Genomic DNA, 112,039 nt, shown 5'->3' on the forward strand with positions numbered 1-112,039 from the left:
CAGCAGGGTCGCCAGCGCCGCCTGGTCCTTGTCCTTCACGGAAAACGCCGGCGCATGGAAGCCGACGGCCACCCATGGCAGGGTCGGCGTAGGCCAGGCCACGTGCTTGTAGACGGGGCCATGCGGTGCCGGTTCGACGGGCACGGCTGCCTGCCGCTTGCCGCGCTGCCAGCCGCTCCAGTATTTTTCCACCAGTGCGATGGCGTGCTGCGGCTCGACGTCGCCGGCGATGATGATGGTGGTGCGTTCCGGGCGGTACCAGCGGTCGAAGAAGATCTTCGAGTAGGCATACTGGTTCGGCATGTCCTCGATGTCCTGGATGAAGCCCATCGTCGTGTGCTTGTAGGTATGCGTCGTGTAGGCGCTGTCGCGCATCACTTCGAACAGTTTCGAGACGGGATTGGCGCTGTTCTTGTTGTATTCGCCCAGCACGGCCCGCGATTCCGTCTTGAACGCGTCTTCCGCATAGTCGAGGTGCTGGAAGCGATCCGCTTCCACCTTCAGCACGGTTTCCAGGTCGTCCTTGGCGAACGTCGTGTGGTAATTGGTCAGATCGTCGCTGGTGTAGGCGTTCTGGCGCGCGCCCGCCTTGGTGATGATGTCCTGGTATTTTTCGGGCGGATAGGCCTTGGTGCCGCGGAACATCATGTGTTCGAAGAAATGCGCGAAACCGGACTTGCCCGGCTCGACTTCATTGCGCGACCCCGTCTGCACGGGAATCTGCAGCGAGACGATGTTCGGGAAGCCGGTCGGCACGATGATGATCTTCAAGCCGTTGGCCAGGGTCTTTTCCGTGGCCTTGAACGGCAGCAGATCGGCCTTGCCGGCGGCGGCGCTTTTCGCAATGACGGGCTTGGCTGGCGCGGCGCCGGCCGTTTGCTGGGCCAGGCTGGACGAGGCCATGGCCGACAGGGCCAGGGCGAAAGCGGGGATGAAAACGGGCATGATTCTTGACACGAGGGCTCCTTCTTTTCTTGGAATGTGGAAAGTGCAACGCCGCAGCATAGAATATTCATGCCGCCGTGCATAGGGGGCAAGGCGTTTTGGCATGCAGCATGCAGGGGCGGCCCTGTCAGGGCAATGGCGCGAGCGGGCAAGGCATGCCGCTGGCGCGGACACTCACGTCAGCGTCGTCTCCGGCAAGCTGATGCGGTTGCGGCCCAGGTGCTTGGCGCGGTACAGGGCGCAATCGGCCGTGTGGATCAGCTGGCCCAGTTCCGTGCCGGCGCCGGGCAGGGCGGTGGCGGCGCCGATGCTGACGGTGACGCAGGCGCCGCCTTGCTTGCTGCGCGGCAGTTGCAAACGCTCGACGCGCTGGCGTATGCGCTCGGCCACGATGGCCGCGCCCTTCAGCGACTGGTTCGGCAGGATCACGGCGAACTCTTCGCCGCCATAGCGGGCCACCAGGTCGTTCGTGCGCATTTCGCTGGCGACGGCGCCAGCCACCTTGCGCAGGCACAGGTCGCCCCCCTGGTGGCCGTGGCTGTCGTTGTATTGCTTGAAATTGTCGACATCGACCATCAGCAGCGACAGCGCCTGCTGCTGGCGCTGGGCGCGCTGCCATTCGGCATGCAGGGTATCGTCGAAGCAGCGCCGGTTCGCCAGGCCCGTCAAGCCGTCGCGCGTGGCCAGGCGTTCCAGCTCCACGTGCGCGCGTTTTTCATCGGTCATGTCGCGCAGGGTTTCGACGACGGCGATCAGTTCGCCGGGATTGCCGTAGATGGGGCTGGCATCGACGGCCAGGTAGCGCCGGCGGCCCGTGCGCGGCATGTCGCACCAGTTTTCCGCGCACAAATTGTCGCCCGTGTTGCCGCGGTATTGCTGCTGCGCATACACGGCGTGCAAGTCGCCGCCGCGCCCGGCCAGCAGCAGGTCGGCCAGGGTGGGGCGCTGATCCGTGTAAAAGCAGCTTCCCGCCTCGCGCGTGCCCAGCACTTCGGCGGCCGGCACGCCCGTCAGCTGTTCGCAGGCGCGGTTCCAGATCATCACCTGGCCATGCACGTCGAGCACAAAGGTCGGCACGACCAGCAATTCCATCATTTTGACGGCGAAACCATGGGCGACACCATAGGGCGACTCGCTGGCCTGTGCGTGGCTGTCCGGCATGAAAGCATCCTTATCGGGCGTGGAATGGGGCTGGCTCGACCGCCATGATGCAGCGTGGCGGGTAAATGATGTTGATATTGAGCAATATTCTCAGGGATAGCCGGCACGTTCGTCCGGCGTGGCCGGCAGCGGCAGCGACAGGTGCAAGGTGGTGCCGCTATCGACGCCGCCGCGGCTGTCGATGCGCAGGGCGCCGCCGGCGCTGGCCAGGCGTTCATGCATGCCGGACAGGCCGCAGCCGAGGCGGGCGGCGGCGGGCATGCCGACGCCGTTGTCGCTGATGCGGAACTCCAGCGTGGCGGCCCGGCGGCGCAGCTGTACGCTGACGCGCGTGGCGTGCGCGTGGCGGGCGATATTGGCCAGCGCCTCCTGCAGCACGTGGTACAGCAGGATGGCGTGCGCGCCTGCCGCGCCCTCGGCCAGCGCGGGTTCGCACATGCACGCGCAGACGACGCCCGTATTGCGCGAAAAATCGGCCAGCAAGCCGTCGAAGGCTGACTGCAGACCCAGCTCGAGGGCGGGCGGGCGCAGGTCGTGGATCACGCAGCGCAGGGCGGCGATACTGAGGTCGACATTCTGCACGATCATGGCCAGTTTCTGCGCCAGCAGCGGCGTGGCGTCGCACGTGCTCGTCTGCAACATGCACAGGTCGATTTTCAGGGTCAGCAGATGCTGGCCCAGGTCGTCATGGATATCGCGCCCGATGCGCTGGCGCTCCTGTTCGCGCGCCTTTTGCTGCTCGCCGGCCAGCAGCGTGCGCTCGGCGTCCGCGCGCAGCTGCTCCTGCGCGTGCAGGCGCGCGGCCAGGCAGTGCTGGCGCCACAGCAGCAGCAAGGCCAGCGCGCCCAGCAGGACGGCGCAGACCGTCATCAGGTTCAAGGGCGTATTCACCTGCGCCAGCGATTCGTCGGCGTGGCCCGCATGCAGGGATGCGGCCGTGCCCGCAGCAAAGCAGGCAACAATGCCGAGGCGAACCGGCAGGCGTATGGCGCGTTGCATCATCTCCTCGCTCCCCGAATGTTTTCCAACAGGCAATGCTATTGCCTGAAAATATATTATCTTGTGTATATTTATATTGTCTAAACGCAAAAGCTCGGCAGATAGGCGCGCTGCTGTCGTTTTCCTGGCGGCCATGGCGGGCCATCCAGGCGCCGGGCGCGGCATTTGCACGGGAAGTGTCTGGGCGGCATATAATAGAGGGTTGTCAATCGGCTTTTGCGGTCCCGGCCCTGCGGTTAGCGCCGTGCGCGTCCGCATCCATGCGCCCGCCATGCGCGATGGCGCCAGCCAGCTCTTAGGAAATACAGTGACTTATAGCATCAAAGAGATTTTTTATACCCTGCAGGGGGAAGGCGCGCATGCGGGTCGTCCAGCCGTGTTTTGCCGCTTTTCCGGCTGCAATCTGTGGACGGGCCGCGAAAGCGACCGCGCCACGGCCGTGTGCCAGTTCTGCGACACGGATTTCGTCGGCACGGATGGCGAACGGGGCGGCAAGTTCAAGACGCCGGCCGAGCTGGCCGCGCTGATCGACAGCCTGTGGCCGACCAGCTATACCGCCAGCAAATACGTGGTGTTTACGGGGGGCGAACCGCTGCTGCAGCTCGATGCCGCGCTGATCGACGCCATGCACGCGGTGGGCTTTACCATCGCCATCGAAACCAACGGCACCTTGCCCGTGCCGCCCGGCGTGGACTGGATCTGCGTCAGCCCGAAGATGGGCTCGACCCTGGTGGTGCACAAAGGCAATGAAATCAAGGTGGTCATTCCCCAGTTCCAGCAAGACCTGGCCGCCTACGAACAACTGGACTTCGAGAACTTCTTCGTGCAGGCGATGGACGGCCCCCTGGCCGCGCACAACATGAAGCTGGCCATCGAGACATGCAAAAGCAACCCGAAGTGGAAGCTGAGCCTGCAAACCCATAAACTCCTGCAAATACCTTAAACAAATAATATGCTGACTATCACACGCAAGCTCGAATTCGACGCGGGCCACCGCATTCCCGACCACAAAAGCCAGTGCCGCAACCTGCACGGCCACCGCTATACGGTGGAAATCACCCTGGTCGGCAAGGTAATCGAAGCGGAAGGCAATTCCGACAATGGCATGATCATGGACTTTTCCGACGTCAAGACACTGGCCAAGCAGCACCTGGTCGATGTCTGGGACCACGCCTTCCTGGTGTACGAGAAAGACACGGCCGTGCGCGACTTCCTGGCCAGCCTGCCTGACCACAAGACGGTCGTCATCGACCGCATCCCCACCGTGGAAAACCTGGCGCGCATCGCCTTCGACATCCTGAAAGCCGCGTTTACCGACCACTTCGGCACGGGCTTGCACCTGCATAAGCTGGTGCTGCATGAAACGCCAAACTGCTGGGCAGAAGTGACCGATGACTGAAACCCCTGACTGCGCCGTGCCTGCCGTGAACGCGGCCGACGCCGGGTTCATGCGGCTGGCCCTGGAGCAGGCGCAGCATGCGTGGGACCTGGGCGAGGTGCCCGTGGGCGCCGTCGTCGTCAAGGACGGGGAAGTCATCGCCGTCGGCTACAACCAGCCCATCGGCCGCCACGATCCGACGGCGCACGCCGAGATCATGGCCTTGCGTGCGGCCGCCGACAAGCTGGGCAACTACCGCTTGCCCGGCTGCGAACTGTATGTGACCCTGGAGCCGTGCGTGATGTGCTCGGGCGCCATGCTGCATGCGCGCCTGGCGCGCGTCGTGTTTGGCGCGGGCGATCCGAAGACGGGTGCCTGCGGCTCCGTGCTGAATCTGTTCGAGCAGACGGCGCTGAACCACCAGACGGCCATCGAAGGCGGCGTGCTGGCCGACGAGTGCGGCGCCTTCCTCAAGCGTTTCTTCGTCGAGCGCCGGCGTGCCCAGGCGGAAGCGCGCAAGCTGGCCAATCCCGGCGCCCAGGTCTAGCCAGGAGCGGGCAGGGGGTTCCGGCCCGCATTCCTGCCAGCATGCGCATGCCAGCCATTCCGGCTGGCATTTTTTATAACTGTTGCGAAATAACATCTGTATAGACCATTTATCATTCTCAAATGAGAATGATTCGTGTTACAGTATTGTTTTCGCCAGCAAACTTCCCTTGCGTATCGTTATTGATCCGGGTTCAAGAGCCAGCCTTCACTCTTCCACCGGATCATCATGACTACAGTGCCTCTGCAGCGCACCGCTGCACCCGTCGTTCCTGCCATTCGTCTTCCTGCCCGCCGGCATAACCTGGTGCTGCGCGCCGCCTTGCTGGGCCTGTTCGCGGCGCCCATGCTGCCTGTGTATGCGCAAACGGCCGCCATCAATGCGGGCACGGCCGCGCAGGAACCGGCCAAGCTGCCCGTCTTCCCGGAAATCGTCGTCAATGCCAAGCAGGACTACGAGCGCCGCGCGGGCACCAAGACGGTGATACGCAGCGATGACCTGGAGCGCCGCAACGTGACGGACATGGCCGGTGTCGTGCGCTATCAGCCGCTGATCAGTACGCCAATGGCGGCCTCGGGCGGCGGCGGCATCTGGGATGGCGCGGGCAATACCGGCTACAACATCCGCGGCCTGGAAGGCAACCGGGTCAGCCTGGAACTCGATGGCATTTCCCTGCCCGATGCCGCACCGAAGCCGGACAGCAATACCCTCAACGCGTTTGGCATGGGCCGCGACTATTTCGATCCAGAAACTTTCCGCGAAGTGCGCATCGATTCGGGCACGACGTCCGTCAGCGGCGCCAATCCCGGCCTGGGCGGCGGCGTGGCCTTCATCACCAAGTCGCCCGAAGATTACCTGGGCGAAGGGGTGGACCATTACGTGGCGTATAAGTACGGCCGCGCCACGGTGGACCGCAGCAATGCGCACACTTTGACCGGTGCCGCCAAGATCGGCGCCAATCTGCAAGGCCTGGCCGTGTACGTGCACCGCGACGGCGAGCAGCTTGACAGCCGCGGCAGCGCCCCCGTCAACCCCGATGACTGGCATTCGAACGCCTTGCTGTCCAAGCTGGTGTGGGCCTTGCCGGGCGAACAAAAGCTGGACTTGACGGTCGACATGTTCGAACGCAAGAACAAGCGCGATCTCAACAATAAAGTCAGCGCCATGTATCCGGACGGCGTGCAGCAGGATTCCACCACCAAGCGTACCCGCGTCAGCCTGGGCCACGATCTGGTATTGAAGGATTTCGCCCTGTTCGACCGCCTGACCTCGAAAGTCTATCTGCAGAACGCGAAGATCGAGGACAAGAGCAAGGGGCGCTATACCTACCAAGGCAACTTCCAGCGCGCCATCGATACCAGCTTCAAGAATGACAGCATCGGCCTGACCTCGGAAGCGTTCAAGCAGCTCAATGCGGACAACGCGTTGCTGTACGGCGTGCAGCTGGAACAGGCCAAATCGCGCCGCCCCTGGATGGAAGACCGCACCGTCATCGCCACGGGCGCGCACCAGATCACGCGCAAGAACCGCATGGCCGACATGGACGCCACCAAGCTGGCCCTGTACGTGCGTGACGACCTCAGTTTCGACCTGGGTGGCAAGAAAGCCGTGCTGACGCCGGGCCTGCGTGCCGACTACCGCAAGCTGGAGCCGAAAAACCTGCAAAACTACCTGATCGGCGTACCGGGCGCAGCCAAGGAAGTGCGCAAGGAGAGCGATACTTACTTCACGCCGAGCCTGAGCCTGTCCGTGGAAGTGCTGCCGCAAATGAATGCCTACGCCACGTTCACGCGCGGCACGCGCCTGCCGACGGCGGTTGAACGCACGGGCACCTATGATTCCATCAGTTATACGGGCACGGGTAATGGCTATGCCGTGCTGGGCAATCCGAATCTGGGCAAGGAAACCAGCAAGGCGTATGAACTGGGGCTGAAAGGCGACGTGACCAGGGGCTTGAGCATGCACGCTTCCGTCTACCAGACGGAATACAAGAACATGATCGAGTACGTGGCGCAAGACCTGGATCCGGTGAATTACCCGACCCTCACCTGGGGCTTGTACCGTCCGGAAAACATCGGCAACGCGCGCACCTGGGGCGCCGAGCTGAGCCTGCGCGCGGAGCTGGGCGCCTGGTCGCCAGCCATGCAGGGCTACCGCGTCGACCTGGCCACGGGCGTGGCCAAGGGCCGCTCCTTCAATACCCTGACGGGCGAGAGCGGCGGCCTGGCCTCGGTGGCGCCGGCCAAGACGGCGCTGACCTTCGGCTATGACCATGCCAACAAATTGTTCGGCCTGGAACTGACGGCGCTGCACGCCGGCGAGAAACAGGCGCCGAACGACTTGCTGATGGGCACGACCGCGCCACGCTACAAGGTGCCGTCGTACACCATCTTCGACCTGTCGACCTACTGGAACGTGCACAAGAACGCCAAGATCATCGTCGGCGTGTACAACTTGACGGATCGCAAGTACTGGGATTACGCCGCTGCGCGCAGCCTGTCCGCCGGCACTACGGCGGCCAGCCGCACCGAGATCGAGCGCTACGCCAAGCCTGGCCGCAACGTCGCCGCCAGCCTCAGCATCAACTATTGATTTTTTACCGGGGAGGGGCGGCTGCCCCTCTTTTTTTCCATGTTTGATTGAATGGTCTCTCTATGAAGTTATCCAAACTCGTTCTATCCCTGCTAGGCAGCCTGCTGATTGCAAACGCATATGCGGCCCCAGCCACTTTGGCGGAACGCTGGTCCACCTTGCGCACGGAGCAGCCCAAGCTGCAGATCCGCGACGCGGCGCGCGCACTCGGTGTATCGGAAGCGCAATTGCTGGCAACCAACATCGGCAATGGCGTCACGCGCCTGCAGGCCGACGGCAACCAGCCGCGCGAAATCATGCGCGCCGCGCTGGACCTGGGCGTGGTGCAGGCGATCACGCGCAATGAAAACGGCGTGATCGAAACGACGGGCACGGCCAGCAAGTTCAAGCAGGCAGGCGACAAGTCGGAACAGGCCGACGCCAAGCAGGATCCGGAACAGGAAGCGCGCCAGCGCAATATCGCGGGCGGCTACCTGGGCGGCCAGATCGACCTGCGTTTCCACTTTGAAAACTGGAAATACGCATTCGCCGTGGTCCAGCCCGGCCGTGACGGCAAGCCGACGCGCAGCCTGCAATTCTTCGACGCCAACGGCACGGCCGTGCACAAGATTTATCTGCGTAACGAACCGGGTGTGGCCGTCTACGACAAGCTGGTGGCAACGTTCCGCCTGCCCGAGCAAAGTGCCGAGCTGAACGTGCTGGCCGTGGCGCCGAAAGCGGCGGAAAAGCCGGACGCCGAGATCGACGTCAAGGAATTCCAGCTGGCGTGGAAAGACATGACGGACGTGCACCAGTTTGCGCAAATCATGCGCGAATTCCACCTGACGCGCGAACAGGCGCTGCGCCTGGCGCCGGCCGGCGTGGTCGAACGCGTGACGCCGGAAGCGCTGCGCACCCTGCTGGAAAACGCGGCCAGGAACAAGGTCGCCATCATGGTGTTTCTGGGCAATGAGGGCTTGACGCAGATCTACAGCGGCAAGATCGAAAAAACCATGGCCGCCGGCGGCTTTTTCAACGTGCTGGACCCGGACTTCAACCTGCACATCCGCGACACGGCCTTGCGCAGCGGCTGGGTCGTCAAGCGCGGCGGCGTCACTTCCGTCGAATTCTTCGACAAGGAAGGCACGCAAGTGGTGTCCTTCTTCGGCGTGCGCGAGCGCGGCAAACCGCAGCCGCAAGCGTGGGTGGACCTGGCCGATTCCCTGCCGAAAGCCAAGTAAGTTGCAGCACCGTTGCCGCCCGGCGTACCGGCGCGGCAACACTTCAGCTGGGTGCCGCGTGCCGGTCTCATGTCTGAAGCACAATAGTGGTATGCTGATTGCAAGGCCGCAGCGATCGTGCCTGCGTGCTGGTTCCTGGAAGAGAGGCAATCATGGCAACCATCATGGCGAACGGCCTCAACATAGCTTATGAATGCCACGGCGATCCGGCCGACCCGTGCGTCTTGCTGGTGATGGGCCTGGGCATGCAACTGATCGCCTGGCCATCGGACTTCGTCGAAGGCATCGTCGAGCAAGGCTTTCGCGTCTTGCGTTTCGACAACCGCGACAGCGGCCTGTCGAGCAAGATGGCGCTGGCCGGCAAGCCGTATCTACCGCTGGCCTACGTGAAAAACCTCGTCGGCTGGCCCCTGAAAAGTTCCTACACCCTCAACGACATGGCGGACGATGCGCTGGGCCTGATGTCGGCCCTGCGTATTGCCCAGGCGCACGTGATCGGCGTGTCGATGGGCGGCATGATCGCGCAGGTGATGGCGGCGCGCGCGCCGCAACAGGTGCTCAGTCTGACTTCCATCATGTCGAGCAGCGGCCGGCGCGGCTTGCCCGGTCCCACGCGGGCGGCCCGCAACGCCTTGCTGCAACGTCCGAAACGCAATGCCAGCCGCGCCGAGCTGATGGCGCACATGGCCGCCACCGTGCGCGTCATCGGCAGTCCCGCCTATCCCGTCTCGGAAAAACTGCTGTACCAGCGCATCGAGGCGGCGCTGGAGCGGGGCAGCTGCCCGGAAGGCGTGGCGCGGCAAATGGTGGCGATTGCCGCCTCGGGCGAGCGCACGGCCTTGCTGCCGAGCATCCGCTGTCCGTCCCTGGTGATCCATGGCGCGGCCGACCCGCTGATCCCCGTCGCCTGCGGCATCGACACGGCGGCCCTGATTCCCGACGCCCGGCTGGAAGTGATCGAAGGCATGGGACACGACATGCCGCCGCAGCTGATCGAGCGTCTGCTTGCCTTGATCGATATGCATCTGCAAGGTAAGATGGCGCCCCAGATGCGCTCCCAGCCAGCCTAGGCGCGCCCACCACTTTTGAAGGCCCGGGCATATTTTGAACACACCTGAGATTGGCATTGCCATCGTCGCGCCGGGCGGGTATGCGCCCGACGAGGCGGCCCTGGCGCGCGGCATCGCCCGCCTGCAGGCGCAAGGCGCCACCGTCCACAATTACTATGATGCCGAACACAAGTTCCAGCGCTTCGGCGGCACGGATGCGGGCCGGCTGGCGCAGCTGAACGCGGCCGCCGCCGACCCGGCCGTGCAAGTGGTGCTCGCCCTGCGCGGCAGCTACGGCATCAGCCGCATCCTGCCCGAGATCGATTTCCAGGCCATGGCCGACAGCGGCAAGCTGTTTGTCGGCTACAGCGACTTCACGGCCTTCCACATGGGCTTGCTGGCCAAGACGGGCCGCGCCAGCTTTGCCGGCCCCATGGTCTGCGACGATTTCATCCGCGATGAGCCCGAGCAATTTACGCTGAATCAACTGTGGTCATGCCTGGCCGGCCCCACGCACACGGTCACCGGCGTGGCGCAAGGCAATCCGCAGGTCGAACTGCAAGGCCAGCTATGGGGCGGCAACCTGGCCATGCTGGTCCACTTGCTGGGCACGTCGTATTTCCCCGAGATCGATGGCGGCATCCTGTTCCTGGAAGACGTCAACGAACACCCGTACCGGGTCGAGCGCATGCTGCTGCAACTGCTGCACGCGGGCGTGATTGGCCGCCAGCAAGCCGTGGTGCTCGGCGATTTTTCCGCGTATAAACTCAGTCCCATGGATAACGGCTACGATTTCGACGCCATGCTGGCGTATGTGCGCCAGCGCTTGCCCGTGCCCGTGCTGACGGGACTCGAGTTCGGCCATATCCGCCGCCGGGTCACCTTGCCGTTCGGCGGCCAGGCGCGGCTGCGCTCGGACGAAGCCGGCTTTAGCCTGCAGGTGGGCGACTACCCAACCTTGCAACGCCCCTGAACGCCATGCACGCCCGGCCCGGCCGCTTGCCGCAGTTGGACGTGCTGCGCGGCATCGCCGTGTTCGGCATCCTGCTGGTGAATATCTGGGGCTTTGCCTGGGGCACCATCTCCTTGCGCTACGGTACCTTGCCGGCCCAGCCGCCCGTGCTCGACCAGCTGGTGATCTTCCTCGTGGCGGCGCTGGCGCAATTCAAGTTCTATCCCATCTTCGCCTTTCTGTTCGGCGCCGGCTTTGCCCTGCAGACGCGCTCGTTGAAGCAGCGGCTGGGCAGCTGGGAAGAGGCGCAGGCCGCCTACAGGCGTCGGCTGCGCTGGCTGCTTGCGTTGGGCCTGCTGCATGGTTTTTGCGTGTGGAGCGGCGACGTGCTGACCTCGTATGCCGTTGCCGGCATGCTGATCCTGCCGCTGGCGTCCGCCAGGCTGAGCCGCGTTCGCAACCGCGCCTGGCTGGTGGCGGGCGGTTTCCTGCTGTTCATGTGTTTATTGATTCCCGTGGGCCAGCAGGGCGGCGCCCCGGACACGGCGCACGATCTGCAAAGTTTTGCCGCCCGGTACGCCATCTATACGCAAGGCGGCGCGTGGGCCGTGGCAAAGCTGCGCGCCAACGACTACCTGACGTCCTTGCTGTACGCCATCGTCATGCTGCCGCACATCGTCGTGCTGTTCCTGCTGGGTATCCTTGGTGTGCGTTTGGGCTGGCTGACGCAGCCGCAGCGCCACGGGCGCCTGTGGCGCTGGGTCTGCGGCGTGGGGCTGGGCGTGGGACTGCCGTTCAATTTGCTGGCGGCGTTTGCCATCACGTGGCAAGTGGTCGATCCGTATCAACAGGTGTTCGACGCGGCCTTGTTCGAGGCGGGCCTGTTCGCGGGCGGCCCCGTGCTTGCCGCAGGCTATGTGGCGGCCTTGATGCTGGCCGGCCCCTTCATGCTGCGCTGGCTCGCTTCCTGGCTGGCGCCCGTGGGGCGCATGGCGCTGAGTAACTATCTGCTGCAGTCCATGCTGGGGACCTGGCTGCTGCAGGGGCCGGGCCTGGGCTGGGGCGCCCGTCTGCGTCCCGCCGAGATGCTGGGACTGGCGATACTGATCATGGCGGGGCAGGTGCTGCTCAGCCGCTACTGGCTGCGCCACTTCAGGCAAGGCCCCGCCGAGGCGCTGTGGCGCCGGCTGGCCCGCTTGCCGGGCTGATCCTGCCTACTCCGTGCTCCAGTCGAACGAGCTTTGGCTGGGCGGCGCGGGCGGCGGTTTTGGCTTGGCGGACGGCACCAGCGGATTGTCGACGGCATGCCATGCGAACAGGTCCACGTCGAGCATGCAGGTGCGCGCCAGGTGCAGCGCGGCTTCGGGTGCCAAGTGCGGGTCGAGCCAGCGCCGCGCGTCTTCCAGGCTGACGGCGACGGGGCGGCGGTCGTGGATATCGACCATGCCGCCCATGCTGTCGGCCGTCACCAGCACGAAGCCCGCTTCCTCGCGGCTGTGCTTCCAGGGACCGAACTGGGCCAGCACCAGCAGGAACAGGCGCGCGCGGTCGCGGCGGTGGATATGCCACGGCTGCTTGCCGCCTTTTTCGCCGGTCCACTCATACCAGCCATCCACGCAGACGATGCCGCGTCCCGCGCGCAGCAGCGGCTTCCAGTAGGCGCCGGCCAGTTTTTCCAGCCGGGCGTTGATGGCGATGGGAATTTTCTTCTTGCCGGGCGCCGGCGTGGCCTGCGCCGCCCAGGCAGGGCGGTAGCCCCAGAAGACGTCGTCGACGCGGCGCACGCCATCCTGGATATGCAGCACGGGCCGGTAGCTACCCGGAGAAACGTTCAGGTGCGGCTCGGCCTCGCTGTCGAAGACCGCGTCGGTCCAGCCGAAAGACGACGCCAGCACGCGCGCCGTGTCATTTTGATCGAATCGTCCACACATGGCGAAATCATACCTGAATGCCTAGCCGCGCGACGGCTGGCGCACGCATCGTGCGGGTGTGGGCCAACGTACAGACCGTGCGCGGCGACCGGCGCACACTGGCTGCAGTCAGATCCCTGACGCTCATGCATCGGAGGAAATATGTCTTTTGAGAATCCCACCATCCACAAAGGTTTCACCATCAGCGCCACGGCCAGCCAGCGCCGCGATGGCCGCTGGGTCGGTTCCTTCATCAGCCAGAACCACGCGTGCGGCGCCTATGCAGACACCTGCGATTATGACGATTGCAGCAACGAGAAGGACGCGCAGCAAGTGGCCCTGTCGGTCGGCTGGCGCCTGGCCGACGGCACGCCGGCTTCCCGCTAAGGTATGCAGTGGCGCAAGCTTGCAGGCGCCGCGCGTTCAGCCTTTGCGCCGCAATGCCAGCAGCACGCCCGCCAGCGGGAACAGCAGGACGGTGCCCAGGCGCACGGCCGCCAGCGAGGCGATTTCCACGCCCAGCACATGCGGCAAGGCCAGCAGCAATAGCGGCGCCGGCACGGCAATGGCGAAGAAGAACAGATACCACGAGTGGCCGTTCTTCTTTGCCAGCAAGGCGATCAGCGCGCAGCCGATCAGGAAGACCAGCGGCAGATTTACATTTTCCATTATTTGGCATCTCATCGAGTGGGGTAGGCGCCGCGTCTGCGCGGCGCGCGTGATTATACGCGTCCCCATGCCGTAGGGCGCCTGGCAACTTCGCCCGGCAACTTGCTAGTTGCCGACCAGGTCAGGCGGCTGCGGCGCCTGCTTGCCGCTGGCGGGCGCGTCCGCCGGCAGCAGCGCCTTGATGGCGCCGTTGTAGATGAGTTCCTGCGCATACGCGGACGCCTCGATCAGGGCCGCATGCACGGATTTGAAGCTGCTGGCCGTCTCGATGAGCACCGGCTTGGCGTACACCTGCTGCGTATCGCCGCGCTTGCTGACCAGTATCATGCCCCGGTAGCGCCCATCCTTCTCCAGCGCCCCCGTCACATGAAATTCATAGCCCCTGATCTGGTGTTTTTGTTGTTGCTCCATATTTCCCGCCTCCAGCACCGATTGTCACGGCATTGGACCATCCATTCGATAGGAACAGCAGAGTGTTTGATGTGTATCAATGCTTGAAATTTTTACCACGATACAAGGAACGTCACGCCGCCAGGCAGAATCGCAGCGAGCGGCAGGAACGTGTGGCCGGGTAGTGCAACCGTACCCTGCTACGGTGGGCCTCGCCAGCCGCAAGGCGCCCCGCGCAGTGGCTTGCGGCAAGCGTCATCAGCCAGCGCGGATGGCGCGGATCTGCTGGGCTGTTTCTTCAATCTCGCGATACGCTTCCTGGATATAGCCATCGATAGGATGGCCGTCCATCCATTCGAAATAGGCGCGTTCGTCATGCTTGATGGAAAAGGGGACATGGTGGTCGCGGATCGATTCGGCCGTTTCGCGCACCAGCGAGGCAAACAGCAGCTCCAGAGTTTCCATGATGGTCACCTAGCGAGACATAGAGCATTCAATGTAGCACACCGCCAGCCAGGGCGCGCACCGCCGCCGTGCGCGCCCGCGCCCGACATGCCGCCTGCGGCTATCATGATGCGAGGCGGCTGGCCGGCCTTCAGGCCGGGTGGCCGATATGCTCGTACAGGATCACGCAGCCGATGACGATCAGCACGAGGCCACCCACCAGTTCGGCGCGGCGGCCCGCCACCGTGCCCAGCACCCGGCCCAGCATCACGCCCAGGGTCACCATGACGAAGGTGGAAAAGCCGATGGCGGCGGCGGTGACGACGATATTGGCGCCAAGCAAGGCCAGGCCGGCACCCACCACCATGGCGTCGATGCTGGTGGCCAGGCCCGTGATGGCCAGCACCCAGAACGAGTGCGACTGCGCCGGCGCTTCCTCCTCGTCGGCGTCGGACAGGGCATTGCGTATCATCAGCAAGCCGATGATGCCCAGCAGGCTGAAGGCGATCCAGTGGTCCCACGCGGCCACATATGGCGCAGCCACGCTGCCCAGGGCCCAGCCGATGACGGGCGTGATGGCTTCGATGACGCCAAAGATGAGGCCAGTGCGCAGCGCTTCGCGCCATTGCGGCTTGTGCAGGGCGGCGCCCTTGCCGACGGCGGCAGCGAAGGCGTCGGTGGACATGGCAAGCGAGAGGGCGGCGGTGGCGGCGAAATTCATCGTTGGCTTTCAGTGGGGCTGGCTGGGATGGTTGTTCACGATAAGGCCTGCAAAACTGTAGCGGGCGCAGGAGAGTTGCGGCCGAGAGGCGCCACTGTACGGAGGTACGGTGCGCATCGCAGGCCGTCAATCACGACGCGCAGCAGGTTTGATCGGCGTTTTCAGCAAACCCGGCGATTCTACCCCACGTACAGCACGATGGCAGAGGCCAGCAGGCAATAGGCGCCAAAGAAATGCCAGCGTCCCTGTTCCAGCCAGCGCGACAGCCAGCGCAGGGCCAGCAAGCCGGCCAGGAATGAGAGCAGCATGCCCAGCAGGCTGGGCGCGAGCAGTTGCGGCAGGCTGGCGCCATGCGCCAGGTGGCCGAGGCTGCCGCTGGCGACGGCCTGGTAGAAGCGCCAGCCTTCCTTGACCAGCACGGCGGGCGTCAGCACGACGGCCAGCGCGAAGCTGAATTCCTCGGCGCGGCGCTGCGGCACGCCCATGGCGATGCCGGCCGAAATGGTGGCGCCCGAGCGGGAAAAGCCGCGGAAGGGCAGGCACAGCCCCTGCACGGCGCCGATCACCATGGCCTTGCCGATAGACAAGGTGCCGCTTTCCCGCGCCTGCTGGCGCGAGGAGACGATGATCAGCAGGCCGGCGGCGGCCAGCGCGGCCGCCATCAGTGTGGCGTTGCCGAACAGGTGTTCGATTTCAAAGCCGGGCGCCTCCTTCCGCATGACGTGGGTGATGCCTTTCAGCAAGCCGAAACCGACGATGCCCGTCAAGGCCGTGGCGACCGCCAGCAGCAAGGCATTGCGGCGGAAGGCCGCGGCCGAGCTGAAATAGGTGGCGCGCCAGGATTTCCAGAAATACACGATGACGGCAAACATGGTGCCGGTATGCAGCATCACCAGCAGCATGGTCAGCTCGGGTGACGTGGGGTCCAGGCCCATCCATTTTTCCGCCATGATGACGTGGGCGGAGCTGGACACGGGCAGCAACTCGGCGAAGCCCTGGACGATGGAAAGGATGAGGAGTTGCAGAAAAGTCATGGGTGATGTGCTCGGGATCGTAGGCAGGCAGGAAAATTGTTGCATCGGAAACAGGGCGTATCCGGCCGCGCCATTTTACAGGCCGCCTCCTCGCTGGCCGCCTGGCGCACCATTACAGTTTGTCCATGTTGGCGCAGGCCAGCAGTACGCCTAGCGCCATTAAAATCGTGCCGATCAGCCGGTCGGCCATCCGCTGGTGGCTGAGCATGCGGGAACGGAACGTCGCTCTTGAAAAAAAGATGGCGACCAGGGCAAACCACAGCAGATGGATGACGGACATGCATAGTCCGTAGCCGAACTGGACTGTTAATGGCGTGCCAGGCTGCACCACCTGGGTGTAGGTGCTGATGACAAACAGCGTCGTCTTCGGGTTCAGGGCATTGGTGAGGAATCCATGGAGGAAAATTTGCTGTCGGGACACGGACGCGCCATCGTGCAGGTCGATGACGAGCCCGGCGCGGTTGGCGCAAGTTTTCCAGCCGATCACGATCAGGTACAGGGCACCGGCAAACTTGATCGCGGTAAACAAGGCCGGTGACTTTGCAATGATGAGCCCGATACCAAACATCGTATAGAACACGTGGACTTGCACGCCCACGGCGATGCCGAGCGCGGCCAGCAGGCCGGCACGGCGGCCATGCAGATAGCTGTTGCGCGTGACCATCGCGAAATCGGGGCCGGGGACGATGGAGGCCAGCAGGGTAATCAGTGCAACAGCAAGCAATTCAATCATGGATTCTTCCTTGGACGGTGGCGGCGCCGCCTGGCGATCAGTGAGTATTCATCGCCTGGATGGCAAGCGCCATTGCGCATGCGGGCTAGCGGAAGAGCAATTATCCCTATAATGACGCACGGTGAAAAACGATGATATCTTGCGATTATGTGTGAGAAAAAATGACAGATCATGACTAGACAGGTAGCCCTCGGCGCTTTGCGCTTCTTCGCGGCGGCGGCCAGGCTGGGCAGCTTCGTCCAGGCGGCCGACGCATTGCATGTCACGCACGGCGCGGTGAGCCGGCAAATCCGCCTGCTGGAAACGTCGCTGGGCACGCCCCTGTTCGAACGCCGCAACCGTGGCGTGTTCCTGACGCCGGCGGGCGCGCAGCTGCAGGAGGCCGTCCAGCAAGCGTTCGAGCGGCTCGATGCCGCCCTCGAGGCCGTGCGCCAGCCGGCGCGCCAGGCGCCACTGGTGGTGTCATGCGAGCCGACGATCGCCATGAAATGGCTGATCCCGCGCCTCGGCGACTTTTACCAGCGGCATCCCGAGGTGCCGCTGCACCTGTTTGCGTCGGGCGGGCCGGTGGCGTTCCAGCGCGACGCGGTGGATGTCGCGCTGCGCCGCAACGATTTTCTGTGGGATGCGGGCCTGCATGCGGAAAAGGTGTGCGACGAATGGATCGCGCCCGTGTGCGCGCCGGCCCTGTTGCGGGACGGCCGGCTGGACTTGTCAGCGCAGCGCTTGCTGCATACGGCGTCGCGCCCGGCCGCCTGGACGCACTGGCGCGCCGCCGCCAGGGACGACGGCGGCCAGGGCCAGGGCGACAGCCAGAGCTACGAACACTTCTACCTGAGCCTGCAAGCGGCCTGTGCCGGCCTGGGCGTGGCCATCGGCTCCGTCTTCATGGCGCGCGAAGACCTCGACCACGGGCGCCTGGTGGCGCCGTTTGGCTTCCGGCGCGACGGCACCGGCTATTTCCTGCTGTCCCCGCAGCCGTTCGACGGAGACGCGCGCCGTACCACCTTGCTGCACTGGCTGCGCGAGCAGATGGTGCCGGCGCTGCCGGCACCGTAGTCGCCCCGTTTACCGGGACGGTGTGGCCGGCTTGAACACGTCGCGGAAGGCCTTCAGGGCGGCGGGATGGTAGATCGTGCCATGGGTTTCGGCCGGCATCTTTTCCTGGTGCCATTGCAAACCAGCAGGCGCCTGCTTCTCCAGCACGTCCGACAGGCGCTGCACTTCCACGGCGATGCCCGCTTCGCTGCTGGACGCCAGGTACAGGCTGCGCTTGCCTGGCGCGCCCTTGGCCAGCAGGGCGGCCGCCTGGCGCGGCAGGGCGCCGCCGTTCCACCACAGGCTGGGGTCGAACGCCAGGTAGTGGTCGAACAGCTGCGGCTCGAGCAGATAGGTTTCCACCACGAACAGGCCGGCCAGCGATTCGCCGACGATGGCCGTCTCGCCCGTCGTGCGGTAGCGGCGCTTGACTTCCGGCATCAGTTCATCGCGGATGAAGCTGCGGTAGGCGGATGAACCGCCCACGACGGCAGCGATCTTGCGGTCGTCGGCGCTGTCGGTCGGCCCCGTCAAGTCGCGCCGGCGCTGCGTGTTCTGCATGCCGACCAGCATGAAGGGGCGCATCGTGCCGTTGGCTACCGACACTTGCAGCAGGCCGGCCACGTGCAGGAAGTCCTCGGCCACGCCGCCGTCCGGCATGTACAGCACGGGCAGCGGGGCGTCGGGCGGGGTGTCCCAGGCGCGCGCCACGTACACATTGATGTGGCGCTTTTCCTTCAGGGCGCGGGAATCGATGCTGAAACTTTCGCCGATGACCAGCGGCGTCGCCGCGCTGGCCACCGCGGTGGCGGGCGCGGCTGCGCTGGCAAGGTGAAAAGCGCTGCTGGTGGACAGCAGCAAGGCGGCGGTGAGGTGCAGTGCAAGGGTAGAACGGCGCATGTTTTCCTGTGATAAGTAAATTGGGACGATGGCATGTACTCGTATAGACATGCCATTGAGCAATTCTATCTTATCTTTGATGCAGGATTACTTGATCGCCAATAGTTCCCGCTCCCGCACGATGCCCGTGTTGTCCACCGTGTAGGCGATCAGCAGGGCGCCATCGTCCGCGCACGCATGGCAGCTCTTCAGGGACGTGGAAAACAGCAGGCGCTGGCCGCCATCGCTGGTGGCCGTGCTGCCGACGAAGTCGGCCGGCGCAAACGGCATGGCGTCCGGGTGGGCGGCGGCAAAGGCGCGCCAGGCTGGCGTGGCGCGGTCCTCGTCGCGCACGGAGTTTTCGTCGACGTCGATGGCGGCGCCATCGCTGCCGATCAGCAGGCTGCCTTCATTCGTGTTGGCGCGAAACGGATAGGTGACGGTGGCCAGGGCCGCCTTGCCCAGCGGACGCCAGGCGGAGATGAAGCCGGCCTTGTCCGCCTTCACCAGCATCCTGGCGGCGGCGATGGCTTGCGGCCGGGCGCCGCTGCGCTGCATGGTGCGCAGCAGGCAGACGTCGGGCGCGGTGGACGATTGCTCGCTGCGGCAGGCCGACAGCGAGCGTTCCTGCCACACGGCGCGCGCGTCGATGGCGTCCGTGGGCGGGGCGGCATGCGCCGCGTGCATGGTGACCAGGCTGGACAGGGCTAGTGCGGCAACGCCGGCAAGGTGGCGGGAAAGTCGTAGGGGCATGGCGTTATCCTTTCAGTGCTTTTCAACAGGCACTGATTATAGGAGGAGGGCCGCGCCCGCCTGCGCACCGTAGCGGCGGCCTAGCGCTTCCTTGCCGCCGCCTGGCGCAGCGCCTTCGCTTCCTGTTTGTTCGGGATGTGCGGACGCTTCGCCAGTTCCGTCTTGACGGCGGCGATGGCGGCGCCGAACAGCTGTTCGGCCTGCTCCATGCTGGCGCCCGCATAGTGCTGCTGATTGGATTGGGCGGCACGCAGCCGGCGCAGCAGCGCCAGCAACTGCCTGCCGTGCAGGGCGGGCAGATCCTGGGCCAGCACTTGCCGGCCCAGTGCGCCTTCCACGTAGTCGGGATCGAGCAGGCGCAGCAAGGCCAGGCCTGCGGGTTGCGGTACCGGCTTGTCCATCAGCACATTCTAAACGCGGCGCGGATTACAGGTAATCCCAGATTTCATCGAAGGTTTCGCGCGCGAAATCGTTGCGCCAGGCTTCCGAACTCTTTTCGCGGCTGATGGGGAACACGGCGCGCCAGGTCTGCTTCGGCGCGCTCGCGTAGGTCGCGGCGATCTTTTTCAAGCCTGCAATGCATTGCTCCGCCTTGCAGCCGCTCTTCGCCAGTTGCTGCGAGGCAGGCGCCCATGCGACGGGCACCTTGACGAGCTGGCATTCGAAGCTGACGACGGTCGTCTGCATGCCGTTTTCTTCCGTCGCCGGATCGGCCTTGGTGGCCTGGCATGCGGCGCCATTCTTGGCGGCGATGACGTTAGCGGCCAGCAACTCGGCTGCCGGCGTCAAGGCTGCCTGCATGGCGGCCGGGAACAGGTCGGCGATCAGCTTGCCCGTTTCCGCTGGAAATTGCGCATCCGTTTCCTTCAGCGCGCTGTACGACGCATATTCGGCGGACTGGTGGCCGGCCAGGCGGGTGGGGCGCAGGTAGGCGTTGAGCTTGGCGACGCTCGCTTCGTCATGGTTGACGATGGTCTTGATGTACAGATTGGCCACGTCGACCGGCGCCAGTTCCACGGCGACGGGCGTCACGGCGATGGCGGGTTGGGCCAGCGCGACGGCGGCGGCAAGGGCGGCCGCCAGCAGGGTGGCGCGCGGTGCTTGTTGTTTCAGGTGCATATATGTTCTCCACGATTCAATGTCAGGCGCCAAAAATGCCTTACGGCAACTCTGGCGCCGCGCATTATATATGGTGAAAGTCATAACGTTGCGCACGTCACGCGTCACCCTTGCTGGCCGCGGCCAGGAGGGCGATCAGCAGCTCCTTGCGCCGTCCGTCCGCCTTGCGCGCCAGGGCGGCCATTTTTTCCAGCTTGCCCCAGATCGGATACAGCATGTGTTCCACCAGATAGCCTTCCAGCCCCTGCAGTTGCTGGTGCAGGCAGGCCAGTTTTTCCACATCGTCGAACTCGGCCTGGATCTTGAGTTTCACGTTGTCCGTGCAATGCCGCAAACACGCCACCAGCGTCGGGATGGATTGCGTCGTGACGCCGTATCGCTCCACGAAGGCCGCCGTAAACTGATCCTGCACCGACTGGTGCTCGTCATCGACCTGCGCCATGTAGTCCTGGATCAGGGGAAAATAACGGGCGTCGAGCAGGCCCAGGCCGAACGTGGCATAGCTGCCGGGCATGCAATTCTTTTCGCCTTCCGTATCGGCATAGAATTCATATTCCGCGATGGCCGCGCGCGCATACGCTTCCAGCTGCGGCTGCAGGGCGGGCCAGGCGAGGGCGTTGGCAAAGAAGCGGTGCGTATCGGATTTCGCCAGTCCCTTGATCGGCAGGTAGGCCTTGGCCCTGGATTTGAGCTTGATCTGGTAGCTTTTCGGGAAACCGTTTGCCAGCAGATGCGTGATGAATGCCAGCGCCTGCCCATACGCGGCTTCCTCTTCCTGGGCAATGCTGATGGTCAGCGTGGCAAACACGTCGTTGGCGCGGCATTCCAGCAGCGCATTCTTGACATGGATTTCCCCCTCGCTGAACGTGCCGCTGCCTTCGTGCAGCATGCGCACGGCCCGTTCGCTGCCCAGTTCGCGCGCGATTTCCAGGAATTTGAGGCCCCTGGCCTTGGCGTAGCTCGGTTCATGGCGCAGTATCATGACGGCGCCATAGAGCAGGAGGTCGAGCGGCTGCATGGCTTGCGCATCGAGCGCCACGGCCGCTTTCAAGGCGTATTCGGTGGCGCGGTAGGCGGACTGGGCGCGGTCGTAGTATTGCGGCAGGAAGTCGTTTTCCACCCATTGCGTGATGGCGCGCAGGATATGGTGGCGGTGTTCGGCCAGCGCATCCGGCGTGGCCTTGTTCAAGGCCAGGATGCGTTCGAATTGCGCGATGGTCCAGGCCACGTCGAGTTGCGGGAACAGTTGCCGGTCGAGCAGGTGGCGCGCGAGGAAGAACGATTCCAGCGCTTGCGTCGGCTGCGTGCCCTGGGTCAGCTGTTGATCGACATACGCGTGGATGCGCTCAAGCAGCAGCTGGCGTTTGTCTTCATTCACATATTCCAGCAAGCTCAAGTGCAACTTGCCCTGTGCCGTCTGGAATTTGCCGCGAAACGTGAAGCGGTAGTCGATCATCGCCGTGTTTACCAGCGGCGCCAGGCGCGCTTGCACCAGCGTTGTCAGCTGCGGCGCGATCAGCTCGCGCACTTGCGCATCATCAAGACGGGCCGGCGTTCTCGGGCGCGCGTCATCGTCGTTGTCGTAGCCCAGGTCGATATCGTCGGCCGTCGTGCGCCCCGGTTTATAGTCGAGCAGGAAATCGTTGAAGATGCCCACTTGCATGGTGGTCCGGTCGAGAGACGAGTTCAGATCGGTGCGCTGCAGGCGCTCGTCGAACCAGGCATGGATCGCCTGCGTCATTTCCTCTGTTGCCTGCTCTTGCAATGTGCTCATCTATTTCGCCTTCTCATGCATTGCACGCGACAAGGCCAACGCATGGCGTCACGAGCAATATTTAATATAAATCACTATTTTAGGTGTTCCGGCCTGGCCTGGGCAAGGGCGCACGGACGTCAGGAGGGCGGCGTGAGAAAGCGCTCGTCGATCTCGCTCGATTGCGGCCCCACCGTGACCGTCGAGTGCCAGCCCGACGGTTTCTCATTGCCGTCAAATAAGGCGATGCGCGTGTGGATGAACAGCACCGAATAGACGCCGGACTTCATGTCGCGGTTCAAGTCCCAGTGCACCAGTTCTATGGCTTCGCCGATGCGCGGCAAATGCGCGCCCGGCGGCACCAGGATGTTCTGATTGACAAACTCCCGGCTCGGCCCCGGTTCCTTGTGGCGCGGATCGATGTAGCGGAAGGAAACGCTGGTGGGGATGGTTTGCATGGACGGGCCTGCTCAATTGTATGTCCGATGACAATAGCACATGGGCGGCTGGCCTGATGCGTACCGTACGCGGCCGGGCCGCCTGTTGCCGCGACAGGCTTGCGCATGCGCTATGTACGGTAACAGACGGTTTTTAACCGGGAATCACGTTAGGCTTGCTTGTTGTCACTCCTAATAGATCGCAGGAAACGTCATGATGCATTTATTTCTAGAGGAAAAGCAGGTGGGTACGGCCGCGCTCAAGCCGCGGAACACGGGCATGTCGGGCGCGACCGGTGCCGTGCTCGAACGCAGCCTCGTGGGCTTGCGTACCCTGAGCAACCGTGCGCTGGCGGAAGTGCGCGCGGAGGCGGGCTTGACCTTGCAGCGCTCCATTTTTTCTGTCAGTAACTTCATCGCTGAACTCAGCTATCGGGCCGGCGTGCAAGCGGAGCTGTCGCGCTGCATCTTCGTCGCGGAAGCGGTCGATCCCGTGCTGCGGCTCGATGCGGACAAGGATTTGCTGCTGTCTGCCGTGGGCAGGCTGCTGCAGAATGCCTTCAAGTTTGGCGCGCCGAATGGCACGGTGGTGCTGCGCGCGTATGCGAGCGGCGAGCGGATCAAGGTCGAGGTGGAGGACAACGGCGCCGGCCTGTCGCCGGCTGCGGCAGAGCAGTTGTTTCTGCCATTCACGCAAGACGGCGCCAACAAGACGGGCCTGGGCCTGTCGATCGCCAAGCGCAGCGTGGAAGCGAATGCGGGCGTCTTGAGCGCGGAAAGCGTGCTCGGCCACGGCTCTGTCTTCATCATCGACTTGCCGCGCCATGCAGACGCTGCGGATACATCTTGCCCATGAGCACCTGCCTGCTTCCCGACATCGTGGCCACTGCGTCACCACCAGGCACGTCGCGGACGGCATGCGGGACGGAGGCTGGCCATGCCCTATGAAATCGTCAAGGACAGCATTGCGCTCGACCAGGCTGGCGCCGCCGTCACCTTCCATCTGAGCGTCTTCGGGGTGGAAAAGAGCTGCAGCATCAGCGCGACCGCATTGCACAGCCTGGACGAGGGCCTGGGCGGCGACTTGCTGGCCATCTTCGACACCCACCGGCTGCGCATCGCCCAGCGTGCGTTCGCTCACCTGAGCAGGGATTTGCTGGTCAGCGGCGTGACCTTGCGCGCACTTGATTTCTAGTCACTATTTCCTGTGTTGACGCCGCTGTCCTGGCCAGATATGGCATTTCCGCACAGATCATCAAGTAAATGCAGGTATGGCTGGACGGAAATGTTACATCTCGGTATTCTGCGCATCTGATACTTATTTCTATACGGAAAAAAGTAAGAATGTGGCCGGGACCAGCGCTCACGCTGGCAGCCTGGCCAGGCACGATCAGGCATGCAAAGATGAAGTCGTCCACCTGCCGAGTGTCGCCGTCTGGTTGCGGCGCGCAGGGGACAGGGAAACTGTGCTGTCATCTTAAAAAGTAAGAGAGGTTGTTTATGAATCCAGAAAAGGCTGTTGTGTACGGTACAGAAGATTTGTTAATGAGTTTGTGTAACTCGGTAGTGCGGGTGCTCAACGTTGCAACACAAAGCAAGGTCAATTATTCCGGCATGGTGCAGCGCATCACCAAGACCGGCCTGAAACCGGACATCGGCTGTTTCGTGATGTTCGATGGCGGCTTCACGGGCCTGGTCGTGCTGAATTTCGCGGCCGACACGGCGATGGAAATCTACGAGCGCTACATGCTGCACATGGGGATGCCGAAGTCGGAGCTGGCCAGCTTCTACACGTCGGACGAAGTGTCGAACATCATGGGCGAGCTGATGAACCAGATCGTGGGCGACTTCACGGGCAAGGTGCGGCGCGAGCTGCAAACCAACATCACCCAGAACCAGCCGAAGATGCTGGTGCTGAACAAGCAGGTGATGCTCAGCGTCGATACGCCGCTGGACCGCCCGGAAATGCGTCGCGTGACGTTCTATACAGAAAAGAACAACATTTTCTATCTGGAACTGGCAATCGACCGCACCGAGTTCATCAAGCTGCACGATTTCGATTCCAAGGAATACGACGCCGACGCCTTGATGGCTACCGAGCATGCCAACCAGGCCAGTCAGGCCGCCGCGCCGGCGCCCGCGCCAGCCGCGCCGGACGAGGATGACAACGCCGACCTGCTCAAATCGCTGGGCATGTAAGCTGGCTGTTCATCCGGCGGCGGTGGGGGCAGTGCCGCCACCGCCGCCAGCGGTTTCAATCGTGGTTTCAATCGAGTAAGGTTTTGCTCATGAACACGCGGCTCGTCCCCTCGGGACTGCAGCTGATTTCGCCAAAGGTGCGCCAGCCACGGCGTTCGTAAAATTCGGGCGCCTGGAAACTGATGGTGTACAGCACCGCCGAGGCGCAGCCGCGCCGGCGTCCTTCCGCCTCGAACTGCGCCAGTACCTGGCTGCCCAGGCCGAGTCCGCGCAAGGCGCCGGGCAAATAAAACAGATCGAGGAAAAGCAGGCCCAGCGAGGTGCGGCCCATGGCGCCGCCCAGCACTTGACGCGTCTCGCGGTCGCGTACGACCACGCTCAGCGCCTGTCTGTCGTTGTAGCCGGTGATCGCATCGTTGTAGGCGTTCAAGCCATCGAGAATGACTTGCTCGACCTCGGCGTCGATCGCGGCGCTGACGGAAATGGTATAGGACGGCACGGTGTGCGGATTTTCTGGCATGCTCGACAAGGTTGTGATTGATGACTGTATGAATATACAGTATCTTGCGTCCCGCGACCAGTGCGGTCTACCCGGCGCGCGCCGTGCTGGCGCTATGGCGACAGCGTCACCGTGTCCATCTTGCCCGTGCCGACCATGCCGCTCTGCTGGCTGTCATCGAGCGACCAGTACTCGAGCGCATACACATAGCTGCCATCGATGATGGTCAGCGTTTCCTTCTGGCGCCCGCTGGGCGCCTTGTAATACAGGCGTCGCGCCGGCTTGCCATCCACCGTCTGATGGAACGCCTGCGGCGAAATGCGGACGCGCTTGCCCGCCTTGCCCGCCATCGACATCGCCGTGATCGTCAGGTAGGCCCGTTCCGGGCAGCGCGCCAGCAGGTGTCCGCCGCTCAGTACAGTTGCTTGCGCGCCCTCCAGCGGGAAGCCGAACGGTTGCACGCCGACGATATCGTGGCAGCCGACCTGCCGCGCCACAGCGGTCAATATGGCCGGGTCGAGCGCGCTGCCCAAGTGTTTTTCATCGGCCTGTGCCCGGCCGATCGCCCAGCGGCGCTCCAACTCGGCCAGCGAAATGTCGCCGGACACGGGCAGCGGGGCAGGGGCGTGCGGATCGGCCGCCCTGGATGTTTCGTCCCGCATGCGCGCTTCGACAGAGTGGGCGCGCTCGGGGGATGTGGCGCGCGAGGCTTGTTCCGCTTCAGGCGAGGCGCTTGCCAGGGCGGTGCTGGCGAAGAACAGGCCGGCGGCCAACGTGATAACTTGTTTGCTAAGCATGGGGATATTGTGGGCGGCGGGCGGGCCTGACGCGCTAGGGGCAAAGGACAGGCATTCTTGCACCGAATCAAGGTTTTGCCCATGGGCGCACGACAGAACAAGGTGAAACGAGAGTACCCCAGGCTGCCGCATAGCGTGTCAATCGATCATGATCGTCCCATACATTGCTCGGGTGTGCCCGAAGCACTGGCCGGCGCCGGGGCAAAGATCGTGGCGCGCAGATGCGCTTCCACCTCCGGCCAGGGTAGTTGGCGGTCCACCGCCGCGATCAGCCATGCGCCGACGGTCACTGGATCGTTGCCATACAGGTGCCGGCCGGTCTGCAGATAATCGAGAAACCAGGGCGGGTACTGGTCGAGCGCCGCGTGGGCATCCTTGTCCTGCAGCGCGTAGTTTGCCACGTCGTGCAATAGCGCCTGCCCCTTGCCGTTCAGCTCGCGACTCACGCGGCAGGCGTGCGCCGGCGAAAACGAGTCCTGGAGAATATGCAGCATGCTGCCCAGTGCAATATCCGGCGTTCGCCTGTTGCGCTCCTCCGTCGGCTGCCCCTGGCGGGCAAACAGGGTGCGGATCTTGACATTCTCGGGACGTACACAATGATTGAGGGCAATGGAAGGCAGGCTTAACTCCGCTTGCTTTTCGGCAGTGAGAGCTTGATCAGGCCGCAGTTCGCCAGTCGCGACCTGGTAGGCAAAAGCCATCCACGTCAATGCGCTCTGCACCGTCTGCTCCACGCGCTGACTGCGCGCGGCATCGTCCGTCGTTGCATCCGTTGTCATGAAATGCAAATGTTGCAGCTTGCCCAGATGGGAAGCCCTGGCAAGGTGGATGTCGGCGTCCACACCGCAGTTGCGTTGCGCGCCAGCGTATGTCGCGCGCTGCGGTTGAAAGGCTGACCAGACTTTATATCCGCCTGTAGAAAAATCCGCGCCCTGGCCCAGCGTCAGCATCAGCGGGTCGTCATTCCACCAGGTGCCGAAAATGATGGCGAATGAACGATGCTGGCGAGCATTGATCGTCCATGTAGGTTCAACCATGTATTGCCACTTCCACTCGGGCGCCGCCTGCACAGCCATGGGGCTGGCGCGATATTCGCGTATCGCCGCCGCTGTCATGTGTTCATGCACGGCAGTTCTCTGCTGCTGGCTCATGACCAGCGCGCACAAGCGGCCAACATGGCGCACCGTCTGCTGATGTGGCGCGGCGTCGCTGTAGGTCAGCACGCGGTAGCATGGGCTGATTTGATAGGCGTGCGCCGTATCGGGAAAGGCCCATGCAAGAATGGGTACCAGCAGGAAAGTGGCGGCAGTTTTCATTTGGCTCCCTTGGGTATGATTTTGACAATCCCGCCGCTGGCGCCGATGCGGTTTTGTGCGCGAATCAGCAGTTGGTACTCCTGGCTCGCGGTCAGCGAGGTGACAGTAATGAAAGGATGGGCGCGATCCCTGAAATCCGCTGGGGACAATATTGGTCCACTTGGGTGGATGCTGACCAGATAGTCCGTGATGTTGGCTCCGCCATCATTATCTGGAGGCGTAATTTTGATGGTCCCGCTACCGTTTGCCCCAGCTTCAAATGCCGCATCCTTTGGGGCATCAGGCGCGTTGGCCGGCATGGCTGCGGAAATTTCTGCAGGCGATGGAAACTCGCAGGCAACGATTAACTTCGCCACCGCATTGGCGGCTTCCGTGGGATTCGTTTTGGCGTTACCGTATTGCGTCATGGCAAGCGCAATCTTCGTCGACATCACGCTGGAAGCGGCGGCATATTGTGCTGAATCTATTCCCCGTTGAGTCGCCGCATATTGGTAGCCGTTGGCTGCACCGGATACGCCACCCCAGGCAGCGATGGCCGATTTCGCTGCCGCCTTTGCCGCTAGCGCAGGCACAACGATCGAGCCGGCAATAATTCCAACAGTCACTATCCCCACTTCCGCCGTGCTTGTTCGGGCAATCCTGCTTTCATTCTCTTTCATTTTCTTCCGGCAGACATTCAGCGCCGCATCAAAATCGCTCGATGTTGCCTTGAGTTTTTCCTGGAGTTCTGTATTCGACCCCGGCACCAGTTGCATGATTGCTTCGGTAGATAGGCCAAACTTGGTGCCGGGAAGGGAAGAGCAACCGCTGAGAATGACCAGTGCTGCAACAGCTATTGGACAGGTGACTTGCATGTGAGCTCCTTATGGGTGGATTTGCTCAGTTCGGTAACTGCAAGTTGCATTGTGATATATATATTTTGCAAATTTCTCGCCAATATACACGCTGTTGTTTTTGAGTAATAACGTCAGCGGAGCGCCGCGCATGTCGTTGGCGCCTGTGCGGTGACTGCCATGCGCGTCTTTGGCGTGAGCGCCAGTGCGATTTTTTCTGCCCAGCAGGTTACGTGCCGCGTAACCTGCTGTTACTTGCTGGCCAATGCGGGTCGGCATACCGTGCCTCCATCGGTCCACCAGTTTTGTTGTAATAAATATGCAGGCAGGCCCTTGTGGCGACTCCCTATCCATCGCTTCGATGGATAGGGCAGTGTCTGTCGCTCCCGTGCAAGTTGGTGTCATGGCATATGGATTCCTTGAGTACGGAACCGATACACCTTCAACCAATCAATGAGGAAATGATCATGCAAACGATCGGCAGCTTGAATCTTGCGAACAATGGCGGCTTTGTCTGCGCTGGCAAAGTGAGTTTTATCGACCCCAATGGCGGCACGGGAACGTCTGATCGCTGGGATATGATCGCGCTTGGCCAGAACGAGACGATGAAGCCAGGCGACAGGGGCGTGGCAAGCGGTTCGCTGGTGCAGATGTATATCGACATCGTGGCGGGAAACGACCGTACGGGAGGAACTTACTTCCTGTACGACCCGGCTTCGCCACGCTGCGCCAACTACAGCATTACGGGCACGACGCTTAACAGCACGGTGCATTTTGGCGGCATCACGCCAGTCTGATCAGGGGGGGAGTGGTCAGGCTGGACGGTATCGTGTCCCTGGTCTGGCTGCGCCGCGTGCAGGCGGAAGCCGAGCATAAAATGGCTTCCTGCCTGGCATGGCACGGGAAAGCGCGCTGGTTCCCGGATTGCCTTGCTGGCGGTATCGGCTGAGTCCTGCCTTGACAGCAGCCAGCGTTTTATCGGCGGAATGTGCGGATCGAGGATCTTTTCCGCTGATGTAAATCCGATGTGAATTTATAGGCGCCCACCACGGCAGCGGCAGCGGCAATGCCCAGTCCGTAAAATCCCATTCCCCAACCCACTTGAATGTCCGTACTCGCGTATTTATTCAGGAAAAAGGGCGCCGCATAGATCAGGGCAAGGCTGGCAACCCCAAAAACGCCCGCTCCTATCTTGGCCGCCTCTGCAACCTCCCCCTGCGTGGCGCCATACACGATGTCGCCTCGGCAGCCTTGGCATACATGCGCGCCAACATTGAATTCGAAATGGCATTGATAGCAACTACTTGTTTTTTGAGCCAATTAAATTCTCCAGATAAATGTTTATTTATGGAAATTATCATAGATTGTCTGAAGTTTAATTGTCAAGGGCAGGGCATCGTGCCGCCGCAGCTGTCTTACCGCCCCGTAACTGCCGGCGCCAGCTCGATCGAACTCAGTTTCCAGCCCCAGATGCAGTGTCGCTGCAAGACCAGCGCGCCATTTTGCGTCTTGCCATCCTTCGCGCGCACGACGAACTGGTTGATGCCGGCATAACCGGCCCGGTAGCCGGCCTTGTTGCGTGCGCCATCGGCTGCTGCGCCGGTCTCTGCGCCTGCCTCCTCCTGCGGGCTGACCGCGCTGTTGTTGACGAGCGCGACGACGCCTGCGGGCGAGACCATGGCGTCGACCATCTTGCCCAGCATGGCACCGGCAATCGATTGGCCGAGCGCGGCGAGCGGGTTGTCGCTGCCGGCCACTGCCTGGATGCTGTTGGCCATGTTTGCTTCCAGCTGGGTCTTGACGCTGCCGCGCAGGGCGGGGAAGTCCACGTGCGCGGCCAGCGCGTCGGCATTGCGTTCGGCCAGCGCGGTCTTGATCTGGTGCAAGGCGTAATACGGCGAGGCATAGATGGTGGCGGCGATGGCAACGGCGGCCACGGCGGCGGCGATGGTGATTTTTTTCAAGGGATGCCTATGTGATGAAAAGGAAAAGGCGCTGTCACGCCGCCTCGCATGGCGGCCTGAAGCGGGCGAGCGCAGCGTATCTGTTAAATGAAAATGCGGCAATAGTAATTTCTTGCCATTATCTTGACCGCATCCGCTGGCCTGGCCGCGCCAGGCGCCGTTTCCCGGCCCCTATGGAGGGGACGGTGGCCGGTGCTGTATAATGGGAGAAAAGTACTTAACTAGCTGTTTTAACTGAATAAAGACCTAATATCACATGCTTTCAACCGCAAATATTACGATGCAGTTTGGCGCCAAGCCATTGTTTGAGAATATCTCCGTCAAGTTCGGCGACGGCAACCGCTATGGTTTGATCGGCGCCAACGGCTGCGGCAAATCGACGTTCATGAAGATCCTCGGCGGCGACCTGGACCCATCGGGCGGCAATGTCATGCTCGATACCAACGAGCGCCTGGGCAAGCTGCGCCAGGACCAATTTGCCTTTGAAGACATGCGCGTGCTCGACGTCGTCATGATGGGCCACACGGAAATGTGGGCCGCCATCCAGCAACGCGACGCCATCTACGCGAACCCGGAAGCGACCGACGACGACTACATGCAGGCGGCCGAACTGGAAGGCAAAGTCTCCGAATACGACGGCTACACGGCCGAATCGCGCGCCGGCGAGCTGCTGTTGGGCGCCGGCGTCGCCATCGACCTGCACCAGGGCCCGATGAGCAATGTCTCGCCGGGCTGGAAGCTGCGCGTGCTGCTGGCGCAGGCGCTGTTCTCGAATCCGGACATCCTGCTGCTCGACGAACCGACGAATAACCTGGACATCAACACGATTCGCTGGCTGGAAGACGTGCTCAACGAGCGCAACTCCACCATGATCATCATTTCCCATGATCGCCACTTCCTGAACCAGGTGTGCACCCACGTGGCCGACATGGATTACGGCACGCTGAAGATTTATCCAGGCAACTACGACGAATACATGTTCGCCTCGACCCAGGCGCGCAACCAGCAACTGGCCAACAACGCGAAAGCGAAAGACAAGGTGGCCGAGCTGCAGGAATTCGTGCGCCGCTTTGCCGCGAACAAGTCCAAGGCCCGCCAGGCGACGTCGCGCGCCAAGCAGATTGAAAAGATCAAGGTCGATGACATCAAGCCGTCGTCGCGCGCCTATCCCTTCGTGCGTTTCGACGGCGAGAAGAAATTGCACCGCCTGGCCGTGGAAGTCGAGAATATCTCGAAAGGCTTCGACCGCCAGCTGTTCAAGAATTTCAGCATCATGGTTGAAGCTGGCGAGCGCATCGCCATCATCGGCGCCAACGGCGCCGGCAAGACCACCATGTTGCGCTGCATCGCGGGCGACATCGCTGGCCTGCAGCCGGACCAGGGCCGCGTGAAGTGGGCGGAAAACGCCAACGTCGGCTACATGCCGCAAGATCCGACGGAAGATTTCGCCAAGGATACGAACCTGACCGACTGGATCGGCCAGTGGACGAAAGAGGGCGACGACGACCAGGCCGTGCGTTCCATCCTGGGCCGTTTGCTGTTCGGCGGCGACGATGTGAAAAAGGCTGTCAAGGTACTGTCCGGTGGCGAGAAAGGTCGCATGATGTACGGCAAGCTGATGCTGGGCCGCCACAACGTGCTGATGCTCGATGAGCCGACCAACCACATGGACATGGAATCGATCGAATCGCTGAACATCGCGCTGGAAAAATACGCGGGCACCCTGATCTTCGTCTCGCATGACCGCGAATTCGTTTCCTCGCTGGCCAACCGCATCATCGAGATCAAGGAAGATGAAGTGGTCGATTACCGCGGCAATTACGAGGATTACCTGAAGAGCCAGGGTATCGATTAATTTTGTAGGGGAACGTTCCGTCGGATAACGCGCTGTGCGCTGATCCGACCTACGTCAGAGTGAGTTGACTGGGTTGGCCGCGTAGGTCGGATTGGCGGGGCCGCCGAGGCGTAGCGTAATCCGACATTACAATGCCAGCCTGCAACGTCAACCGCCAGCACCACACCGACGCGCCGCGGTCCTTTCGTTCCGGCGCACTTGCTTTCATGCGATAGTGCCGGTCTATTCCGTTTTTGTTTGACACAGCCATGCAAACTTTAGCAATCAAATCCGTCGAGTATGAACATCCACAAGACGGAGCCAGCTGCACTGCCCACGCCTGGGCACGCACGCCAGCGACGCCTTCCCCGGCCGAAAAAGCCGAACTGATCACGCGCATCAAGCGCCTGCTGATCGAGCGCGAAGCCGTGCTCGTTGCCCACTACTACGTTGATGCTGACCTGCAAGACCTGGCGGAAGCGACGGGCGGCTGCGTCTCCGATTCCCTGGAAATGGCCCGCTTCGGGCGCGACCATCCGGCCAAGACCCTGGTCGTCGCCGGCGTGCGTTTCATGGGTGAAACGGCCAAGATTCTCAGTCCCGAGAAAACCGTGCTGATGCCCGACCTCGACGCGACCTGTTCGCTCGACCTCGGTTGCCCGGCCGATGAATTCACGGCCTTCTGCGACGCCCATCCCGACCGCACCGTCGTGGTCTACGCCAACACCAGCGCGGCAGTGAAAGCGCGCGCGGACTGGATGGTGACGTCGTCCATCGGCCTCGACATCGTTGCCCATTTGCATGCGCAGGGCAAGAAAATCCTGTGGGCACCCGATAAACACCTGGGATCGTACATCCAGAAGCAGACGGGTGCCGACATGCTGCTGTGGCAAGGCAGTTGCCTCGTGCACGACGAATTCAAGGGCATCGAACTCGATTTGCTCAAGGAAGAGTATCCGCAGGCCAAGGTGCTCGTGCATCCGGAATCGCCGGCCAACGTGGTGGCGCTGGCCGACATGGTGGGCTCGACGTCGCAAATGATTGCGGCAGCGCAAACCATGGACACGGATACCTTCATCGTCGCCACCGACAATGGCATCCTGCACAAGATGCGCGCGGCGGCGCCGGGCAAGCGTTTCATCGAAGCGCCCACGGCCGGCAACAGCGCCACCTGCAAGAGCTGCGCGCACTGCCCGTGGATGGCCATGAATGGCTTGCTGAACCTGGCGCAAACGCTGGAAAACATGCACAACGAGATCCACGTCGATCCCGCCGTCGGCCAGCTGGCCGTGCGCTCGATCAACCGCATGCTCGACTTCGCCGCCGCCAAGAAGGCTGGCCTGCAGCCGGGCGCCGATCTGGCAAAAGAAACTAAATTGTTCCAAGGAATCGGTCCAGCATGAGTACCCTTGTTAATTCTTTCGCTCCCTTCGATCCGGCCCTGGCGCGCGCGTTCGAGGGCAACTTGCTGGCCGCCCTGCTGGAAGACGTGGGCCAGTGCGACCTGACGGGCGAGCTGGTGCCGCCCGACCACATCGTCACGGCCCGCGTCATCGTGCGCGAAGCGGCCGTGCTGTGCGGCGCGCCATGGTTCGAAGGCATCATGAAAAGCCTGGACCGCAGCATCGACATTGCATGGCATTACGCGGAAGGCGACATGATGACGGCCGACAGCGTCGTCTGCACGATACAGGCGCCGGCGCGCGCCTTGCTCACGGCCGAGCGCAGCGCCCTCAATTTCCTGCAGCTGCTGTCGGCCGTGGCCACGGCCACGCGCCAGTACGTGGCCGTGGTGGCCGGCACCAAGGCATCCATTTTAGATACGCGCAAGACCTTGCCCGGGCTGCGCCTGGCGCAAAAGTATGCGGTGCGCGTGGGGGGCGGCAAGAACCAGCGCCTGGCCCTGTACGACGGCATCCTGATCAAGGAAAACCATATCGCGGCGGCAGGCGGCGTCAGCCAGGCCCTGGAAAACGCGCGCAACCTCGACGCGGGCGTGCCCGTGCAAATCGAGGTGGAAACCCTGGCGCAACTGCAGGAAGCGCTGGACGCGGGTGCCGTCTCCGTGCTGCTGGATAACTTCAGCAACGACATGATGCGCGACGCCGTGCAGCTCACGGCGGGCCGTGCCTTGCTGGAAGCGTCGGGCGGCATCAATTTCGATACCGTGCGCGCGATTGCCGAGACGGGCGTCGACCGCATTTCGATCGGCAGCCTGACCAAGGACGTGCGGGCCACCGATTACTCCTTGCGCATCGTCGGCTGATGACGGCAGCAGGGCGGCGCCTGGCGCGCACGCGCATGCTGGCCATGGCCCTGCTGTGGCCGGCGCTGGCCTTGCCCTTGCAGGCGCCAGCGCGCGAATTGCTGGCCGTGGGCGCGCAGTTCGAACGCGTGTTCGAATACCAGGATAGCGGCGAATATGGCGGCCTGGGCGCGGAACTGCTGCGCCTGATGGCGGCGCGCACGGGCAATACCGTGCGCTTTCGCATGGTGCCGTGGGCGCGCGCGCAAGCCATGCTGGTGCAGGGCCAGGCCGATATCTTGATCGGCCCCTACAAGGCGCCGGACCGCATCGCCAGCATGGCGTTTTCCGACAAGCCGTTCTACCAGGACCAGATCGTCTTCTATACACGCCAGGATGCCAGTTTCGGCTGGGATGGCGACTATGCGACGCTGAAGAACCGCAGGGTGGTGCTGCTCAATGGCTGGGCCTATGGCTCGGACTGGGAGCGCGCGCGGCCCGGCTTGCAGGTCAGCGTGGCCAACAACGTGGAAAATGGCTTGAAAATGCTCGTGCATAATCACGTCGACGTGTTTGTCAGCAACCGCCGCAACACCGATCCCGTCATCGCCCGGCTTGGCTACGGACGCCAGGTGAAACCCTTGCCGAAAGTCATAGAAGTACAGAATGGCTACTTTGCCTTTCCCCGTTCGCCCACATTCGACAAGCTGCGCCTGCAATTCGACCAGGAACTGAATATGCTGATCGAGACGGGCGAACTGAAAAAACTGGGCAAGCGTTTCGACGTCAGCGTGCCCTGACGGGCGTGCCGCCAGTGCGGCTCAGCCTGCCTATTTCTCCTGCGCTTGACGCGCCTCAACCATGCCGCATGGCCTGGCTATACCCTGACAACAGGCAGCGAATACTGTCCACCTCGTTGAAGGGAGACGCCATGCATACGCACCACATCAGCAAGCTTGTCTGCGCCGGGTTCACCGCCGTGCTGGCCGGGGTCCTGTTTGCCTGCGGCGGCGGCCACCATCACCACAAGCCGCCGAGCCTGGAAGGCTATGGCGCGACCAGTCTCGTGTCCGATACGGCGCAGCTGCCCGCCGCGCACACGGATGCCAACCTGGTCAATGCCTGGGGTCTGGCCTTCAATCCCCGCGGTTTCGCCTGGGTGGCGGCCAACGGCACGGCGAAATCCACCTTGTATGACGGCAATGGCGTGCCGCAATCGCTGGTGGTCAGTACGCCTGCGGGGCCCACCGGCATCGTTTTCAACGGCACGCAGGATTTCAAGCTGAGCCGGAACGGCGTGACGGCGCCCAGTCCCTTCATTTTCGCCGCCGAGAACGGCAGCATTTCGGCCTGGTCGCCCTCGGTCAGCCCGACCACGGCCCTCGTCGTGGTCGATGGCGGCGCCGGCGGCAGCGTCTACAAGGGCCTGGCGATGTCCCGCCATGCCGGCGCCAACTACCTGTATGCGGCCGATTTCCACAAGCAGCGCATCGATGTGTTCGATGCCAGCTTCGCCAGAGTCAGCTGGTCCGGCGCGTTCAGCGATCCCGGCATGCCGGCCGGCTACGCGCCATTCGGCATCCAGGCCATCGGCGAGCGCATCTATGTCGCGTATGCGAAGAGCAGCGCCAGCGGCGACGAGGAGGAGACTGGGGCCGGCTTGGGCATCGTCAGCGTGTATGACAGCGGCGGTACGCTGATCAGGCAACTGGTGCGCGGCGGGGCCCTGAATGCGCCATGGGGCATGGCGCTGGCGCCGGCCAATTTCGGCAGCGCCAGTCATGCCTTATTGGTGGGCAATTTTGGCGATGGCAGGATCAATGCCTATGATGCGGAGACTGGCGCGGTCATCGGCAAGCTGGCGCAGGCGGATGGCAAGGCGCTGGAGATCGACGGCTTGTGGGGCATCGCCTTCGGCAATGGCGTCAACGGCCAGCCGGCGAACACGCTGTTCTACGCGGCCGGGCCGGACGATGAGACGCATGGCCGGTATGGGCGCATCGACGTGAAATAGGCGCTCATGCCATTGCCGCCCATGCCACCGGCGGCGGCATGGGCGTTCGCGCCGTTACAGCTGGCGCGCCTCGAACGTGTTGCACTGGGCGATCTGGCCGCTTTCGATACCCTTGCTAAACCAGCGCACGCGCTGCTCGGAGGTGCCGTGGGTAAAGGAGTCGGGCACGACATGGCCTTGCGCCTGGCGCTGCAGGGCGTCGTCGCCGATGGCCGTGGCCGCTTTCAGGGCCGCTTCCACGTCGCCTTGCTCGAGGATCTTGCGGTCCGCATTCGCGTGATACGCCCACACGCCGGCGAAGCAGTCGGCTTGCAGCTCCAGGCGCACGGACATGGCGTTGGCCTGGCGCTCGGACGCCGTGCGGCGCGCATTGTCGACCTTTTCGGACAGGCCCATCAGGTTTTGCACGTGGTGGCCCACTTCATGCGCGATCACGTACGCTTCCGCGAATTCGCCGGACACCTTGAAGCGCTGCTGCATCAGGTTGAAGAAGTCCAGGTCCAGGTAGACTTTCTGGTCGCCGGGGCAATAGAAGGGGCCGCTGGCGCTCTGGCCCGTGCCGCATGCGGTCGGCGTGCTGCCCGAGAACAAGACCAGCTTGGGTTTTACATAGTTGCCGCCTTCGGCCTTGAACAGGTTGCTCCACGTGTCTTCCGTATCTGCCAGCACGGTTTTTACGAAGCGCGCCATCTCGTCCGATTCGGGCGGCTGGCGCGCGGGCGCCTGGCTTTGCTGGGTGCTGACCTGGCCACCGCCGCCGCTGAGCAGATTCAGCAAGGTCAAAGGGTTGACGCCCAGCACATACGAGCCGACGAGGGCGATGACGATGGTGCCGATGCCGATCGAGCGGCCGCCAAAACCAAAGCCGCCACCGCCGCCGCCCCCACCACCGTCTTCGCCACGGCGGTCTTCCACATTGTCGCTTTCGCGATTGCCTTCCCATTTCATGATGTCTACTCCTGCTGCGATTGTGCGATTGATTGGTGACGCCTCAAAATGTTTCTTGCGACGAATCTTATAATTATCGCAGCAAACCGCGCCGCGACAGGAGCGACAGTGTTACGCTTTGCAACTTTCCACCCACACGACAACAGGTAGATGCATGGTGCTTGCCAACGATACACTCATTTCGCCCGCGGCGGTGGTCCAGGCCCAACTGGACGCCTATAACGCCCACGACGTGCCTGCCTTGCTGGCCATCTACTCCGATGACGCCCAGCAATTCCAGCACCCGGATACCTTGCTGGCCACGGGCGCCGCGCAGATCGCTTCCCGCTTTACGGCCCGTTTTGCCGCCAGCCGGCCGCAGGCGCAGTTGCTCAACCGCATCGCCTGCGGCAAGCTGGTGATCGACCATGAGATCGTCCATGGCGACACGGACGATGGTGTTTCCGCGCAGGAACTGGTCGCCACGTATGAAGTGGCGCAGGGGCGCATCGCGCGCGCCTGGTTCAGCTTTGGCGCCTTGACGCGGCTGCGCGTGGCCCTGCCTAGCGACGTGCCCGCCATGAATGCGCTGATCGCCCGTTCCGGCGTGGAATTGAGTACGGGCTTTTATACGCTGGAGCAGGCCGAGGCCGTCACGCGCCACGTGTTCGGCGTCGATACGCAGCTGGTGGCCGACCAGACGTATTTCGTCATCGAGCGCGATGGCGCCATGCTGGCTTGCGGCGGCTGGAGCCGGCGCGCCACCCTGTACGGCGCCGACCGCGCCAAGAGCGGGCCGGACCCGCTGCTCGACCCGACCAGCCAGCCGGGCCGCATCCGCGCATTCTTTGTCGACCCCGCGGCCGCGCGCCAGGGCCTGGGCAGCATGCTGATGCGCCATTGCGAACGGCAGGCGCGGGCGGCAGGGTTTACGGCGCTGGAACTGGCCGCCACCTTGCCCGGCGTGCCGCTGTACCTGGCCAGCGGCTTTGCCACCACGCAAGAGTTTCACCTGGACTTGCCTGGTGGCATACAACTGCCGCTGGCGCGCATGCACAAGCGGCTGTGAGGCCATGCCTTACCAGGGCAGCGGCGCCTGTTCGCCGTTGCCATTTTCCGCGTAGTACAGCGAAGGCAGGAAGCGCGACAGATAGGTAAATTCGCTGTAGCAATGGCGCAGCAAGTTCAGGCCCAGCACGTCGGGTACGTCGCGCACGGGGTCGAGGCTGTTGCGCCCCAGCAGGAAGCGGCTGCGCAGCACGCAGCCGGTGGACGTGTCGCGCGCCAGGTGCAGCATTTCGCCATCGAGCGGATCGCCTTGCGGGTCGAGTTCGACCTGGTCGCCAAAACCGATGCGCGCGCAGACGGCCGCCGACAGGGCGCCGCTCTCTTGCGCGTGGCGCAGCTGCGCCGCATCGAATACACACTTCGGATCATGGAACTTCAGCTTGGCTTTCACGGGCGGAATGTCGCCCAGCGCTTCCACCGCCTCGATCGAGGCGCCATGGTAACTCTCGCCCTTTTTCCAGACGCTGTTCCAGCCGTGATGGGCCACGTGGTCGTGCGGATGCCACCATTTGATGTGCTGCGTCGTTTCAAAGAACGTGAACCACCAGTCCAGCATGCGCCCGCTGCAGCCATGCAATTGCGTGCGCGCCGCCACCAGCAGGCAGCCGTCGTCCAGGCGCGTGACGCCCGTTTCCAGGTGCAGGGGGAATGGGTCGAGCAAGTCGCCCGTGCCGGCGATACGCCACGGTGTGGCAGGATGGTTTGTGTCAGCCATGTTGTTCTCCTTTGTTGAGGTGAGCCAATTATATATTAAAGAAACGTAAAACGTTTCCTAAATGTTTTTCAGTGTAAAATCGGCCATCGATCAAGCAGGAGCAGGCATGCAGGAAGCAGACAGCAAGACCATGCGCGGACGCGGGCGTCCGGCCCGTCCGCCCGAAGAGGGGCGCGAAGCGGCCGTGCAGGCGGCCACCTGGCTGCTGCTGCATGAAGGTTATGCGGCCACGACCATGGAAGCCGTGGCGCGCCACGCGGGCATGGCAAAGAAATCGCTGTATCAGTACGCGGCCAACCGCGAGGAACTCGTGGCCCTCGTCGTGCGCGGCTGGACGGACGCCTTCCTGCCCGCCATGGCGCACGATGCGGCCACGCCCGCAGAGGTCCTGCCCTTGCTGAAGGACATATTGCAGACGATGGCGGCGCGCGTGCTGACGGCCGAGGCCGTCGGCCTGTTCCGCCTGCTGTGCACGGAGTTTCCCGCGCGTGCAGACTTGCTGGCCGCCTACCAGCGCAACGGCATCGAGCGGGGTACGGCCCTGCTGGCCGAGTGGCTGCAGCGCCAGGCGGCGCACGGCAGCGTGGCGCTCGGCAATGCGGGGGAAGTGGCTGGTTTGCTGCTGTCCATGGTGATTGCCGAGCCGCTGCGGCAGATGGCGCTGGGTTTGCTGGCGCCCGCGCCCGCCTGGGATGCGGCGCCGCGCATCGACGCCGCGCTGCGGCTGCTGGGCGGGCAGGGTTTCAGCCTGGCTGGTGCTTCAGCGCTTCGCGGTAGCTGAGCGCAGATAGTTGCTGGCGGTGTGCGCTGGCAAAGGCCAGCACGGCCTCGGGCGCGTGGCGCGCGTAGTCGCGCAAGGCCCAGCCGATGGCCTTGCGGATGAAAAACTCGTCTTCATGGGCCAGCGCCAGCGCGGCGTCATACAGCCAGGCGGCATCCGTGTCGGCGCGCCAGCCCAGCTGGTGCAGCATGGCGATGCGGCGCAGCCAGAAGTCGTCATGGCGCAAGGCCGCGTCCATGTGTGCATGGCCGTCGCCGCCGCGCTTGTGTTCCGCCTGCAGCACGTCGCCCACGATGCCCGCCATGCCGTCGACGCTGTCCCACCACGCGCGCTGGCGCGCCAGGGCCAGCAGGGCGGGGAGGTGTGCCGGCGTCAGCTGGCGCCGGTGCAGGGCCAGCATGTCGAGCGCCAAATGCTGGTATTCGCGTTCGGGCTCCTGCCACAGCCGCTGCGCTTGTTCCAGCAGGACATCGGCCCCAGCACCCTTCAAGCCCGCCAGCAGCGCCTTCGCGGCCAGCCGCCGCTGCGGCGCAGCGACGCCAAGAAACACGAACTGGTCGCGCATATAGGCCTGCATGGGCAGGGCGCGGGCCGGGTCGGCGGCCGCTTGCAGGGCGGCTTTCAATTCTGCATGTAAACGCATGGCGCTCTCCGGGCGTAAAAAAAGCGCTCCAGGGAGCGCTTTATATCCGGGCAGGATGCCCGATTTACTGAATCTTTGCTTTCTTCATCAGTTCGTCGCGGTAAGCGGCGAGCTTCTTCTGTTGCAGCGATTCAGCCACCTGGCCTTTGACTTCTTCCAGCGACGGCAGCTTGGCCGGGCGGGTTTCTTCCAGCTTGATCACGTGGAAGCCGAATTGCGATTGCACTGGCGTTTGCGTGACCTGGCCTGGTTTCAGGGCGACCATGGCGTCGGAGAATGGCTTCACGTACGAAGCTGGGCTAGCCCAGTCCAGGTCGCCGCCATTGGCTGCGGAACCGTCTTTCGATACTTTCGCCAGTTCTTCGAACTTGGCGCCGCCTTTCAGCTTGGCGATGATGTCTTTCGCTTCCGCTTCGGTGGCCACCAGGATGTGGCGTGCATGGTATTCCTTGTCGCCGGCCTGGGCCTTGAACTTGTCGTACTCGGCCTTGATTTCAGCGTCCTTGACCGGGTTTTTCTTCACGTAGTCGGCCAGCAGGGCATTGATGATGATGCTTTGACGGGCATTGTCGATCTGCGACTTGACTTCCGGACGGGTGCCGTAGCCTTGCTTGTCGGCTTCCTGGATCAGCACTTCGCGGCCGATCAGGTCTTTCTTGATGGCTTCGCGCAGTTGCGGCGAATCCGCTTGCTTGCCCTGGGCGACGACTTGCTTGACGACCTGGTCGACGCGCGACGATGGAATGGCCTTGCCATTCACGGTGGCAACGTTTTGGGCGAAAGCAGGGATCGCCGCAACGGCTACCAAGGCTAAGATCAGGCGGGCTGGCTTCAAAATCATGTTCATTCCTAATAGATATACAAAAGATCGCGTCTGGCGGACAGAACGCATTCAGGCGCAGAATACACGACCGGCGCCGAAAAGGGCGCCGGGGAGGTCAGTTCTTATTGAACTTTCGCTTTTTTGATCATTTCTTCTTGATACGCTTGCAGTTTCTTTTGCTGCAGCGCTTCAGCGATCTGTGGCTTGACTTCTTCCAGGGTTGGCAGTTTTGCCGCGCGGGTGTCGTCCAGCTTGATCACGTGGAAACCGTTAGGCGTTTGCACCGGGGTATCGGTGACCTGGCCTTTTTGCAGTTTCACGAAGGCGTCCGAGAACACTTTCGGGAACGACGATGGGGCTGCCCAGTCGAGGTCGCCGCCATTGTCGGCCGAGCCGGCATCTTTCGATTGCTTGGCCAGGTCTTCAAACTTGGCGCCGCCTTTCAGCTTGGCGATGACGTCTTTCGCTTCGGCTTCGGTGGCCACCAGGATGTGGCGCACATGGTATTCCTTGTCGCCGGACTGGGCCACGAAGCGGTCGTATTCGGCCTTGATTTCAGCGTCGGTGACGGGGTTCTTTTTCAGGTAGTCGCCGACCAGGGCGTTGATGATGATGGCCTGGCGCGCGTTCTCGATTTGCTGCTTGACGGCTGCATCTTTACCGAAACCTTTGTTTTCCGCTTCTTGCATCAGCACTTCACGGCCGATCAAGTCCTTCTTGATCATTTCGCGCAATTGCGGCGAATCCGGTTGCTGGCCTTGGGCGACGACTTGCTTGACGACTGCATCAACGCGCGACGATGGGATAGGCTTGCCATTGACGACGGCAACATTTTGCGCAAAAACAGGTACCGCGACAACGGCGAGTAGTGCGATCAGCAAGCGGGCTGGCTTAAAAGTCATTATTAAATCCTGTTAGGGAAAGTTTCGTAAAAAACGCATGGAAGAAATTCCGCATGGCGTAGGCTGCGGCATATCCGCAAAAATGCGGATACGCCAAAAACGCCATCCTTATGCTACCTCGGACGGCGCCAATGCAACAATCGCCAATGCATGTATCTCATTATGCATCATATCGTGCACGGAATCATACACCAGTCGATGGCGCATGACGAGCCTGAGGCCTTCAAATTGACTAGAAATAATGCGCAAATTGTAATGGCCTCCGCCCGAAGCGGCGCCCGCATGGCCGCGGTGGCGTGCCGAGTCGTCTTCCAGCACGCATTCCAGAGGGGAAAGCGCCGTTTCCAGGCGGCTACGAATGCGCTGCATGCGGGTTTCCGGCGCGGTGTTTTCGGTGGTGGTATGCATCATGCGTCTTCCTTGATATGTTTGGCCAGGAACAGGGTTTGCGCCACGATGAAGGCAAAGAAGATGCCCGTCGCGCCAAACGCCTTGAAACTGACCCAGGCCGCCATGTCGCCCTTGTACAGCACGAAGGCAACGAACAGGTTCAGCGCGCCGATGGCGCCAAAGAAGATGATCCATGCGGCCAGCAACTGGTTCCATACGGCGTCGGGCAGCTGCACTTGCGCTTCCATGGTCTTGCGGATCAGGTTTTTCTTGAAGCCCACGTGGGCGATCAGCAGGGCCAGGCCGGACAGCCAGTAGATCAGGGTCGGCTTCCATTTCAGGAAGAAATCGTCATGCAGATAAATGCTGGCGCCGCCAAACACGACAAAGATGAACAGCGACAGCCACAGCATGCCGTCCACTTTGCGTCCGCGCAACAGTAGGTAGCTGACCTGGCAGGCGGTGGCGACGATGCCGACGAGGGTGGCGAGTATCCACGGCGCCTGGTCGGCCTTGATCAGGCCGCCGGACACGAAGCCGGATAAATAGTGCTGCACGAAGTCGTGCGTGGCCGCTTCATACATGCCGCCCAGCTTGAAGGCGGCGAAGAAGGCGATCAGGGGGAAGAGGTCGAATAGAAATTTCATGGCGAGACTTTACTATGGTCTTGTTAAAAGCATCTTAGGAATGGCTTAGGAGCAAGCATGGCGCTCCCAGGCGATCCCCGTGTCTCAAGGCTGCGGATCGAAGCGCAGGGAAGCCGAATTGATGCAATAGCGCAATCCGGTCGGTGGCGGGCCGTCCGGGAAGACGTGGCCCAGGTGGGCGTCGCAGACGGCACAGACGATTTCCGTGCGCACCATGCCATGGCTGCGGTCGACGATTTCCGTCACGTTGGCCGGATCGAGGGCCTGGAAATAGCTGGGCCAGCCGCAGCCGGAGTCGAACTTCGTGTCCGAGGCAAACAGCGGCGTGTTGCAGCAGACGCAGGTGTAGATGCCGTGTTCATGGTGGTCCCAGAACTTGCCCGTGAAGGCCCGTTCCGTGGCCGCGTGGCGCGTGACTTCATATTGCATGGAATCGAGCATGGCGCGCCATTCGGCGTCCGTTTTTTTGACTTTATTGGTGGTCATGGTAATACCTCAGGATGAGCAACTGACTTCAAGGTGGCTGGCCCAGTCGGGCGGCAGCGCCGCATAGTGCTGGTGTTCGGGCTGTTCGTCAAATGGCTTTTGCAATATTTCCAGCAATTTTGCCACTTCCGTGTAATCGTGCTGCTGGGCTTTTTCGATGGCAACCTGCGCCAGGTAGTTGCGCAGCACGTATTTCGGGTTGACCGCATTCATGGCCACTTGCCGTTCCGCATCGACGCTGTGTTCCTGCAGCAGGCGCGCGCGGTAGCTGCCTGCCCACGCATCGAAGGCGGGCCGGTCGATGAACATGTCGCGCAGCGGCGCATCCGTTTCCGGGCTTGCCACTTGCAGTGTAGACAGGGTGCGGAAAAAGTTCGTGAAATCCACGTGATTGGCTTGCATCAGCGCAAACATGCCGTCGAAAAGCGCCGTGTCCTCGTCCTGCGCCGTGCGCAAACCGAGCTTGGCGCGCAGCAAGGCGTTCATCTTCGCGGCAAACGCGCCCTGATAGCCGTCCAGCGCCGCCTGCGCCAGTTCCACTTCGCCGATCAGCGGCAGCAGGGCCTGGCCCAGCGCATAGCAATTCCAGTGGCCCACCTGCGGCTGGTTGGCGTAGGAATAGCGGCCTTGCTGGTCCGTGTGATTGCAGATGTGCTCGGCATCGAACGCTTCCATGAAGCCGAACGGGCCGTAATCGAGGGTCAGGCCCAGGATGGACATATTGTCCGTGTTCATTACGCCATGCATGAAGCCGACGGCTTGCCATTGCGCCATCAGCTCGGCCGTGCGCACGCTCACCTCGGCCAGCAAGGCTTGATATGGATTTGATGCAGCGCGCAAATGCGGATAAAAACCGTCGATCACGTAGTCGGCGAGGATTTTCAGCTCGTCCGGTTTCTTGCGGTAAAACCAGTGCTCGAACGAGCCGAAGCGCACGAAGCTGGGCGCCATGCGCGTGACGACGGCGGCCGTTTCCACCGTTTCGCGCATGATGCCTTGCTGCGAGCCCATGATGGACAGCGCGCGCGAGGTGGGGATGCCCAGCGCCGCCATGGCTTCCGAACAGAGGAATTCACGGATGGACGAGCGCAGCACGGCGCGGCCGTCGCCCATGCGCGAATACGGCGTGGCGCCGGCGCCTTTCAGCTGCAGCTCCATCGGGCCATCGGCCGTGGCGATATCGCCCAGCAAGATGGCGCGGCCATCGCCGAGCTGGCCGGCCCAGACGCCGAACTGGTGGCCCGAATACACGGCCGACAACGGCTGCGAGCGCTCGGCAACGGCGTTGCCGCTGAATAATGCTACGTAGTCGGACTCGGCCAGGCGTGCCGCATCGAGCCCCACCAGGGCCGCCGCCGGCGCGCTGGCGGCCACAAAGTAGGGTGCGGGCAGGGGCGTGGGCATCAAGCGCGTGTAGAACGCGGGCGGCAAGGCCGCGAAGGAGTTGTCCAGGGGTAAGGTATGAGCGGTGATGGCGATTCCATTCAATAGTGTCAAGCGCGCCAGCGGTGTGCGCCGGCCGGAAAGGCGATTTTACCGCACGCCGCCGCGGCGTGCGGCGCCGTGCCATTTCCCCGCGCCGCCGTGCCGGTTTGCCCGTGCGCGCGGCGGGAAAAACGGCGAAAAAACGGAATGGAAAATTCCATGCTGCATTGCAATATCGAAATGCGTTGACGATTTCCGCACGACCGTACGAAACTAGGCCATCTTAGTTAAAACTCAAGAATAGAAGCGAGCCATCCCGGGCCCTGCCGCTATTCGCTTACCAGGAGACACGATGTCGGCATTCCCCTTGAGTCCAGTGATGGGCCAGATGATGAATCAGCCTCTGCTGATTTCCAGCATTATCGAGTTTGCAGCGCGTCATTATGGGAGCGGCGAAATCGTCTCGCGGCGGGTGGAGGGCGATGTGCACCGCTATACCTACCGCGATTGCCACCAGCGCACGCGGCGCCTGGCCAATGCCCTGCATGGCCTCGGCGTCGGCATGGGCGACCGCGTCGCCACCCTGGCCTGGAATGGCTACCGCCACCTGGAAGCCTACTATGCCGTGTCCGGCTCGGGCGCAGTGCTGCACACGATCAACCCGCGCCTGTTTCCCGAGCAGATCGCCTACATCTCGAACCATGCGGAAGACCAGGTGCTGCTGTTCGACCTGACCTTCCTGCCCGTGGTGGAAAAGATCGCCGCCGATTGCACCTTCGTCCGGCACTTCGTGCTGATGTGCGACCGCGACCGCATGCCCGCCAGCAGCATCCCCGACCTGCTGTGCTATGAAGACTTGATCGACACGCATTCGGACGAATATACCTGGCCCCTGTTCGATGAGAATTCGGCCGCCGCCCTGTGCTATACGTCGGGCACGACGGGCAACCCGAAGGGCGCGCTGTACTCGCACCGCTCGACGGTGCTGCATGCGTATGCCTCGGCCATGCCCAGCGCCCTGAACGTGCGCGCCACCGACACGGTCCTGCCCGTCGTGCCCATGTTCCACGTGAATGCCTGGGGCTTGCCGTATTCCGTGCTGCTGTCGGGCGCGCGCATGGTGTTTCCCGGCGCGGCGCTGGACGGCAAGTCGCTGTACGAGCTGTTCGAAACGGAAAAGGTAACGTTCTCGGCCGGCGTGCCCACGGTCTGGCTGGGACTGTTGAACTACGCCTTGCAGAACGACTTGAAGTTTTCCACCTTCCGCCGCACGGTGATCGGCGGCGCCGCCTGTCCGCCGGCCATGATGGATACCCTGATCGACAAGTTCGACGTGGAAGTCATCCATGGCTGGGGCATGACGGAAATGTCGCCGCTGGGCACCACGGGCGGCTTACAGACGCGCCACCTGGCCATGAGCAAGGAAGCACAGCGCGACATCCTGCACAAGCAGGGCCATGCCATCTATGGCGTGGACATGAAGATCGTCGACGACGACGGCAAGGAATTGCCGTGGGATGGCGTCGCGTATGGCCATTTGCTGGTGAAAGGGCCGTGGATCATCTCGTCCTACTACAAGAACGAGGGCGGCGAGGTGCTGCAGGATGGCTGGTTCCCCACGGGCGACGTGGCCACCATCGATGCGGACGGCTACATGCAGATCACGGACCGCAGCAAGGACGTGATCAAGTCCGGCGGCGAGTGGATAGGCACCATCGACCTGGAAAACCTGGCCATGGCGCACCCGGCCGTGCTGCAGGCGGCCTGCATCGGCGTATTCCACCCGAAATGGGATGAGCGCCCCGTGCTGGTGGTGGTGGTGCGCCCGGGCATGGCTGTCACGCGCGAGGCCTTGCTGCAGTTCTTCGAGGGCAAGATCGCCAAGTGGTGGACGCCCGACGACGTGCTGTTCATCGACGCCTTGCCCATGGGCGCCACGGGCAAGATCCAGAAGAACAAGCTGCGCGAGCAGTTCAAGGGCCACAAGCTGCCCGGCCTGTAGGCAGGCGGCGCAGCGCGGGCCTTACGCGGCCTGCGGCAGCGCCGAGCCCAGCTTTTCCAGCAAGTGTTCGCACTGGAATACGGACAGGGTCTGGCGCTGGGCCTCCGTGCCGATATCGATCATGTCATCCATGTCGCTGCGCAAGTCGTCGTGCGTGCCCGTGCGGATGATTTGCGGCGCCGCAAAGCGCTGGCTGTCGGAAATGGTCATGATGTTGTCGACGTGGTCGACGAGAAAGCCGTAGCGCTCCTCGCCCCGTTCCACGATGAGGATCTTGCCAGCGCTTGCGTCCGGCAAGGCCGGCATCGCGTACAGCTGGCGCAAGTCGATGATGCTGATCATTTGCTGGCGCAGGTTGAGCATGCCGCGCATGCAGGCCGGCATGCCGGGCGGCGTCGTGATGGCGGCGCTGAAGTCGATGATTTCGCGCACCTGTCCGATTTCCACGGCAAACTGCGTTTCCACCGTGAAGGTGATGTAGACGCGGCGCTGCGCCTTCAGCGTGGCGGCGCTGGCCGTTTCCGCGTCGGCCGGATACAGGCGCGCGTGGCCGTCGCGCATCTCGACGATCTCCGTTTGCGACAGGATTTCCTTATGGTCGAGGAAAATGATGTCGCCCAGCCCCTCTTTCGTGATGCAGCCGGCAAACATGGCCGCGCGCGCCTTGCTCAGCAGGGGAATCGGCAGCACTTCATCGCCGAAGAAATGCACGATGCTGTCGACGGAATCGACGAGGAAGCCCACCGTCGTGTCGTCCAGGCGCACGACGATGATGCGCTGGTCCGGCGTGGCCGCCTTGCCGGATGCGGCCGCATGCAGCAGGGCGCCGAAGTCGACGACGGCCACCTGGCTGCCGCGAAAGTGCATGCGTCCCAGGCACAGCGCACTATTCAGTATCGAGCTGTGCAGTTCCGGCACGCGGATGATTTCCTGGATCGCGCACATTTCGAAGGCAAACGTGGCACCCGCCGCATGGAAGCTGACGCACTGCCGGCGCTCGCTTTGCGCGTGGTAGCGGGCCGTGCTGAGCTTGGCGCCGCTCGCTTGCAGGGCCAGCACGTGCGGCACGTTTTCGATGCGCAGCATGGCTTGCGGGTCGAGGATTTGCAGCAGGCGGGCGCCGCCGTCGAGCAATATCGTGCCGGCGATGACGGCATGGGCGTCGCCGGCCGCATATTGCAGGGCGCTGCGCTGGCTGGCGGGCACGCGCAGGATTTCGCCCGTATCCTGGAAGACGATGCCGATCAGCACCTGCTGGAAGTCGAGGATGGCGATCTTGTCGCTGGGCGCGGCGCGCGGTGCGTCGGCATGGAACAAGCGGCCCAGGTTGACGACGGGAATGACGCTGCCGCGCAGGGTGAACATGCCTTCCAGGTAGGGCGGCGACAGGGGCAGGGTCGTGACCCTGGCCGGATAGTTGACCACTTCGCGGATGCAGCTGGCGGGCAGGGCGAATTCATCGTCGCCGAGAAAGAAGGAGCCGAACAGTTCCGTGGCCGCCTCGCCGCCGGCCTCGGTGTGCAAGCCCGTCGCTTCATGCATGTCCATATGCGCTTTCCTTGCGTTGAGTCAAAGGGGCGTGCGCCACCACGTCGATGACGGCATAGCTGTGCCGGGCACAATCGATCAGCAGTTGGCGGCCGTGGCGTCCGCCCAGCGCGCAGAAACTGACGTGCAGGCCGCACTGGTCCAGGTATTTCTGCGCCGCTTCCGCGTTTTGCCGGCCCACCTGCAGACGCCCGTTGCGCGGGCCAAACATGCTGGCGCCGCCGGCCAGCACCACTTCGATGTCGGGATAATCGGCCTGGCGCGCCCCCATCAGGCGCAGCAGCGAGGGCACGGCCTGGCTCACATAGCGCGCGCCCAGGGCTGCTTCCCGGCCCGGCGCTTCCGGCAGCAGGCAGTGGGCGAGACCGCAGCAATGGCCTTTCTTCCAGAGGAAGCCGATGCCGATGCAGGAGCCGAGCAAGGCTTGCAGCTGCTCGCCGTGCGTGCCCACGCTGAGTTGCCCCATGCCAACCTGCTGCAGGGGCACGCCGTGTTCAGGGAGAAGGACGCTGCTGCTCATGCCGTGCCCGCCTTATAAATCATGGGAAACTCGAATTGGTAGCCGGTGCCGAGGCGGGCGATGGTTTCCGACTCACCCAGGATCAGCCGGCCATCGTCCTTGAGGCTGGCGCGCGCCTGGCGCAGCACGGTTTCCTGGTGCTCGGCGTCGAAGTAAATCAGCACATTGCGCAGGAACACGAGGTCGAACTGCTGGGCCGGGCGCAGCCCTTCCAGCAGGTTGTGCTGGGCAAAGCTGACGTGCTGGCGCAGCTCCTCGTTGATGCTGACGCCATACGGCGAGGGCGTGAAATACTTGCGCAGCAAATCCGGATGCGACAGGCGGATGCGCTCGACGGAGCGGCCGCTGTACTGGCCGGCCCGGGCCGCGGCGAGGATTTGCTGCGAAATGTCGCTGGCCAGGATCTGGTAGCGAAAGGCTGGCACTTGCAGCTTGAATTGCTCGCACAGCATGGCGATCGAATACAGTTCCTCGCCGCTGGCGGCGGCCGCCGACCACACTTTCAGGCAGGCGCCAGGATGGGCGCGGGCCCAGGCGGGCAGGTAGCGGTCGCGCACATAGTCCCACACCTGCGGCGTGCGGAAGAACAGGGTGTCGTTGGTGGTCACCAGGTCGATGAAATGGCTCACCTCGTCGCGGTCGCTGGCCACGCGTTCCAGGTAAGCCTGGTAGCTGTGCAGCGACAGCGCCTGCAGCCGGGGCTGCAGGCGCCGCTCCAGCAAGACGCTCTTGCGCGGCGTCATGGCGATGCCCGTATGCTCGCGCACCAGCGCGATCAGGCTCGTCAGGACCTCGGGCGTCAGGCTGGCCGCGTGGCTCATGGCCTACACCACGAAGCCGGAGACAGTCTGGTTCAGACTGCCCGCGCGCTCGTTCAGGCCATCGGTGGAGCGGGCGATGCTGTCGCAGTTGGCAGCCGACTTTTCCGTTTCCTCGGCGATATACTGGATCGCCGTCGACACTTCGCGCGCCGTCAGCAGCTGCTCGTTGGCCGCCTTCGAGATATCCGAGATGGCCAGCGTGGTTTTCGCCACGCCCGAGACGATCTTGTCGAAGGCGTCGCTGGCCTGGCGCGAAATCTCGCTGCCCGTCGAGACGCGCTTGACGGATTCGTTGATCAGCTTGGAAATTTCCTTGGTTGCCTGCGAGGAGCGCTCGGCCAGCTTGCGCACCTCGTCGGCGACGACGGAAAAGCCCAGGCCGTGTTCGCCCGCGCGTGCCGCCTCGATGGCCGCGTTGAAGGCCAGCATATTGGTCTGGTTGGCGATTTCGCTGATGACCTTGACGATTTCGCCGATGTCTTCCGACGAGCGGTTGATCAAGTCCATCGCCTCGATCGACTTGGCGACGGCGCGCGCGCCCGCTTCCGCCTCCTGCTGCGTGGCTTTCGCCAGGTAGTCGGCGTTCGAGGTGTTTTCGGCGATGGAATTGATGGAAAAGGTCAGGCCGTCGATGGACGCGTTCATTTCCTCGACCGTCGCGCCCAGCGCCTGCGTGCCGACGGCCACGCCCGTGGCCCGCTCGGCGATCGCGTGCGAGGCGTCGGCAAAGCCGTTCGCCGCCGACACCACGTTGCCGATCACGCCGCGCAGGTCGACGATCATCTTGCTGATGCCGCCGGCCAGCAGGTCGATCGGTTCCTCGCCTTCGGGCACGATATTGCAGGTCAGGTCGCCTTGCGCCGCGCGCGCCACGGATTCGAGCAGGGCATTGACCTTGCGGCTGTCGTTGGCGGACCTGGCCTGGATGCTGTTTTCCAGGTTCACCTGCTCCGTGATGTCGATGGCGAATTTCACCACCTTATATGGCTTGCCGTTGAGGTCGAGGATGGGGTTGTAAGTGGCCTGTATCCACACCACCTTGCCGTGGTTGCCCAGGCGCTTGTAGCGGCCGCTGTCGAATTCGCCGCGGTTGAGCTTTTGCCAGAACTTCTTGTAGTCGGCGCTGCTCGCATACTCGGGCTCGCAGAACTGGCGGTGGTGCTCGCCCTTGATGTCGCTCAAATCGTAGCCCATGACGGCGAGGAAATTTTCGTTCGCGTCGAGCACATTGCCCTGCATGTCGAACTCGATCACGGCCTGGGCCTTGCCGATGGCGCTGACCTTGCCCTCGTACTCGGCGTTGCGTTTCTTCAGGGCCGTGATGTCGCTGGCGAACTTGACCACCTTGAACGGCCGGCCTTCCGCGTCGAAGATGGGATTGTAGGTGGCGTTGAGCCAGATTTCGCGGCCATCCTTCGTCACGCGCTTGTATTCGCCGGCGTCGAACAGGCCTTGTCCCAGTTTCTGCCAGAACTGCGCATATTCGTCGCTCTTGGCGTATTCGGCTTCGCAAAAGATGCGGTGGTGCTTGCCCTCGATTTCCTCGGGCGTATAGCCGACGGCCTTGAGGAAGTTTTCGTTGGCGCGGATGATGGTGCCGTCGAGGCGGAATTCGATCACGGCCTGCGCCTTGCTGATGGCGTTGATCTTGCCTTCGTAATCGGCAGTGCGGCGCTTGCTGGCCGTGATGTCGGTGGCAAACTTGATGACTTTGTACGGCTTGCCGTCGGCGTCGAGGATGGGGTTATAGGAAGCGTTGATCCACACTTCGCGTCCATCCTTGGTCAGGCGCTTGTATTCGCCCTGGTCGAATTCGCCGCGGGCCAGCCGGGCCCAGAAGTTGCGGTATTCGGGCGTTTTCACATACTCGGGGTCGCAGAACAGCGCATGGTGCTTGCCTTGCACCTCCGCCAGGGTATAGCCGAGCACGTTCAAGAAATTGTCGTTCGCATGCAGGATGGTGCCGTCGAGTTCGAATTCGATCACGGCCTGTACACGGTTGAGTGCAGTATTTATCGCTTGTAAGTCCAGATCCTGCGAATGGCTGACATGGCTGGCTGCGTCCATAGTATTTCCTTCTGTGTGAGGCGAAGTGAATGGGGGCGATAATACTGATCTGGTAATGACTACATAAATGGCTTACATCCATGAAAAAATGATGGCGACCGTGCGCGCGGTGATAATCGGTGAGAATGTCCGCAATACGCACGGCTATTTCGGCAATGACTGTGCCTAATATTAAATCAATTGCAGAGTATTGATTTGAATCAACTATTTTATTATTCCCCAGCGTCAGGCGAAAAACAAGGGGGCTGAATAAATAATGCGAAAAGTGTCGTTATTGTCCAGTGTTGGTATATATCGGGGCATTTTTCATATAATAAAACGATGTTTTTCTTATTGCTGTTTTATTATTTAAATGAATATCCAAACGATAGCTGCTGGCGCCGGGCGCGGTCCGTGCCGCCCTGCGCAGGTGGGCGATGTTGTACCATGGCGCCCAGGGCGACCGCCTGGCACGCCACGACAAAAATAATACGAGCGTTCTTTTATGCGGTATAGTGAAGCTTCATCCCTTGCAACCACCTCATACGTTGAGCAAAACCAATAAGGAAGAGACATGAGTGCTGAATATCAGGTGAACGGCGCCGTTGCCGTCATTACCCTTAGCAATCCGCCAGTCAATGGCCTGGGCCTGGCAACGCGCACGGCCGCCGTCGCCGGCATCCGCCAGGCGCTGGCCGACGACAGCGTGAAAGCCATCGTCATCACGGGCGCCGGCAAGGCCTTCTCGGGCGGCGCCGATATCAAGGAATTCAATTCGCCCAAGGCGCTCACGGAACCGACCCTGCATACCCTGATCAATGTGGTCGAGCAGTCGGGCAAGCCCGTCGTGGCGGCCATCCACAGCGTCTGCATGGGCGGCGGCCTGGAGCTGGCGCTCGGCTGCAACTACCGCGTGGCCGCGCCGGGCGCGCAGATGGCCTTGCCGGAAGTCAAGCTGGGCATCTTGCCGGGCGCGGGCGGCACACAGCGCCTGCCGCGCGTGCTGGGCCTGGAAATGGCGCTCAACATGATCGTTTCCGGTACGCCCGTGGCGTCCGACAAGCTGGCCGGCACGGCCCTGTTCGACGAAGTCATCGCGCCGGGCGCGGACTTGCTGAGCGCCGCCGTGGCTTTCGCGACGAAGGTGGCCGACGTGCGCCCGCTGCCGAAAGTGCGCGAGCGCAAGGTCGATTACCCGAACCACGAAGCCTTTCTGCAGTTTTCGCGCAATACGGTGAAAGCCATGTCCGGCCCGTTCCCCGCGCCGCTGAAATGCGTGGATGCCGTGGCGGCCGCCGTGACGATGAAATTCGACGACGGCTTGAAGTATGAGCGCGAACTGTTCATGCAACTGGTGCAGTCGCCCGAGTCGAAAGCCCTGCGCCACGCCTTCTTTGCCGAGCGCGTGGCCAGCAAGGTGCCCGACGTGCCGGCCGATACGCCCGTGCGCACGATCGCCAGCGCGGCCATCGTCGGCGCCGGCACCATGGGCGGCGGCATCGCCATGAACTTCGCCAACGCGGGCATACCCGTGACGCTGCTGGAAACGCAGCAGGAAGCGCTGGACAAGGGCCTGGCCACCATCCGCAGGAATTACGAGAACACGGTGAAGAAGGGCAAGCTGACGCAAGAGAAGGCCGAGCAGCGCATCGCATTGGTCAGCGGCACGCTGGCCTATGCGGATATCGCGCAGGCCGACATCGTCATCGAAGCCGTCTTCGAAGAGCTGGGCGTGAAGGAAACCGTGTTCCGCCAGCTCGACGCCGTCATGAAGCCGCGCGCCATCCTCGCCTCGAACACCTCGACCCTGGACCTGGACAAGATCGCCGCGTTTACCGCGCGGCCGCAAGACGTGGTCGGCACGCATTTCTTCAGCCCCGCGAACGTCATGAAGCTGCTGGAAATCGTGCGTGGCAAGGCAACGGGCAAGGACGTGCTGGCGACGGCGCTGGCGCTGTCGAAAAAGCTGAAAAAGACGGGCGTCGTCTCGGGCGTGTGCGACGGCTTCATCGGCAACCGCATGATCGAGCAGTACAGCCGCCAGGCCGGATTCCTGCTGGAAGAAGGCTGTTTGCCGGAGCAGGTGGACAAGGCGGTCGAGAAATTCGGCTTCGCCATGGGTCCGTTCCGCATGGGCGACCTGGCCGGCAACGACATCGGCTGGGCCATCCGCAAGCGCCGCTATGTGGAAAAGCCGGAAGTGACGTATTCGAAGACGGCCGACCTGCTGTGCGAATTGAAACGCTATGGCCAGAAGACGGGCGCCGGCTGGTATGACTACAAGGCGGGCGACCGCAAGGCCTATCCATCGGAGCAGGTCAATGCCATGATCGTGCAGCATAGCGCCGACATCGGCGTGGCGCGGCGCAAGATCGGCGACCAGGAAATCGTCGAGCGGCTCGTGTATGCGCTCGTCAACGAGGGCGCGCGCATCCTGGAGGAGGGCATCGCCCTGCGTGCTTCGGACATCGACATGGTCTACCTGACGGGCTACGGCTTCCCCCTGTTCCGCGGCGGCCCCATGTTCTATGCGGACAGCGTCGGCTTGCCGAACGTGCTCGATACGATCAATGGCTACGCGAAAGGCCGCCACGGCGAGGCGTGGACGCCGGCGCCGCTGCTGGTGAAGCTGGCGGGCGAGGGCAAGGGATTCAATAGCTGATGATGGGGTAGGTCGGATTAGCGAGGCTGCGCCTCGCGTAATCCGACAACATTGTTGGCCGTAGCGGTGTCGGATTACGCGGCATGCCGCCAATCCGACCTGCGTTGTTATTTCTTCTTCGCCACCATCTTCACCGCTTCGTTGACGATGACGGGGTTGTCCTTCTGGATGTAGTAGCCGGCGCCCGTGATACGCTCGATGGCCGGCGCGCCGGACAGGCGCTGCCAGTCCTTCTCCTGCGCCCGCACCAGGGCTTCAAACGAGCCCATTTCCTCGATGCCGAACTTGTCGCGCACCAGCAGCATGGCCGGGATGCGCAGCGGGCTGGCCATGTCCACATGCTGCAGGCACTGCGCCTGGGCATCGAATTCGGCCGACTCGGCACTGTTGAACATCAGCTTGCGCCGCGTCTTCACGAGCATGGCGTAGGTGGACGCGTCCGTCTGCATGCGGCTCCATTGCTGCGGGTGGGTAGGGTCGAGCAAGACCAGCCCGGCCACGTCCTGCGGATACAGCTTGGCATACACATACTGGTACAGGCCTCCCAAGCCCTGGCCGACCAGCACATACGGCGGCTTCAGGCCCGCTTGCGCCAGCAGGGCGCGCTGCTGGGCCGCGATGGTGCACGGGTCGCGCGGCGTGGTGGTTTTCCGGCTGTCGCCGTAGCCGGGACGGTCATACACGAGCACGCGGTGCTGCTTTGCCACTTCGGGCACCACGGTGGTCCACACATCCTTGCCGTCGCCCATGGCCGACTGGAAGACCACCGGCAGCGTGCCTTGTCCTGTCAGCGTGTAGGCGATGGTGGCGTCGGGCAGGGCGGCGGTGGCCGGCACGCCGGGCATCACGGGGGAAGATGGCAGCAGGGAGCAACCGGACAGCAACAGCCCGACACTGCCGAGGAGAATGGCGCGCGCGCGGCGGTCGACGAATAGATGATGCATGAATTTCCTTCTTGGTGCAGGGACCGGGGACCGGTATGGCGTGCCAGCCATTATAGGCAAATCGTCCCGAAGTGGAAATGCCGAACAGAGGCGGTTTTCCGTCCTGTCAGCCGGCGTCGGCGCGATGGCAGACGGCTTCGATGCGGTTGCCGTCCGGATCGAACAGAAAGGCCGCGTAATAGCTGGCGTGATAATGGCGCAAGCCCGGCGCGCCCAGGTCGAAGCCGCCGTGCGCCAGGCCCGCCTGCCAGAAGGCGTCCACGGCGGCGCGCGATGGCGCCTTGAAGCAGCAGTGGCGGCGCGGCGCATCGTCCGGCGCGGGACCGAGGCGCACGGAAAAATAGCTGCGCCCGGGGTGGTCGGCATCGCTGCGCTCGCCATAGCCTATCCACGCGTTCGCATGGTCGCTGCCCACCTTGGGCACGCCCAGCGCGGCGAAGACGGCGTCGTAGAAGCGTTCCGCGCGCGCCAGGTCGGCGACGGTGAGGGAAACGTGATCGAGCATGGGCACTCCACTGTAATCGGGGACGGCCATAGCATAGCCCGTATCGGACGCCATGTGGGCCTGGCGAGGGCAGAATGACCAAGTGATCCTGTGCGAAGACTACCTTTGGTCAAGGCAGGCCCAGATCAGGCGGAGAGCGGCGCGCGGTGGCGGCTCAGGACGAGCAGGAGCAGGCCGTGCCTGCTGGCGCGCCGCCGGAAGCACAGGTCTGGCATGCCGGCGCCGGACGGGCGATCCTGGCGACGATGCCGCGGCTGAGCGCCTGCACGCGCGGCGCGAACAGCATCACGGCGCAAAAGGCGACGGGCCAGGCGGCAAGGAAGGCATGGCGCCAGCGCGGCAGGAAGTCCGCCTGCAGGCCGATATTGAGCCAGGTGACCCAGGCGCTCATCAGCAAGGTCATCACCAGCGACATTAGCAGGGCAAACACAAAACGCAGGCGCAGGGCGTCGGACATGGCGTCATCTTCCAAATGATTGAGAAATGACAGCGTAAACACTTGCGGCAATCTATACTAGAGCGAAATTTTTAATTTCAAATTCCATAAATGAAATCATATTCGACGCATCATGCTGGATGACCTGGCCCTGTTTGTCGCCATCGTGGAGGCGGGCAGCCTGCATGCGGCCGCCGTGCAGGAAGACTTGCCGCCCGCCACCGTCACGCGCCGCCTGCAAAAACTGGAAAGCCAGCTCGGTTACCGCTTGCTGAACCGCAGCGCGCGCCGCCTGCAGCCGACGGCGGAGGGCTGGCAATACTATGAACAGTGCCGCCCGCTCGTGCATGCCTTGCGGCAAGCCACGCGGCAGCTCGACGCCAGCCTGTCGGCCGTCTCGGGCAGCATCCGCGTGCTGGCGCCCGTCAACTTTGCCAGCGGCCTGCTGACGCCGGCCTGGGTCAGCTTCATGCGGCAGTATCCCGATATCCGCCTGGAGCTGGAACTGTCGAACCGCCTGCAAGACCTGGTGGTGAGCGGCGCCGACCTGGCCATCCGCGTGGGCGCGCTTGACGATTCCTCGCTGATGCAGCGCCGCCTGGGCAGCGCTGCGCTGGTGATGGTCGCCGCGCCCGCTTACCTGGCGCGCGCCGGCGTGCCGCAAGACTTGCAGGAACTCGAGCGGCATGAGCTGATCGTGGCCGAACCGCTGCGCAGCTGGCGCTTGCGGCGGCCCGGCGACGGCGCCGAAATGGTGATCCAGCCGCAGGCGCGCCTGCGCGTCAATGAAATGCGCCTGGCCGTGGAAATGGCGGACGCCGGCATCGGCATCTTGCTGTGTCCGCTACTGCAATGCCGCGACGAAGTGGCCCGTGGCAGCCTGGTGCGCGTCCTGCCCGACTGGATGCCGCAGCCGCGCCACGTGTACGCCGTGTGGACGCAGCGGCGCTACCTGCCGGCCCGCGTGCGCGTGCTGCTCGAGCACCTGGCCACGTTTGCGGCCGGCAATCCCCTGTTGAACGGGGAGCCGGGCGCTTAAATCGCCTGCTGCCGCGCCAGCCACCGCGTGAACTGGCGCAGCGCCGTCACGAAGCCGTCAGCCGGCGCGGCGCCCGGCCTGGCCTGGGCCAGGAAGCCGGCCAGCTGCGCCCGCATGGCGGGGTGGCGGCGCAGGAACAGCTGCGCGTGCTCGTCCAGGCTGGCGGGCCAGCAGGCGTCGCCGTCGCGGCGCAGGATATTCGTGGAACGGATCAGCTTGCGTGACGCTTCCCGCTGCAGGCGCGCGATGGCGGCCGGCTCGGTCGCACTGTCGAGGCGTCGCGCGTAGTCGTCCAGCACGTGGGCAAAGTCGCCATTCACGGCCATGGCGATGGCGCGCGAGGGCGCGAACGGCGCAAAGTGACAGGCCAGGTCGTCGCCCCACAGGCAGCGGCACTGGTGCTTGAGCCAGTAGCCCCAGCTGTACAAGTGCTCCGGCGCCAGTACCTGGGCCCGGTGGCCGATATCGAAATCGACCTTGAGCACTTCCGGATGGCGCGCCTGCAACGCCTGGCGCAGCGTTTCCAGCGCCGCGGCATGCGCCGGTGTCGGCGCCTGGCGCAGCACCAGCGTCAGGTCGAGGTCGGATACGCCAGGCGTGGCGTCGCCGCGCGCGATGCTGCCGTAAAGGTAGATGCCATCGAGCAAGTCCCCGGCGTGCGCGGCCAGGGTGGCACAGGCGTCCTGCAACAGGGCGTCGAAGGCTGGCTGCAGCGCAGCGTCGGGGGCGGGCGGCAGGAAGGTGGCGGTGGCGGGCATGTCCGGAGCATTGAGCGTGAAAGCAACAGCTACCATAGCATGCGGCCGGGCTGGCGCGCCAGGCTGGGCCGGGAAGCATGGGCGCCCCCGTTAATTATTACCATTCAGTAATACCGAGCGCTTGTACTTCGCGCCGGGATCGCGTTAAGATAAAGCCGCTCGCTTATCAAGCTTGTAATCTGGTGTTTTTTGTCGCGCAATCCCTTCCATACACATGAGAGATGCAATGAAATATCTGATCGTTCCCTTCCTGTTGGCCATTACCGGCTGCGAGGTACTGTATGACGCGAACCGGGACAAGATCGGCGAGTACTGCAACAGCCTGAATAATTTCGACGACCGCAATGCCTGCCGCAAGCGCAACCAGACCAGCTATCAGGAGTACGTGCAGCAGCGCGACAAGCTGAAAAAGGGCGCCACGGAAAAGTAAGCTTCCCGCCGCCGCATAAAAAAAACGCCGCTGAGATATCAGCGGCGTTTTGCTTTGCGGGCCCCGGCAGCGCGGCCGGGGCTTGCATTGCATCAGTCGTCGGCGTAGATATTGTTGTCTTTGGTTTCGCCGACAAACAGGGTGCCGATCACGACAGTCGCCAGGGCGACGACGATCGGATACCACAGGCCATAGTAGATGTCGCCCTTGAAGGCCACCAGCGCGAAGGCCGTGGTCGGCAACAGGCCGCCGAACCAGCCGTTACCGATATGGTAAGGCAGGGACATCGAGGTGTAGCGTATGCGGGTCGGGAACATTTCCACCAGCATGGCGGCGATCGGGCCGTACACCATGGTCACGTACAGCACCAGGATGAACAGCAGCAGCACGACCATCGGCTTGTTGATCTGTTCCGGATCGGCTTTCGCAGGGTAACCGGCTTCCTTGATGCCGGCGCCCAGTTCCTTCTTCAGCGCCGCTTCATGGGCCTTGCTCTCGGCGTCGAAGTTCAGGCCATCGGCCGTCATGACGGCGTTAAACGAGGAGAACTCCTTCGTGCCGATGCGGACCTTGGCGATGCTGCCTGCCGGTGCATCTTCCTTCGTGTAGTTGACGGAGCTGTTCGACAGGAAGCCGGTGGCGATGTCGCACGACGATGGGAATTTCTTGGTGCCCGTCATGTTGAACTGGAAGTGGCAGGAGGCGGGATCGGCCACCACGACCACTGGCGAGTTCTTCAGTGCAGCTTCCAGCTGCGGGTTGGCGAAGTGGGTCAGGCCGTTGAAGATCGGGAAGTAGGTGGCGGCGGCGATCAGGCAGCCGCCGAGGATGATGTACTTGCGGCCGATGCGGTCGGACAGGCTGCCGAAGAACAGGAAGAACGGCGTGGCCAGCAGCAGGGCGATGGCGACGAGCACGTTGGCCGTTGCCAGGTCCACTTTCAGGGTCTGGATCATGAAGAACAGCGCGTAGAACTGGCCCGTGTACCAGACGACGGCCTGGCCGGCGGTCAGGCCGATCAGGGCCAGGATAACGATCTTCAGGTTTTTCCACTTGCCGAACGCTTCCGTCAGCGGCGCTTTCGAGGTCTTGCCTTCGGCTTTCATCTTGGCGAACGCCGGCGATTCATTCATGGCCATGCGGATCCAGACGGAAATACCCAGCAGCACCACGGAGAGCAGGAACGGCACGCGCCAGCCCCACGCTTCGAATGCCTGCTCGCCGGTCGCCAGGCGGGTGCCCAGGATGACCATCAGCGACAGGAAGAAGCCCAGGGTCGCCGTCGTCTGGATCCACGCCGTGAACGCACCGCGCTTGCCTTCAGGGGCGTGTTCCGCCACATACGTGGCGGCGCCGCCGTATTCGCCGCCCAGGGCCAGGCCTTGCAGGATGCGCAGGATGACGAGGATGATAGGCGCGGCGATGCCGATGGACGCATGGCCCGGCAGCAAGCCGACGATGAAGGTGGAGCCACCCATGATGATGATGGTGACGAGGAAGGTGTACTTGCGGCCGATCATGTCGCCGAGGCGGCCGAAGACCAGCGCGCCGAAGGGACGCACGATGAAGCCGGCGGCAAAGGCCAGCAGCGCGAAAATGAAGGTGGTGGTGGGGTCGCCGATGAAGAATTGCTTGGCGATGATGGAGGCCAGCGAACCGTACAGGTAAAAATCGTACCATTCAAAGACGGTGCCTAGCGAGGACGCAAAGATGACCTTGCGTTCCTCCGGCGTAATCGGAGTTCCCTTGGTGGAAATTTTCCGTACGTCGGCCGAGCCGGATGGTGTTGCCATGGTTTGTCTCCCTATATTTATAGTGAACCGTTGCCGAGGTCTTAGATTGACCATTCTTGCAACAGCTGGAGCCGAGTGTGTTCTCTTAACCTTACGTCATGCTTGCTTGAAACTTACACGGAGCTTACAGTGCGCGGCTTTTACGCGGGCGCAAAACAGCGTGCAACTTTGCGAACGACCGTACTTAAATGTGCTATTCTGCCTGCATGCACTGCACCATAGACATCACCACAAAACATTCCCACAAGGAGACACAGCATGAATGAAGCCGTCATCGTTTCGACCGCCCGCACGGGCCTGGCCAAGTCTTGGAAGGGCGCGTTCAACATGACGCATGGCGCCACCCTGGGCGGCCATGTGCTGGCCGCCGCCGTCGAGCGCGCGCGCATCGAGGCGGAAGAAGTGGAAGACGTACTGGTTGGCTGCGCGTTTCCGGAAGGCGCGACGGGCGGCAATATCGCGCGCCAGGTGGCCTTGCGCGGCGGCTGCCCCGTGACGACGGCCGGCATGACCGTCAACCGTTTCTGCTCGTCCGGCCTGCAGGCGATCGCCCTGGCGGCGCAGCGCATCATCGCCGGCGAAGGCGATATCTATGCGGCCGGCGGCGTGGAGTCGATTTCCTGCGTACAAAACGAGATGAATACGCATATGTACCGCGACGTCTGGCTGCAGCAGCACAAGCCGGAAGTGTACTGGCCCATGCTGCAGACGGCCGAAACCGTGGCCAAGCGCTACCAGATTTCGCGCGAACGCCAGGATGTGTATGGCGCGCAAAGCCAGCAGCGCGCCGCCGCGGCCCAGGCCGCGGGCCTGTTCGACGCGGAAATCGTGCCGATGACCACCATCATGGGCGTGGCCGACAAGGCCAGCGGCATGCTGGTGTCGCGCGAAGTGACGATTGCCGCCGACGAAGGCATCCGCGCCGACACCACATATGACGGCGTGGCGAAGATCCGGCCCGCCATGCCGGGCGGCGTCATCAGCGCCGGCAATGCCAGCCAGTTTTCCGACGGCGCGTCGATGGCCATCGTGATGAACGCCAAAGTGGCCGAAGCGAAAGGCTTGCAGCCGCTGGGCGTCTTCCGCGGCTTTGCCGTGGCCGGCTGCGAACCCGATGAAATGGGCATCGGCCCCGTGTTTGCCATCCCGAAACTGTTGAAAAAAGCGGGCCTGACGGTGGCCGACATCGGCCTGTGGGAACTCAACGAGGCATTCGCCGTGCAAGTGCTGTACTGCGCCGACACGCTGGGCATCCCCATGGAGCGCCTGAACGTGAACGGCGGCGCCATTGCCGTCGGCCACCCGTACGGCGTGTCGGGCGCGCGCCTGACGGGCCACGCCTTGATCGAAGGCAAGCGCCGTGGCGTCAAATACGTGGTGGTGACCATGTGCATCGGCGGCGGACAGGGCGCGGCCGGCCTGTTCGAAGTGCTGTGATGAGGGCGAGTCCAGCCATGTAATCGCGTCTGCGGGCGGCCTTTGGGGCCGCCCGTTTGCATTCCGCCCCGTGTTCCTGCAGAGCGCGCCGATAGCGGTTACAGTAATGCTTCATTTATAAACAACCAGCCTGCCACCATGATCAAGCACATTGTTTTCTGGAAACTCAAAGACCATGCCGAAGGCGCGGACCGCGCCACAAACGCATTGAAACTCAAGGCTTTGCTCGATTCCTGCGCCGACCTGGTGCCCGGCATCGTGACATTCGAGGCGGCAGTGGCCCAGCCTGGCCTGGAAGCCACGTATGACATCGTGCTGTACAGCGAGTTCGCCAGCCGCGAAGCGCTCGATGCCTACCAGAACCACCCCGAGCACGTGAAGATCAAGCCGTTTTTCGGCGCCGTGCGCGAAGCGCGGCAATGCATGGATTACGAAGTGTAGGGACGCAGAACTAAACCTGCTGCGCGTCGGCACAGGCGGCCCGCGATGTTTACCGTACTTCAGTACGGTTGCGCTTCCCGGTTGCCTCCGCCTTGCGCTCGCGACGGTTTGGTACGGTGTCGTGAATATCAATGTTAGCCATCAACTTTACAGACAGGAGCATCATGAGCACATATCAACGCATCGTCCTCGCTTCGCGCCCCGCGTCCACGGATGAAGTCCAGCCGGCGCATTTTCGCCTGGAAACCAAAGACAATCCCGCCATCGCGGAGGGCCAGTTGCTGGTGCGCAACCATTATCTGTCGCTCGATCCCTATATGCGCGGGCGCATGAGCGCGAATAAAAGCTATGCGGCGCCGCAGGCGCTCGATGAAACCATGATAGGCGGCACGGTCGGCGTGGTGCTCGAGTCGAAGCATCCGAAGTTTGCCGTCGGCGACACGGTGGTGGGCACCCTGGGCTGGACGGAAGTGGCCGTGTCGGACGGCACGATGCTGCGCAAGGTCGATACCACGCATATTCCCGCCTCCGGCTACCTGGGTGCCGTAGGCATGCCCGGCATGACGGCCTGGTATGGCTTGAACCAGATCATGGCGCCGAAAGCGGGCGAAACCGTGGTCGTGTCGGCCGCCAGCGGCGCCGTCGGCAGCGTCGTCGGCCAGCTGGCGAAATTGCAAGGTTGCCGGGTGGTCGGCATCGCCGGCGGCGCCGAGAAATGCGCGTACGTCGTCGATACGCTGGGTTTTGACGCCTGCATCGATTACAAGGCGGGCAATTTGGCGGCCGACCTGGCGGCGGCCACGCCGGACGGCATCGACGCCATCTTCGAAAACGTGGGCGGCGCCGTATTCGATGCGGCCCTGGCGCGCACCAATGCGTTTGGCCGCGTGGCCGTGTGCGGCTGGATCGCCGGCTACAATGGCGAGCCGACGCCGCTCGACAATGCGCGCCTGATCCTCACCAACCGCCTCACCGTGCGCGGCTTCATCGTTTCGGAACAGCCGGAATTCTGGCCGCAAGGCCTGGCGGAACTGGGTTCGCTGGTGGCGACCGGCAAGCTGACATTCCGCGAATCCGTGGCCGACGGCCTGGCCAGCGCGCCCGAAGCCTTCATCGGTCTGTTAAAAGGCCGTAACTTCGGCAAGCAGCTGGTGAAGCTGACTTGACGCGGCCGGGCTGAGTGCCCTGCTAAAGAAGGGCAGGCCGTGCGACAATAACGGCCTGTCTTTTACTACTGCCTACCATGACCAAGCACACCATCCGCCTCGGCGACTGGGCCACCCTGGGCCAGGACGCCACCGCCATCCGTTTCGAAGTCTTTGTCGATGAACAGAAAGTGCCGGCCGAGATCGAACTCGACGATATGGACGCCGTCTGCCTGCATGCCGTCGCCTATGACGCGGCCGGCGTTGCCGTCGGCACGGGCCGTTTACTGCCGGATGGCCACATCGGCCGCATGGCCGTGCGCCAGCCGGGCCGCGGCACGGGCGTGGGCGGCGCCATCCTGCAGCTGTTGATGGAAAAAGCCCGTGAGCGCGGCGATCGCGCCGTCGTGCTGAACGCGCAAACCGTGGCCGCGCCATTCTATGCGCGCCACGGTTTCGTGCAGCAGGGGGAACAATTTGAAGAGGCGGGGATAGCGCACGTGGAGATGCGGCTGGAGTTTTGAGCCTTGCGCGCGATGTTGTCGGATGACGGCCTGCGGCCTCGGCGGCCCCGCCTAATCCGACCTGCGCCGACCTGCTGCGGCTATGGCAGGCCGGGTCAGCGCGCAGCGCATAACCCGACACCACCAGCACAATCAGTTCTGCGCGTGCGACTGGCGCCATTTATCGAGGATGACGGCCAAGACAATCACGACACCCTTGGCCACATACTGCCAGAACGACGACAGTCCGAGGATCGTCAAGCCATTGTTCATCACGCCGATGATCAAGGCGCCGATGACGGTGCCCCAGACGGAGCCCACGCCGCCCATCAGGCTGGTGCCGCCCAGCACGACGGCGGCGATGGCGTCGAGCTCATAGCCCGTGCCCCAGTTGCCGTTGGCCGCGTACAGGCGGCTGGCCGACATGGCGCCGCCCAGGCCGGCGAACAGGCCGCTGATGGTGTAGACAAACATCAGCACGAGGCCGACCTTGATGCCCGTCAGGCGGGCCGCCTGGATATTGCCGCCGACGGCGTAGATATGCAGGCCCAGCGTCGTCTTGCGCAGGATGAACCACGTCAGCACGACGACGGCGGCGGCCAGCCAGATCAGCCAGGGCACGGCCAGGAAGCTGCCATTGCCCATCCATTCGAAGCTGGGGATTTCCGTGTTCAGCACGCTGGTGCCGTCGGCCAGCAGGTAGGCGGCGCCGCGCAGGGCCGTCATGGTGCCCAGGGTGACGACGAAGGGGTTCAGGCCGACGAGGGCCACCAGCACGCCGTTCAGCGCGCCCAGCAGCAGGCCGACGATGAGGAAGGTGGGAATCGAGAAGCCGGCGAACTGGGCCGATAGCGACATCAGCATGCCCGCCACGGCCGAGACGGCCAGCACGGAGCCGACGGACAGGTCGATGCCGCTGGTCAGGATGACGAAGGTCATGCCCGAGGCCAGCACGATATTGATCGACACCTGGCGGAAGATATTCATGGTGTTGTTGCTGGTCATGAAGGTCGACGTGCCGTCGGCCGAGAAATACACGGTCAAGCCATACATGGCCAGGTACAGCACCACCAGCACGGGCAGCATGCCCAGGCGGCGCATCAGGTTCGAGGCATTGAAGGGTTCTCCGGCGCGCGCGGCGCCGCTGGTGGTACTCGTAGTCATGGTCTATCTCCTGAATGATTATGCTAATACGTATTCCTGGAACGCCTGACAAAACCGTAGCCGGCGGAAGCGGCTTGTGGTCGAGACGCGCAGCAGGTTTTGACAGGTGTTCTTATGCCGCTTCCAGCTGGGTGGCGTAGGCAAGGATGTTTTCCTGCGTGATGTCGTCGCCCGTCACTTCGCCCGTCAGCCGTCCTTCGCACATCACCATCACGCGGTCGCAGATACCGACCAGCTCGGCCAGTTCGCTGGAAATGCATAGCACGGCCGTGCCCGCATCGGCCAGCTGGTGGATGATCTTGTAGATTTCGCTCTTCGCGCCCACGTCCACGCCGCGCGTCGGTTCGTCGAGGATGAGGACCTTGGGCGCGATGGCCAGCCAGCGCGCCAGCAAGACTTTCTGCTGATTGCCGCCCGACAATCCGCCGACGATGCCTTCCGGGCCCGACACCTTGACGTTCAGGTTGGCAATCGCCTCGCGCGTGAGCTGCGTCAGGGCGCCGCGGTTGACGACGCCCGCCGTGGAATGCTTGGAAAGGATATTCATCGACATGTTTTCCATGGCCGACAATTGCATGAACAGCCCTAGGCTCTTGCGGTCCTCGGGCAGGTAGCCGATGCCGTGGCGGATGGCCGCCAGCGGCCGCTGGATATGCACTTCCTGGCCATCGAGCCAGACTTGTCCCGATTGCTTCTTGTCGGCGCCAAAGATCAGGCGCGCCAGTTCCGTGCGGCCCGCGCCGACGAGGCCGGCCAGCCCCGTCACTTCGCCCGCATGCAGGGCGAACGAAGCGGGCTTGACCTTGCCGCCGCCCACGTTTTCCACGCGCAGCCGTTCGGCGCCGCGCGACGTGCGGCGCTGGTGCGAGTAAAAGTCGTCGGCGGGACGGCCCACCATCATTTGCACGACTTTCTTTTGATCCAGCTCATCCTTGCCCAGCTCGCCCACATAGGCGCCGTCGCGCAGCACCGTGATGCGGCGCGCCAGGCGCTCCACCTCGGCCATGCGATGGCTGATGTACAGCACGGCCAGGCCCTTGTCGCGCTGCTCTTCGATGATGCGGAACAATTGTTCGGTCTCGCGGTCGGACAGGGCGGCCGTCGGCTCGTCCATGATCAGGATGCGGCTTTCGTGCACGAGGGCGCGGGCGATTTCCACCTGCTGCTGCTCGGCGATCGACAGGCTGGACACCATGGTGTCGGCATCGAAACGGGAACCGAGGTCGGCCAGGATGGCGTTCGTGCGCGCGCGCATCTCGCCGCCCTTGACGGTCCAGAACGGTCCTTGCGGTTCGCTGCCCATGAAGACGTTTTGCGCCACCGTCATGTTCTTGGCCACGCTCAATTCCTGGTAGATCAGGTTGATGCCCAGCGCGCGTGCCTCACCCGGGTTGCGGATACGAATCGGCTTGCCGTCGAGGATGATTTCACCGGCATCGGGGGTATAGACGCCCGACAGGATTTTCATCAGGGTGCTCTTGCCGGCGCCATTCTCGCCCATCACGGCATGGATTTCGCCGCTGCGCACCGTCAGGTGCACGCCGCGCAGCGCGCGCGTGGCGCCAAAACGCTTCTCGATGCCGCGCATTTCAAAAATAATATCGTCGCTCATGGGAATATCCTTGCTGTGAAACTGTCGCCCGCCCCCGGGCCGGAGCCGGGGCGGGCGACATGTGGTTCAGGTCAGGCAGATCAGTTCTTTACCCAGCCCGTATAGGTGGCGACGTTTTCCTTGGTGATGGCCGGGGTCGGCAACAGCACCATGGTCTGCTTCGGCGTGCGGCCGTTCATGATGTCGTAGCCCATCTGCACGGCATCGGTGGCCATGCGGTACGGGTTTTGCGCCGAGGTGGCGGCAAACAGGCCGGCCTTGTTTTTCAGGGCGTTCTGGCCATCGGGCGCGCCATCGACGGCCGTGATCAGTTTCACGTCCGTGCGCTTCGATTGCTTGATCGCCAGTTCGGCGCCGATGCCGGTCGGGTCGTTGATGGCGAACACGCCGTCGATCTTCGGATGGGCCGTCAGCAGGTTCGACATCACCGTCATGCCGCCGTCGCGGCTGCCGCCCGCATTCTGGTTGTCGGACAGGATCTTGATATCCTTGAACGCGGCCAGGGTCTTCTTGCAGCCGTTGACGCGGTCGATGACGGACGTGACGGGCGGGCCGTTGAGGATCACCACATTGCCCTTGCCGCCGATCTGCTTGGCCAGGTAGGCGCACGAAACGTCGCCGGCCATGGTGTTGTCGGACATCACGGTGGCCGAGGCGCCCACGGCACCCACGTCGACGGCGATGACGACCACGCCCGCATTGCGCGCCTTCTTGATGGCCGGCGCGATGCCCTTGGAATCGACGGCGTTCAGGATGATGATGTCGGTCTTGTTGGCGATGAAGTTCTCGATCTGGTCCACCTGGGTGTTGAGGTCGTACTTGCTCGACACGGTGGTGACTTTCACGCCGGGGCCGCCCAGCTTTTTCGCGCTTTCTTCCGCGCCGCGGCCGATGGCGACGAAGAAGGGGTTGGCCAGGTCGCCCACGCTGACACCGATCGATTTCAGCGGTTTGTCGGCGGCGAAGGCGCCGCAGGCGGCGGACAGCAGCAGGGTGGCGGTAAGGACTTTTTTCATGGGTATCTCCAAAGGGTTTTTATTGTGAGAGCAGGGGTGCTACGGGTAAAACTTATTGCTTCTTTAATTTTTCGATCATGGCGTCCAGCTTGCCCGCATCGACGGCAAAGCCGCGAATGCCTTCGGCCAGCTTTTCGGTGGCCATCGCATCGTCGTTCAAGGCGTAGCGGAAAGCCGCCTCGTCATACGTGATGGCCGCCTGCGCCGCGCCGAGGTCGCCGCCCAGGGCGCGCGCGAATGGCGCATCCGCCGCTTCCAGCTTGGCCAGCAAGTCGGGGCTGATGGTCAGCAAGTCGCAGCCGGACAGCGCCGTGATCTGGCCCACGTTGCGGAAGCTGGCGCCCATGACCTGGGTGGCGATGCCATGTTGCTTGTAGTAATTGAAGATGCGCGTGACCGATTGCACGCCTGGATCGTTGGACAGGCTGCGCGCCGCTTCGTCCCAGGCCGCGCCCAGCGATTTCTTGTGCCAGTCGTAGATGCGGCCCACAAACGGCGAAATCAGGCGCACTTTCGCGTCGGCGCAGGCGACGGCCTGGCAAAACGCGAACAGCAGGGTCAGGTTGCAAAAGATGCCGTCCTGTTCCAGTTCGCGCGCCGCCTGGATGCCTTCCCAGGTGGCGGCGATCTTGATCAGCACACGTTCGCGCTTGATGCCGGCCTGCTCGTACAGGGCGATCAGGCGGCGCGCCCGGGCCACGGTGGCGGCGCGGTCAAAGCTCAGGCGGGCATCGACTTCCGTCGACACGCGGCCCGGCACCACCTTCAGGATTTCCAGGCCGAAGCGCACCAGCACCTGGTCGACGATGTCGTCGAGCGAGGCGGCTTGATGCTCGGCGACCGTGCTTTCCAGCAAGGGCGCGTAATCGGGCTGCAGCACGGCCTTCAGGATCAGCGACGGATTGGTGGTGGCGTCTTGCGGCGCGAAGCGGGCCAGTTGCATGAAGTCGCCCGTGTCGGCGACGACGGTGCTGTATTGCTTCAGTTGTTGCAGTTGAGTCATTGCTACTTATCCTTCGCTAAGTTGGTGCAAGGCCTGCACGGCAGGAAACAGGCTACGGTATCGACCGTAGCGGACGCTCAAGGCTGCGCTGTGCGCGGCATCGGGCAAGAAAGTATTTTTGACGGGCAAGCCCTGCGCCAGCAGGCTGGCGTCGCCGATGGCGGCAAAGCCCAGCTTGGCCGCGCCCAGGCTGGCCGACAGCTCGCTGTGGTGCAGGGTGCGCATTTCGCGTCCCAGTACATTGGCCAGCAGCTGCGCCCAGTACTGGCTGCGCGCGCCGCCGCCCACCAGCAGGCAGTGCGGCACCACGGCGCCCGTCGAGGTGACGGCCGCCATGGCGTCGCGCAAGGCAAAGGCCACGCCTTCGAGCACGGCATAACCGAGCTGGGCGGTATTGTTGTCGTGGCCCAGCTGCAGGAAGGCGCCGCGCACCTGCGGGTCGTTATGCGGCGTGCGCTCGCCCGACAGGTAGGGCAGGAACAGCGGCGCCGACGGCGCGATGGCGGTATCGAGCGGCAAGCCCGCTTCCACCAGCGCCAGCAGGGCCGCCTCGTCGGGCAAGCCCAGCACGCCCGTGGCCCAGCGCAGGCAGCTGGCGCCGGACAGGATGGCGCCCATCGCATACCAGCGCCCGGGCAGGGCGTGGCAAAAGCTGTGCACGCCGCCGGCCGGGTTGCCCAGCGGCGCTTCGGTGACGCTGACGATGGCGGCGCTGGTGCCCAGCGAGATAAAACTGTCGCCGCCGTTGACGGCGCCGATGCCCACGGCCGAGACGGGATTGTCGCCGCCGCCGCCGGCCACCACCACGTTCGCCGGCAAGCCCAGCTTGTCGGCGATGGATGCCAGCACCGTGCCCGTGGCTGCATCGCCTTCGGCCAGCGGCGGCAATTGCTCCGGCGCCAAGCCGCAGGCGGCCACCATGGGCGCGAACCAGGCGCGCTTCGCTTCGTCCAGCCACAGGGTGCCGGCCGCGTCCGACATGTCCGTGAGCTTGATGCCCGTCAAGCGCAGGCGCAGATAATCCTTCGGCGACAGCAGGCAGGCGATGGCGGCAAAGGCGGCCGGCTCATGCGTTTTCAGCCACAGCAGTTTCGGCGCCGTCAGGCCCGCCATGGCCAGGCTGCCCGTCACGTCCGCATAGGCGGGATAATCGCGCGCCAGGGCGGCCGCTTCGGCATCGGCGCGCGCATCGTTCCACAGGATGGCCGGGCGGATCACGGCATCATGGTCATCGAGCAGCACGGCGCCGTGCATCTGGCCCGACAGGCCGATGCAGGCAATGTGCGCAAAGTCTTGCGGCCAGCCGGCGCGCAGCTGGCCCAGCGCGGCGACGCAGGCGGCCCACCAGTCGTGCGGCGACTGTTCGGACCATCCCGGCTGCGGGCGGCTGACGTCGAGGCGCACGGAGGCCTGGCCGCGCAAGTTGCCGTCGCGGTCCATCAGCACGGTTTTCAGTTCGGAGGTACCGAGGTCGATACCGAGGGAAATAGCTGAATGCATGGGTGTCTGGCGTAAAAGTTCAGGGGCAACCGCAGGAATTGCGCACGCGCAAGGCTGGCGACAAGCGCTGCACATGCTGGGCGCGGCCCGGGTTGGCGATACGGTCGATCAGCAGGTCGACGGCCATGGCGCCCAGTTCTTCGAGCGGCTGCGCCATCACGGTCAGGCGCGGGCTGAAATAATCGGCCCAGTCGAAATCATCGAAGCCGGCCAGCGCCACGTCTTGCGGTACCGCAATATGGGCGTCGCGCAAGGCGTGCATGGTGCCGATGGTCATCAGGTTGTTGCCGGCGACGATGGCCGTCGGGCGTTGCGGCAAGGCCAGCAGTTCGCGCGTGGCCATGCCGCTGCGCTCGAGGTTCGAGTCGCCCGAGCGCAGCAAGTCCCCATCGAAGGCGATGTTGGCGCGCTGCAAGGCCAGGCGGTAGCCCGCGATGCGCTCGTCCGTGGTGGACAGGCCCGGCGCGCCGGCGATGAAACCGATGCGGCGGTGGCCGTGGGCCGCGATCAGGTGGCCGACCAGTTCGGCCGTGGCCTCGATGTTTTCCACGCCCACCTGATCGAACGCCTGCGGCGACATGCGGTCGACCAGCACGGAAGCGATCTTGTTGCTGCTTAAATAGTCGAGGGCGCGGTTGTGCGCGTCGCCGGACGGCGCCAGCACGATGCCGTCGACCCGGCGCTGGTGCAGGTTCTGCACCACCTTGAGTTCCTGCTCGGGGTCGTCATGCGTATCGGAAAACAGCATCATCAGGCCGTGGCGCGTGCAGGCGGCCTCGATGGCGCGCACGGTTTCGCTGAAATAATGGTTGGTGAAGGCGGAAATGGCCACGCCGATGGTGCCCGACGAGGAGCCGGCCAGCGCGCGCGCCAGCATATTGGGCACATAGCCGATCTGCTGCATGGCCGCGTTGACGGCGGCGACGGTTTTCGGGCTGACCTTGCGGGTGCCGTTGAGTACGTGCGAGACGGTCGACAGCGATACGTCCGCCGCCCGCGCTACGTCTTCCATGGTGGCCATGGTGTCTCCTGATGGTTTTTTATTCTTATGTGCTGCGATTGGATGCGGCTGTGTCGCCGCGTTGGAATCCATCGTAAACAAAAGAAAGCGCTTGCGCAAGCGCTTTCTTTTTTTGTGCACGCGTCATCCGACAAGCTCGGCAAAGGTAATGACGGACGGCGGATGTTGCCGGGAAGGCCGCTGGCGTTGTCGGCTTACGCGCTGCGCGCTAAGCCGACCTACTTTACTTTCTTTTTTGTGCGCATGGATGGCGTGTGGGTTTTCGATGAGTGCGTAGGTCGGATTAGCGCGCGAAGCACGCGTAATCCGACGAGCTGGGGAAGGTTATGGCGGACGGCGGATGTTGCCGGCAAGGCCGCTGGCGTTGTCGGCTTACGCGCTGCGCGCCAAGCCGACCTACTTTGCTTGCTCGTGCGGTGCGTAGGTCGGATTGGCGCGCCAGTGCGTAGGTCGGATTAGCGCGCCAGTGCGTAGGTCGGATTAGCGCGCCGGAGGCGCGCGTAATCCGACATCGGGGACGGCGGTGATGCCGATGGAGTGTGGCGGGTGGTGTCGGGTTACGCGCTGCGCGCTCACCCGACCTACTGAATCAGCAGCTCATGCAGTTCGCCGGGGGAGTCGGGGAACAGTTTCACGACGGTGGACGTGCGCGTGCCGTAGCCCGGCGTTTCGATGCAGACGGCCGACAGCACGCGCTCGAGGTCGAGCGGCACGCCCGTGTCGGGCAGGCGGAAGTCGGGCGCGCGCGTGGTGTCGGCCAGCATGTCGAAATAGGCATCGTCCGGGGCGCCCTGGCACAGCAGGCTGGCGAACTGGGCCTTGGTTTTCAGGACCTTCGGCCACGGCGCGTCGAGCAGGGCGTTCGACAGGCCGTAGATGCCCGGCGCCAAAGGCTGGCCGTTGCGCGCATCACCATCGCCGCGATTGGAGAACCAGATCAGGGTGCTGGCGTCGCCCAGCACGAGGTTGAAGCCGTTGTAGGCTTTGCAGCCGGGGCGGATCTGCGCGATGTAGTCTTGCGGCGACATCGTGCCGGCCAAGTAGTCGGCCACCAGGGCGCCGCGCGAGGGGGCGTCCGGGTTGCGGTCTTGCGGGCTGCGGATATTCGTGATGGCGGCAAAGCGCGAACTGCCGCCGCCCGTCTGCGTGATGCCCATCCAGCTGCCGCCCGCCTGCAGGTCGCGCCCGGCATACACTTGCGGGTGCTCGGGCCAGGCGCCGGCGGGTGCGCTGGCGCGCTCATAGAATTCGTCGCGGTTGGCGGCGGCAATCAGCGGGATGTGCGGATTGACTTTCCAGGCAAAAACGATCAGGCACATGGGGGCAAATCCATGAACACTTCCGTGTGGCGGGCGCCCGCCGTCAGCGCCAGCAGGCCGGCCTCGTCGGCGGCGCTGGCCAGCAGGTCGGCAAAGCCTTCGCCGACGACGGGATAGATTTCCATCCACGTCTGCAAGCCGTCCTTGGCTTCCGGGCGGCGCTTCAGCTGCGGCGCCACGCCGGAGGCGGCCGCCAGCTTGCCTTGCAGGGCGCGGACCCTGGCTTCCAGCGCCTGGGCGTGCTCGTCTTTTACCTGATAGTAAATGTACAGATCTTTCATGGCATTCTCACAAGTCGAGTGCGTCGAGCACGTAAGGCATGGGCAGGAATTGCACGGCGGCACCCTGGGCCGAGCCGTAGCGCACGGCACCGGCGTCGCTTGAACCTGCTTCGATCGCCCCCAACTTCATTTCAACGAGGGCGTCAACGCCGCCGGCGCCGTTGGGCGCCGCGTTGACGACCATGCCGCAAGGCTGGTCCGGATCGCTGACGGCAAACAGTTCGCCGCCGGCCGCTACCGATACCCCGGCGATGCTGACGAGGGTGGTGCGGCGCTTGAGCTTGCCCAAATACTGGCTGCGCGCGACGATTTCCTGGCCCGGATAGCAGCCTTTCTTGAAATTGACGCCGCCCAGCAATTCGAAGTTGACCATTTGCGGCACGAACTGCTCTTGCGTGGCGGCCGTGATCTGCGGAATGCCCGCATGGATCTCGGCCAGTTGCCAGGCGTCGTTGCCGCCCTTGGCCAGCCGGGCAGTCAATTGCGGCCACGCGTCGCGCGCCGTGGCGGCCGACGCCAGCCATTGGTAGCGGGGACTGCCGAAGGCGTCGGCCACGCGCAGCAGGGTACCCGCCGCATGTTCGACCTTGCTGAACGGCGTGGCGGGCAGGGTGGGGAACCAGGCGGACAGGGCCGCGTCGGCTTGCCGGCCGCCGACACCGAGCACGACCTGGTTCGCCGCATCGGCGGTGGCATCGTGCAGCTTGGCCTTGGCGCGCAGCACGAACATCTGCAAGCGCTTCTGGATGGCCGGCTGTATGGCGCGCGGCAATTGCAGATAGATGGTGGTGGCGTTGCGCCACATCAGGAAACTGGCCAGCAAGCGGCCTTTCGGCGTGCAGTAGCCGGCCAGGCGCACTTGTTCCTGGTTCAGGTGCTCGACATCGTTGGTCAGCTGGCCGTGCAGGAAACTGGCCGCATCGTCGCCATCGAGGCCGATCAAGCCCTGGTCCGTGATGGCCGCGACGAAGCCGTCTTGCAGCTGGGGCACTGTCAGGGACTGGCCGAAATCGGCGATGGGGGACGCGGTGGCGGGGGCGGTACTGTCAGGCGCGCCTTCGGGAGGGACGGGACGGGCGCCTTGCGCAGCTAAAAATTGATTCCAGTTATTCATAATTTCCATTAGATCAGCGATTAAGCATTATCATTACGGGTTCATTATAGTGATGTCGCGCGGATCGCGTCGGCAGCGGCAAGAAACACAGCATTCGTGCAGGTTTGCGCAGACTTTCTTCACAAATGAACGATCACAACAAGCGGGCGCCGGGAACAGGCGCCGGCATAACAAGAATCGGAACAATGGCTTTCTTTAAAAAACTCGTAGTCAGTTCAGTCATCGCCGCCATCGGCGTCGGTGGTACTTTTGTGTACTGGGCGCAGCAGCCCATCACGACGGAAGGCGAAGCGATTCCGTTTACGATTTCGCCAGGCAGCGGCGCGCATGCGGCCGGCCAGCAGATCGCGGACGCGGGCGTGCCCATCGTGCCCATCCTGTTCAACTTGCTGGCGCGCATCGAAGGCAAGACGTCGAAGATCAAGGCCGGTTCCTACGAGCTGAAGCCGGGCACGACGCCGCAGCGCCTGATCACGCAGCTGGCGCGCGGCGAGTTCGCGCAAGAGTCGCTGACCATCATCGAAGGCTGGACCTTCAGGCAGATGCGCCTGGCCATGGCCGGCCACCCCGGCCTCAAGCACGACACCGTGGGCCTGTCCGACAAGGAACTGATGGCCAGGATCAGCCCGGAGTATCCGCAGCCGGAAGGCTTGTTCTTCCCGGACACCTATCTGTTCGCCAAGGGCGCCAGCGAGATGCAGATCTTCAAGCAGGCGCACGCGGCCATGATCGGACGGCTGTCCGAGGCGTGGGACAAGCGCGACCCGGCCTTGCCGTATAAAAACCCGTACCAGGCGCTGATCATGGCCTCCATCGTGGAAAAGGAAACGGGACAAAAGTCCGAACGCGCCATGATCGCCGGCGTGTTCGTGAACCGCCTGAAGACGGGCATGCTGCTGCAGACGGACCCCACCGTGATCTACGGCATGGGCGACAGTTACCAGGGCAAGATCCGCAAACGCGACCTGGAAGCGGACACGCCGTACAATACCTACACGCGCGGCGGCTTGCCGCCCACGCCGATCGCCTTGCCCGGCGCGCAATCGCTGACGGCGGCGCTGGCGCCGGCCCGCACGCAGGCGCTGTACTTTGTCGCGCGCGGCGACGGCACCAGCCAGTTCTCGGCCAACCTGCCCGACCATAACCGCGCCGTGAACCAGTATCAGCGTTAACATCAGAGAATAAGAAGTTTCATGACACAACAATACCAACCCCGCTTCATCACGTTCGAAGGCATCGATGGCGCGGGCAAGTCGACGCATATCGGCTTTGTCACTGATTACCTGCAGCAACAAGGCGTGCGCCTCGTCTCGTCGCGCGAACCGGGCGGCACCAGCCTCGGCGAAAAGCTGCGCGAATTGCTGCTGCATGAAAAGATGCACCTGGAAACGGAAGCCTTGCTGATGTTCGCCAGCCGCCGCGAACACATCGCGCAAGTCATCGCCCCCGCGCTCGAGCGGGGCGAGTGGGTCATTTCCGACCGCTTCTCGGACGCCAGCTTCGCCTACCAGGGCGGCGGACGCGGCATGGACTTGCGCAAGATGGAGCAACTGGAAGCGTGGGTGCATCCGCACTTGCAGCCGGACCTGACCTTCCTGTTCGACGTGCCGCTGGCCGTGGCCCGCGCCCGCCTGGACGCCACGCGCGCGCTCGACAAGTTCGAGCAGGAGCAGGCCGATTTCTTCGCCGCCACGCGCAACGAGTATCTGCGCCGCGCGGCCCAGTTCCCCGAGCGTTTCCGCATCATCGATTCCACGCAAAGCATCGTTGACATCCAGGTACAGCTCGCGCAGTTGCTTGATGTGCTGCTTGAGAAAAGTATCGCAAGTCACTGATTAACAAAGAATAATATGACCAGTTCTCTCTATTCTTGGCAACAGGACGCGTGGCAGCAGCTGCAAGCCCTGCGCCCGCGCATGCCGCACGCCATCCTGTTCCATGGCGCGCAGGGCATCGGCAAGGCCGACTTCATCGAGCACTTTGCGCAAGCGCTGCTGTGCGAAGACGTGCGCGCCGACGGGCATGCCTGCGGCGCCTGCGCCTCATGCGGCTGGTTTAGCCAGGGCAACCATCCCGATTACCGCCGCGTGCGTCCGGAAGCGCTGGAAGACGAAGTGGCCGACGAGGGCGAAGACGGCGAGGGTGCGAAGAAAAGCGCCAAGACCAAGACGCCGTCGAAAGACATCAAGATCGAGCAGATCCGCAACCTGGCCGACTTCATGAACATCTCCACGCACCGCCAGGGCTTGCGCGTGGTGGTGCTGTATCCGGCCGAGGCATTGAACACGCCGGCGTCGAACGCCTTGCTGAAGACGCTGGAAGAACCGCCGCCAGGCACTTTGTTCCTGCTGGCATCGAACAGCCTCGACCGCTTGCTGCCGACCATCCTGTCGCGCTGCCGCAAGTTCGCCCTGCCCATGCCCAGCCACGAGCAGGCGCTGGCCTGGCTCAAGGTGCAAGGCTTGAACGACGCCGACAGCTGGCTGCGCGAGCAGGGCGGCGCGCCACTGGCGGCGCTGGCCCAGTCCGAGTCGGGCGGGCGTGAAGAAACGGAGCAATTGCTGCAGGTGCTGGCCAATCCGGGCGTGGAAGCGGCCCTGAAGGCGGCCGACAAGCTGCAGAAGGCGCCGCTGGCGCCCCTCGTGGCTTCCCTGCAGCGCTGGCTGTACGATCTGTTTTCCATCAAGCTGTCGGGCACCATCCGCTACTACCCGCGCCACCGGCGCGAGCTGGAAGCCCTGGCCGGACGCATCAACGTGAGCCGGCTGATGGCCGCCATCAAGGCCGCCAACGAACGGCGCGCCATCGCCGAACATCCCTTGTCGCCGAAGCTGTTCCTCGAAGATATGCTGCTCGACTACGCGGCCAGCTGCCAGTAGGTAAAGTTTCAATCAAATCAAGCGCTTGTATTGCTTATCTCATCTGAAATATGAGAAAGAAAGTGCGCGCGCCGGTCCTGCCTGGCCGGCGCGCCGCTTCCTGCCGCCATGCCTGTTTGCCACGCCCGGGCCATGGTGTTAAAGTGAAATGAAAGTAACTTTTCATAACGGGCATCGTCCCGCACCGGAGGCATCACATGAAACGGGTCACTGGCATCGGCGGCATCTTCTTCCACGCGCAAGACCCGGCCGCGCTGCGCGCCTGGTACCAGCGCCATCTGGGGCTCGACGTCTTGCCGTGGGGCGGCGCCGCCTTTACCTGGACGGATGCCGACGGCAAGCCCACGGCCGGCACCACCATCTGGTCCGTCAGCGAAGCGGGCAGCGATCAATTCGCCCCGGGCAAGGCTGCCTTCATGATCAATTACCGCGTCGACAACCTCGACGCGCTGCTGCATGTGCTGCGGGAAGAGGGCTGTAACGTGCTGGACAAGGCCCCCGATTCCGAATACGGCCAGTTTGGCTGGGTCATCGATCCCGAGGGCAACAAGGTCGAGCTGTGGCAGCCGCCCCCGGGCCAGTAAGCAGGCAGGACGGTCATTGCCCTGGCGGCGCCTGGGCATCGTTTCCCTGAGTTTCGGGGAAAGTCTTCTTATCCGTGTCGTCGTCACTGAAAGGATGCACCATGCTGCACGTTCCAGATGGATACACCACTGCCCGCGACGCCCTGCTGACCCTGCCGACCGGGCAACAGCTCCTGCACAGCATCCGCACGGCCAACGTGCGCGCCATCATTTCCCATGACTTGAATGGGGCATATGGCAGAACCGTGGATGCCCTCACCATCCACCTGACGCCCAATTTCGCGCAATTATCGCTGCCGCAACAAGCCTGCGTGATCGCGCACGAGCTGACCCATGCCCACGACCTGAGCTATGCCAACCAGAACGCGGACGACTACCGGGACAGCAAAGGCCTCGGCGATACCGAAATCAACGCACACTTTAATCAGGGACAGGTACTGCGCGAGTTTCGCAGTGCGCGCGCCAGGTTCGCCGCTCCCGATGCCCTCGCAATCGACGCGGCATGCGCCGGTGTCACGGTGTTTGGCCGCTCCGTCGACTGGATTACCCGGGCCGACGTGGTCAGCCACCTGGCGAACGGCATGTACGCCGGCCATGTGATCGGCTGGCGCCTGGGCGCAGGGATTTACAGCGATGACATGTACACCAGTGCGGCGCGGCCGTTTCACTGCGACGAAAACTGGCATACCTTCAGGCGCGTGCTGCCCGTGGAGGACGAAGGCGAGATCGAGGAAATCCACGTCTAGACGCGTCCATGGCCGCAGGGCTGGCGTCGCCATGGCAATGCCGGCGCCTGGAATGTGGCGCGTGGTGCGTTCTTAGTTGCTGCCCGGTTCCAGGTCCAGCGAAAACTGGTGGCCGTCGACCACGACACCATGCACAATGGCGATATCCGCAACCCCATTTCCCCGCGCGAAACCGCAGCGTTCCAGCACGCGGATCGATGCCGTGTTGCCATCGATGGCGCAGGCATAGAGCCGCGCCAGCCGCCACTCTTCACGGGCCAGGCCGATCAGGTGGCGCAGGGCGGCCGTGGCCAGGCCCTGGCCCGCATGCTGCTGGCCGACGCGGTAGCCGACTTCGGCCGTCTGCGCCTGCCGGTCGATATCCTTGAGGTTGGCGCGTCCGGCCAGCTGTCCGTGCTCGTCGAGGATGACGCACGGGTGCAGGCTGCCGCCCGCATGGCCTGCCAGGAAGTGCCGGATGTGGGCCAGCACGCCGTCCGCGCTGTAAAACTCGTCGGGCCGCGGATCGATGTGGCGTTCGAACCAGGCGCGGTTATCCTGCTCGAAGGCCAGCAGTTGCGGCGCGTCGTCCAGGCGCAGGGTGCGGATGGTGTAGGGACTCATGAATGTTGTGGCGGCACGCGGCCGGCTCGCGATTGAAAGGCATGAGTCTAGAGACGGAAGGCCGGGCCGGTCAATCTTGATTCGCGGAATCGACCATGCAGCCATCAACGCTACAATGGCGGCCATGAACAAAGACCTGTCCGCGTCCGAGGCGGCGCGCATCCTCGGCGTCAGCCTGCCCACCCTGTATTCCTACGTCAGCCGTGGCTTGCTCGCGTCCAGCGCCAGCGGGCCGGCGCGCCGCAAGCGCTATCCGCATGAGGACGTGCTGCGCCTGGCTGCCCGCAAGGGCGACGCCCGGCGCGGCGGACAGACGGCGGTGGCGGCCATGCACTGGGGCATGCCCGTGCTGGAGACGCAGATTTCCCATATTGCCGATGATCAACTGCTGTACCGGGGCTGCGATGCGGCGGCGCTGGCCGGCCATGCAACGCTCGAAACTGTGGCCTGCCTGCTGTGGGACGATGGCCAGGTCGACTATTTCATGGCGGGCGCCCCCGTGCTGGCCGAAGGCATGTTCGAGCGCGCGCTGGCCCTGGCGCCGGACGCGGCGCCGCTGGCGCGCGCCATGGCCACGCTGCCGCTGCTGGCGCAATGCCTGCCGGCGCCCGGCCCGCAGCCGCAGGCCATGCTGCAGTCTGGCCCGCTGCTGATGCGTCTGCTGGCCGCCATCCTGCTGAAGGCGGCGCCAAGCGCCTTGCCGCTGCACCGGCAAGTGGCCCTGGCGTGGGGCGTTGATGCGGCCCAGGCCGAATGGATACGCGCCGTGCTGGTGCTGCTGGCCGACCATGAATTGAATGCGTCGACGTTTGCCGTGCGCTGCGTCGCCTCGACGGGCGCCAGCCTGGCGGCGGCGCTCGCGGCCGGCCTGGGCGCCTTGTCCGGCGACCGGCATGGCGGCGGCAGCGCCGCGGCCAGGCGCATGCTGGCCGGCGCGCTGGCCGCGACACAGCCCGAGGAATTTATCGCCAGCTATTACCGGAGCATCGCGCCGGAACTGGCCGGCTTTGGCCATCCGCTGTATGCGCATGGCGATCCGCGCGCGGCGTATGTGCTCGCGCGTCTGGCGCCCCTGGCGCAGGAGCGGCCGCGGCTGGCCGCCATCCTGTCCGCGTGCGAGGCGGCGGGCCGGGTGCTCGACGCCCGCCCGAATGCCGACCTGGCGCTGGCCGCGCTGGAACTGGCTTTCGACTGGCCCGCAGCGGCAGGCAGCACGCTGTTTGCCCTGGCCCGCGCGGCCGGCTGGATCGCGCATGCGGCCGAGCAGGCCACGGCGGCCACGCTGATACGGCCGCGCGCCCGCTATGTCGGGCGCCACCAGCGCGATTGACGCTTAGCGGCTGGCGCCGGCGCTTGCCGCGGCCACGCGGTCCGGGGTGGCCGCGCCGTACTGTCCCTGCAGCTTGCCCTTGGCCCAGTCCGCCATCAGGTCGTAAAACCCGGCAGCGATGCGCGTCGACTTGCGCGTGCCGTCGGCCGCCTCGGTGTAATGCCACATGCCGTGGCCCGTCAGCGGGAACAGGTAGACGGCGATATCGTGGCCTTGCCGGCGCAACTGCGTAAGGCGCTCTAGCGTCTGTGCAATCGGCGCCTGCCGGTCTTCCGCCGCGAATGCCCACAGCTGCGGCACCTTGACGCCGCTCAATACCTGCATGGGCTGCACCGACCAGTCGATATCGAGCTTGTCGAATTGCGGCACGCCATGCTGGCGCAGTTCCCCGGCCGGTATGCCCAGCAGCACGCCCGTATAGCCGCCCTTGATGACGGCAAACCACGCTTCCTTCGCATGGCGCTGCTGGAACGCCGCCAGCTCGTCGAGCCCGTCCCTGTACGACGACTTGACGATCCTGGCCGTGATGTCGCTTGCCGCGCGGCCCAGCGCGACGATGTCGTCGCCATAGCCGCGCTCGCGCAATTCCTTGCTGACCTGGGCCGCGTCCTGTTCCGTGATGTCGACGGCCAGGCCGTAGCCGATGCCGAGAAACTCCGCCTTCGCGCGCTGCGCCGCCAGCGGGGCGATCCAGCCGCCCTGGCTTACGCCCAGCAAGCCGAAACGGCCGTAGCGGCCTTGCGCCAGCCGCTTCGCTTCCCCCGATGCCGCCACCAGGTCATCGGCCAGGCGCGGGAAGTTCTGCGTATATTCCCCTTCCGACAGCCCCGCGCCGCGCTTGTCGTAGACGAAGACGGAGACGCCGCGTCCGACCATCTGGTATGGGTCGCGCGCGCGGTCGATCCAGCCGCTGCCTTCGGAACCATGCGCATACACGACGAGCGGCGTCTGCCTGCCCGCGCCAGGCGGCTCCATCAGCCGTCCGGCCAGCATCACGCCATGCGAGGCGAAGCGCGTGTTCGACTCGGCGATCGCCACTTTCGGCCAGGTCTGCGTTGCCCGCACCCGCACGCCGTCCTTTTCGCAGGCGACGAGGGCGGCCGCATCCAGTGTATTGCCGACCGTGCCGTCGCTGAAGGTGTAGGCATAGCCTTTGCCTCCTTTCGTGAGGGCGACGAAGGCCGTCTCATCCTTGCGGTAAACGCCCGTCTCGCAGGCGATGGGTGGGGCCGCATCGGGTGCGGCAGCTGCTGGCGCAGGCGCAAGCTGGGCATGGACGGGAGCGCCGACGGCGGCGAGCGCCGCGGCAAGGACGGGGGCGAGGAGGTGGTTTGTCATCGCACAATACTACCGCATGGTGTTGCCGCATTGTTAAAGAAAAGCTGAAGACCGCGGCGCCGGCCATGGCGCCTTGCCGGCGCGCCCCTGGGCGCTGCCAGTTTCCTCCCGCTCCGGTACAATCTCGCCTATGTATATCGATTCCCATTGCCATATCAATTTCCCCGAGCTGGCTGCTCGCATGCCCGAGATTCTTGCCAAGATGGCCGAGAACAAGGTCACGCACGCCTTGTGCGTGTCCGTCGACTTGCCGGACTTTCCGCAAGTGCTGGCCCTGGCCGAGCAGTATCCGCATATTTTTGCCTCCGTCGGCGTCCATCCCGACTACGAGGATACGCCGGAGCCGTCCGTGGACGACCTGGTGCGGCTGGCCGACCATCCGAAGATCATCGCCATCGGCGAGACGGGCCTCGACTATTTCCGCCTGACTGGCGACCTCGAGTGGCAGCGCGAGCGTTTCAGGACCCACATCAAAGCTTCAAGAATCACGCGCAAGCCCTTGATTATTCACACAAGAGCGGCCAGTGAAGACACCATACGCATCATGCGCGAAGAGGGCGCCGGCGTGGCCGACGGCGGCGTGGCCGGCGTCATGCATTGCTTTACTGAATCCCTGGAAGTGGCGCGCGCCGCCATCGACATGGGTTTCTATATTTCGTTTTCCGGCATCGTCACCTTCAAGAGCGCCAAGGACTTGCAAGCCGTGGCGCTGGAAGTGCCGCTCGAGCGCATCCTCATCGAGACGGATTCGCCTTACCTGGCGCCCGTGCCCTTCCGCGGCCGCATGAACGAACCGGGCTACGTGGCCCACGTGGCGGAATACCTGTCGACCCTGAAAGGCATACCACTGGTCCAGGTGGCGCAGCAGACGACGGATAATTTCTTCAAGTTATTCAATCAGTTGCCATAACTTATTAAGGTTGATTATGATGCGAAAACTCGCGCTGGCGGCGCTATTGTGCTGGGCCGGGGCCAGCCAGGCGGCGCCGGAACCGGAAGCCTTCTCCCGCGCCGTCTCCGTCAACAATGACAGCGGCGTGCGCAGCATGCTGGCCGACGGCATGAATCCCAACCTGCCCGACGCGCAGCGCGGCGACGTTCCCCTCGTGCTGGCCCTGCGCGACGATGCGGACAAGGTCTTCGAGGTCTTGCTGGCCGCGCCCGGCATCGACCTGGAAGCCCGCTCGGCGAATGGCAACACGGCCCTGATGATGGCCGCCTACAAGCACAAGCAGGCGGCCGTGGAGGCCTTGCTGGCCAAGGGTGCCAAGGTCAACCAGAGCGGCTGGACGGCGCTGCATTACGCGGCCTCGGCCGGCGACCTGCCCATCATGAAGATTTTGCTGGACCGCGACGCCGTCGTCGATGCGCGCGCGCCCGCCAACATCACGCCGCTGATGTTTGCCGCCCGCGAAGGCCAGGAGGGCGCCGTCAAGCTGCTGCTGTCCTGGGGCGCCGATGCGCAACTCAAGAGCGACCATGGCTGGACGGCCATCCAGTTCGCCCAGGCCGGCGACAAGCCGGGCGTGGTGGCCATCATCGAACGCCAGCTGCAGGCGCGCGCCAGCCGCAAGTAATCGTTCCAGTATCATTCCTGCAATGTTTTCCATGCCAGCGCTCAAACTGGCATGGAATTGCCTCTCACCTCAGCCCTTTGTTCATCCCCCTGATTAACGATAATGATTGTGTCGCATTAATCAGGAGATCTTTCGCATGGGTAATCACATCAAGGCCAGGCGCCGGCTGTACTGCCGCCGCCCCGCGCGCAGCCCGTGCGATATCACTGCTTTCTGGAATGACAAAACCGACCGGCCATCGGAGCCAGACTCCAAGAGGACAGACATGCTGAATGAACGAGAAATCGAGAGTTGTTACCTGGGGCAATTTATCCCCGTCCATTACCACCACAATATGTTGATGGACCAGAACCGCATGCACGGGTTCAAGTCGGCGATCGATTACGCGGTAAAACCCGGCATGAAGGTGCTGGAGCTGGGCGGCGGCACGGGCGTGCTGTCGTGGTTTGCGGCGGCCCGCGCCGACAAGGTGTGGTGCGTGGAGTTCAATCCGGACATGGTCAAGGAAGCGCGCAAGATGCTGGCGCTTAACCCGAATGGCGAAAAAGTCGAGGTCGTGCATGCGGACGCCTTCGAATACCTGCCGCCCGAGCCCGTCGACGTGGTCATCTGCGAAATGATCCATGTGGGCATGCTGCGCGAAAAGCAGGTGGAAGTGATCGAATCATTCAAGCGCCGCTACCTGGCCCGTTTCGGCGGCCCGCTGCCCATCTTCCTGCCCGAGGCCGTCATCATGGCCGTGCAGCCGATGCAGCAGGAATACGATTTCGAAGGCTTTTACGCGCCCATCGTGCAATTCCAGGAAACCACGGCCATCCATCCTGGCGTGCAGGAACTGGCGCCGCCGTCCGTCTACAGCATCATCGACTTCAGCCAGCCGACGGACAGCGTGTTCGGCTTCGATGGCAAGTTCGTCGTCGAGCGCAGCGGCACCCTGAACGCCTTGCGTTTCGTCACCAAGAACATCCTGGCCGTCGTGCCCGAGCGTTCCACCACCATCGACTGGCTGAATCACTACATGTGTTTGCCGCTGGCCATGCCGGTCGCCGTGAAGGCGGGCGACGTGCTGCAGGTGAGCTTCCAGTACCGCGCCGGCGGCTCGATCCCTTCGCTGGAAGCGTCGATCCGCGCGCAGGTCATCTACGACGTCAACCTGCAGCCTGTCGTGCAGAACGCCGTCTACGCCTGAACGCCGGCCTAAGCTGCTGCGCGTCGCGATGTGCGGCCTGCGATGCTCGCTGTGCCCTGGCACAGCTGCGCTTCTCGGCCACAACCCGCTGCCGCTCGCGATGGTTGTTTCAGGCGTCTTGACGCACCTTTTGCTAACGCCGCAGGCATTTCGTCCTGCGGCGTTCGTCCATTCAGGGTATATTTCGTCCTTTACCCACCGGACAGCTTTACTATCATGGAACAGATCGATCAGCGTTACCTCGTGCAACAGAACAAAATCAGCGACGGCGAGACCAAGCCGCCCGTGTTTGCCAAGGTGATGCGCAGCAAGGAAGGCGTGTTTGAAGGCGTGTCCTTCATCAAGTCGAAGGACAAGGCGACCGTCATGACCATCGAGGATGCCAACCAGGCCATCAAATGGGCCACCAGCAAGAAACCGAACGCGCACGAGTACGTCACCAAGGTGATTTGCGTCGGCCAGTAAACACGCCGCAGCCGCCGTTCATTCCCGCTTTCGCCCCGTTCATCGTGCCATTGTGCCGTTCATCGCATTGCCGTTGCCGCCATGCCGGCGCTTTTATATAGTGGCGTCACGGTAGCGGGGCAAGCACAGCTTGCTCCGCACATTTCATTCAAGGGGAACGACATGCTGGGTTTTGTGCTGTGGCTGCTGCTGTTGATGCTGTGCTGGCCCCTGGCCTTGCTGGCGCTCGTGCTGTATCCGCTGGCCTGGCTGCTGTTGCTGCCGTTCCGCCTGATCGGCATCGGCGTCGAGGGCGTCTTCGAGCTGTTGCGCGCCATCGTCATGCTGCCGGCCCGCGTGCTGGGCGGCGGACGGCGCTGAAGCGCTCCTCCCCATAAAAAAATGGCGCCCCCGGCGCCATTTTGTATTTGTCGGACAGTACTCTTACAGGTCGACCATGAAACCGGCGCCGATCGACTTTTGCGAATAGTTGTAGTCGATCAGGCTCTGGCCATAGCCGGAGAACAGCTGCAGATAGCCTTTCAGGTTGGCTTTCAGCGGGAAAGCCCAGCTGGCCTGCATGGAGCCATGCTTCTTGCTGAAATTGCGGCGGGCCGTGACGGCGTATTCATGACCCTTGTTGCGATAGCTCAAGCGTAAATCGCCATGTCCCATGTAATCGATGATGTCGATATTATCATTGTCGTTCGCGCTATTGTCGAGGCGGTGCCACACGCGCGCCGTGATGGCCAGATTGTCTTTTTCCATGCCCAGCTCGGCATATACGCGGTTCCAGCTGCGCGACAGGGTCGAGGTCTGGCCGTTTGACTGGTGCACCAGGCCGAAGTTCAGGTAATTGAATTCCAGGCCGGCCAGATTCTTGTTGATCGGCATGACCAGCATCAGTTCTGGCTGATAGTTCGTCTCGCGGAACGGGCTCGAGGCCTTGCGGTTGTACGCCTGCCAGAAGCTTTGCTGCGTGTAGCCAAACCACATGTCGATCGGCGTGCCGGCGATGTCTTCCAGCATTTTCATCTTAAAGCTCAGCTGGAAAGTCAGCTCCACATGCTGGCTCTTGATGCCGCCCGGCGTGAAATCCTGGAACGGTTCGTCATTGGAAGCGTTGCTGTAATTGGCCAGCAACAGATACGTGTCGCGGTGGGGGCGGAAGTTGAACAGGCCGCGTTTCGACGCCTCGTTCAATTCCCACGATTGCTGGGTGCGCGAAATCGGCGTTTCCGGCGGCGCCGCGCCAGCCTGGGCGATGGCGGGAATGGCGGCGTTGACGGCTTCCGGCGTGGCGACGCCAGGCGGGCTGATGAGCGTGAGGGGCGCGACCTCGGCGGCAGCCGCCAGGGTCACGGCCGCCGTCGCCGGATCGCCGCCGGCGGCGATGGTGGCTTTTTCCGCCGCCTTGGCCAGGGTATCGAAGCATCCCAGGCGGGCGCTGGCGTCACCGAGCACGGCGCAACGCTGCATTTGCTGCTCCAGTTCGCCGGCCATGGATAGCGCAGGCGACGCCAGCAGGGAAGAGAGAATTATTTTTCTTAGTTGAATAGTCATAGGCTGTGTGGGGCATGTCGTTCGGTGCGCACCTGGGCTGCATGCCGGCGGCGTCGCCTTGCATGGCAGGATGCCATGCATATTGATACTGATTAATCTTTGTTGATTTAGTACTTATGAAAGTATAGCTGAATCCGCAATTAGCCCCGGTGCGCCTGACGTGCGCGCGGCGGACAGTGTTGTGTGCATGGTAAACGGCCCGCTGCCGTGCCGCCAAAATCGATGTCTGCTACACTGGAAAACCGGCGCAAACCCTGGCGTGCCGGGGCTAGCCATGGAGATTGTGATGACCCGCAAAACACCTATCGAGCGCTACCGCAACATCGGCATCAGCGCCCATATCGACGCCGGCAAGACCACCACCACCGAGCGCATCCTGTTTTATACGGGGGTGAATCACAAGATAGGCGAAGTGCACAATGGCGCCGCCACCATGGACTGGATGGAACAGGAGCAGGAACGCGGCATCACCATCACCTCGGCCGCCACCACGGCTTTCTGGAAAGGCATGGCCGGCAATTTCCCCGAGCACCGGATCAACATCATCGATACGCCGGGCCACGTGGATTTCACGATCGAGGTCGAACGCTCGATGCGCGTGCTCGACGGCGCCGTGATGGTCTATGACGCCGTCGGCGGCGTGCAACCGCAGTCCGAGACCGTCTGGCGCCAGGCCAACAAATACCACGTGCCGCGCATCGCCTTCATCAACAAGATGGACCGGGTCGGCGCGGACTTCCTGCGCGTGCGCCAGCAGATCGGCGCGCGCCTGAAAGGCGTGGCCGTGCCCATCCAGCTGCCGATCGGCGCCGAAGAGCATTTCACGGGCGTGATCGACCTCCTGAAAATGCGCGCCATCACCTGGGATGACGCCAGCCAGGGCGTGCAGTTCAGCTATGGCGAGATTCCCGCCGAATTGCAGGCGCAGGCGCAGGAGTGGCACGAGCACCTGGTCGAGCATGCGGCCGAAGCCAGCTCCGAGATGACGGAACGCTACCTGAACGGCGACACCTTCACCGAGGCCGAGCTGAAACAGGCCTTGCGGGCGCGCACCATCCGCAATGAAATCGTGCCCATGCTGTGCGGCAGCGCGTTTAAAAACAAGGGCGTGCAGGCCATGCTCGATGCCGTCATCGAATACCTGCCGTCGCCGATGGAAGTGCCGCCCATCATGGGCCATGACGAGCACGACAACGAGGTGGAGCGCCATCCGACGGACGACGAGCACTTTTCCGCGCTGGCCTTCAAGATCATGACGGACCCGTTCGTGGGCCAGCTGACGTTCTTCCGCGTGTATTCGGGCGTGGTGAACTCGGGCGACATGGTCTACAACCCCACCAAGAGCGCGCGCGAGCGGCTGGGGCGCATCCTGCAGATGCATGCGAACGAGCGCAAGGAAATCAAGGAAGTGTATGCGGGCGACATCGCCGCCGCCGTGGGCCTGAAGGCCGTCACCACGGGTGACACCCTGTGCGCCATCGACCACATCATCGTGCTGGAAAAGATGATCTTCCCGGAACCCGTGATTTCGCAGGCCGTCGAACCGAAGACCAAGCCCGACCAGGAAAAGATGGGCATCGCCCTGAACCGCCTGGCGCAGGAAGACCCGTCGTTCAAGGTGCACACGGACGAGGAGTCGGGCCAGACCATCATGTCGGGCATGGGCGAGCTGCACCTGGAAATTCTGGTCGACCGCATGCGCCGCGAATTCGGCGTCGAAGCGAACGTGGGCAAGCCGCAGGTGGCTTACCGCGAAACCATCACGCGCACGGTGGAAGATGTGGAAGGCAAGTTCGTCAAGCAGTCGGGCGGACGGGGCCAGTACGGCCACGTGGTGCTGAAACTCGAGCCGCTCGAACCCGGCACGGGCTACCAGTTCGTCGACGCCATCAAGGGCGGCGTGGTGCCGCGCGAATTCATTCCCGCCGTCGACAAGGGCATCGCCGAAACCCTGAAATCGGGCGTGCTGGCCGGCTATCCCGTGGTCGACGTGAAGGCCACCTTGACCTTCGGCTCCTACCACGACGTCGATTCGAATGAGAATGCCTTCCGCATGGCCGGCTCCATCGCCTTCAAGGATGGCATGCGCAAGGCCGCTCCCGTGCTGCTGGAGCCGATGATGCAGGTGGAGGCGGAAACGCCGGAAGAGTTCATGGGCAACGTCATGGGCGACTTGACGGCCCGGCGCGGCATGGTGCAGGGCGTCGACGACATTCCCGGCGGCGCGGGGCGCATCGTCAAGGCCCTCGTGCCGCTGGCCGAGATGTTCGGCTATTCCACCACCCTGCGTTCGCTGACCCAGGGCCGCGCCACTTACACGATGGAATTCAAGCACTATGCGGCCGTACCCAAGCATATCCTTGACCAGGTGGCGGCGGCGGGGAAAACCAAATAGAGGCGGGTAGGTCGGATTAGCGCGCAAGCGCGTCATCCGACGCCACCACCGGCAACGCCAACGATGTTGTCGGATGACGGCCTGCGGCCTGATCCGACCTACGCATCAATTCAGAAGATTCTGCGCAATGATGGTATCGGCGATCTTTTCCGCCTCGGCCACCGGCTGGCCCAGCGCCTTCGTCGTGTAGACGGTCGACGCCACCATCGGCTGGTCCAGGGTCGCTCCTTCGCCATGGCTGGTGTCGACCGTCACGGTGGTGGACAGGCCGATGCGCAGCGGGTGGGCCGCCAGTTCCTTCGGGTCCAGCGCGATGCGCACGGGCACGCGCTGCACCACCTTGATCCAGTTGCCCGTGGCGTTTTGCGCCGGCAGCAGCGAAAATGCGCTGCCCGTGCCGGCCGACATGCCCAGCACCTTGCCGTGATACACCACCTTGCTGCCATACAAGTCCGTTTCGATGGTGGCCGCCTGGCCGACGCGGATATTGCGCAATTCGGACTCCTTGAAGTTGGCGTCGACCCATAATTGATCGAGCGGCACGATGGACATCAAGGGCGTGCCCGGCGTCACGTGCGAGCCCAGCTGCACGCTGCGCTTGGCCACGTAGCCGGAGACGGGTGCGAGCACGGCGTTGCGGCGCACGGCCAGCCACGCCTGCACCACGTCGCCCCTGGCCGACAGCACGGCCGGATGGCTGGACAGGTTCACGCCGGCCACGCCCGACTTGGCGGACTCGGCCTGGCGCTGCGCCACCACCAGGGCCGCCTTTGCATCGTTGACGGCCTGTTTCGCGTGGGCCAGGTCTTCGCCGGAAATCGTCTGGTCCGCGGCCAGCGGCGCGCGGCGCGCCAGATTGCCCTGCGCCGTGGCCAGGGCCAGGCGGCGCTGCCCGATGACGGCGTCGTACTGCGCCACGCTGGAATACCGTTCGCGTTCCTGGCGCACGACGTTGCCCAGTCGCGCCTCGGCCTGGCGCAGGGCCAGGTCCGCATCGATGCCGTTCAGGGTGATCAGCGGCGCGCCCGCTGTCACCATCTGCGTCTCGTCGGCGCGGATTTCATCGACATTGCCCGTTACCTGGGCGGACAGGGTGACCAGGTTGCCGCCCACATAGGCGTTGTCCGTGACTTCTTCCTTGGCCAGCACCAGTTGATAGTAGGCGGCCCAGGCTACGCCGGCCACGACAAACGCGGCCGTGATGGCCATCAGTACGGCCTTGCGCTTGCCCGGTTGTTCGGCTGGGGTGCTTGTTGCTGTGGTATCGCTGCTCATGATGTGTTCCGTAATCGATGGTTATTGTTGGGCGGTGGCATTGGCGGAAAAGTCGCTGCTGCCCCGGTAGCCGCCGCCCAGGGCCACGGTCAGGCCGATTTCCGCGTTCTGGCGCTGGTTTTGCAGCTGCATGCCCAGGTCCACCTGGCCGCGCACGGTCATTTCCGCGCTGAGCTGGGTGGCGCGGTCGGCCAGTCCTTGTTTCAGACGGGCATTCGCATTGCGCAGCTGCGCTTCGCTGGCGCGCAGGTTTTCCTGCTGCAGGCGCAGCTGGTTTTCCACGCCCTGTACCCTGGCGCCGGCCTGCGCCACGTCGCGCACGACGTTGTAGACGTTCTGGTTGTAGTCGGCGATCAGTTCATTGCGCTCGCTGCGCGCGCCGGCAAGCTGCGCCTGCAGGCGGCCGCTGTCGAACAGGGGCAGCGACAACGCCGGGCCGATGAACAGGGTGCGGCTGCCGGACTCGAGCAGCTTGCCCAGCTTGATGGCATCGAGGCCGAACGAGGCGCCGAGGTCGATATCGGGGTAAAACGCGGCCTCGGCCGCCTCGATGCCGCTCAGCGACGCTTGCACGCGCCAGCGCGCCGCCTGCAAGTCGGGCCGGCGCGCCAGCAATTCCATGCCCAGCTTGCCGGGCAGGGCGTGCGGCAGCGCCTGTGCCTCCTTCGGCTGCAGGCTGGCCAGGGCCGTGCCATCCGCGCCCAGCAGCGCGCGCAAGGCTTCGCGCTCCATGACGATCTGCGTTTCCAGCATGGCGATCTGCTGTTGCAGCAGGCTCAGCCGCGTTTGCGCGGACAAATGGTCGTCGCTGACGGCGAGGCCGTTGGCGATGCGCTTTTCCTTGTCCGCCACCAGTTGCTGCTGCAATGCCACCAGCGCATGCAGGTTGTCCATGCGGGCCCAGCCGTTTTGCATGCTGAAATAATGTTTGGCGATTTCGGCCGCCAGCATCTGCTCGGCCATCGCGTACTCGGCGCGGCGCGCGTTGACTTCGCCCAGGGCGGCCGCGATCTGCGCCTTGTGCCGGCCCCACCAGTCGAGGTCGTAATGGGCTTGCACGCCCACCGTCGCTTCATTGTAGTAATTGCCGCCGATGGGGGCGGGCATCAGGCCGTTGCCTGAATAGCGCTGGCGGTTGGCGGCGGCGTTCACATCCACGCGGGGGCCGCGCTCCGCATGCCGGGCGTCGAAGGCGGACAGGGCCGAGCCGATGCGGGCATGCGCCACGTCCAGGCCCGGGCTGGCGGCCAGCGCCTGCTCGACCAGCTGATCCAGCTGCGGGTCGCGGAACTGGCGCCACCACTGGGCCGCGGGCCAGCCTTCGCTGGCCAGGTGGATGTCGGCCGCCAGCTGGACGGTGGCCAGGTCTTGCTGCGGCAGCCGTTGCGCGTCGGGCGGGATGCTGGCGCAGCCGGCCAGGGCCAGCGATACGCTGAGGGCCAGTACGCCGAGGGAGAGTTTCATAGGTGTGTGCATGAGAGTTATTCCATGGCCGCGTGGTCGACCACGACCGGCGCATTCTTCTTCGGTGGTTTGATCAGGAGCAAGAGCGGCAACACGAGGATGGTCAGCCACATCATCAGCCAGAAATCGTCGAGGTAGGCGATCATCGACGCCTGCCGCGTGATTTCGCCATTCAGCGCCGCCATGCCGGTGCCCGTGCCCAGGTCGAAGACTTGCGCGATGCCGGGGTCGTGCAGGGCGGGGTTGGCGATATTGATGTGTTCCGTCAGGGACGCATGGGCAATCTGCGTATTGCGCACCAACAAGGTTTGCACGAGGGCGATGCCGATGCTGCTGCCGATATTGCGCACCAGGCTATAGATGGCCGTGCCTTCCGCCCGCATCTGCGGCGACAGCGTGGCAAACGTGGCCGCGCTCAGGGGCACGAAGACGAGGCCCAGGCCGATGCCCTGGATGATGCCGTTCCACACGACGGTCTTCGGCACGAGGTCCAGCGTGAAATTGGCCATCTGCCACAGCGAGAACGCCGTGATGGAAAAGCCCACGCCCAGCAGGATGCGCGTGTCGATTCTGCCCGTGAGCTTGCCGACGATCAGCATGGCCATCATCGTGCCCAGGCCGCTTGGCGCCGTCACCAGGCCGGCAATGGCCGCCGGGTAGTTCATCAAGCCTTGCAGCATCGACGGCGTCAGCGCGCGGGTGGCAAACAGCACCAGGCCGACGATGAAGATGAACAGCAGGCCGCTCACATAGTTCGAGTTCTTTAACAGGCGGTAATCCAGGAAGGACTTGCCGGCCGGGCGCAGGGCCGTATGGGCGATGAAATAGCACAAGCTCATGGCCAGCACGATGGCTTCGATCCACGTTTCCGTCGAGGAAAACCAGTCGTTCTGCTCGCCACGGTCCAGCAGCATCTGCAAGGCGCCGATGGACAGGCTCAGGGTAGCGAAACCGAACATGTCGAAATTCATGCGGCGGTTGGGCGGGTCCTTGCGGATGTAGCGCCAGATGCCATAAAAGGCCATGGCGCCGATCGGGATATTGATGAAGAAGACCCAGCGCCAGCTGTAGCTGTCCGTCAGCCAGCCGCCCAGGGTCGGTCCCAGGATGGGGCCTATCATCACGCCCATGCCCCAGATGGCCATGGCCGAGCCGTGCTTTTCGCGCGGATTGATGTCGAGCAAGACCGCCTGCGACAGCGGCACGAGGGCCGCGCCGAACACGCCCTGCAGCAGACGGGCGGCGACGATCTCGGACAGGGTGCCCGACAGTCCGCACAGCACGGAAGCGAGCGTGAAGCCGGCCACGGAGACGAGGAAGGTGTTTTTCTGGCCGAAACGGTCGCACAGCCAGCCCGTCAGGGGCGTGGCGATGGCGGCGGCGACGATGAACGACGTCAGCACCCAGGTGATCTGGTCTTGCGAGGCGGACAGGCTGCCCTGCATGTGGGGCAGGGCGACGTTGGCGATGGTGCCGTCGAGCGCCTGGATGATGGTGGCGAGCATGATGGAAATCGTGATCATGCGCCGGTTCAGCGTGGGATCTTGCGCAGCCGGTACGGAGGACGCGGCAGTGGCCGAACTCATGCGGATTTCTCCGTGGCCGCCTGCAAGGCTTCCAGCAGTTCGGTGGCGGCCCGCAATTGTTCTGGGTCAATGCCTTGCAACAGTTCCTTGCGGAAGCCGTCCGCTTCCTTGCGCACCGTGTCATACACCTGCATGCCCGCGTCGGTGAGGACGACGAGTTTCACCCTGCGGTCCGTTTCCGATGGCTGGCGCTGCACGAAGCCCGATTTCACGAGCCGGTCCAGCATCGACACCATGGTGGGGTTTTCCACCCCCAGCTGGTGCGCCAGCTCGCTTTGCGACGGCGGCTGCGGCGACTTGGCGATCATGGCGATGGCCATCCAGCTGGCCTGTCCCAGGTCCAGGTCTTTCAGGCGCCGGTCGATCGCATGGCGCCAGCCGCGCGCCGTCTTGTGGAGCGCGGCGGAGAAACGCTCTTCGATAGAAATCATAAAGTAAGTCGTCTAATAGTTAGGTATCGAACTAATATTTTAGCATGCAGATGTGCGCCGCGTGCAGGCCTTTCTGTTTTCCCACGCCGCTGTTACATTAGTGCCAGTCCATCACCTTCAGGAGACAGCATGACGACCGCAGAACAGAAACAGGAAGGACAGCACCGTGACGGCAGCGACTTTGTCATCACGCAAACTTTCGACGCGCCGCGCGAGCTGGTGTTTCAGTCGTGGGTGGAGCCGGAGCGCCTGGCCCAGTGGTGGGGCCCGGTGGGCTTCGAATTGAGCGTGCTGGCGCTCGACTTGCGGCCGGGCGGCATTTTTCATTACGGCATGCGCGCCGACAATGGTTACGAGATGTGGGGCAAGTTCACTTACCAGGCTATCGACGCGCCGGAAAGGATCGTGTCGATCCTGTCGTTCGCCGACAAGCAGGGCAATGCCGTGCAGCACCCCGTCAGCGCCACGTGGCCGCTGGAATCGTTCAATACCATGACGCTGACCGAAGAGAACGGCAAGACGACGATGACCCTGCGTTCCACGCCGCACAAGGCGACGGATGAGCAGCATCGGACTTTTGTGGAAGGGCATGAGTCGATGACGGAGGGCTTCAAGGCCACGTTCGGCCAGCTGGCGCAGTACCTGGCACGCGTGCAGTGATCTGGCGCGGTTTCGTTGAAAACGGCGGGCCGGAGTCGCGGGCCTGAGAAAACGGCCATGGCCATTTTCCCGGCACGCCGGGCCCGAAGTGCCTGGGTTGGCAGCGGGAGCCTGCCCGGCTTACTCCTGTCTGCCCGTTTGGTGTTCGCCGGCAAGCACCGACATGAACGCGGGCAGGTCGCCGCCGTGCCTATGTGTGCGACAGAATATTGATGAGCTTGCCGAAAGGGTCGCGCACGAAAAAGCGCCTTACGCCCCAAGGTTCATCGACTGGGCCATATTCAATGGGAAAGCCTGCCGCAGACATGCGTGCCAGTGCCGTATCGACGTCATCGACTTCAATGGAAAGGTCGGGCACGGCAGTGTTCGAGCCGCCTTCCGTCGCGAAGCTCACCTGAACGCTCATCTCGGTCTGCAAACCATATGTCCTGATCCAGCCGTGATCCATTAACAGGCTGAGACCCAGCACTTCCTGGTAAAAAGTCCGGGCCAGCCCCAGGTCCGGCGCCGGGAAATTGGCCACTATCCGCATGACTTGCATATTTTTCCTCACTGCCAAAGATTGAACAATTCAACACACGCCTCTAAGCGTCAGTTTTGGCTATGCCAGCCTCCAGCAAGCTGTGGCAGGCCGAGAAAATCTCGTCGACACAATCCTCCGCCGCAATGCCAAAACACTGGTGCCCTGTTTGTTCGTGCGCCAGCACCGTGAAGTCTTCCAGCGATGGAGGGTGTCCGAGCTTTCCTGCGATGGTTGCTATCAGGGCGCAGCCCTGGTTGGCATCGAGCGACCTGTCCAGCACGTCGCGAGCCAGAAGAAGGGCGTCACCGATGGTTTCATACTGCCTCATATCGTTCCGTTCGCATTCATGGCCGCTCCGGCTATTGGCAGTGGAAACTTCTTATGAGAAAGAATGACATTCCCATGCTTCATTGGTTTGCCGTGTTGCCAGGATGCATTCTCGAATCGCACATAGTATTCCTTGCTGTGGGCGGCACTGACCAGTTTGCTTAACATCCGCAAAAATTCATTGAGTGAAAAATGGGCGCGATCAAAGTCTTGCGGGAAGAAGGTAAGTTCGCAGAATATGCTCCCTGCGGCGTCCCAGTAGAAGAACGCCTGAATGTGCTTGGGATTGCTGCCATCGTCCCATAGCGTCGACAGTGCGCCGGTGCGCTGTTCCAGGAAGCGGGCCAAGGCCGCGTATGGAATGTCTTCGCCGCTGTAGGTCTTCGCCTGCCTTAGCTGCCAGTAAGCAGCCAGAACATGGAGGACGCCGATAGCACCAGACGTCGAGATGCATTCCTCAAAGTTGATGTCCCGGCAGGAGCCGTCATCATCCAGCAGGGCAGCCTCGACAGCGTTCAACATGGTTTGTTCATTGATTTTCATGAATGATTTGCGCATCCAGCACCTTGAACACCGTTTCCCCAGAGACAGACGCAATGCCCCACGGCTGCTCCGTACTGACCCGCGCCAGGCGGCGTCCCGCCGCATCCACCCATATGCTCTCGACGATACAATCGATGTGCCCCGGCTGCGGATAGCTGCTGTCCGCCTGCAGGTCGGCGGCACTGACCATGGGCACTTTCTCGGTAAAGGCATGTTGCTTGCCATTCGCATCGATCAGCACGCACGCGACCCAGCCTGGAAAGGCGTCGTCGACATGGCGTTCTATCTGCACGGACAGGCTGGCCACGCGGGGAACGGTCATGACTCATCCCGCTTGGCATCGCGCTCGCGGCAGCTCAGGGATGCATAGTGCCCCTTGGGGACCTTGTTCCTGATCGCCACCGCGCGCAGTTCATGCGCCAGATCAACATGATCGCTCAGGGTGCAGCGGTTGGCGCGGGCAAACTGTTTCAGCTTCCGGGTACTGCCATGCACCTTCACCGTGACTCCCGCACCGGGGCTGACGCAGCAGCCGATGTATTGCGTGATGTATTCCTCCTCGATCAGCACCAGTTCATGGCCCAGGAAGGGGGCTGGTGTCTTCAAGAGGTAGTAGTCGGTGTAGTCGGCGCGCCGGTTGGGCTTCTTGCCGACCAGGCCAGCCCGCATATAGGCCTCGATGGCCTGGCCGGACGTGCCCGTGCGCTCGGTCGTGCCCTTCTTGAGTTGCAAGGCATGCAGCAAGCCGCCTTCCAGCGACGGGGTGTCGGCGGCGAACGCCATGACGGAGCAGGCGGCAAGCACGGCACAGGCGATGGCGTGTTTCATTGTGCTGCCATCCCCAGCATCTGTTTGATCACCGGCAAGATCATCCGCCACGCGGGCGACGTCGCGGCGATTTCGTCGTAGTGGCTGGCGCCGGGCAGTATCAGTACTTCCGCATGGTCGCCGGCCAGCTTCGCCTTGGCCGCATAGTCGTGCGCGACGCGGGGCGGCGAGATGGTGTCGAGTTCGCCCGTGGCCAGCACGGTGCGGCTGCCGTTGGGCATCAGGTCGGCCGCGTTGGTATCGCTGTAGATGTCGGGACGATCATTGCTGGCGCTGCCCGCCAGTTGCACCATATCGCGCTCGCAGCTGCTCTTGATCAAGTCTTTCTCGTGGCGCAGGTCGGCCAGGCCGCCGAGGCTCAGGATATTTTTTACTGGCAAGAACTTGTCGCGGTACAGGGGGCTGGTACGCGGCAGTTTTTCACGCCCGGCGATCCATTGCACCAGCTGCCCGCCCGCCGAATGGCCCATGGCCACGATGCGGCTCGTGTCGAGCTGGTACTGGAGCGCATGCTGTTGCAGGCTGTCGAGCGCCGCGTGCATGTCGTCGTAGGTGCCGGGATAGCCGCCGCCTGCCTCGTCCACGCGCCGGTACTCGACATTCCACACGGCGATGCCCTGCGCCACGAGGGCGCCGGCCACGTTGCGCATCTGCGTGATGCCGCCGAACGCCACCGTCCAGCAGCCGCCATGCACGAGCACGACGACGGGAAACGGTCCGCTGCCTTCGGGCCGGAACAGCTGCGCGTACTGCGACGGCGCCGCGCCATAGGCGATCCGTGTCGTGGGCGCGGGGCCATGCAGGGCCAGGTAATCGTCCAGGCTCATGGGAGCGGCGACGGCGCCGTGGCTGGCGGCAAGCAGGGCGGTGGCGATCAGGGAGGACGGCAGGGACATGGTCATGTGCGATTACGCTTGAGAGAAGAGCAACACTCTAGCATAGGCTGGCGCGCTCATCACTCCCGGAGATGCGGTTTTCTCCTATGGGAAGCGTTGCCCCATGGTATATTTCGGGCATCAGTTACCCGCTTATCGACACGGTGCACGCAAACAACATCATCACATTGCTGGACGCCGAGCATCGCGCGCTGGGAAGCATCGCCGCCGGTGTCGACCTGGCCCATGCTTTGGAACATTTGCTGCTGGCGCTGGAGTCGCAGTCCGACGAAGCCATGCACGCCTGCCTCGTCCTCATCGACGAGACCGACCGTTTTTGCGGCCTGGCCGCGCCCAGCCTGCCGCAGGACCTGTGCCTGGCCTTGCGCCACGGCGGCGAACAGCCATCGCCGTTCAGCACGGCCGCCTTTTCCGGCGCGCCCGCATACTGCGGCGACATCACGCGCGACTTGCAATGGAGCGCCGGGCGCAAGGAAGCGGTGCTGCATGGCTATCGTGCCTGCTGGGTCGCTCCCGTGTTCGGCGCCAGCGGACATATCCTGGGCGTGCTGGGCTTGCTGTTCCAGGCGCCTTGTCACCCGACCCAGCCCGAGATCGAGCTGCTGGCGCTGGCCGCCCGCGTCGCCTCGCATGTGATCGAACGGAGCCAGCTGGAACGGCAGCTGCACGACAGCCGCGAACACTTTCACTACGCCATCGAGCTCAATACCCAGGTGCTGTGGACGGCCGACATAGACGGCAAGCTCGACTATGTGGCGCAGCGCTGGCGCGAATGGACGGGGGGCAGCGGCCTGGGCACGAGCTGGCTCGAGGCCCTGCATCCCGAGGATGTACCCCATTCCCTGGCGGCATGGAGCGAAGCGGTGGGCAGCGGCCAGCCGTTCGAGGCGGAAATGCGCGTGCGCCGGCAGGACGGCCAGTACCGCTGGATGCATACACGCGCCTTTTGCCGGCAGGATGAACGGGGCAATCCCTTGAAATGGTATGGCTCGTGCGAGGATATCGAAGAGCACTGGCAAGCGCGCAATGCCTTGCTCGACAGCGAAGCACAGTTCCGTTCGCTGGCCTCGACCATGCCCAACCAGGCCTGGCTGGCGCACGGCAACGGCGCCACCTACTGGGTCAACGAACAGGTCTGCGCCTACACGGGCCAGTCCATGAAATCGCTCGTGGCCAGCGGCTTTCGCTACTGCGTGCATCCGGACGATATGCAGGCCACGCAGCAAAGCTGGGAGCGGGCCGTCAGCACGTCCAGCGCCTATGAATACGAGTTCCGCATGCGCCGCGCCAGCGACGGCCAGTACCGCTGGTTCCTGGCGCGCGCCTTGCCCCTGTTCGACGAGGCCGGCAAGGTGCTGCGCTGGGTGGGCACCAACACGGACGTGCAGGAACAGAAGAACGTGCTGGAAAAGATGGCCTACCTGAATTCCTCGCTGGAAGTGGAGATGGCCAACCGCACGGCCGACCGCGACCGCATGTGGCGGCTGTCGACCGATATCATGCTGGTGGCCGACATGAGCGGCATGATCATCGCCGTCAATCCCGCCTGGACGGGCATCCTGGACCGGCCGGAAATCGAATCGCTGGGCATGGATTTCATCAGCCTCGTGCATCCCGAGGACCGCATGGCGGCCTTGAAGGACCTGTCGCGCCTGGCCCATGGCGCGCCGACCCTGCGCATGGAAAACCGCTACCGGCGCCGCGACGGCGGCTACCGCTGGATTTCCTGGACGGCCGTGCCGGCGCAAAAGCTGATCCACGCCATCGGCCGCGACGTCACGGACGAGAAAGAGGCGCGGCTGGCGCTGGTGCGCAGCGAGCAAGCCTTGCTGCAGGCGCAAAAGCTGGAATCGATCGGCAAGCTGACGGGCGGCGTGGCCCACGATTTCAATAACGTGCTGCAAATTATTTCCGGCAACCTGCAGCTGCTGAAGCTGACGGTGGCCGACAACCCGCAGGCGGCGAAACGCCTCGATTCCGCCGCCTCGGCCGTCGAGCGCGGCGCCAAGCTGTCGTCGCAATTGCTGGCCTTTGCGCGGCGTCAACCGCTGAAACCGCTGGTGACGGACCTCGGACGCCTGCTGCGCCGCATGCATGAGCTGATACGCCGCGCGCTGGGCGAGGCGGTGACCGAGGAAACCTTCATCAGCGAAGGCCTGTGGCATACGCTGGTCGACCCGAACCAGATGGAAAACGTGCTGCTGAACATGGCCATCAACGCACGCGACGCGATGGAAGGGGGCGGCCGCCTGACGTTTACCTTGAGCAATGTCACGCTCGACGCCGCCTATGCCAGCCTGCATGCGGACGTACTGGCGGGCCAGTATGTCTTGCTGACCATCACGGACACGGGCCACGGCATGGAGCGCGACGTGATCGACCAGATCTTCGAGCCGTTCTTCACCACCAAGCGCGAAGGCGAGGGCACGGGCCTGGGCCTCTCCATGGCCTACGGCTTCATCCGCCAGAGCGCGGGCCACATCAAGGTGCACAGTGCGCCGGGAGCGGGCACGACCTTCAAGATATATCTGCCGCGTTCGCTGGAAAAACTGGCCGAGCCACCGCCCGGCCTGGCCGGACCCGTGCTGGGCGGCGGCGAGACCATCCTCGTGGTGGAAGACGACGCCCCCGTGCAGCACACGGTGGTCGACATGCTGCGCGGCCTCGGCTACGACGTGCTGCACGCGGACGACGGCGCCTCGGCCCTGGCCCTGCTGCGCAGCGGCGTCGCCGTCGACCTGCTGTTTACGGACGTGGTCATGCCGGGTCCCGTGGGCAGCAAGGAGCTGGCGCGCCAGGCGCGGCTGTTGCTGCCGGAACTGGCCGTGCTGTTTACCTCGGGCTATACGCACAACGCCATCATGCAGGGCGGCCGGCTGGACCCGGGCGTGGAGCTGCTGAGCAAACCGTACCGGCGCGAAGACCTGGCCCGCACGGTGCGCCACCTGCTGGCCGACCGCCGCCTGGTGGGCGCGCCCGACCCGTCCGGGCGACGCATCCTGCTGGTGGAAGACAATGACGATGCGCGCGAAATGAGCACGGAAATGCTCAACATGCTGGGCCATACCGTGTATGGCGTGGCCAGCGCCGAGGACGCCTTGCCCCTGCTGGCCTTGCCGGGCCTCGACGTGCTGGTCACCGACATCAGCCTGCCCACCATGTCGGGCCTGGAACTGGCGCGCCATGCGCGCGAGCACTGGCCGCAGCTGGAAGTGATCTTCGCTTCCGGCCACGACTGGGGCGCCAGCCTGATGCAGGACGCCAGCGCGCGTTTCCTGCGCAAGCCGTTCAGCCTGGAAGAGCTGGCCGCGGCCCTGAAGGCGCGCCGGCCCGGGACTTAAGCGCCTGTCTTGCCGGGCGGCAGCAGGACCTGCTGCAGCTGTTCGAGGGTAAATGGCTTGACGAGGAAGCGCGCCGCCGGGTCCAGCACGCCGGAATTGGCCGGCGCATGGCCCGTGGAAAACACCACTTCCAGCCGCGGATGCTCGCGCGCCACCAGTTCGGCCAGTTCGACGCCCGACATGTGCGGCAGGCTGATGTCGGTCAGCAGCAACTCGAGTCCAGGCGTGCCCAGCAGCGGCACGGCTTCCTCGGCCGTGCCCACGGCCAGCACCGCATGCCCGAGCATGGCCAGCAGTTCGCCCGTCATGGCGCGCGCGTCCGCATTGTCTTCCACCAGCAGGATATGACGCGTGCCGGGCCGTGCCCCGGGCAGCGCGGGCGCGGCCGGCTGCGGCGCCAGCTGCGCGCGGTATTGCTGCAGGCCTGCCACGTGGCGGCCGTTGGCCAGCAAATGGCGGATGCGCCGCGCCAGGTCTTCGCGCCGGTAGGGCTTACTCAGCAGCTCCACGCCCGGTTCCAGGCGGCCGCCCTGCATGATGGCATCCTGCGTGTAGCCCGAGGTAAACAGCACGGCCAGTTCCGGCAGCAGCAGCCGCGCCTGGCGTGCCAGCTCTGTGCTGGCCACCTTGCCCGGCATCACCACGTCCGTAAACAGGAGGTCGATGGGGATGCCGCTGCCGATGATGTTGAGCGCGCTTTCGCCATCGCTGGCGCGCAGCACGAAATAGCCGAGGCCGCGCAGCATGTCGACCACCGTCGTCTGCACCTGCAGGTCGTCTTCCACGACGAGGATGGTTTCCTTGCCGCCGAGCACGGGTCCACCGAGCTGCAGCGGCAGTTCGGATTCCGCTTCCAGCGAACGGGGCAGGTAGATGCGGAAGGTGCTGCCATGGCCGGGCACGCTGTCCACCTTCAGGTGGCCGCCGCTCTGGCGCAGGAAACCATACGCCATGGACAGGCCCAGGCCCGTGCCTTCGCCTTCGCGCTTGGTGGTGAAGAAGGGCTCGAAGATCTTGTCCAGCAGCTCGGGCGGGATGCCCGTGCCCGTGTCCGACACGGCCAGCTGCACATAGTCGCCGGGCACCACATCCGCATGGCGGGCCGCATAGGCGCTGTCGAGCACGCTATTGCTGAGCTCGATGGTCAGCTGGCCCTGGCCCTCCATGGCGTCGCGCGCATTGATGGCGAGGTTGAGGATGACGTTTTCCAGCTGGTGCGGGTCGACCAGGGCGCGCCAGGCGCCTTCATCGAGCAGCAAGCGCGTGTCGATGGTCTCGCCCGTGGCGCGGCGCAGCAAGTCCTCCGTCGAGCGCAGCAGGTGCGCCAGGTCCGTCACCAGCGGTTTCAACGGTTGACGCCGCGCAAAGGCCAGCAACTGCGCCGACAGCTTGGCGCCCCGTTCCACGGCGGCCGTGGAGCTGGCGATGCGCCTGGCGGCCAGCGGATCGTCGCCCACGGTCATCTGCAGCAGCTGCAGGTTGCCGGAAATGATTTGCAGCACATTGTTGAAATCGTGGGCTACGCCGCCCGTCAGCTTGCCCAGCGCTTCCAGCTTTTGCGACTGCAGCAGCGCCGTCTCGCTGTGGCGCAAGGATTCCTGCATGCTGCGCAAGGTGCTTTCCGCCTCCTTTTCCAGGGTGATGTGGCGCCCCGTGGCGAACACCAGGTCGCCTTCGGGCGCGGCCACCCAGGACAGCCAGCGGTGGCCGCCGTCGCGGTGGCGGTAGCGGTTTTCAAAGCTGGGCATGGCTTCCGGCGTCACTTGCGCCACCTGCGCCAGCGCCCGGCGCGTGGCGGCGGCATCCTCGGGCAGCACGAAATCGAACACGCTGCGGCCCAGCATTTCCTCGGGCAGCCAGCCGAGGATGGCGGCCGAGGCCGGGTTGACGGCGGCGAAGCAATATTCGGCATCGACGGCCACCATCAGGTCGTGCGCGCTGCGCCACAGCCTTTCGCGTTCGCTGTTGCGTGCCGCCAGGTCCGCTTCCAGCTTCTTTTCCACGCTGATGTCGCGCGCGCTGCAATACACCTTGTCGCCCTCGGGCACGGCCACCCACGACAGCCAGCGCCAGCCGCCGTGCTTGTGGCGGTAGCGGTTCTCGAAGCGCAGCGCCGGCTGGCCCTGGTTGGCCGCCTCCCATGCCGCATAGGTGCGCTTCAAGTCGTCAGGGTGGATCAGTTCCAGGAACTTCGTCGTGCGGATTTCCTCTTCCGACCAGCCCAGCGTGGCTTGCCAGGCGGGGTTCGAGTGCTCGAAATAGCCGTCGAGGTTGAGCACGCCCAGCAGGTCGGGGCTGACTCGCCAGGTACGGCCGAATTCGCGCGTGCGCTCGGCCACCTGCTGTTCCATGTTGGCACTGAGCAGGCGCAGCTGTTCTTCCGCCTGGGCCCGCAAAATGGTCGACCAGACCCGTTCCGACACTTGCACGGCCAGTTCGATCTCGTCCGCGCGCCAGATGCGCGCGGCGCGGCTGTGGACGACGAACAGGGCCGCCAGCCGGCCATCCTTGGCGATGGGAATGTTCAGGAAGGCGCGTATGCCCAGCCGCGCAAACGTGGCCAGCGCGGCCGGCGCGGCCGTGCGCGGGTCGCTGGCAACGTCGCTGACGGCCAGCGCGTGGCCGGCCGACAGGGTGTCGGCCAGTCCGGCGGCATAGTCACCGAGAAAGTATTCGCCGGCGGCGCCCGGCGCCAGGCCATCGCTCCATGCATGTTGCAGGGTGGGGCATTGCAGGGTCTGGTCAATGTCGAAACAGGCGACCTGCTGCGCGCCCAGGCGCTGGCCCAGCATTTGCGCCGACAGGGCGAGGATGGCGCCCGTGTCGTGCAGCAGGCGCAGCCGGCGCTCCAGTTGCAGCAGGAAGGCCACGCCGCTGGGGCCGGTGGTGGTGCGGTGTTCCGTCATGCCAGCCTCAGCTTCCTGCCAGCGGCAGGGTGACGCTGAACAGGGCGCCATTGCCGGGCTGGCTTTGCAGGGTGATGGCGCCGCCGTGCGCATCGACCAGCTGCTTGGTGATGAACAGGCCCAGGCCCAGGCCGCCCGAGCGGTCCTGGTACATGACGCGCTCGAAGGCGTCGAAGATGCGTTCCTGGTCCTTGGCGCTGATGCCGATGCCATGGTCGCGCACTTCGATGACGGCGCTGTTCTGCGTGTGCGCCAGGCTGATTTCCACGGGCTGGCCCTGGCCGTAGCGCAAGGCATTGCTGATCAGATTGACAACGATCTGTTCCACGCGGAAGGCATCCCAGTAGCCTTGGATGGGCTCGAAGGCCAGCACTTCGAGCACGCTGCCCGTCGTCGCCGCATAGTGGGCCAGATCGTCGGCCACGCGGCGCACGAGGCTCGCCAGGTCGACCGGCTCGCGGCGTATCGACAGCTTGCCGCTGGTGATGCGCGAAACGTCGAGCATGTCGTCGATCAGGCGCACCATGCTGCGGATCTGGCGACCGTCGCGGGCCACCATCTTGTTCAGCTTATCCGCTTCGAAGGCGGCCAGGTTGCCCCGCTCCAGGTTGACGGTGCGCATCTGGGTTTCCAGGAACAGGGTGTTCAATGGCGTGCGCAATTCGTGCGCCACCATGGACATGAATTCGTCGCGCAGGCGCAGCGAGCGCTGCAGTTCGGCCTGCGTGGCGCGCAATTCCTTGAGCAGCGCTTCCTGCTGCTGGCGGCTGTACTCGAGCGCCTGCACCTGGCGCCGCGTTTCGTTGCGCTGCTGGTGCAGGGCGACAAACACGTTGACCTTGCTTTGCACGGCATTGATGTCGAGCGGCTTGTGCAGGAAATCGACGGCGCCGCTCTCATAGCCCTGGAAGGCGAAATTCATTTCCTTGCCGGCCGCCGTGACGAAGACGATGGGGATGTGGCGCGTCTTTTCCGTGCCGCGCATCAGTTGCGCCAGTTCGAAGCCATCCATTTCCGGCATTTGCACGTCGAGGATGGCCAGCGCGAAATCGTGTTCGAGCAGCAGGGCCAGCGCTTCCTCGCCCGAGGAGGCCTGGTAGACGCTGCGGTCGCTCTCGCGTATCAGCGCATTGAGCGCGCGCAAGTTTTCCGGCAAGTCGTCGACGATTAATAATTTGGTACTGGTTTCAGTCATCATGTGTCATTCCTGGCATGGCTTTGCCGTCCAGCGTAAGAGGGCGCGGCGCGCGATGGCGCGCGTTTGCGGTAGAGTTTTTCGACGCCGGGCAATGGCTCGAACTCGGTGGAAAAACGGGTGAAATGCGGACTTTCCTTGCTGCCCAGCCCCAAGAAGCCCCGGTGGCACAGCGATTCATGAAACAGGCCCAGCGCGCGGTCCTGCAGTTGCTTGTTGAAATAGATCAGCACATTGCGGCAAAGCACCAATTGCGTTTCAACAAAGACGCTGTCCGTCGCCAGGCTATGGTCGGCGAAATTGATCTTGTCGAGCAGTTGCCGGGGGAAGCGCGCCGTGGCGTGCTCGACTGTGTAGTACTCGGCCAGCTGGCCCAGGCCGCCAGCTTCCCGGTAGTTGTTGCCATACTCTTCCATCCGGTGCAGCGGATACGTGCCGCGCACGGCCGTGGCCAGCGCCTGCGGGTTGATGTCGGTGGCGTAGATGCGGCTGCGCTCGAGCAAGCCTTCCTCGTGCAGCACGATGGCCAGCGACAACGCTTCCTCGCCCGTGCAGCAGCCGGCCACCCAGATGGTTGGCGACGGGTAGGTTTTCAGCACGGGCACGACATCTTCGCGCAAGGCGAGGAAAAAGGCGGGGTCGCGGAACATTTGCGTGACGGGCACGGTCAAAATCTGCAGCAGCCGGCCAAAGGCGGCAGGGTCTTCGATCACCAGCTGCTGCATGGCGGGCAGGTCCGCGCACTGGAAGCGGTCCAGGGCGTGGTTCAGCCGCCGGCGCTGCGAGGGCAGCGTGTAGTCGCGGAAGTCATAGCTGTAGCGCTGATAGATGGCTTCCATCAGCGCCTGCAGTTGCGCATCCGTGTGGCGCGCGGACATCAGTGCCGCTCCATCCTGTGCGAAACAGGCGAAAGGCGCGCCATCACATGCGTTCCATCTTCGGCATCCACACGCGCAGCAGCGAGTACAGGCGGTCGAGGTCGATCGGCTTGGCCAGGTAGTCGGAGGCGCCTGCCTGCAGGCACTCTTCCTGGTCGTTCTTCATGGCCTTGGCCGTGATGGCGATGATGGGCAGCTTGTTGTAGCGGCCGTCGGCGCGTATCAAGCGCGTCGCTTCCAGGCCATCCATGCCCGGCATCATGACATCCATCAACACCAGGTCGATATCGTCCACGCTATTGAGCTTGCTGATGGCTTCGAAGCCGTTGCGGCCGATTTCCACCACCACGCCTTTCTGTTCCAGCGCATTGGTCAGGGCAAAGATATTGCGCACGTCGTCGTCGACCAGCAAAATCTTGCGGCCTTCGAATACGCGTTCGCGGCTGCGCACCTGCTGCAGCATGCCCTGGCGTTCGCTCGACAGTTCGGACTCCACCTTGTGCAGGAACAGGGTCACTTCGTCGAGCAGGCGCTCGGGCGAGCGGGCGCCCTTGATGATGATCGAGCGCGAGTATTTCATCAGGTCCGCCTCTTCCTCGCGGCTCAGGTTGCGGCCCGTGTAGACGATGACGGGCGGGAACGAGCACAGTTCCTCGTGTTCCATGCGTTCGAGCAATTCGTTGCCCTGGATGTCGGGCAGCTTCAAGTCGATGATCATGCAATCGAAAATCTGCGTCTTCAGCAATTCCAGCGCCTGTTCGCCCAGGGCCACGGCCGTGATTTCCACGTCGTCGTCGCTGATCAGGTGCACCACGCTTTCGCGCTGGCGTTCATCGTCCTCGACCAGCAGGATGCGCTTCATCTTTTGCGTGAACTTCGATTCGAGCTTGCGGAACACGTCCTTCAGCTGTTCGCGCGTGCGCGGCTTGGTGGCGTAGCCGATGGCGCCCAGCTGCATGGCTTCCTGCACCTGGTCGTTGCCGGACACGATGTGCACGGGAATGTGGCGCGTCAGCGGGTTTTCCTTCAGCTGCTGCAAGACCAGCAAGCCGGGACGGTCCGGCAAGCCCATGTCGAGCAGGATGGCGTCGGGCAGGAACTGCTCGGCCAGGCGCAAGCCTTCGTCGGCGCCATGCGCCACCAGGCAGCGGTACTGCATTTCGTGGGCCAGGTCGAACAGGATGCCGGCAAACGAGGGCTCGTCCTCGATCACCAGCACGGAGCGCTGGCCGCTCTTGCCGGCCGGTACGCTGTCGCGGTCATCCTGGAACGTGGCCAAAGGCACGGGCTTGGCGGCGGGCGCCGCTTTCGGCGCGGCGGCGGCTACGGTGGCTGGCCGCGCCGCGGCGGGCTGGACGGTGACGGTAGCGGGCGCGAGGGCGTCCGGCGCCGCCGCGCGCTGCGGCATGGCCGGCGGCAGGACCAGGGTAAACGTGCTGCCCTGGCCAGGCGTGCTGGCCAGTTCGATGGTGCCGCCAAGCAAGGCTGCCAGGTCGCGCGAGATCGACAGGCCCAGGCCCGTGCCGCCATAGCGGCGGCTGGTGGTGCCGTCGGCCTGGTGGAAGGCGTCGAAGATCTTTTGCTGCTGGTCGTCGGCGATGCCGATGCCCGAATCCTGCACCTGGAAGCGCACGTTGCCGCCGTCATCGGTGCTCACCTGCAGGGCCACCGTGCCCGCATCCGTGAATTTGATGGCGTTCGACAGCAGGTTTTTCAGGATTTGCTCGAGGCGCTGGCGGTCGCTGACAAACGACGCGGGCGCATCCGGCGCCACGCTGACGTTGAACGCGAGTTTCTTTTGCTGCGCCTGCGGACCGAACAGCATGCGCATGCTGCTCAGCAGTTCATCGAAGGGCACGGTGTCCGGCATCAGTTCCAGCTTGCCCGCCTCGACCTTGGAAATGTCGAGGATATCGTTGATGAGCGTCAATAAGTCGTTGCCGGCCGAATAAATGGTTTGCGCAAACGTCACTTGCTCGGGCGTCAGATTGCCGCCGCTATTGTCGGACAGCAGCTTGGACAGGATCAGCGAGCTGTTCAAGGGGGTGCGCAGTTCGTGCGACATGTTCGCCAGGAATTCGGACTTGTAGCGGCTGGCCCGCTGCAGCTCTTCGGCGCGCGCCTCGAGCTGGGCATGCGCCTGGACTATCGCCATGTTCTTCTGGTCCAGCGCCAGCGCCTGCACGGCCAGCTGCTCGTTCGACTGCTCGAGCGCCGCCTTCTGCTCTTCCAGGTGGGCCTGCGACTGCTCCAGCACGCGCGACTGCTCGCCCAGTTCCTCGTTGGCCGTGCGCAGCTCTTCCTGCTGCACTTCCAGCTCTTCATTCAGCTGCTGCGTTTCTTCCAGCACGTTTTGCAGGCGCTGGCGGTACAGCGCCGCTTCCAGCGAGGTGCCGACATTGGCGGCGATCAGGTTCAGCAATTCTTTCGCGCGCTGACTGACGGGATGCGTGAAGCCCAGCTCGATCACGCCGTTGACGGCGCCCTCGTTGTTGACAGGGGTCAATACCAGTTCCAGCGGCGCGCCATGGCCCAGGCCGGACGTCACGGTCAGGTAATCGTGCGGCACCTGCTTGATGTGCTTGAGCCGTTTCTCGCGCGCCGTTTCGCCCACCAGGCCTTCGCCCAGCTTGAATACCTGCTTGTCCTTCACGCCCTGTTCGTTGAAACCGTAGACGGCCGTGCGGCGCAGGCTGCCGTCGTCATCGATTACATACATGGTGGCGACGGCCACGTCCAGGCGGTTGGCGAGGAAGTCGAGCACTTGCCGTCCCAGTTGCGGCAAGGCCAGCTGGCCGCTCGTATGCGCGGCCAGCTCCGTCTGCCCCGTGCGCAGCCAGGCCTGTTCCTGCAGCACGTCGTTATCCTTGCCGCGCTGTTCCAGCGCCTCATTGTAGATGTCGGACAGGCGCAGCAGTTCGCGCCGGCCCAGGTAGGCCAGCAGACCGGACAGTCCCAGGCTCAGGACCAGGAACACCACCACGGCCAGCACCGTGCGGCTTTCGGCCGTATCGCCGCGTTCCTGGCGCAAGCGCTGCTCCATGGACAGGAAGGACAGGAATTCGCGGCGGATCTCGTCAAATTCCAGCTTGCCTTCGCCCTGGCGCACGCGCGCGAGAAATTCCTGGTTGCTGCGGCGCTGCCCGATGACGCTTTCCGCGTATTCCATCCACTGGTTTTGCAGCGCGCGGATGCGGCGCAGGCGGTCCACCTGGACGGGACTGTCGGAGACCAGCTCGAGCAGGGTATTCATCTCGACGGCGATCTTTGCCTTGCCTGATTTATACGGCGAGAGGAAGGTTTCGTCGCCCGTCAGCAAATAGCCGCGCATGCCCGTTTCCAGGTCGACGGACAGCTTCATGACTTCATTCGCATTGCCGATGACCCTTTCGGAATGTTCGACCGAGCGCAGCGCCGACAGCAGGTAGGCGATCAGGCCGACGAATACGAGGGCCGTGACGACGCCGATGACCAGGGGCAGGGTGACGTTGCGGGCAAGGATGCGGCGAAAGCTGAAGGAGTCGATCGGGGTCTTGGTATTCATCATGTCCGGTAAGGGCTGGTGCAAAAAATCAATTTTAATGGAAATGCAAGTATTTATGCGGATTGCGCATAGCGTGCGCTAGCATAGCAGCCTTGCGCCAGTTTCATTGCTGTAATACTTGTGTATGCGAGGCAGCGAACAATGCGATGCGGGCCATGTTCAAGTTCGCTAGAAGTCAATGCTTGCACGTTTGATATAACGCAAAGAGTGCGCCGGTTTGCGTCCTAGTATGCAGATGGTGGTGGCGTCCGTGCGGATGGCAGCTTGCCGCGCGGCTGGCCACCGTGTGCAATGCCATTGCCCATGCAGGAGGACATCATGGCCAATCATCTGATCCACCGCGATCCGCTCAACCCGCTGGCGCACTTCGACCCCTTCAGCGACATGGAAGAGCTGATGCGCGATTTCTTCACGCCGGCCCTGCGCCTGCGCGAAGGCGGCGCGCCGCGCATCCGCGTCGATATTTCCGAAACCGAACAAGCTTACCTGGTACAGGCCGACATACCGGGCGTCAGCAAGGGTGACATCAAGGTATCGATCGACGGCAACCGGGTATCCATCGCTGCCGAACTGAAGAATGAACGCGAACTGCGCGATGGCGGCGGCAAGGTCGTGCGCAGCGAGCGCGAATATGGCCAGCAATACCGCAGCTTCGTGTTGCCGCATGAAGTGGAGGAAGCTGGCGCCCAGGCCCGCTATGAAAATGGCGTGCTGTTGCTGGACTTGCCGAAAAAGGCGGGCACGGGCGGCAGGCAGCTGGCGATACAGTAACCGGCGCCAGCAGCGGGGTCATGGTGCCGGTTCCGGCGCGGCCGGCGCGCAGGGCCGGCGACAAAAAAATGCGCCGGACGAATCCGGCGCATGGCGTACATGGCGGCATGCGGCAAGCGCACACCTGTCTATATATATATGTCAGTCGCGGATTTCCAGCGCCCGGTTCAGGCTCAGCGCGGCCAGCGAGGCGACGGCGCCCGACAGCAGATAGAAGCTGACATAGGCGAGGCCGAAGTTGGCCGACAGGCCCAGCGCCACCAGCGGTGCGAAGCCGGCACCGACCAGCCAGGCCAGGTCGGATGTCAGGGCCGCACCCGTGTAGCGGAAGCGGGCAGGGAAGTTCGCCGTCACGGCGCCGGCCGCCTGGCCGTAGGACAGGCCCAGCAGGCTGAAGCCGACGAGGATGAACACGTCCTGGCCCGTATTGCCGCCCCCCATCAGGGTCGGCACGAAGGCGCTGAAGATGGCGATCAGCACGGCCAGCACGCCCAGGGTGGTGCGGCGGCCCACTTTATCGGCCAGCAAGCCGGAAATCACCACGCCGACGGCGGCCAGCACGGCGCCCAGCATCTGGATTTGCAGGAAATCCGGCGCGGAACGGGTCTGGTAGACGGAAATCCACGACAGCGGAAACACGGTAACGAGGTGGAACAGCGCGTAGCTGGCCAGCGCGGCGAGGGCGCCGATCAGCACGTTGCGGCCCTGGCCGCGGCTCATTTCAAACACGCTCACGGGCTGCAGTTCGCGCTCGTCGAGCAGGCGCGCATATTCATTCGTCGATACCAGGCGCAACCGGGCAAACAGGGCCACCACGTTGATGGCGAATGCCACATAGAAGGGATAGCGCCAGCCCCAGTCGAGGAAATCCTCGTCCGTCAGCGTGGTCAGCATGAACCAGAACAGGCCGGCGGCGATCAGGAAGCCGACGGGGGCGCCCAGCTGGCCCAGCATGGCGTACCAGCCGCGCTTGTTTTCAGGCGCGTTCAGGGCCAGCAGCGACGGCAGGCCATCCCACGAGCCGCCCAGCGCCACGCCCTGGCCGATGCGCAGCACGGACAGCCAGATGATGGCGGCAAAGCCCAGGTGCGAATAAGTGGGCAGAAAAGCGATGCCGGCCGTCGACACGCCCAAGAGGAAGAGGGCGAACGTCAGCTTGGCGCTGCGCCCCATGCGGCGCTGGATTTCCATGAAGATCACGGTGCCGAACGGACGGGCGATGAAGGCGAACGAGAAGATCAGGAACGCATACAAGGTGCCTTCCAGGCGCTCTTCGAAGGGGAAGAAGACGCGCGGAAACACCAGCACCGAGGCGATGGCGTACACAAAGAAGTCAAAATACTCGGAAGCGCGGCCGATGATCACGCCGACGGCGATCTCACCGGGGTCGATATGCGATTCGACCGTGCCGGCCCCGCGTGCGTCGCGCAGGGAATGGGGGGAAAAGTCAGCGGGTACATCCCCGCTGTGTATGCGCGTGCTGGACATGATGATCGTCTCCAATATAGTTTCGAGTTCGGCCAACGCGTAACATACCCCGGGTGTCTCACGCCCGGAGTAGGACTATCCATCAGGTAGTCGTAGGAAAACTCCGTACGTACACAGTGAAAGTCCGAGCAAGGGGTAGGACAAAACGTCCAATTGCCAACGCGCTCCAGTGAGAATACAGTACCATATCTTCATCCCCTGTACTGGACTTTCCTGTATGTTTTCATTAAAAGTTCGTCGCGGACTGCTTCTTTTACCTCTCGCATTGTTGGCTGGTTGCAATACGGTGGTACTGAATCCGTCCGGAGACATCGCAGTTCAGCAAGGCAATCTGATTGTCATCTCGACATTGCTGATGCTGTTGATTATCGTTCCGGTAATCGCCCTGACCCTGCTTTTCGCATGGCGCTATAGAAAAAACAACACCGCGGCCAAATACGAGCC

The 112,039-nt window shown here is 63.6% G+C and carries 113 protein-coding genes (2 of these 113 running past the window's edge); 45 read left to right on the top strand and 68 right to left on the bottom strand.

What is annotated here, in order from left to right; genetic code table 11:
• From O0880_RS11610 to O0880_RS11620, 3 genes are all read right to left on the bottom strand, one after another.
• Positions 1–957 carry the start of a pitrilysin family protein gene (locus tag O0880_RS11610; protein ID WP_289886571.1) on the bottom strand. 1,935 nt of this gene lie to the left of the window's left edge, so 957 of the gene's 2,892 nt are visible here — the first part of the coding sequence; its start codon is at positions 955–957; its stop codon lies off the left edge, out of view.
• A gap of 162 nt (positions 958–1,119) precedes the next feature.
• Positions 1,120–2,106 (bottom strand): diguanylate cyclase, encoded by a 987-nt coding sequence (locus tag O0880_RS11615; RefSeq protein WP_289886573.1) that lies wholly within the window; start codon positions 2,104–2,106, stop codon positions 1,120–1,122.
• Between the two features lie 90 nt (positions 2,107–2,196).
• The gene (locus tag O0880_RS11620; RefSeq protein ID WP_289886575.1) at positions 2,197–3,108 is read right to left on the bottom strand and encodes a sensor histidine kinase; all 912 of its coding nucleotides are present in this window, start codon (positions 3,106–3,108) and stop codon (positions 2,197–2,199) included.
• Positions 3,109–3,412: 304 nt separating this feature from the next.
• Between O0880_RS11620 and queE the strand changes: the two genes are divergently transcribed.
• The 8 genes from queE (at position 3,413) to O0880_RS11660 (ending at position 12,051) form a co-directional block, all read left to right on the top strand.
• Positions 3,413–4,048, top strand: a complete 636-nt coding sequence (queE, locus tag O0880_RS11625) for a 7-carboxy-7-deazaguanine synthase (RefSeq protein ID WP_289886576.1) — start codon at positions 3,413–3,415, stop codon at positions 4,046–4,048.
• Positions 4,049–4,057: 9 nt separating this feature from the next.
• The gene (gene queD / locus O0880_RS11630; RefSeq protein WP_034755997.1) at positions 4,058–4,504 is read left to right on the top strand and encodes a 6-carboxytetrahydropterin synthase QueD; all 447 of its coding nucleotides are present in this window, start codon (positions 4,058–4,060) and stop codon (positions 4,502–4,504) included.
• Positions 4,497–5,030, top strand: coding sequence for a tRNA adenosine(34) deaminase TadA (tadA, locus tag O0880_RS11635; protein WP_289886583.1), 534 nt, complete (start codon positions 4,497–4,499; stop codon positions 5,028–5,030). The genes queD and tadA overlap by 8 nt, the downstream gene beginning before the upstream one ends.
• A 228-nt stretch (positions 5,031–5,258) precedes the next feature.
• Positions 5,259–7,622, top strand: coding sequence for a TonB-dependent hemoglobin/transferrin/lactoferrin family receptor (locus tag O0880_RS11640; RefSeq protein WP_289886584.1), 2,364 nt, complete (start codon positions 5,259–5,261; stop codon positions 7,620–7,622).
• 62 nt (positions 7,623–7,684) lie between these two features.
• Positions 7,685–8,842, top strand: coding sequence for a ChuX/HutX family heme-like substrate-binding protein (locus O0880_RS11645; protein ID WP_289886586.1), 1,158 nt, complete (start codon positions 7,685–7,687; stop codon positions 8,840–8,842).
• A gap of 152 nt (positions 8,843–8,994) precedes the next feature.
• Positions 8,995–9,912, top strand: a complete 918-nt coding sequence (locus O0880_RS11650) for an alpha/beta hydrolase (RefSeq protein ID WP_289886588.1) — start codon at positions 8,995–8,997, stop codon at positions 9,910–9,912.
• 34 nt (positions 9,913–9,946) lie between these two features.
• Positions 9,947–10,864 (top strand): muramoyltetrapeptide carboxypeptidase, encoded by a 918-nt coding sequence (gene ldcA / locus O0880_RS11655; RefSeq protein WP_289886589.1) that lies wholly within the window; start codon positions 9,947–9,949, stop codon positions 10,862–10,864.
• A gap of 5 nt (positions 10,865–10,869) precedes the next feature.
• Positions 10,870–12,051, top strand: coding sequence for a DUF418 domain-containing protein (locus O0880_RS11660; protein ID WP_289886590.1), 1,182 nt, complete (start codon positions 10,870–10,872; stop codon positions 12,049–12,051).
• A gap of 6 nt (positions 12,052–12,057) precedes the next feature.
• Here the strand turns inward: O0880_RS11660 and O0880_RS11665 are convergent, their stop codons facing one another.
• Positions 12,058–12,774: an SOS response-associated peptidase gene (locus O0880_RS11665; protein WP_289886591.1), complete on the bottom strand. Its 717-nt coding sequence runs from the start codon at positions 12,772–12,774 to the stop codon at positions 12,058–12,060.
• 141 nt (positions 12,775–12,915) lie between these two features.
• Here O0880_RS11665 and O0880_RS11670 point away from each other — a divergent pair, with 141 nt between their 5' ends.
• The gene (locus O0880_RS11670; protein ID WP_071323497.1) at positions 12,916–13,140 is read left to right on the top strand and encodes a hypothetical protein; all 225 of its coding nucleotides are present in this window, start codon (positions 12,916–12,918) and stop codon (positions 13,138–13,140) included.
• A 36-nt stretch (positions 13,141–13,176) separates the two neighbouring features.
• Here the strand turns inward: O0880_RS11670 and O0880_RS11675 are convergent, their stop codons facing one another.
• From O0880_RS11675 to O0880_RS11700, 6 genes are all read right to left on the bottom strand, one after another.
• Positions 13,177–13,422 carry a hypothetical protein gene (locus O0880_RS11675; protein ID WP_289886592.1) on the bottom strand — a complete coding sequence of 82 codons (246 nt, stop codon included), beginning with the start codon at positions 13,420–13,422 and terminating at the stop codon, positions 13,177–13,179.
• A 105-nt stretch (positions 13,423–13,527) separates the two neighbouring features.
• Positions 13,528–13,833, bottom strand: coding sequence for a hypothetical protein (locus tag O0880_RS11680; RefSeq protein ID WP_289886593.1), 306 nt, complete (start codon positions 13,831–13,833; stop codon positions 13,528–13,530).
• Between the two features lie 237 nt (positions 13,834–14,070).
• Positions 14,071–14,277, bottom strand: coding sequence for a hypothetical protein (locus O0880_RS11685; protein ID WP_071323500.1), 207 nt, complete (start codon positions 14,275–14,277; stop codon positions 14,071–14,073).
• 130 nt (positions 14,278–14,407) lie between these two features.
• On the bottom strand, positions 14,408–14,977 hold the full coding sequence (gene mntP / locus O0880_RS11690) for a manganese efflux pump MntP (RefSeq protein ID WP_071323501.1): 570 nt from the start codon (positions 14,975–14,977) through the stop codon (positions 14,408–14,410).
• 179 nt (positions 14,978–15,156) lie between these two features.
• On the bottom strand, positions 15,157–16,011 hold the full coding sequence (locus O0880_RS11695) for an undecaprenyl-diphosphate phosphatase (protein ID WP_289886595.1): 855 nt from the start codon (positions 16,009–16,011) through the stop codon (positions 15,157–15,159).
• Between the two features lie 112 nt (positions 16,012–16,123).
• Complete coding sequence (locus O0880_RS11700; RefSeq protein WP_289886596.1) at positions 16,124–16,744, bottom strand: LysE family transporter; 621 nt, start codon at positions 16,742–16,744, stop codon at positions 16,124–16,126.
• Between the two features lie 171 nt (positions 16,745–16,915).
• On the opposite strand from O0880_RS11700, the gene O0880_RS11705 reads away from it, so the two are divergent.
• Positions 16,916–17,803, top strand: coding sequence for a LysR substrate-binding domain-containing protein (locus O0880_RS11705; protein WP_289886597.1), 888 nt, complete (start codon positions 16,916–16,918; stop codon positions 17,801–17,803).
• Positions 17,804–17,812: 9 nt separating this feature from the next.
• Here the strand turns inward: O0880_RS11705 and O0880_RS11710 are convergent, their stop codons facing one another.
• From O0880_RS11710 to O0880_RS11735, 6 genes are all read right to left on the bottom strand, one after another.
• Positions 17,813–18,682 (bottom strand): alpha/beta hydrolase-fold protein, encoded by an 870-nt coding sequence (locus tag O0880_RS11710; protein WP_289886598.1) that lies wholly within the window; start codon positions 18,680–18,682, stop codon positions 17,813–17,815.
• Positions 18,683–18,769: 87 nt separating this feature from the next.
• The gene (locus O0880_RS11715; RefSeq protein ID WP_289886600.1) at positions 18,770–19,414 is read right to left on the bottom strand and encodes a hypothetical protein; all 645 of its coding nucleotides are present in this window, start codon (positions 19,412–19,414) and stop codon (positions 18,770–18,772) included.
• A gap of 80 nt (positions 19,415–19,494) precedes the next feature.
• Positions 19,495–19,815: a hypothetical protein gene (locus O0880_RS11720; protein ID WP_289886601.1), complete on the bottom strand. Its 321-nt coding sequence runs from the start codon at positions 19,813–19,815 to the stop codon at positions 19,495–19,497.
• Between the two features lie 25 nt (positions 19,816–19,840).
• Positions 19,841–20,533, bottom strand: a complete 693-nt coding sequence (locus tag O0880_RS11725; RefSeq protein ID WP_289886602.1) for a hypothetical protein — start codon at positions 20,531–20,533, stop codon at positions 19,841–19,843.
• A 97-nt stretch (positions 20,534–20,630) separates the two neighbouring features.
• The gene (locus tag O0880_RS11730) at positions 20,631–22,307 is read right to left on the bottom strand and encodes a DUF6138 family protein (RefSeq protein WP_289886603.1); all 1,677 of its coding nucleotides are present in this window, start codon (positions 22,305–22,307) and stop codon (positions 20,631–20,633) included.
• Between the two features lie 119 nt (positions 22,308–22,426).
• Complete coding sequence (locus O0880_RS11735) at positions 22,427–22,744, bottom strand: hypothetical protein (protein ID WP_289886604.1); 318 nt, start codon at positions 22,742–22,744, stop codon at positions 22,427–22,429.
• A 193-nt stretch (positions 22,745–22,937) separates the two neighbouring features.
• On the opposite strand from O0880_RS11735, the gene O0880_RS11740 reads away from it, so the two are divergent.
• From O0880_RS11740 to O0880_RS11750, 3 genes are all read left to right on the top strand, one after another.
• Entirely contained in the window at positions 22,938–23,579 is a 642-nt protein-coding gene (locus O0880_RS11740) for a HAMP domain-containing sensor histidine kinase (RefSeq protein ID WP_289886605.1), read from the top strand.
• A gap of 81 nt (positions 23,580–23,660) precedes the next feature.
• Entirely contained in the window at positions 23,661–23,918 is a 258-nt protein-coding gene (locus tag O0880_RS11745) for a DUF1488 family protein (protein ID WP_289886606.1), read from the top strand.
• Between the two features lie 305 nt (positions 23,919–24,223).
• Complete coding sequence (locus O0880_RS11750; protein ID WP_071323512.1) at positions 24,224–24,922, top strand: DUF3334 family protein; 699 nt, start codon at positions 24,224–24,226, stop codon at positions 24,920–24,922.
• A 67-nt stretch (positions 24,923–24,989) separates the two neighbouring features.
• Here the strand turns inward: O0880_RS11750 and O0880_RS11755 are convergent, their stop codons facing one another.
• The 5 genes from O0880_RS11755 to O0880_RS11775 all read right to left on the bottom strand — a co-directional run bounded on the left by O0880_RS11755 (position 24,990) and on the right by O0880_RS11775 (position 28,646).
• A complete protein-coding gene (locus O0880_RS11755; RefSeq protein ID WP_289887348.1) occupies positions 24,990–25,364 on the bottom strand; it encodes a GNAT family N-acetyltransferase in 375 nt (124 codons plus the stop codon).
• A 170-nt stretch (positions 25,365–25,534) separates the two neighbouring features.
• Positions 25,535–26,218: a hypothetical protein gene (locus tag O0880_RS11760; protein WP_289886607.1), complete on the bottom strand. Its 684-nt coding sequence runs from the start codon at positions 26,216–26,218 to the stop codon at positions 25,535–25,537.
• 146 nt (positions 26,219–26,364) lie between these two features.
• Positions 26,365–27,534 (bottom strand): hypothetical protein, encoded by a 1,170-nt coding sequence (locus O0880_RS11765; RefSeq protein ID WP_289886608.1) that lies wholly within the window; start codon positions 27,532–27,534, stop codon positions 26,365–26,367.
• Positions 27,531–28,388 (bottom strand): fibronectin type III domain-containing protein, encoded by an 858-nt coding sequence (locus O0880_RS11770; protein WP_289886609.1) that lies wholly within the window; start codon positions 28,386–28,388, stop codon positions 27,531–27,533. Before O0880_RS11770 ends, O0880_RS11765 begins: the two co-directional genes overlap by 4 nt.
• 9 nt (positions 28,389–28,397) lie before the next feature.
• Positions 28,398–28,646: a hypothetical protein gene (locus tag O0880_RS11775; RefSeq protein ID WP_289886610.1), complete on the bottom strand. Its 249-nt coding sequence runs from the start codon at positions 28,644–28,646 to the stop codon at positions 28,398–28,400.
• A gap of 188 nt (positions 28,647–28,834) precedes the next feature.
• On the opposite strand from O0880_RS11775, the gene O0880_RS11780 reads away from it, so the two are divergent.
• Complete coding sequence (locus O0880_RS11780; RefSeq protein ID WP_156894798.1) at positions 28,835–29,164, top strand: hypothetical protein; 330 nt, start codon at positions 28,835–28,837, stop codon at positions 29,162–29,164.
• A gap of 178 nt (positions 29,165–29,342) precedes the next feature.
• Here the strand turns inward: O0880_RS11780 and O0880_RS11785 are convergent, their stop codons facing one another.
• Both O0880_RS11785 and O0880_RS11790 read right to left on the bottom strand, forming a co-directional pair.
• On the bottom strand, positions 29,343–29,687 hold the full coding sequence (locus O0880_RS11785) for a hypothetical protein (protein ID WP_289886611.1): 345 nt from the start codon (positions 29,685–29,687) through the stop codon (positions 29,343–29,345).
• A gap of 95 nt (positions 29,688–29,782) precedes the next feature.
• Positions 29,783–30,331 carry a DUF2939 domain-containing protein gene (locus O0880_RS11790; protein ID WP_289886612.1) on the bottom strand — a complete coding sequence of 183 codons (549 nt, stop codon included), beginning with the start codon at positions 30,329–30,331 and terminating at the stop codon, positions 29,783–29,785.
• A 256-nt stretch (positions 30,332–30,587) separates the two neighbouring features.
• Between O0880_RS11790 and O0880_RS11795 the strand changes: the two genes are divergently transcribed.
• The 5 genes from O0880_RS11795 to O0880_RS11815 all read left to right on the top strand — a co-directional run bounded on the left by O0880_RS11795 (position 30,588) and on the right by O0880_RS11815 (position 36,424).
• Positions 30,588–32,186: an ABC-F family ATPase gene (locus O0880_RS11795; RefSeq protein ID WP_034756044.1), complete on the top strand. Its 1,599-nt coding sequence runs from the start codon at positions 30,588–30,590 to the stop codon at positions 32,184–32,186.
• A 248-nt stretch (positions 32,187–32,434) separates the two neighbouring features.
• Positions 32,435–33,568: a quinolinate synthase NadA gene (gene nadA, locus O0880_RS11800; RefSeq protein WP_289886618.1), complete on the top strand. Its 1,134-nt coding sequence runs from the start codon at positions 32,435–32,437 to the stop codon at positions 33,566–33,568.
• The gene (gene nadC / locus O0880_RS11805) at positions 33,565–34,431 is read left to right on the top strand and encodes a carboxylating nicotinate-nucleotide diphosphorylase (protein WP_289886620.1); all 867 of its coding nucleotides are present in this window, start codon (positions 33,565–33,567) and stop codon (positions 34,429–34,431) included. Before nadA ends, nadC begins: the two co-directional genes overlap by 4 nt.
• Positions 34,431–35,210, top strand: a complete 780-nt coding sequence (locus tag O0880_RS11810) for a transporter substrate-binding domain-containing protein (RefSeq protein WP_289886621.1) — start codon at positions 34,431–34,433, stop codon at positions 35,208–35,210. Before nadC ends, O0880_RS11810 begins: the two co-directional genes overlap by 1 nt.
• Positions 35,211–35,341: 131 nt before the next feature.
• The gene (locus O0880_RS11815) at positions 35,342–36,424 is read left to right on the top strand and encodes a TIGR03118 family protein (protein WP_289886624.1); all 1,083 of its coding nucleotides are present in this window, start codon (positions 35,342–35,344) and stop codon (positions 36,422–36,424) included.
• A 54-nt stretch (positions 36,425–36,478) separates the two neighbouring features.
• Here the strand turns inward: O0880_RS11815 and O0880_RS11820 are convergent, their stop codons facing one another.
• Complete coding sequence (locus O0880_RS11820) at positions 36,479–37,372, bottom strand: neutral zinc metallopeptidase (RefSeq protein WP_071323522.1); 894 nt, start codon at positions 37,370–37,372, stop codon at positions 36,479–36,481.
• A gap of 154 nt (positions 37,373–37,526) precedes the next feature.
• Between O0880_RS11820 and O0880_RS11825 the strand changes: the two genes are divergently transcribed.
• Positions 37,527–38,420, top strand: a complete 894-nt coding sequence (locus O0880_RS11825; protein WP_289886627.1) for a GNAT family N-acetyltransferase — start codon at positions 37,527–37,529, stop codon at positions 38,418–38,420.
• Positions 38,421–38,429: 9 nt separating this feature from the next.
• Here O0880_RS11825 and O0880_RS11830 read toward each other — a convergent pair whose 3' ends face one another.
• Entirely contained in the window at positions 38,430–39,134 is a 705-nt protein-coding gene (locus O0880_RS11830; RefSeq protein WP_071323523.1) for a hydrolase, read from the bottom strand.
• Positions 39,135–39,240: 106 nt separating this feature from the next.
• Between O0880_RS11830 and O0880_RS11835 the strand changes: the two genes are divergently transcribed.
• Entirely contained in the window at positions 39,241–39,915 is a 675-nt protein-coding gene (locus tag O0880_RS11835) for a TetR/AcrR family transcriptional regulator (RefSeq protein ID WP_289886629.1), read from the top strand.
• On the opposite strand, the gene O0880_RS11840 is transcribed toward O0880_RS11835, so the two are convergent.
• From O0880_RS11840 to O0880_RS11870, 7 genes are all read right to left on the bottom strand, one after another.
• Positions 39,878–40,558: a DNA alkylation repair protein gene (locus O0880_RS11840; protein WP_289886630.1), complete on the bottom strand. Its 681-nt coding sequence runs from the start codon at positions 40,556–40,558 to the stop codon at positions 39,878–39,880. The genes O0880_RS11835 and O0880_RS11840 overlap by 38 nt on opposite strands.
• Positions 40,559–40,622: 64 nt before the next feature.
• On the bottom strand, positions 40,623–41,399 hold the full coding sequence (locus O0880_RS11845) for a peptidyl-prolyl cis-trans isomerase (RefSeq protein WP_071323526.1): 777 nt from the start codon (positions 41,397–41,399) through the stop codon (positions 40,623–40,625).
• Between the two features lie 104 nt (positions 41,400–41,503).
• On the bottom strand, positions 41,504–42,283 hold the full coding sequence (locus O0880_RS11850) for a peptidyl-prolyl cis-trans isomerase (protein WP_071323527.1): 780 nt from the start codon (positions 42,281–42,283) through the stop codon (positions 41,504–41,506).
• Between the two features lie 108 nt (positions 42,284–42,391).
• Complete coding sequence (locus O0880_RS11855) at positions 42,392–42,694, bottom strand: BolA family protein (protein WP_232251260.1); 303 nt, start codon at positions 42,692–42,694, stop codon at positions 42,392–42,394.
• A complete protein-coding gene (locus O0880_RS11860) occupies positions 42,691–43,320 on the bottom strand; it encodes a septation protein A (protein WP_071323528.1) in 630 nt (209 codons plus the stop codon). The genes O0880_RS11855 and O0880_RS11860 overlap by 4 nt, the downstream gene beginning before the upstream one ends.
• Before the next feature lie 84 nt (positions 43,321–43,404).
• The gene (msrB, locus tag O0880_RS11865) at positions 43,405–43,806 is read right to left on the bottom strand and encodes a peptide-methionine (R)-S-oxide reductase MsrB (RefSeq protein WP_070218372.1); all 402 of its coding nucleotides are present in this window, start codon (positions 43,804–43,806) and stop codon (positions 43,405–43,407) included.
• Positions 43,807–43,815: 9 nt separating this feature from the next.
• Positions 43,816–45,294 carry a protein adenylyltransferase SelO gene (locus tag O0880_RS11870; protein WP_289887349.1) on the bottom strand — a complete coding sequence of 493 codons (1,479 nt, stop codon included), beginning with the start codon at positions 45,292–45,294 and terminating at the stop codon, positions 43,816–43,818.
• A 289-nt stretch (positions 45,295–45,583) separates the two neighbouring features.
• Between O0880_RS11870 and O0880_RS11875 the strand changes: the two genes are divergently transcribed.
• Positions 45,584–47,233 carry a 3-(methylthio)propionyl-CoA ligase gene (locus O0880_RS11875; protein WP_289886635.1) on the top strand — a complete coding sequence of 550 codons (1,650 nt, stop codon included), beginning with the start codon at positions 45,584–45,586 and terminating at the stop codon, positions 47,231–47,233.
• A gap of 21 nt (positions 47,234–47,254) precedes the next feature.
• Here the strand turns inward: O0880_RS11875 and O0880_RS11880 are convergent, their stop codons facing one another.
• From O0880_RS11880 to O0880_RS11895, 4 genes are read right to left on the bottom strand one after another with little or no spacing between them, the layout of a single operon-like run.
• Positions 47,255–48,781: a chemotaxis protein CheW gene (locus tag O0880_RS11880; protein WP_289886636.1), complete on the bottom strand. Its 1,527-nt coding sequence runs from the start codon at positions 48,779–48,781 to the stop codon at positions 47,255–47,257.
• Complete coding sequence (locus tag O0880_RS11885; RefSeq protein ID WP_289886637.1) at positions 48,768–49,301, bottom strand: chemotaxis protein CheD; 534 nt, start codon at positions 49,299–49,301, stop codon at positions 48,768–48,770. The genes O0880_RS11880 and O0880_RS11885 overlap by 14 nt, the downstream gene beginning before the upstream one ends.
• Entirely contained in the window at positions 49,298–50,122 is an 825-nt protein-coding gene (locus O0880_RS11890; protein WP_289886638.1) for a protein-glutamate O-methyltransferase CheR, read from the bottom strand. Before O0880_RS11890 ends, O0880_RS11885 begins: the two co-directional genes overlap by 4 nt.
• Positions 50,123–50,125: 3 nt before the next feature.
• Positions 50,126–52,189 carry a PAS domain-containing methyl-accepting chemotaxis protein gene (locus O0880_RS11895; RefSeq protein WP_289886639.1) on the bottom strand — a complete coding sequence of 688 codons (2,064 nt, stop codon included), beginning with the start codon at positions 52,187–52,189 and terminating at the stop codon, positions 50,126–50,128.
• 553 nt (positions 52,190–52,742) lie between these two features.
• On the opposite strand from O0880_RS11895, the gene O0880_RS11900 reads away from it, so the two are divergent.
• A complete protein-coding gene (locus O0880_RS11900; RefSeq protein ID WP_289886640.1) occupies positions 52,743–54,830 on the top strand; it encodes a 3-hydroxyacyl-CoA dehydrogenase NAD-binding domain-containing protein in 2,088 nt (695 codons plus the stop codon).
• A 107-nt stretch (positions 54,831–54,937) separates the two neighbouring features.
• Here O0880_RS11900 and O0880_RS11905 read toward each other — a convergent pair whose 3' ends face one another.
• From O0880_RS11905 to O0880_RS11915, 3 genes are all read right to left on the bottom strand, one after another.
• A complete protein-coding gene (locus tag O0880_RS11905) occupies positions 54,938–55,774 on the bottom strand; it encodes an alpha/beta hydrolase (protein ID WP_289886641.1) in 837 nt (278 codons plus the stop codon).
• A gap of 106 nt (positions 55,775–55,880) precedes the next feature.
• The gene (locus tag O0880_RS11910) at positions 55,881–56,279 is read right to left on the bottom strand and encodes a VOC family protein (RefSeq protein WP_289886643.1); all 399 of its coding nucleotides are present in this window, start codon (positions 56,277–56,279) and stop codon (positions 55,881–55,883) included.
• 154 nt (positions 56,280–56,433) lie between these two features.
• Complete coding sequence (locus O0880_RS11915) at positions 56,434–56,736, bottom strand: DUF2798 domain-containing protein (protein WP_289886644.1); 303 nt, start codon at positions 56,734–56,736, stop codon at positions 56,434–56,436.
• A gap of 112 nt (positions 56,737–56,848) precedes the next feature.
• Here O0880_RS11915 and O0880_RS11920 point away from each other — a divergent pair, with 112 nt between their 5' ends.
• Positions 56,849–57,754 carry a LysR family transcriptional regulator gene (locus O0880_RS11920; RefSeq protein ID WP_289886646.1) on the top strand — a complete coding sequence of 302 codons (906 nt, stop codon included), beginning with the start codon at positions 56,849–56,851 and terminating at the stop codon, positions 57,752–57,754.
• Here O0880_RS11920 and O0880_RS11925 read toward each other — a convergent pair.
• Positions 57,751–58,512, bottom strand: coding sequence for a nucleotidyltransferase domain-containing protein (locus O0880_RS11925; RefSeq protein ID WP_289886647.1), 762 nt, complete (start codon positions 58,510–58,512; stop codon positions 57,751–57,753). The genes O0880_RS11920 and O0880_RS11925 overlap by 4 nt on opposite strands.
• 226 nt (positions 58,513–58,738) lie before the next feature.
• Here O0880_RS11925 and O0880_RS11930 point away from each other — a divergent pair, with 226 nt between their 5' ends.
• The gene (locus O0880_RS11930) at positions 58,739–58,942 is read left to right on the top strand and encodes a hypothetical protein (protein WP_071323537.1); all 204 of its coding nucleotides are present in this window, start codon (positions 58,739–58,741) and stop codon (positions 58,940–58,942) included.
• 92 nt (positions 58,943–59,034) lie between these two features.
• Here O0880_RS11930 and O0880_RS11935 read toward each other — a convergent pair whose 3' ends face one another.
• The gene (locus O0880_RS11935) at positions 59,035–60,735 is read right to left on the bottom strand and encodes an MFS transporter (RefSeq protein WP_071323538.1); all 1,701 of its coding nucleotides are present in this window, start codon (positions 60,733–60,735) and stop codon (positions 59,035–59,037) included.
• A gap of 258 nt (positions 60,736–60,993) precedes the next feature.
• On the opposite strand from O0880_RS11935, the gene O0880_RS11940 reads away from it, so the two are divergent.
• From O0880_RS11940 to O0880_RS11955, 4 genes are all read left to right on the top strand, one after another.
• Positions 60,994–62,172, top strand: coding sequence for an acetyl-CoA C-acyltransferase (locus O0880_RS11940; protein ID WP_289886648.1), 1,179 nt, complete (start codon positions 60,994–60,996; stop codon positions 62,170–62,172).
• A 138-nt stretch (positions 62,173–62,310) separates the two neighbouring features.
• Entirely contained in the window at positions 62,311–62,613 is a 303-nt protein-coding gene (locus tag O0880_RS11945; RefSeq protein WP_071323540.1) for a Dabb family protein, read from the top strand.
• A 161-nt stretch (positions 62,614–62,774) separates the two neighbouring features.
• Positions 62,775–63,779 carry an NADP-dependent oxidoreductase gene (locus tag O0880_RS11950; protein WP_289887350.1) on the top strand — a complete coding sequence of 335 codons (1,005 nt, stop codon included), beginning with the start codon at positions 62,775–62,777 and terminating at the stop codon, positions 63,777–63,779.
• Between the two features lie 77 nt (positions 63,780–63,856).
• On the top strand, positions 63,857–64,282 hold the full coding sequence (locus tag O0880_RS11955; protein ID WP_289886650.1) for a GNAT family N-acetyltransferase: 426 nt from the start codon (positions 63,857–63,859) through the stop codon (positions 64,280–64,282).
• A 132-nt stretch (positions 64,283–64,414) separates the two neighbouring features.
• Here the strand turns inward: O0880_RS11955 and O0880_RS11960 are convergent, their stop codons facing one another.
• The 9 genes from O0880_RS11960 to O0880_RS12000 all read right to left on the bottom strand — a co-directional run bounded on the left by O0880_RS11960 (position 64,415) and on the right by O0880_RS12000 (position 74,291).
• Entirely contained in the window at positions 64,415–65,425 is a 1,011-nt protein-coding gene (locus O0880_RS11960) for a ribose ABC transporter permease (protein ID WP_071323543.1), read from the bottom strand.
• A 112-nt stretch (positions 65,426–65,537) separates the two neighbouring features.
• Positions 65,538–67,037, bottom strand: coding sequence for a sugar ABC transporter ATP-binding protein (locus O0880_RS11965; RefSeq protein WP_071323544.1), 1,500 nt, complete (start codon positions 67,035–67,037; stop codon positions 65,538–65,540).
• 80 nt (positions 67,038–67,117) lie between these two features.
• A complete protein-coding gene (locus tag O0880_RS11970) occupies positions 67,118–68,053 on the bottom strand; it encodes an ABC transporter substrate-binding protein (protein WP_156894800.1) in 936 nt (311 codons plus the stop codon).
• A gap of 52 nt (positions 68,054–68,105) precedes the next feature.
• A complete protein-coding gene (gene tal, locus O0880_RS11975; protein WP_289886652.1) occupies positions 68,106–69,056 on the bottom strand; it encodes a transaldolase in 951 nt (316 codons plus the stop codon).
• Positions 69,057–69,062: 6 nt separating this feature from the next.
• Entirely contained in the window at positions 69,063–70,544 is a 1,482-nt protein-coding gene (gene xylB / locus O0880_RS11980; RefSeq protein WP_354669891.1) for a xylulokinase, read from the bottom strand.
• Positions 70,545–70,575: 31 nt separating this feature from the next.
• Positions 70,576–71,577 (bottom strand): LacI family DNA-binding transcriptional regulator, encoded by a 1,002-nt coding sequence (locus O0880_RS11985; protein ID WP_071323547.1) that lies wholly within the window; start codon positions 71,575–71,577, stop codon positions 70,576–70,578.
• Positions 71,578–72,158: 581 nt separating this feature from the next.
• Positions 72,159–72,896, bottom strand: coding sequence for an NRDE family protein (locus tag O0880_RS11990; protein WP_289886654.1), 738 nt, complete (start codon positions 72,894–72,896; stop codon positions 72,159–72,161).
• Positions 72,887–73,177, bottom strand: coding sequence for a DUF4936 family protein (locus tag O0880_RS11995; RefSeq protein ID WP_071323549.1), 291 nt, complete (start codon positions 73,175–73,177; stop codon positions 72,887–72,889). Before O0880_RS11995 ends, O0880_RS11990 begins: the two co-directional genes overlap by 10 nt.
• 7 nt (positions 73,178–73,184) lie before the next feature.
• Positions 73,185–74,291 carry a folate-binding protein gene (locus O0880_RS12000; protein ID WP_289886655.1) on the bottom strand — a complete coding sequence of 369 codons (1,107 nt, stop codon included), beginning with the start codon at positions 74,289–74,291 and terminating at the stop codon, positions 73,185–73,187.
• A 185-nt stretch (positions 74,292–74,476) separates the two neighbouring features.
• Here O0880_RS12000 and mltG point away from each other — a divergent pair, with 185 nt between their 5' ends.
• The 5 genes from mltG (at position 74,477) to O0880_RS12025 (ending at position 78,500) form a co-directional block, all read left to right on the top strand.
• Entirely contained in the window at positions 74,477–75,463 is a 987-nt protein-coding gene (mltG, locus tag O0880_RS12005) for an endolytic transglycosylase MltG (RefSeq protein ID WP_071323551.1), read from the top strand.
• A 21-nt stretch (positions 75,464–75,484) separates the two neighbouring features.
• A complete protein-coding gene (gene tmk / locus O0880_RS12010; RefSeq protein WP_289886656.1) occupies positions 75,485–76,126 on the top strand; it encodes a dTMP kinase in 642 nt (213 codons plus the stop codon).
• 15 nt (positions 76,127–76,141) lie between these two features.
• Positions 76,142–77,170 (top strand): DNA polymerase III subunit delta', encoded by a 1,029-nt coding sequence (locus O0880_RS12015; RefSeq protein WP_289886657.1) that lies wholly within the window; start codon positions 76,142–76,144, stop codon positions 77,168–77,170.
• Positions 77,171–77,367: 197 nt separating this feature from the next.
• Positions 77,368–77,754, top strand: coding sequence for a VOC family protein (locus O0880_RS12020; protein WP_289886658.1), 387 nt, complete (start codon positions 77,368–77,370; stop codon positions 77,752–77,754).
• Between the two features lie 101 nt (positions 77,755–77,855).
• Positions 77,856–78,500 carry a hypothetical protein gene (locus O0880_RS12025; protein ID WP_289886659.1) on the top strand — a complete coding sequence of 215 codons (645 nt, stop codon included), beginning with the start codon at positions 77,856–77,858 and terminating at the stop codon, positions 78,498–78,500.
• Between the two features lie 72 nt (positions 78,501–78,572).
• Here the strand turns inward: O0880_RS12025 and O0880_RS12030 are convergent, their stop codons facing one another.
• Positions 78,573–79,103: a GNAT family N-acetyltransferase gene (locus tag O0880_RS12030; RefSeq protein WP_289886660.1), complete on the bottom strand. Its 531-nt coding sequence runs from the start codon at positions 79,101–79,103 to the stop codon at positions 78,573–78,575.
• Between the two features lie 124 nt (positions 79,104–79,227).
• Here O0880_RS12030 and O0880_RS12035 point away from each other — a divergent pair, with 124 nt between their 5' ends.
• Positions 79,228–80,433: a citrate synthase gene (locus tag O0880_RS12035; RefSeq protein ID WP_289886661.1), complete on the top strand. Its 1,206-nt coding sequence runs from the start codon at positions 79,228–79,230 to the stop codon at positions 80,431–80,433.
• A gap of 3 nt (positions 80,434–80,436) precedes the next feature.
• Here O0880_RS12035 and O0880_RS12040 read toward each other — a convergent pair whose 3' ends face one another.
• Positions 80,437–81,771, bottom strand: coding sequence for an alpha/beta hydrolase (locus O0880_RS12040; RefSeq protein WP_289886662.1), 1,335 nt, complete (start codon positions 81,769–81,771; stop codon positions 80,437–80,439).
• A gap of 130 nt (positions 81,772–81,901) precedes the next feature.
• Between O0880_RS12040 and O0880_RS12045 the strand changes: the two genes are divergently transcribed.
• The 5 genes from O0880_RS12045 (at position 81,902) to O0880_RS12065 (ending at position 85,362) form a co-directional block, all read left to right on the top strand.
• Entirely contained in the window at positions 81,902–82,681 is a 780-nt protein-coding gene (locus O0880_RS12045) for a TatD family hydrolase (protein ID WP_289886663.1), read from the top strand.
• Between the two features lie 16 nt (positions 82,682–82,697).
• Entirely contained in the window at positions 82,698–83,348 is a 651-nt protein-coding gene (locus O0880_RS12050) for an ankyrin repeat domain-containing protein (protein ID WP_071323559.1), read from the top strand.
• 265 nt (positions 83,349–83,613) lie between these two features.
• Entirely contained in the window at positions 83,614–84,537 is a 924-nt protein-coding gene (locus O0880_RS12055; protein WP_071323560.1) for a methyltransferase domain-containing protein, read from the top strand.
• A 216-nt stretch (positions 84,538–84,753) separates the two neighbouring features.
• Positions 84,754–85,002 (top strand): hypothetical protein, encoded by a 249-nt coding sequence (locus O0880_RS12060; RefSeq protein ID WP_071323561.1) that lies wholly within the window; start codon positions 84,754–84,756, stop codon positions 85,000–85,002.
• Positions 85,003–85,164: 162 nt separating this feature from the next.
• Positions 85,165–85,362 carry a hypothetical protein gene (locus tag O0880_RS12065; protein WP_071323562.1) on the top strand — a complete coding sequence of 66 codons (198 nt, stop codon included), beginning with the start codon at positions 85,165–85,167 and terminating at the stop codon, positions 85,360–85,362.
• A gap of 63 nt (positions 85,363–85,425) precedes the next feature.
• Here O0880_RS12065 and O0880_RS12070 read toward each other — a convergent pair whose 3' ends face one another.
• A complete protein-coding gene (locus tag O0880_RS12070; protein WP_083411784.1) occupies positions 85,426–86,484 on the bottom strand; it encodes a phospholipase A in 1,059 nt (352 codons plus the stop codon).
• Positions 86,485–86,830: 346 nt separating this feature from the next.
• On the opposite strand from O0880_RS12070, the gene fusA reads away from it, so the two are divergent.
• Positions 86,831–88,939 (top strand): elongation factor G, encoded by a 2,109-nt coding sequence (gene fusA / locus O0880_RS12075; protein ID WP_071323564.1) that lies wholly within the window; start codon positions 86,831–86,833, stop codon positions 88,937–88,939.
• A 105-nt stretch (positions 88,940–89,044) separates the two neighbouring features.
• Here the strand turns inward: fusA and O0880_RS12080 are convergent, their stop codons facing one another.
• The 4 genes from O0880_RS12080 to O0880_RS12095 are packed head-to-tail and all read right to left on the bottom strand — an operon-like array spanning position 89,045 to position 93,695.
• Positions 89,045–90,214 carry an HlyD family efflux transporter periplasmic adaptor subunit gene (locus tag O0880_RS12080; RefSeq protein WP_289886665.1) on the bottom strand — a complete coding sequence of 390 codons (1,170 nt, stop codon included), beginning with the start codon at positions 90,212–90,214 and terminating at the stop codon, positions 89,045–89,047.
• A 21-nt stretch (positions 90,215–90,235) separates the two neighbouring features.
• Positions 90,236–91,678, bottom strand: coding sequence for an efflux transporter outer membrane subunit (locus tag O0880_RS12085; RefSeq protein ID WP_289886666.1), 1,443 nt, complete (start codon positions 91,676–91,678; stop codon positions 90,236–90,238).
• Between the two features lie 17 nt (positions 91,679–91,695).
• Positions 91,696–93,264 carry a DHA2 family efflux MFS transporter permease subunit gene (locus tag O0880_RS12090; protein WP_289886667.1) on the bottom strand — a complete coding sequence of 523 codons (1,569 nt, stop codon included), beginning with the start codon at positions 93,262–93,264 and terminating at the stop codon, positions 91,696–91,698.
• Positions 93,261–93,695 carry a MarR family transcriptional regulator gene (locus O0880_RS12095; RefSeq protein ID WP_289886668.1) on the bottom strand — a complete coding sequence of 145 codons (435 nt, stop codon included), beginning with the start codon at positions 93,693–93,695 and terminating at the stop codon, positions 93,261–93,263. Before O0880_RS12095 ends, O0880_RS12090 begins: the two co-directional genes overlap by 4 nt.
• Before the next feature lie 129 nt (positions 93,696–93,824).
• Here O0880_RS12095 and O0880_RS12100 point away from each other — a divergent pair, with 129 nt between their 5' ends.
• A complete protein-coding gene (locus tag O0880_RS12100) occupies positions 93,825–94,355 on the top strand; it encodes an SRPBCC domain-containing protein (RefSeq protein ID WP_289886669.1) in 531 nt (176 codons plus the stop codon).
• Between the two features lie 190 nt (positions 94,356–94,545).
• Here O0880_RS12100 and O0880_RS12105 read toward each other — a convergent pair whose 3' ends face one another.
• The 6 genes from O0880_RS12105 to O0880_RS12130 are packed head-to-tail and all read right to left on the bottom strand — an operon-like array spanning position 94,546 to position 97,478.
• Positions 94,546–94,896, bottom strand: coding sequence for a VOC family protein (locus tag O0880_RS12105; protein WP_071323570.1), 351 nt, complete (start codon positions 94,894–94,896; stop codon positions 94,546–94,548).
• A 43-nt stretch (positions 94,897–94,939) separates the two neighbouring features.
• Complete coding sequence (locus O0880_RS12110; RefSeq protein ID WP_289886670.1) at positions 94,940–95,206, bottom strand: hypothetical protein; 267 nt, start codon at positions 95,204–95,206, stop codon at positions 94,940–94,942.
• Complete coding sequence (locus O0880_RS12115) at positions 95,203–95,748, bottom strand: hypothetical protein (RefSeq protein WP_289886671.1); 546 nt, start codon at positions 95,746–95,748, stop codon at positions 95,203–95,205. Before O0880_RS12115 ends, O0880_RS12110 begins: the two co-directional genes overlap by 4 nt.
• Positions 95,735–96,070 (bottom strand): hypothetical protein, encoded by a 336-nt coding sequence (locus O0880_RS12120; protein ID WP_289886672.1) that lies wholly within the window; start codon positions 96,068–96,070, stop codon positions 95,735–95,737. The genes O0880_RS12115 and O0880_RS12120 overlap by 14 nt, the downstream gene beginning before the upstream one ends.
• A complete protein-coding gene (locus O0880_RS12125) occupies positions 96,067–96,576 on the bottom strand; it encodes a hypothetical protein (protein ID WP_289886673.1) in 510 nt (169 codons plus the stop codon). The genes O0880_RS12120 and O0880_RS12125 overlap by 4 nt, the downstream gene beginning before the upstream one ends.
• Positions 96,573–97,478, bottom strand: a complete 906-nt coding sequence (locus tag O0880_RS12130; RefSeq protein WP_289886674.1) for an alpha/beta hydrolase — start codon at positions 97,476–97,478, stop codon at positions 96,573–96,575. Before O0880_RS12130 ends, O0880_RS12125 begins: the two co-directional genes overlap by 4 nt.
• Positions 97,479–97,615: 137 nt before the next feature.
• Here O0880_RS12130 and O0880_RS12135 point away from each other — a divergent pair, with 137 nt between their 5' ends.
• Positions 97,616–100,813 (top strand): PAS domain-containing protein, encoded by a 3,198-nt coding sequence (locus tag O0880_RS12135; RefSeq protein WP_289886675.1) that lies wholly within the window; start codon positions 97,616–97,618, stop codon positions 100,811–100,813.
• Here the strand turns inward: O0880_RS12135 and O0880_RS12140 are convergent.
• From O0880_RS12140 to O0880_RS12155, 4 genes are read right to left on the bottom strand one after another with little or no spacing between them, the layout of a single operon-like run.
• Positions 100,810–103,719, bottom strand: a complete 2,910-nt coding sequence (locus O0880_RS12140) for a PAS domain-containing protein (protein WP_289886676.1) — start codon at positions 103,717–103,719, stop codon at positions 100,810–100,812. The two genes, O0880_RS12135 and O0880_RS12140, sit on opposite strands and share 4 nt — an antisense overlap.
• A 7-nt stretch (positions 103,720–103,726) precedes the next feature.
• Positions 103,727–104,914 (bottom strand): hybrid sensor histidine kinase/response regulator, encoded by a 1,188-nt coding sequence (locus O0880_RS12145; protein WP_289887351.1) that lies wholly within the window; start codon positions 104,912–104,914, stop codon positions 103,727–103,729.
• On the bottom strand, positions 104,914–105,792 hold the full coding sequence (locus O0880_RS12150) for a CheR family methyltransferase (protein ID WP_071323576.1): 879 nt from the start codon (positions 105,790–105,792) through the stop codon (positions 104,914–104,916). Before O0880_RS12150 ends, O0880_RS12145 begins: the two co-directional genes overlap by 1 nt.
• A gap of 43 nt (positions 105,793–105,835) precedes the next feature.
• Entirely contained in the window at positions 105,836–109,336 is a 3,501-nt protein-coding gene (locus O0880_RS12155) for a response regulator (RefSeq protein WP_289887352.1), read from the bottom strand.
• 318 nt (positions 109,337–109,654) lie between these two features.
• On the opposite strand from O0880_RS12155, the gene O0880_RS12160 reads away from it, so the two are divergent.
• Positions 109,655–110,107, top strand: coding sequence for an Hsp20/alpha crystallin family protein (locus O0880_RS12160; RefSeq protein WP_289886677.1), 453 nt, complete (start codon positions 109,655–109,657; stop codon positions 110,105–110,107).
• Positions 110,108–110,248: 141 nt separating this feature from the next.
• Here the strand turns inward: O0880_RS12160 and O0880_RS12165 are convergent, their stop codons facing one another.
• Positions 110,249–111,595, bottom strand: a complete 1,347-nt coding sequence (locus O0880_RS12165) for an MFS transporter (protein WP_071323577.1) — start codon at positions 111,593–111,595, stop codon at positions 110,249–110,251.
• Between the two features lie 217 nt (positions 111,596–111,812).
• Between O0880_RS12165 and cyoA the strand changes: the two genes are divergently transcribed.
• A protein-coding gene (gene cyoA, locus O0880_RS12170) for a ubiquinol oxidase subunit II (protein WP_289886678.1) crosses the window boundary here: on the top strand, positions 111,813–112,039 show its beginning. It continues 757 nt past the right edge of the window; 227 of the gene's 984 nt are visible here — the first part of the coding sequence; it begins with the start codon at positions 111,813–111,815; its stop codon lies off the right edge, out of view.

Source organism: Janthinobacterium sp. SUN118, from assembly GCF_030397695.1.
GTDB lineage: Bacteria > Pseudomonadota > Gammaproteobacteria > Burkholderiales > Burkholderiaceae_D > Janthinobacterium.

Bases quoted from the DNA above. Each gene is read 5' to 3' on its own strand.
- O0880_RS12165 (WP_071323577.1), bottom strand. From the start codon at position 111,595: ATGTCCAGCACGCGCATACACAGCGGGGATGTACCCGCTGACTTTTCC.
- O0880_RS11915 (WP_289886644.1), bottom strand. From the start codon at position 56,736: ATGTCCGACGCCCTGCGCCTGCGTTTTGTGTTTGCCCTGCTAATGTCG.
- O0880_RS11660 (WP_289886590.1), top strand. From the start codon at position 10,870: ATGCACGCCCGGCCCGGCCGCTTGCCGCAGTTGGACGTGCTGCGCGGC.
- O0880_RS11715 (WP_289886600.1), bottom strand. From the start codon at position 19,414: ATGCCCCTACGACTTTCCCGCCACCTTGCCGGCGTTGCCGCACTAGCC.
- O0880_RS11775 (WP_289886610.1), bottom strand. From the start codon at position 28,646: ATGCCGACCCGCATTGGCCAGCAAGTAACAGCAGGTTACGCGGCACGT.
- O0880_RS11640 (WP_289886584.1), top strand. From the start codon at position 5,259: ATGACTACAGTGCCTCTGCAGCGCACCGCTGCACCCGTCGTTCCTGCC.
- O0880_RS11620 (WP_289886575.1), bottom strand. From the start codon at position 3,108: ATGATGCAACGCGCCATACGCCTGCCGGTTCGCCTCGGCATTGTTGCC.
- O0880_RS11745 (WP_289886606.1), top strand. From the start codon at position 23,661: ATGCCCTATGAAATCGTCAAGGACAGCATTGCGCTCGACCAGGCTGGC.
- O0880_RS11930 (WP_071323537.1), top strand. From the start codon at position 58,739: ATGAAATATCTGATCGTTCCCTTCCTGTTGGCCATTACCGGCTGCGAG.
- O0880_RS12060 (WP_071323561.1), top strand. From the start codon at position 84,754: ATGGAACAGATCGATCAGCGTTACCTCGTGCAACAGAACAAAATCAGC.
- O0880_RS12160 (WP_289886677.1), top strand. From the start codon at position 109,655: ATGGCCAATCATCTGATCCACCGCGATCCGCTCAACCCGCTGGCGCAC.
- O0880_RS12035 (WP_289886661.1), top strand. From the start codon at position 79,228: ATGAACAAAGACCTGTCCGCGTCCGAGGCGGCGCGCATCCTCGGCGTC.
- O0880_RS11695 (WP_289886595.1), bottom strand. From the start codon at position 16,011: ATGACTTTTCTGCAACTCCTCATCCTTTCCATCGTCCAGGGCTTCGCC.
- O0880_RS11925 (WP_289886647.1), bottom strand. From the start codon at position 58,512: ATGCCCGCCACCGCCACCTTCCTGCCGCCCGCCCCCGACGCTGCGCTG.
- O0880_RS11765 (WP_289886608.1), bottom strand. From the start codon at position 27,534: ATGAAAACTGCCGCCACTTTCCTGCTGGTACCCATTCTTGCATGGGCC.
- O0880_RS11830 (WP_071323523.1), bottom strand. From the start codon at position 39,134: ATGGCTGACACAAACCATCCTGCCACACCGTGGCGTATCGCCGGCACG.
- O0880_RS11900 (WP_289886640.1), top strand. From the start codon at position 52,743: ATGAGTGCTGAATATCAGGTGAACGGCGCCGTTGCCGTCATTACCCTT.
- O0880_RS12065 (WP_071323562.1), top strand. From the start codon at position 85,165: ATGCTGGGTTTTGTGCTGTGGCTGCTGCTGTTGATGCTGTGCTGGCCC.
- O0880_RS11670 (WP_071323497.1), top strand. From the start codon at position 12,916: ATGTCTTTTGAGAATCCCACCATCCACAAAGGTTTCACCATCAGCGCC.
- O0880_RS11990 (WP_289886654.1), bottom strand. From the start codon at position 72,896: ATGTGCCTGATCGTTTTTGCCTGGAAAGTCAATCCGCACATCCCGCTG.
- O0880_RS11770 (WP_289886609.1), bottom strand. From the start codon at position 28,388: ATGCAAGTCACCTGTCCAATAGCTGTTGCAGCACTGGTCATTCTCAGC.
- O0880_RS11945 (WP_071323540.1), top strand. From the start codon at position 62,311: ATGATCAAGCACATTGTTTTCTGGAAACTCAAAGACCATGCCGAAGGC.
- O0880_RS11845 (WP_071323526.1), bottom strand. From the start codon at position 41,399: ATGATTTTGAAGCCAGCCCGCCTGATCTTAGCCTTGGTAGCCGTTGCG.
- O0880_RS11960 (WP_071323543.1), bottom strand. From the start codon at position 65,425: ATGACTACGAGTACCACCAGCGGCGCCGCGCGCGCCGGAGAACCCTTC.
- O0880_RS11650 (WP_289886588.1), top strand. From the start codon at position 8,995: ATGGCAACCATCATGGCGAACGGCCTCAACATAGCTTATGAATGCCAC.
- O0880_RS11825 (WP_289886627.1), top strand. From the start codon at position 37,527: ATGGTGCTTGCCAACGATACACTCATTTCGCCCGCGGCGGTGGTCCAG.
- O0880_RS11725 (WP_289886602.1), bottom strand. From the start codon at position 20,533: ATGCACCTGAAACAACAAGCACCGCGCGCCACCCTGCTGGCGGCCGCC.
- msrB (WP_070218372.1), bottom strand. From the start codon at position 43,806: ATGACCACCAATAAAGTCAAAAAAACGGACGCCGAATGGCGCGCCATG.
- O0880_RS12100 (WP_289886669.1), top strand. From the start codon at position 93,825: ATGACGACCGCAGAACAGAAACAGGAAGGACAGCACCGTGACGGCAGC.
- O0880_RS12090 (WP_289886667.1), bottom strand. From the start codon at position 93,264: ATGAGTTCGGCCACTGCCGCGTCCTCCGTACCGGCTGCGCAAGATCCC.
- nadA (WP_289886618.1), top strand. From the start codon at position 32,435: ATGCAAACTTTAGCAATCAAATCCGTCGAGTATGAACATCCACAAGAC.
- O0880_RS11705 (WP_289886597.1), top strand. From the start codon at position 16,916: ATGACTAGACAGGTAGCCCTCGGCGCTTTGCGCTTCTTCGCGGCGGCG.
- O0880_RS11675 (WP_289886592.1), bottom strand. From the start codon at position 13,422: ATGGAAAATGTAAATCTGCCGCTGGTCTTCCTGATCGGCTGCGCGCTG.
- O0880_RS12105 (WP_071323570.1), bottom strand. From the start codon at position 94,896: ATGCAAGTCATGCGGATAGTGGCCAATTTCCCGGCGCCGGACCTGGGG.
- O0880_RS11875 (WP_289886635.1), top strand. From the start codon at position 45,584: ATGTCGGCATTCCCCTTGAGTCCAGTGATGGGCCAGATGATGAATCAG.
- O0880_RS11730 (WP_289886603.1), bottom strand. From the start codon at position 22,307: ATGAGCACATTGCAAGAGCAGGCAACAGAGGAAATGACGCAGGCGATC.
- O0880_RS12025 (WP_289886659.1), top strand. From the start codon at position 77,856: ATGCTGCACGTTCCAGATGGATACACCACTGCCCGCGACGCCCTGCTG.
- O0880_RS11795 (WP_034756044.1), top strand. From the start codon at position 30,588: ATGCTTTCAACCGCAAATATTACGATGCAGTTTGGCGCCAAGCCATTG.
- O0880_RS11835 (WP_289886629.1), top strand. From the start codon at position 39,241: ATGCAGGAAGCAGACAGCAAGACCATGCGCGGACGCGGGCGTCCGGCC.
- O0880_RS12030 (WP_289886660.1), bottom strand. From the start codon at position 79,103: ATGAGTCCCTACACCATCCGCACCCTGCGCCTGGACGACGCGCCGCAA.
- O0880_RS12045 (WP_289886663.1), top strand. From the start codon at position 81,902: ATGTATATCGATTCCCATTGCCATATCAATTTCCCCGAGCTGGCTGCT.
- O0880_RS11665 (WP_289886591.1), bottom strand. From the start codon at position 12,774: ATGTGTGGACGATTCGATCAAAATGACACGGCGCGCGTGCTGGCGTCG.
- O0880_RS11740 (WP_289886605.1), top strand. From the start codon at position 22,938: ATGATGCATTTATTTCTAGAGGAAAAGCAGGTGGGTACGGCCGCGCTC.
- O0880_RS12085 (WP_289886666.1), bottom strand. From the start codon at position 91,678: ATGAAACTCTCCCTCGGCGTACTGGCCCTCAGCGTATCGCTGGCCCTG.
- O0880_RS11850 (WP_071323527.1), bottom strand. From the start codon at position 42,283: ATGACTTTTAAGCCAGCCCGCTTGCTGATCGCACTACTCGCCGTTGTC.
- O0880_RS12145 (WP_289887351.1), bottom strand. From the start codon at position 104,914: ATGACTGAAACCAGTACCAAATTATTAATCGTCGACGACTTGCCGGAA.
- O0880_RS11880 (WP_289886636.1), bottom strand. From the start codon at position 48,781: ATGGACATGCATGAAGCGACGGGCTTGCACACCGAGGCCGGCGGCGAG.
- O0880_RS11970 (WP_156894800.1), bottom strand. From the start codon at position 68,053: ATGAAAAAAGTCCTTACCGCCACCCTGCTGCTGTCCGCCGCCTGCGGC.
- O0880_RS11820 (WP_071323522.1), bottom strand. From the start codon at position 37,372: ATGAAATGGGAAGGCAATCGCGAAAGCGACAATGTGGAAGACCGCCGT.
- O0880_RS12055 (WP_071323560.1), top strand. From the start codon at position 83,614: ATGCTGAATGAACGAGAAATCGAGAGTTGTTACCTGGGGCAATTTATC.
- queD (WP_034755997.1), top strand. From the start codon at position 4,058: ATGCTGACTATCACACGCAAGCTCGAATTCGACGCGGGCCACCGCATT.
- O0880_RS11855 (WP_232251260.1), bottom strand. From the start codon at position 42,694: ATGATGCATACCACCACCGAAAACACCGCGCCGGAAACCCGCATGCAG.
- O0880_RS12050 (WP_071323559.1), top strand. From the start codon at position 82,698: ATGATGCGAAAACTCGCGCTGGCGGCGCTATTGTGCTGGGCCGGGGCC.
- O0880_RS11890 (WP_289886638.1), bottom strand. From the start codon at position 50,122: ATGAGCCACGCGGCCAGCCTGACGCCCGAGGTCCTGACGAGCCTGATC.
- O0880_RS11735 (WP_289886604.1), bottom strand. From the start codon at position 22,744: ATGCAAACCATCCCCACCAGCGTTTCCTTCCGCTACATCGATCCGCGC.
- nadC (WP_289886620.1), top strand. From the start codon at position 33,565: ATGAGTACCCTTGTTAATTCTTTCGCTCCCTTCGATCCGGCCCTGGCG.
- O0880_RS11815 (WP_289886624.1), top strand. From the start codon at position 35,342: ATGCATACGCACCACATCAGCAAGCTTGTCTGCGCCGGGTTCACCGCC.
- tal (WP_289886652.1), bottom strand. From the start codon at position 69,056: ATGACTCAACTGCAACAACTGAAGCAATACAGCACCGTCGTCGCCGAC.
- O0880_RS11955 (WP_289886650.1), top strand. From the start codon at position 63,857: ATGACCAAGCACACCATCCGCCTCGGCGACTGGGCCACCCTGGGCCAG.
- O0880_RS11720 (WP_289886601.1), bottom strand. From the start codon at position 19,815: ATGGACAAGCCGGTACCGCAACCCGCAGGCCTGGCCTTGCTGCGCCTG.
- O0880_RS11860 (WP_071323528.1), bottom strand. From the start codon at position 43,320: ATGAAATTTCTATTCGACCTCTTCCCCCTGATCGCCTTCTTCGCCGCC.
- O0880_RS11680 (WP_289886593.1), bottom strand. From the start codon at position 13,833: ATGGAGCAACAACAAAAACACCAGATCAGGGGCTATGAATTTCATGTG.
- O0880_RS12110 (WP_289886670.1), bottom strand. From the start codon at position 95,206: ATGAGGCAGTATGAAACCATCGGTGACGCCCTTCTTCTGGCTCGCGAC.
- O0880_RS11995 (WP_071323549.1), bottom strand. From the start codon at position 73,177: ATGAAAGATCTGTACATTTACTATCAGGTAAAAGACGAGCACGCCCAG.
- O0880_RS12140 (WP_289886676.1), bottom strand. From the start codon at position 103,719: ATGACGGAACACCGCACCACCACCGGCCCCAGCGGCGTGGCCTTCCTG.
- O0880_RS12125 (WP_289886673.1), bottom strand. From the start codon at position 96,576: ATGAAACACGCCATCGCCTGTGCCGTGCTTGCCGCCTGCTCCGTCATG.
- O0880_RS11780 (WP_156894798.1), top strand. From the start codon at position 28,835: ATGCAAACGATCGGCAGCTTGAATCTTGCGAACAATGGCGGCTTTGTC.
- O0880_RS11810 (WP_289886621.1), top strand. From the start codon at position 34,431: ATGACGGCAGCAGGGCGGCGCCTGGCGCGCACGCGCATGCTGGCCATG.
- O0880_RS11840 (WP_289886630.1), bottom strand. From the start codon at position 40,558: ATGCGTTTACATGCAGAATTGAAAGCCGCCCTGCAAGCGGCCGCCGAC.
- O0880_RS11940 (WP_289886648.1), top strand. From the start codon at position 60,994: ATGAATGAAGCCGTCATCGTTTCGACCGCCCGCACGGGCCTGGCCAAG.
- O0880_RS11905 (WP_289886641.1), bottom strand. From the start codon at position 55,774: ATGCATCATCTATTCGTCGACCGCCGCGCGCGCGCCATTCTCCTCGGC.
- O0880_RS11895 (WP_289886639.1), bottom strand. From the start codon at position 52,189: ATGGACGCAGCCAGCCATGTCAGCCATTCGCAGGATCTGGACTTACAA.
- O0880_RS12130 (WP_289886674.1), bottom strand. From the start codon at position 97,478: ATGACCATGTCCCTGCCGTCCTCCCTGATCGCCACCGCCCTGCTTGCC.
- O0880_RS11685 (WP_071323500.1), bottom strand. From the start codon at position 14,277: ATGGAAACTCTGGAGCTGCTGTTTGCCTCGCTGGTGCGCGAAACGGCC.
- O0880_RS11985 (WP_071323547.1), bottom strand. From the start codon at position 71,577: ATGGCCACCATGGAAGACGTAGCGCGGGCGGCGGACGTATCGCTGTCG.
- O0880_RS12040 (WP_289886662.1), bottom strand. From the start codon at position 81,771: ATGACAAACCACCTCCTCGCCCCCGTCCTTGCCGCGGCGCTCGCCGCC.
- O0880_RS11750 (WP_071323512.1), top strand. From the start codon at position 24,224: ATGAATCCAGAAAAGGCTGTTGTGTACGGTACAGAAGATTTGTTAATG.
- O0880_RS12115 (WP_289886671.1), bottom strand. From the start codon at position 95,748: ATGAAAATCAATGAACAAACCATGTTGAACGCTGTCGAGGCTGCCCTG.
- O0880_RS12070 (WP_083411784.1), bottom strand. From the start codon at position 86,484: ATGGCCGGCGAACTGGAGCAGCAAATGCAGCGTTGCGCCGTGCTCGGT.
- O0880_RS11645 (WP_289886586.1), top strand. From the start codon at position 7,685: ATGAAGTTATCCAAACTCGTTCTATCCCTGCTAGGCAGCCTGCTGATT.
- O0880_RS11920 (WP_289886646.1), top strand. From the start codon at position 56,849: ATGCTGGATGACCTGGCCCTGTTTGTCGCCATCGTGGAGGCGGGCAGC.
- tadA (WP_289886583.1), top strand. From the start codon at position 4,497: ATGACTGAAACCCCTGACTGCGCCGTGCCTGCCGTGAACGCGGCCGAC.
- O0880_RS12120 (WP_289886672.1), bottom strand. From the start codon at position 96,070: ATGACCGTTCCCCGCGTGGCCAGCCTGTCCGTGCAGATAGAACGCCAT.
- tmk (WP_289886656.1), top strand. From the start codon at position 75,485: ATGACACAACAATACCAACCCCGCTTCATCACGTTCGAAGGCATCGAT.
- O0880_RS11910 (WP_289886643.1), bottom strand. From the start codon at position 56,279: ATGCTCGATCACGTTTCCCTCACCGTCGCCGACCTGGCGCGCGCGGAA.
- O0880_RS11615 (WP_289886573.1), bottom strand. From the start codon at position 2,106: ATGCCGGACAGCCACGCACAGGCCAGCGAGTCGCCCTATGGTGTCGCC.
- fusA (WP_071323564.1), top strand. From the start codon at position 86,831: ATGACCCGCAAAACACCTATCGAGCGCTACCGCAACATCGGCATCAGC.
- O0880_RS11965 (WP_071323544.1), bottom strand. From the start codon at position 67,037: ATGAGCGACGATATTATTTTTGAAATGCGCGGCATCGAGAAGCGTTTT.
- O0880_RS12020 (WP_289886658.1), top strand. From the start codon at position 77,368: ATGAAACGGGTCACTGGCATCGGCGGCATCTTCTTCCACGCGCAAGAC.
- O0880_RS12095 (WP_289886668.1), bottom strand. From the start codon at position 93,695: ATGATTTCTATCGAAGAGCGTTTCTCCGCCGCGCTCCACAAGACGGCG.
- O0880_RS11885 (WP_289886637.1), bottom strand. From the start codon at position 49,301: ATGAGCAGCAGCGTCCTTCTCCCTGAACACGGCGTGCCCCTGCAGCAG.
- O0880_RS12080 (WP_289886665.1), bottom strand. From the start codon at position 90,214: ATGAGCAGCGATACCACAGCAACAAGCACCCCAGCCGAACAACCGGGC.
- mntP (WP_071323501.1), bottom strand. From the start codon at position 14,977: ATGAATTTCGCCGCCACCGCCGCCCTCTCGCTTGCCATGTCCACCGAC.
- O0880_RS12000 (WP_289886655.1), bottom strand. From the start codon at position 74,291: ATGAATAACTGGAATCAATTTTTAGCTGCGCAAGGCGCCCGTCCCGTC.
- O0880_RS12155 (WP_289887352.1), bottom strand. From the start codon at position 109,336: ATGAATACCAAGACCCCGATCGACTCCTTCAGCTTTCGCCGCATCCTT.
- O0880_RS12150 (WP_071323576.1), bottom strand. From the start codon at position 105,792: ATGTCCGCGCGCCACACGGATGCGCAACTGCAGGCGCTGATGGAAGCC.
- O0880_RS11700 (WP_289886596.1), bottom strand. From the start codon at position 16,744: ATGATTGAATTGCTTGCTGTTGCACTGATTACCCTGCTGGCCTCCATC.
- O0880_RS11760 (WP_289886607.1), bottom strand. From the start codon at position 26,218: ATGCTTAGCAAACAAGTTATCACGTTGGCCGCCGGCCTGTTCTTCGCC.
- O0880_RS11710 (WP_289886598.1), bottom strand. From the start codon at position 18,682: ATGCGCCGTTCTACCCTTGCACTGCACCTCACCGCCGCCTTGCTGCTG.
- O0880_RS11935 (WP_071323538.1), bottom strand. From the start codon at position 60,735: ATGGCAACACCATCCGGCTCGGCCGACGTACGGAAAATTTCCACCAAG.
- mltG (WP_071323551.1), top strand. From the start codon at position 74,477: ATGGCTTTCTTTAAAAAACTCGTAGTCAGTTCAGTCATCGCCGCCATC.
- O0880_RS12015 (WP_289886657.1), top strand. From the start codon at position 76,142: ATGACCAGTTCTCTCTATTCTTGGCAACAGGACGCGTGGCAGCAGCTG.